The following is a 113,669-nucleotide window of genomic DNA, read 5'->3' on the forward strand; positions in this document are numbered from 1 at the left end:
TGGTCGGCGTGCCGGCGGTTTCCAGATGTTCGTAGTTGCCGCCCGTGACGCCGGTAATGCTGTTGGTCAGTGGCGTGTTGGTGTTCAGGACGTTGTTTGGCGCGATGAAATCGACCGAGCCGCTCGACGCGTTGACCGGGATGGTGATGCTTTGACCGTTGGCCAAGCTGATGACCAGCGGCACGCCGGTTACAGGCGAGGTGACCGAGGCGGTGTAAGTGACGACGCCGCCTTCAACGGCCGAGGCCGTCGCAGTCAGGGTCACGGTGCTGGTGTCGATCGAGTCAGTAACTGCAGTCACGGCAGCAGTCGGGCTGACTTCAAGGTGCTCGAAATCACCACCGGTGGTACCGGTGATGGTGACGCTGACATTGCCGCCATCTACGTAAACGGTGTTAGCAGGAGCGGGGAAGGTAATCGAGCCTTCGCTCAAACCCTTACCGATGGTGATGGTCTCGCCATTGCTCAGCGAAATCTTCATCTCGGTGCCGGTGGGGTTGGTCAGGCGCGCGGTGTAGGTGATTTCACCGCCTTCCTGCACGGTGCCGCTGGCGGACAGGGTCAGGCCGGTGGTGTCCAGACGTGCTGGGTCATCGGTGACGACAGTGGTCGGAGTGCCGGCGGTTTCCAGATGCTCGTAGTTACCGCCCGTCACGCCAGTGATGCTGTTGGACAGTGGGGTGTTGGTGTTCAGTACGTTGTTTGGGGCGATGAAATCGACCGAACCGCTACTGGCATTCACTGGAATGGTGATCGACTGCCCGTTTGCCAGGCTGATGACCAGCGGGGTACCGGTGACCGGAGAGGTGACCGAAGCGACGTAGGTGACCACACCACCTTCGACTGCCGAGGCAGTCGCAGTCAGCGTGACAGTTGACGTATCGATGCTGTCGGTGACGGCAGTTACCGCAGCGGTTGGGCTGACTTCAAGGTGTTCAAAGTCGCCGCCAGCGGTGCCGGTGATAGTCACGCTGACATTGCCACCGTCCACATACACGGTGTTCTGCGGGGCCGGGAAGGTAATCGAACCTTCACTCAGGCCCTTGCCGATGGTGATGGTTTCGCCGTTACTCAGCGAAATCTTCATCTCGGTGCCGGTCGGGTTGGTCAGGCGAGCGGTGTAGGTGATCTCGCCACCTTCCTGCACGGTGCCGCTGGCCGACAGGGTCAGGCCGGTGGTGTCCAGACGAGCAGGGTCATCGGTGACAACGGTGGTCGGGGTGCCCGCGGTTTCCAGGTGCTCATAGTTGCCGCCAGTAACGCCAGTGATGCTGTTGGACAGCGGCGTGTTGGTGTTCAACACGTTGTTTGGCGCGATGAAATCAACCGAGCCGCTGCTGGAGTTCACTGGAATGGTGATCGACTGGCCGTTGGCCAGGCTGATAACCAGTGGGGTGCCAGTTACAGGCGAAGTGACCGAGGCAACGTAGGTGACCACGCCACCTTCAACAGCCGAAGCCGTTGCGGTCAGGGTCACGGTGCTGGTGTCGATCGAATCGGTGATAGCAGTTACAGCGGCGGTCGGGCTGACTTCGAGGTGCTCGAAGTCACCACCGGTAGTACCGGTGATGGTCACGCTGACATTGCCACCATCGACATAGACGGTGTTAGCAGGCGCTGGGAAGGTGATCGAACCTTCACTCAGGCCCTTGCCGATGGTGATGGTTTCGCCGTTGCTCAGCGAGATCTTCATCTCGGTGCCAGTTGGATTGGTCAGGCGGGCGGTGTAGGTGATTTCACCGCCTTCCTGGACGGTGCCGCTGGCCGACAGAGTCAGGCCGGTGGTGTCCAGACGAGCTGGATCGTCGGTCACGACGGTGGTTGGAGTGCCGGCGGTTTCCAAGTGTTCGTAATTGCCACCCGTCACGCCGGTGATGCTGTTGGTCAGTGGCGTGTTGGTGTTCAACACGTTGTTCGGGGCGATGAAGTCGACTGAACCACTCGAAGCATTGACCGGGATGGTGATCGACTGGCCGTTTGCCAGGCTGATGACCAGCGGGGTGCCGGTGACCGGGGAGGTGACCGACGCGACGTAGGTCACCACGCCACCTTCAACCGCCGAAGCCGTCGCGGTGAGAGTCACGGTGCTGGTGTCGATGCTGTCGGTGACGGCAGTGACAGCAGCGGTCGGGCTGACCTCGAGGTGCTCGAAATCACCGCCAGTAGTGCCGGTGATGGTGACGCTGACATTGCCACCATCGACATAGACGGTGTTCTGCGGTGCCGGGAAGGTGATCGAGCCTTCGCTCAGGCCTTTGCCGATGGTGATGGTCTCGCCGTTGCTCAGCGAGATCTTCATCTCGGTACCGGTTGGGTTGGTCAGGCGAGCGGTGTAGGTGATTTCGCCGCCTTCCTGCACGGTGCCGGAAGCCGACAAGGTCAGGCCGGTGGTGTCCAGACGAGCTGGATCATCGGTGACGACGGTGGTTGGAGTGCCTGCGGTTTCCAGGTGTTCGTAGTTGCCGCCAGTCACCCCGGTGATGCTGTTGGACAGCGGGGTGTTGGTATTCAGCACGTTGTTCGGCGCAATGAAGTCGACCGAGCCGGAGCTGGAATTTACAGGAATAGTGATCGACTGACCGTTAGCCAGGCTGATGACCAGCGGGGTGCCAGTGACCGGGGAAGTAACCGAAGCGACGTAAGTGACTACGCCACCTTCAACAGCACTGGCAGTGGCGGTCAGGGTGACAGTCGACGTATCAATCGAGTCCGTAACGGCAGTCACGGCAGCCGTTGGGCTGACTTCGAGATGCTCGAAGTCGCCACCGGTAGTGCCGGTGATGGTCACACTGACATTGCCGCCGTCGACATAAACAGTGTTCTGCGGTGCCGGGAAGGTAATCGAGCCTTCGGTCTGGCCTTTGCCGATAGTGATGGTTTCGCCGTTGCTCAGCGAGATCTTCATCTCGGTGCCAGTCGGGTTGGTCAAGCGGGCGGTGTAGGTAATCTCGCCGCCTTCCTGGACAGTGCCGCTGGCCGACAAGGTCAGGCCGGTGGTGTCCAGACGAGCTGGGTCATCGGTGACGACGGTGGTTGGCGTACCCGCAGTTTCCAGGTGTTCGTAGTTGCCGCCAGTCACGCCGGTGATGCTGTTGCTCAACGGAGTGTTGGTGTTGAGGACGTTATTCGGGGCAATGAAGTCGACCGAGCCACTCGAAGCATTCACCGGAATAGTGATGCTTTGGCCGTTAGCCAGGCTAATCACCAGCGGAACGCCAGTCACAGGCGAAGTGACCGAAGCGGTATAGGTCACTACGCCGCCTTCAACTGCCGAGGCGGTGGCGGTCAAGGTGACAGTCGACGTATCGATGCTGTCGGTGACTGCCGTCACGGCAGCGGTCGGGCTGACTTGAAGATGCTCAAAGTCGCCGCCGGTAGTGCCAGTTACCGTGACGCTGACATTACCACCATCGACATAGACGGTGTTAGCAGGAGCCGGGAAGGTAATCGAACCTTCGGTCTGGCCTTTACCGATAGTGATGGTCTCGCCATTGCTCAGCGAGATCTTCATTTCCGTGCCGGTCGGGTTGGTCAGGCGGGCGGTGTAGGTAATCTCGCCGCCTTCCTGGACGGTGCCGCTGGCCGAAAGGGTCAGACCGGTGGTGTCCAGACGAGCCGGATCATCGGTCACGACGGTGGTCGGCGTGCCAGCAGTTTCCAGGTGCTCGTAATTGCCACCCGTCACGCCGGTGATGCTGTTGCTCAGCGGCGTGTTGGTGTTGAGGACGTTATTCGGGGCAATGAAGTCGACCGAGCCACTCGAAGCATTCACCGGAATAGTGATGCTTTGGCCGTTAGCCAGGCTGATAACCAGTGGAACGCCAGTCACAGGCGAAGTGACCGAAGCGGTGTAGGTCACTACGCCGCCTTCAACTGCCGAGGCGGTGGCGGTCAAGGTGACAGTCGACGTATCGATGCTGTCGGTGACCGCCGTCACGGCAGCGGTCGGGCTGACTTCCAGATGCTCAAAGTCGCCGCCGGTAGTGCCAGTTACCGTGACGCTGACATTGCCACCATCGACATAGACGGTGTTAGCAGGAGCCGGGAAGGTAATCGAACCTTCGGTCTGGCCTTTGCCGATAGTGATGGTTTCGCCGTTGCTGAGCGAAATCTTCATCTCGGTGCCGGTCGGGTTGGTCAGGCGAGCGGTGTAGGTGATTTCACCGCCTTCCTGGACAGTGCCGGAAGCCGAAAGGGTCAGACCGGTGGTGTCCAGACGAGCCGGGTCGTCGGTCACGACGGTGGTCGGCGTACCCGCAGTTTCCAGGTGCTCGTAGTTGCCGCCAGTCACGCCAGTGATGCTGTTGCTCAACGGAGTGTTGGTGTTCAGCACGTTATTCGGGGCGATGAAGTCCACCGAGCCGCTGCTGGAGTTCACGGGAATGGTGATCGACTGACCATTGGCCAGGCTGATCACCAGCGGAGTACCGGTCACAGGCGAAGTGACGGAAGCGGTGTAGGTGACCACTCCACCTTCAGTGGCGCTCGGCGTCGCCGTCAGCGTGACAGTCGAGGTGTCGATGGTATCGGTGATCGCAGTCACCGCCGCCGCTGGATTGACCGCCAGTTGCTCGAAGTCGCCGCCCGTGGTGCCCGTGATGGTCACGCTAACATTGCCGGCATCCACATAAACCGTGTTCTGCGGCGCGGCGAAGGTGACGGTGCCTTCGGTCTGGCCCTTGGCGATGGTGATGGTTTCACCATTGCTCAGGCTGATCTTCATCTCGCTGCCGGCGGGATTGGTCAGGGTCGCGGTGTAGACGATCTGCCCACCTTCGCTGACCGAGCCGGTGGCGCTCAGGCTCAGGCCGGTACTGTCCAGGTTGCTCGGGTCGTCGGTGACCGTGGTGGTGGTCGTGCCACTGCCGGCGACGAGGTTCTCGTAATTGCCGCCGCTGACGCCGGTGATGCTATTGGTCAGCGGTGCATTGGTGACCAGCACGTTGTTCGGCGCGGTGAAGTCCACCGAGGCCGAGCTCTGGCCAACCGGAATGGTGATGCTCTGGCCATTGGCGAGACTCACCACGACCGCGCTGCCGGTGACTGGCGCGCCAACGGAGGCGGTGTAGGTGACCACACCACCCTCGGTCACGCTTGGCGTTGCCGTCAGGGTAACAGTGGTGGTGTCCAGGGTATCGGTAACGCTGGTCACGGCTGGAGTGCCGCTGACGTCCAGGTTCTCGAAATTGCCGCCTTCGACCCGGGTGACTGTAACGCTGACGTTTCCAGCACTTTTGTACACGTCGTCCAACGGCGCGGCGACGCTCACGCTGTTGCTGGTCTGGCCGGCGGCGATAACGATGCTGGCGCCGTTGGACAGGGTCACGGTGGTGGCGGTGCCGGCCGGGTTGCTCAAGGTCGCGGTATAGACGATCTGCCCGCCCTCGGCCACGGAGCCGGTGGCGCTCAGGGTCAGGCTGGTGGTGTCGGTGCTTTCGCTGACGCTGGTCACCGCCGGGGCCGGGTTGGCCACCAGGCTTTCGAAGTTGCCGCCGCTGACGCCGGTGATGGTGGTGCTGACCGGGGTTTCGCCCTTGTACACATCGTTCGGCGCAGTGAACTGCACGCTGGCGCTGGAACTGCCGACCGGAATGGTGATGGTCTGGCCGGTGGACAGGGTGACGACCACCGGTGCACCGGTCACCGGCGAGGTGACGCTGGCGGTGTAGGTGATCACGCCGTTTTCCGCCACGCTCGGGGTAGCACCCAGGCTGACGGTGGTGGTGTCGGTGGAGTCGGTGACAGTGGTCACGGCCGGGGCCGGGTTGGCCACCAGGCTTTCGAAGTTGCCGCCGGATACGCCGGTGATGGTGGTGCTGATCGGCGCGGCGCCATTGTAGACGTCGTTCGGTGCGGTGAACTGCACGCTGCCGCTGGTACCGCCGACGGGAATGGTGATGGTCTGGCCGTTGGACAGAGTGACGATCACCGGAGCGCCGGTGACCGGCGAGGCGACGCTGGCGGTGTAGGTGATCACACCGTTCTCGGCGACGCTCGGGTTGGCGCCGAGGCTGACGGTGGTGGTGTCGGTGGAGTCGGTGACAGTGGTCACGGCCGGAGCCGGGTTGGCCACCAGGCTTTCGAAGTTGCCGCCGGACACGCCGGTGATCGTGGTGCTGACAGGCGTGGCGCCGTTGTAGACATCGTTCGGCGCGGTGTACTGCACGCTGCCGCTGGAGCTGCCGACCGGGATGGTGATGGTCTGGCCATTGGACAGGGTGATGACCACCGGTGCACCGGTCACCGGCGAGGTGACGCTGGCGGTATAGGTGATGACACCGTTTTCCGCCACGCTGGCACTGGCGCCGAGGCTGACGGTGGTGGTGTCGGTGGAGTCGGTGACAGTTGTCACGGCCGGGGCCGGGTTGGCCTCCAGGTTTTCGAAATTACCGCCGGTCACACCGGTGATGGTGGTGCTGATCGGTGCGGCGCCGTTGTAGACGTCGTTCGGTGCGGTGAATTGCACGCTGCCGCTGGTGCTGCCGACCGGAATGGTGATGGTCTGGCCATTGGACAGGGTGACCACCACCGGCGTGCCGGTGACCGGCGAGGCGACGCTGGCGGTGTAGGTGATGACACCGTTTTCCGCCACGCTGGCACTGGCGCCGAGGTTGACGGTGGTGGTGTCGACAGAATCGTTGATAACGGTGACGGCAGGCGTGGTATTCGGTACCAGGTTCTCGAAGTTGCCGCCCGATGTCCCCGTGATCGTCACGCTGACGCTGCTGCCGTTGGCATACACGTCATTGGCCGGGGTCTGTACCTGCACGCTGCCGCTGGACTCGCCAGCGGCGATGGTGATCACCGCGCCGTTGGACAGGGTGATGGTGACCGGAGTCTGCGCCGGATTGTTCAGGCTGACGGTGTAGGTGATCGCGCCGCCTTCGGTCACGCTGCTGCCAGCGGTCAGGCTCGCAGTGGTGGTGTCGAGGGTATCGGTGATGGTGGTGACCGCCGGCGTGGTGCTCGGGGTGATGTTCAGACCATCGCCACCCGTGGTGCCGGTAATGGTGACGGAGATCTGGCGGTCGTCGATATAGACGTTATCGCTGGCTGGAATCGCGACGCTGATACTGCCCGTCAATTGACCGGCGGCGATCACGATGACCTGGCCGTTGGACAGCGTGACGCGGGTTTCGCTTGTGGCGGCCTGGGTCAAGGTCGCGGTGTAGACCACCGAGCCGCCAGCCTCGGAAACGTTTGGCGTTGCGCTCAGGGTCAGACCGCTGTCGACCAGGACCGCAGTGGCCAGGGTCTGATTGGTTGTGTCGTCCGTTCCGGTGAGTTCGTTATCCAGCTCTGCGGCGAACGTCAGACCCTCGGTCTGGTAACCGATTACTGGCGCCACCGATCCGGCAACCTCTTCCAGCATCACCACGCTATGGCCGCCACCCGGGGCACCGCTGCCCTCGGATTGAGGGCCCGCAGCGGTCGCTTCGAGATCCTTGGTCGGGTCGGCACCGGCAGCGATGGCTTGCTGCAGCTCTTCTACCGAGGGCGCGGCTTGTGCGGTCGCTTCTTCAAGGTCGGTGCTGGAGGCGGGAGCGTCGGCGCTCCACTGGGTCTCGCGGCCCAGATCGATAGTACGACCGTCGGTCAGTTCGAGGGTCACGGCACCGGCAGGCCCCGTCAAAACCTGGTCGCCAGCAAACAGGCGATCACCTTCGATAAGGACACGTTGGATCCCTTCCTGGGAAACGGCGACGACCTGGCCAACAACACGTTTGACGATGGCGACAACACTGCTCATGACACTCTCCGAACTAACCGTTCAATGTGGCTTCCATACGCAATTGGGCTGATGTTTGCCGCTATCTGCTTGGAATGTTTCGCAAAGCACTACGAATTTGATTTATGTCAATTTTATGGCTTTTGCAGGATTCGAAATCTTTTTAGTCAAACTATTGACCCTAAGGTCGGCATCCTAAACAATCGGCTGACTAATGTCACATTGATATTTCAACAGGTGAAGACCCCGTGATCTGTGACAGGGTTCTCACTAGGAAATTTCCGACACGCGGCTTCCTTTATAGCCAGTTTTTGGCGTGTTGCCATGTCTTGCTCTGTTGTGGGACACCCCGTCCCTAGGGAAGAAAAACGAAATGCGTCGCACCGTATTGACTGCCTTGCCCCTCGCCTTGTTCGCCTCCTTCAGCTCTGCACAAACCCTGCCGCAAGCCATGCAACAGGCGCTTGAAGCGCACCCGGAAGTCCAGGCGGGGATCAACGGTCGTCTGGCCGCCGACAAGCAGGTGCGCATCGCCCAGGGGGGCTACCTGCCCAAGGTCGACGTACTGGCCGGCTATGGCCGTGAAAGCACCGACAGCCCGAGCACCCGCGCCGCTGGCGGCAGCCACTCGGAAACCCTGAATCGCGGCGAGTCGAGCCTGCGCCTGCGGCAGATGGTGTTCGACGGTTTTGCGACGTCAAGCGAAGTGGGGCGTCAACAAGCCACCGCCAATGCTCGGGCGTATGCCTTGCTCAACGTCTCCGAGCGCACTGCCCTGGAAACCGCCAAGGTCTACATCGACGTGCTGACCCGCCGTGGCATGGTCCGCCTGGCCGAGGACAACCTGCGCAGCCACGAGCGCATCTACGACCAGATCCAGTTGCGCACCTCCCGCGGGGTCGGGCGCCAGGCCGACATGGACCAGGCCGAAGCCCGTCTGGCCTCGGCAAAAAACAACCTGTTGACGGAACAAACCAACCTCGCCGATGCACAAACCAATTACCTGAGTGTCGTTGGTCAACTGCCCGATGAGCTGAGCCCGCCCCCGCCCTTCATCGACCTGCTGCCCGCGACCCTCGACGAAGCCCGCCAGCAAATGGTCGAGAGCAACCCGGCCCTGCGCTCGGCGGAATCGGACATCGCCGCAGCCGACAAGCAGTACGACGCGGCAAAGTCGAGGTTCTACCCGCGCTTCGACGCCGAGCTGGACCGCAGTGCCAACAACGACGTAGACGGCATCAACGGGCACAACAACGAGTGGCAGGCCATGTTGCGCATGAGCTTCAACCTGTACGACGGCGGCAGCGACAAGGCTGACCTGGAATCCAAGGCCTATCAGGCCAGCCAGGCCCTGGATATTCGCAACAACGCCTTGCGTCAGCTCAACGAGGAGTTAGGCTTGGCGTGGAATGCTATGCAGAACGCTGACGCGCAGGTGCCGATCGCCCAGCAATATGTCGATCACAGCAGCAAGGTACGCTCGGCCTACCAGAGCCAGTTCAGCCTGGGTGAGCGCTCGCTGCTCGACCTGCTCGACAGCGAGAACGAGTTGTTTACTGCCCAGCGTCGCCTGGCCGAAGTGAAGAGCGTTCAGCTGTTTACTCAGTACCGGATCACGGCGACCATTGGCCAACTGCTCAGGAGCCAGGGCGTGGTAGCGCCGATGGCAACGGTTGTGCAGAACGATCTCAAGCCCAGGGTGAACCTGCCTGGGCTGAACTGATAGCCAACAGTCCTTTCAAGCCAGCAAGGAAGTCCGCGTGGATTCATCTGTCAGCAGAAATATCACCCATGACCCGCGAAGCCTGCACGACGACCCGCTGCTGGACAGCCTGCTGTCGCTTTGCGTGTTGCACCAGAAACCGGCCAGCCGGGCCATGCTCACCACCGGCCTGCCGCTGCCGTCGCAGCGCCTGAGCCCCGAACTGCTGTCGCGGGCTGCGGCACGGGCCGGGCTGCAGGGGCGCCTGTTGCAGCGCAAGCTGGAGCACATCCCGGCCATCGCCATGCCCACCATGCTCCTGCTCAAGGGTGGGCGCAGCACCGTGCTGCTGGGCTGGGAGAACGAAAACACCGCGCGCCTGCTGCTCAGCGAGAGCGATGGCGGCGAGGTGCATGTCAGCCGCGAAGCGCTGGAAGCGGACTACGCCGGGCGGGTGTTCTTCGCCCAACCGCAGCACAAGTTCGACGTCAACCACGGCAACCTCATCCCGCGCGCCCGCTCCTGGTTCCGCGACACCCTCAAGCGCTCGCGCTGGCTGTACGCCGATGCCATCGCCGCCAGCCTGATCATCAACATCATCGCCATGGCCGCGCCGCTGTTCGTGATGAACGTCTACGACCGTGTGGTACCGAACCAGGCCACCTCGACCCTGTGGGTGCTGGCCATCGGCATCACCGGCGCCTATGTCTTCGACCTGATCCTCAAGGGCCTGCGCAGTCTCTGCCTCGATCTTGCGGGGAAAAAGACCGACCTGATCATTTCCGCCACGCTGTTCGAGCGCATCGTCGGCATGTCGATGAAGTTCCGCCCCGCGCGGGTCGGCAGCTTTGCCCAGAACATCCATGAGTTTCAGGGCCTGCGCGACTTCCTCGCTTCGCTGACCTTGGCCAGCCTGATCGACCTGCCGTTCACCCTGCTGATCCTGATGGTGATCGGCATCATCGGTGGGCACCTGGTGTGGATCCCGGTGGTCGCCTTCCCGTTGGCGCTGGGTATCGGCTACGCCTTGCAGAAGCCGCTCACCGCGACCCTGGAGCGCACCATGGCCCTGGCCTCCGAGCGCCAGTCGAGCCTGATCGAAACCCTCGCCGGTCTCGACGCGGTCAAGGTCAACAACGCCGAAAGCGAACGCCAGTACATGTGGGAGCAGACCATCGGCACCCTCAGCCGCCTGGAACTGCGGGTGAAAGTGCTGTCCGGCCTGGCGATGAACATCACCCTGCTGATCCAGCAGATGGCCGGCGTGACCCTGATCTGCTTCGGCGTCTACCAGATCATGGCCGGCAACCTCAGCATGGGCGGCCTGATCGCCTGCTACATGCTCAGCGGCCGCGCCCTGGCGCCGCTGGGGCAACTGGCCGGTCTGCTGACCCGCTACCAGCAGGCCAAGGTGACCATGGTCTCCACCGACCAGATGATGGAGCTGCCGCAGGAGCGCAACTTCGAGGAACGTCCGCTGAGCCGTCAGGTATTGCAGGGCGCCCTGGAATTCCGCGGCGTCGACTTCACCTACCCGAACCAGCAGAACCTCGCGCTGAAGAACATCAACCTGGCCATCCGCCCGGGCGAGAAGGTCGGCATCATCGGCCGCAGCGGCTCGGGCAAGAGCTCGCTGGCCAAGCTGGTGGTGGGCCTGTACGAGGCCGACGCCGGCTCGTTGCTGGTCGATGGCGTGGATATTCGCCAGATCGACGTCAGCGAGCTGCGTCACAACCTCGGCTATGTGCCCCAGGACATCCAGCTGCTCGCCGGTACCCTGCGCGACAACCTGGTCAGCGGTGCCCGCTACGTCGAAGACGAGATGGTCCTGCAGGCCGCCGAGCTGGCCGGTGTTCACGAATTCGCCCGCCTGCACCCGCAAGGCTATGAGTTGCAGGTAGGTGAGCGCGGTCAGAACCTCTCCGGCGGCCAGCGGCAGAACGTCGCCCTGGCCCGTGCGCTGTTGCTCAACCCGCAGATCCTCCTGCTCGACGAGCCGACTGCTGCCATGGACAACACCGGTGAAGAGCGCCTCAAGCAGCGCTTGCAGGCGGTGATCGAGAACAAGACCGTGGTGCTGGTGACCCACCGCGCCTCGTTGCTGACCCTGGTCGATCGCCTGATCGTCATCGACCGCGGCCAGATCGTTGCGGACGGCCCGAAAGCCGCTGTCATGGATGCACTGAAGAAGGGGCAGATCAGTGTTGCTTAAGTCTGGAGTGGGACGCTTCAAGGACACCCTGCGCGGCTATTTCAAGGGCTCGCAATCCTTCGGCGGTGAGCCGCTGCCGGAGGTCAACAAGGCACTGGTGGAAGACGCCCCGCGCATCGTGCGGCTGACCATCTGGGGGATTATCTGCTTCTTCCTGTTCCTGGTGCTGTGGGCCAACTTCGCCGTGCTCGACGAAGTCACCCGGGGCGACGGCAAGGCGATTCCCTCGTCGAAGCTGCAGAAGATCCAGAACCTCGAGGGCGGTATCGTCTCCGAGATCTTCGCCCGCGAAGGCGAAGTGGTCGAAGCCGGCGCGCCGCTGTTGCGCCTGGACGCTACCCGGTTCGTCTCCAACGTCGGCGAAACCGAGGCCGATCGCGTGGGCCTGGCCCTGCGCGTCGAGCGCTTGAGCGCCGAGGTCGAGGACCGGCCGCTGAACATCGATGCCGAACTGCGCAAGGCGGCGCCGAGCCAGGCGAGCAACGAGGAGTCGCTGTACAACAGCCGTCGCCAGCAACTGCAGGATGAAATCGGCGGCCTGCAGGAGCAGTTGGTACAGCGGCAACAGGAACTGCGCGAGTTCTCCTCCAAACAGGCCCAGTACCGCAACAGCCTGCAACTGCTGCGCCAGGAAATCGGCATGTCCGAGCCGCTGGTGGCGCAGGGCGCGGTATCCCCGGTGGAAGTGCTGCGTCTCAAGCGCGCCGAAGTGGAAAACCGTGGCCAGCTGGATGCCACTTCCCTGGCCATTCCGCGTGCCGAGTCGGCGGTCAAGGAAGTCGAGCGCAAGATCGATGAGACCCGCGGCAAGTTCCGCAGTGACGCGCTTACCCAACTCAACGAAGCCCGCACCGACCTGAGCAAGACCGAAGCCACCGGCAAGGCCCTGGAAGACCGGGTCAGCCGGACCCTGGTCACCTCGCCGGTGCGCGGTATCGTCAAGCAGGTGCTGGTCAACACCATCGGCGGTGTGATCCAGCCGGGCAGTGACCTGGTCGAGATCGTCCCGCTGGATGACACCTTGCTGGTGGAAGCGCGGATCCGCCCGCAGGACATCGCCTTCCTGCACCCGGGGCAGGAAGCCATGGTCAAGTTCACCGCCTATGACTTCACCATCTACGGCGGGCTCAAGGCCAAGCTGGAACAGATCGGTGCCGACACCATCACCGACGAAGAAGGCAATACCTTTTACCTGATCAAGCTGCGCACTGATCGCAGCCACCTGGGCAGCGACGAGAAGCCCCTGCTGATCATCCCGGGGATGGTCGCCTCGGTGGACATCATCACCGGCAAGAAGAGCGTGCTGAGCTACCTGCTCAAACCGATCATCCGCGCCCGGGCCGAGGCCTTGCGCGAACGCTGAGGGCCTCATCGCTGGCAAGCCAGCTCCCACAAGACCTGTGGGAGCTGGCTTGCCAGCGATAGGGCCCTCACAGGCATCACAGACCTCCAGATATGAAAAAGCCCGCCGCCACATCACTGTGACGGCGGGCTTTTGACATCCGGCAGGGATCAGGTCAGAGGAAGGTGACCTGACCACCTTCCAGCGACTTGACCCGGGCCAGCGATTCGACGCGGTAGCCCTGGGCATCCAGCTCGGCACGGCCGCCCTGGAACGACTTCTCGATGACGATACCCAGGCCGGCTACGGTCGCACCGGCCTGCTTGATGATCGAGATCAGCGCCTGGGACGCCTTGCCGTTGGCCAGGAAGTCGTCGATTACCAGCACGCGGTCGCTGCTGTTGAGGTGGCGCGGCGAGATGGCCACGGTGTTTTCGGTCTGCTTGGTGAAGGAGTACACCGACGCGGTCAGCAGGTTTTCGGTCAGGGTCAGGGACTGGTGCTTGCGCGCGAAGATCACCGGAACGCCCAGCTTCAGGCCGGTCATCACCGCCGGGGCAATGCCCGAGGCTTCGATGGTGACGATCTTGGTCACGCCGGAGTCGGCGAACAGGCGGGCGAACTCGTCGCCGATCAGCGCCATCAGCGCCGGATCGATCTGATGGTTGAGAAACGCATCGACTTTCAGGACCTGATCGGAAAGCACGATGCCTTCTTCGCGAATCTTCTGGTGCAGTGCTTCCACTGGTGTTTCCTCGGATGTAAGCAAAAGGCCCCGGCATGGGCCAGGGCGATTGAAAGGGTGATTATCTACCGTTTGAGCATGGCGCGGATATCGGCGAGCGCCGTATTGCCGCGTGCCGCCTTGACCTCAACCGGTGCGTCGTCCAGGCCTTCCCAGGCCAGATCGTCTTCCGGCAGCTCATCCAGGAAGCGGCTCGGCGAACAATCGATGATCTCGCCGTACTGCTTGCGCTTGGCGGCGAAGGTGAAGGCCAGGGTCTGCCGGGCCCGGGTAATGCCGACGTACGCCAGGCGGCGCTCTTCCTCGATGGTGTCGGCTTCGATGCTGGAGCGGTGCGGAAGGATCTCTTCCTCCATGCCCATGATGAACACGTAGGGGAATTCCAGGCCCTTGGACGCATGCAGGGTCATCATCTGCACGCCCTCGGCGCCTTCTTCCTCTTCCTGCTGGCGCTCCAGCATGTCGCGCAGTACCAGCTTGCCGATGGCGTCCTCGATGGTCATCTCGCCGTCTTCGTCCTTCTCCAGCGTGCTTTTCAGCGCGTCGATGAGGAACCAGACGTTGCCCATGCGGAAGTCCGCGGCCTTGTCGCTGGAGCTGTTGCTGCGAATCCAGGTTTCGTAGTCGATGTCCATCACCATGCTGCGCAGCGCGGCGATCGGATCTTCCAGGGCCACCTGCTCGCGAACCTTGTCCATCCAGGTCTTGAAGCGGTGCAGGCGGTCGGTGAAGCGGCTGTCCAGATGTTCGCGCAGGCCCAGCTCCTCGCTGGCGGCGTACATCGAGATCTTGCGCTCGGTGGCGTAGTTGCCGAGCTTTTCCAGGGTGGTCGAGCCGATTTCCCGGCGCGGCACGTTGATCACCCGCAGGTAGGCGTTGTCGTCGTCCGGGTTCACCAGCAGGCGGAAGTAGGCCATCAGGTCCTTCACTTCCTGGCGGCCGAAGAAGCTGTTGCCGCCGGACAGGCGATACGGCACCTGGTGGTGCTGCAGCTTCAGCTCGATCAGCTTGGCCTGATAGTTGCCGCGATAGAGGATGGCGAAATCGCTATAGGGGCGGTCGGTGCGCAAGTGCAGGCTGAGGATCTCCATGGCCACCCGCTCGGCCTCGGCTTCCTCGTTCTTGCAGCGGATCACGCGGATCTCGTCGCCGTGGCCCATCTCGCTCCACAGCTGCTTCTCGAAGGCGTGGGGATTGTTCGAGATCAGCACGTTGGCGCAGCGCAGGATGCGGCTGGTGGAGCGATAGTTCTGCTCCAGCATGACCACCTTCAGCGACGGGTAGTCGTCCTTCAGCAGCATCAGGTTTTCCGGCCGGGCGCCGCGCCAGGCGTAGATCGACTGGTCGTCGTCGCCGACCACGGTGAACTGGTTGCGCGTGCCGATCAGCATCTTCACCAGCAGGTACTGGCTGGCGTTGGTGTCCTGGTATTCGTCCACCAGCAGGTAGCGCACGCGGTTCTGCCACTTTTCCAGGATGTCGGTGTGTTCTTCGAACAGCTTCACCGGCAGCAGGATCAGGTCGTCGAAGTCCACCGCGTTGAACGCCTTGAGCGTGCGCTGGTAGTGGGTGTAGACGATGGCAGCGGTCTGCTCCTTGGGATTGCGCGCCTTCTCCAGGGCCTCGGCGGGCAGGATCAGGTCGTTCTTCCAGGCGCCGATCATGTTCTTGATCTCGTCGACGCCGTCGTCCCCGGAGTACTCCTTCTGCATGATGTCGGTCATCAGCGCTTTCACGTCGGTTTCGTCGAAGATCGAGAAACCGGGCTTGTAGCCCAGGCGCACGTGTTCCTTGCGGATGATGTTCAGACCGAGGTTATGGAAGGTGGAGACCGTCAGGCCGCGGCCCTCGCCCTTGCGCAGCAGGGTGCCGACCCGCTCCTTCATCTCCCGCGCGGCCTTGTTGGTGAAGGTCATGGCCACGATGTACTGGGCGCGGATCCCGCAGTTCTGGATCAGGTGGGCGATCTTGCGGGTGATCACGCTGGTCTTGCCGGAGCCTGCGCCGGCGAGTACCAGGAGCGGGCCGCCGACGTAGTTCACGGCTTCTTGCTGCCGGGGATTGAGTCGGGACATGACGGAAACCGGGGGTGGCTGAAAAATAGCCGCGCAGTTTAACAGGGCTTCGCCGTGATGGCGCGACCGTCTGACAGTGTGATGCAGCACAATATCTAAATTTGCCGGCTCTGCTACTTTCCATCAGGATGCACCCCCGAATGGATGGATTTCCTCGGCGACACTTATTTCAAGTGAAAATCATTTACATTGACGTCTCTGTCACCAATGATGCGCCCGGCACCCAGACTGCGTTCGCGTACTGCTAACTAAGGAGAGAGCTTGTCTACGCCTGCCGAACCGTTGCGTTTGCTCCTGCTGGCGGAAGAGCCCGAGTGGGCGCTTGCCCTCGGCGAGTCTCTGTTGCCGCTGGCGGGCTCGGCGGTATTGCTGACGGCTCCCAGTTGGGATTCGGTGGACAGCCTGTTCGCCCGCGACCGCAATGCCGTGGTCCTGGCCACGCCGGGCCGCCAGCCGGCGCCGGGGCGCTGCGACCTGCCGATGATCCTGTTGCTCGACGCCGAACCGGCGAAGGCGCCACCGGGCGTCAGCGACTGGCTGGTACGCGGGCAACTGGGCAGCGACACGCTGCGCCGCTGTCTGCGTCATGTTCGCGAGCGCGGCGTGCTGGAAGCCACCCTGCAGCGCCTGGCCGAGGAAGACCCGCTCACCGGCATCGCCAACCGTCAGGGTTTCCAGACCCTGCTGACCGCGCGCCTGGCCGAGAATGATGGCCGCGGCGTGGCTCTCGGTCATCTCGATCTCGACAATTTCCGCCACGCCAACGACGCCCTGGGCCACCAGGGTGGCGACCGCCTGATCCTGCAAGTGGTCGGTCGTCTCAAAAGCCAGTTGGAAGCCGGTGACCGCGTCGCCCGCCTGGGCAGCGACGAATTCGCCCTGCTCATCGACACCCGCCGCGAGCCGCAGCGTGCCGAGCGGGTGGCCGAGCGCATCGTCGAGGCCCTGGCCGAACCGTACTGGATCGATGGCGAAAGCCTGCTGATCGGTTGCAGCCTTGGTGTCGCTCATGCCCGCGCCCAGGCCGGCGCCGACCCGCTGATGTGGCATGCGCACATCGCCATGCAGCAGGCCAAGGGCGTACACGGCTGTACCTATCACATCTTCGACGAGCGGATTAACCGCAACGCCCGCAGCCTCGCCGACCTCGAAGGCGAACTGCGCCGGGCCCTGCGCCGCGACGAGCTGGAGCTGCACTACCAGCCGCGCCTGGACCTGGAAGAAGGGCGCATCGTCGGCCTCGAAGCGCTGGTGCGCTGGCGCCATGCCGAACGCGGCCTGCTGCCACCGAGTGAATTCGTGCCGCTGGCCGAGCAGAGCGGGCTGATCGTGCCTCTGGGCTACTGGGTGATTTCCCGGGCCTTGCGGGATATGCAGATTCTCCGCGAACGCGGTCTGACGCCGTTGCACATGGCGGTCAACCTGTCGTTCCGCCAGTTCCAGGACAGCCAGTTGCTGGCGACCCTGAGCCGCCTGATCGTCCAGCACGGTGTCGATGCGCGCTGGCTGGAGTTCGAACTCACCGAAACAGCGGTGATGCGCCGCAATGACCTGGTCAAGCAGACCATGGATGCCCTCGGGCGCCTGGGCGTGCGTTTCTCGCTGGACGACTTCGGTACCGGGTTCTCGTCTTTCGTCCACCTCAACAGCCTGCCGATCGCCTTGCTCAAGGTCGACCGCAGCTTCGTCGGCGGCATGGAAGAGCGCGAGGAAAACCGCAAACTGGTGCACGCCATGATCAACCTGGCGCACAACCTTCATCTGGAAGTGGTTGCGGAAGGGGTGGAGACCGAGGAACAACTGGACCTGCTGCGCAGCTTCGGCTGCGACCAGGTGCAGGGTTACCTGATCAGCAAGCCGCTGGCGATCGAGCCGCTGGTGGAGTATCTGCTGCTGGCGGCGGCGCAACGGCCGGTTGCTCTGTAAGCCTTGAGGGCCTCATCGCCGGCAATCGGATCGCCGCCCGGCCGGCTCCCACAAGGTCCGGCGGTGTTCGCGATACCTGTGGGAGCCGGCGTTGCCGGCGATGAGGCCCTCACGACCGAACCGGAACCCCCAGCCCCACCCCACCAATCATCCGCTTCATCCGCCACTCGAACGCCAGCGTCAGACTCACCGCCGCAAATGCCAGCCCCAGGGCCAGCCCCCACCACACCCCGACCGCGCCCATCCCCAGCGAAAACGCCATCACCCAGGCCGCTGGCGCGCCGATCAGCCAGTAGCAGCACAGGCCCACCAGGAAGGTGGTCCGGGCGTCCTTGAGCCCACGAATCGAGCCCATTGCCACCGTCTGGATCCCGTCGAACAGCTCGAACCAGGCCGCCACCATCAACAGACTCACTGCCAACTGGGCCACCCCGGCGAATGCCGGATCCTCCAGGTCAAGGAACAGGCCCACCAGCGGCTCGGGCGCGACCCAGAACAGCACCGAGAACCCAAGCATCACTGCTGCACCAAAGCCGATCCCGACCCGGCCGGCATGCCGCGCCGCCAGCAGGCGGTCGGCGCCGTAGTGCAGGCCGACGCGCATGGTCACCGCATAGGACAGCCCCGCCGGGATCATGAAGGCCGTCGACACGATCTGCAGGGCAATCTGGTGTGCGCCCAGTTCGGTACTGCCCATGGTCCCCATGCACAGCGCGGCGAAGGCGAACAGGCCGACCTCCACGGTATAGGTGCCGCCAATTGGCAGGCCCAGCCGCCACAGCTCGCGCAGCGCGGGTATGGACGGGCGCGACAGGTTCCTGCGGATCGGGTAGGGCGCATAGGCCGGATGCCGGCGGATATACAGGGCCAGGGCCACCGCCATGCAGTTGGCGACGATCGCGGTCACCAGGCCGATGCCCACCAGCCCCAATTTGGGCAGGCCGAACATGCCTTCGATCAGCGCGTAGTTGAGCAGGAAGTTGACCACCGTCCCCACCAGGCTGATGACCATCACCGGCGACGAGCGTCCCAATGCACTGGTGAAGCCGCGCAAGGCCATGAAGGTCAGGTAGCCGGGCAGGGCGAACGGCAGCAGGAGCAGGAAGTGCCCGGCATTCTCGACGTTGCCGGGCGTCTGCCCGAGCAGCAACAGCACCGGCCCGAGGTTCCACAGCACCAGCGCCGCGACCAGCGCCATGGCCCAGCCCAGCCAGAGCCCGGCCTGGGTCAGGCGGGTGGCGCCTTCGCTGTCGCCGGCACCATGGCGGATGGCGACCAGGGTGCCCACTGCGGCGATCACGCCGAGGCAGAAGATCGACACGAACGAATAGCTCGCCGCCCCCAGTCCGCCGCCGGCCAGCGCTTCGGGGCTGATCCTGGCCATCATCAGGGTGTCGGTGAGCAGCATCAGCATGTGCGCCAACTGCGAGGCAATCAGCGGCCCGGCCAGCCGCAACAGTGCCTTGAGTTCATGGGTTGGCGCCGCCTGCATGGTCGAATCCCTCGGTGAATGGTGTGACAAGCCCACAATTCTCGACCTTTGCGCAGTCCCGCACAAAAGGATAAAAACGATCACTGGCATGACTAAAACTCATGCGAAGATCGCGACTTCCGGAGGTCATCCATGTCCCAGCGTCTTCCCCCGTTGTATGCCCTGCGCGCCTTCGAGGCAGCCGCGCGGCACAGTTCGTTCACCCGCGCCGCCGATGAGCTGAACATCACCCAGAGCGCGGTGAGCCGGCATATCCGCACCCTGGAAGAGCATTTCGCCTGCCGCCTGTTCATCCGCAGCGGCCGCAGCCTGCAACTCAGCGAGGCGGCGCGTTTGCTGCTGCCCGGCGTGCGCGAGGGCTTCGGCGCCCTGGAGCGGGCCTGCAGCACCCTGCGCAGCGAGGAAGGCGTGCTGCGCATGAAGGCGCCCTCGACCCTGACCATGCGCTGGCTGCTGGCGCGCCTCAGTCGCTTCCGCCACTTGCAGCCGGGCAACGAGGTGCAACTGACCAGCGCCTGGATGGATGTCGACCATGTCGACTTCAACCATGAGCCCTTCGACTGCGCCGTGCTCCTGGGTGACGGGCATTTCCCGCCGGACTGGGAGGTCAGTTGCCTGTTCTCCGAATGGCTGGTGCCGGTCGGTGCGCCGGAGTTGCTCAAGGACGGCCCGTGGAACGTGGACAAGCTGGCCGCCTGCGAACTGCTCCACCCGACCCCGGACAAGCGTGACTGGCGCACCTGGCTGGCGCGCATGGACCTCACCGAGCAGGTCTCGCTCAAGGGTGGCCAGGTGTTCGACACCCTCGAACTGGGCATGATCGCCGCCGCGCGGGGCTATGGCGTGTCCATGGGCGATCTGCTGATGGTTGCCGAGGATGTCGCCCAGGGCCGTCTAAGCTTGCCCTGGCCGTCGGCGGTAGCCAGCGGACTGGACTACTATCTGGTCTGGCCGCGCACCCGTCCCGGTGGCGAACGGTTGCGGCGCCTGAGCGACTTCCTGCAAGGCGAAGCACGGGCAATGCAGCTGCCAGATGTGGAAACGCTGCGGGCAAATGCAGCCAACAGCGGCGAATGAACGTTTGCGCGAAAAATAACCGCGCCCTGTACTCAAGTAATGCCGGTCGAAGCCGAACTATCACCCAAGGGCCCGGGATGAGGCCCATGTGACCCGCCCCATCGTGCCCCGCGATCAGGATGATCCCGGCCTCAGTTCGCCAGGAGTTTTCATGTCTCGACCCCGTGCCCGGATTGCCTCGCAGCTCGGCCTTGCGCTTGCCGCCGTACTCGCCGTCGTCATCACCGGCAGTACCCTGTTCGCCCTGCGCTCCCTCGACCACGCCAACCTGATCACCCGCCAGGAACACCTGACCAGCGAGGCGCGCCTGCTGGCCGACCAGCTCGGCACCTTCCACGACTCCCTGCGGGAAAGCACCCAGCGCCTGGCCGGTCTGTTCGAGAAGCGTTTCAACGGCCTGACCCTGCAGGCCGGGACCTCGATTCCGGTAGCCGGCGTCGCCACGCCCGGGCTGTTCCTCGATGGCCAGGCGCTGAACAACGATTTCAGCGAGGTTGACGAATTCCGCCAGATGACCGCCGGCGTGGCCACGGTGTTCGTGCGCAGCGGCGACGACTTCGTGCGCATCAGCACCTCGCTGACCAAGCAGGACGGCAGCCGCGCCATCGGCACCCTGCTCGACCGGCAGAGCCCGGCCTACGGGCGGATCATGGCTGGCCAGCCCTATGTCGGCCGCGCGCTGCTGTTCGAGCGCTTCTACATGACCCAGTACACCCCGGTGCGTGACGCCAGCGGCCAGGTCATCGCCATCCTCTTCGTCGGCTTCGACTACACCGACGCGCAGAAAAGCCAGTTCGACAACCTCAAGCGCTTCCGCATCGGCCAGACCGGCTCGCTGGCGCTGCTGGACGAGAAGAACCAGTGGCTGGTCGCCCCGGCTGGTGCCAGTGGCCACGAAGACATCGCCGCGCAATTGGCCGCGCGCCCCGGCCAAGGCCAGTTCTGGGACGACGGTAGCGAGGAGTTGTACAGCGTGGCCATGCCGTTTGCCGGCGGCCCCTGGACAGTGGTAGCGAGCATGCCCGAGAAGGAAATCCGCGCCGTGACCTGGAGCGTCGGTACCCGCCTGGCCATCGGCAGCCTGCTGGCGATGCTGCTGGCCGTGGGCGCCACGCTCTGGCTGCTGCGCCGTAAGCTGCGCCCGCTGAGCGACCTGGTGCACCAGGCCGAAGCCCTTGGCGCCGGCGATCTGGATGTGCGCCTGAAGGTCACCAGCCACGACGAAATCGGCCAGCTCGCCGCCAGTTTCAACCATATGGGCGATGCCCTGGCCAACATGGTCCTGCGCATCCGCGAGGCGGCGCAGCAGGTGGGTGATCGCGCCCATGCTCTGGCGGGCATGTCGTCCGGCGCCTATGAAGGCATGGAGCAGCAGTCCGGCGAGATCAACAGCATGGCCGGCGCGGTGGAAGAGTTCAGCGCCACCTCGCTGAACATCGCCGACAGCATGGGCAACACCGAGCGCATGGCCCAGGACAACGCCCAGCAGACCCGTATCGGTCGTTCATCGATGGACGAGGCCTCGGCCTCCCTGCAACAGATCGCTGCGGCGTTGGGTGATACCGCCAAGGTGATCGACGTGCTGGGTACCCGTTCCCAGGAAATCGGCGGCATCGTCGGGGTGATCACCGCGATTGCCGAGCAGACCAACCTGCTGGCGCTCAATGCTGCCATCGAAGCCGCGCGGGCCGGCGAGCAAGGGCGCGGTTTTGCCGTGGTCGCCGATGAAGTGCGCAGCCTGGCGGCGCGTACCCGCCAGGCCACCGACGAAATCTCGGTGATGATCGACAGCGTGCAGCAGCAGACCGGCAATGCCATCAGCACCATGGAGCAGGGCAACCGCCTGATGCGCGAAGGCCTGGAGCGCAATGCCCGGGTCGCCGAGGCGCTGGCACGGATCGACGAGCAAAGCCGCAGTGCCGGCGAGCAGTTCGCCTCGATCACCACCGCCACCCACGAGCAGAGTTCCACCGCGACGTTGCTCAGCAGCAACCTGCAAAGCATCGCCCTGGCCAACAGTGAACAGCGGGAAGTGGCGAGCAATCTGGCCGCGACTGCGCGGGAGCTGGAAGGGCTGGCGGGGCAGCTGCGTGAAGAGGTGGATCGCTTCCGCGTAGGTCACTGAGCGCTGGACTGGGTTGTTGCTGATGGCCTCATCGCCGGCAAGCCGGCTCCCACCGGGGCTGCGGTGCACGCGGACCTGTGGGAGCTGGCTTGCCAGCGATGAGGCCGGCATGAGCAAAAATGTTGTCAGGCCGGGCCTGTGTTTGGCCGGTTCAAGGCCTCGGCGCAGGCAGCTAGGGAGCGCCGTTCACTCTCCGCATACAACCCCAGCTCATCCTGCACCCCCATGCCCAAGGCCTGCTCAAAGGCCTCGCGATTGGCATTGCTGCCATATTCCGCCTGCCCGTCATCACCCAGATTGGACTGGAAGATCCCCGCCGCACTGACCGGCAGGAAATCCTCGTAGACCAGCGCCTCGTAGTGGATATGCCCCGCCTCGATCAGCCCTTCCAGGGTGTCCGGTCGCTCCGTCGCCGCCAGCCCCTTTTCTGTCGGGAAGTAGCGGAAATACGCCAGTCCCTGCTCGCGCATCTGCCGCAGGTCATCCGGAAACGCCCGGAATTGCTCGGCCAGCAGGCTCATGTAGCGATCGGCATTGCTCTCCGCCGGCACCCCGCCCAGCGCGTCGCGGGTGGCGTCGAGCAGTTGGTCGTAGAGCTGGCGGCCCTTGGGCGTGAGTGCTGCGCCACGTTGTTCGATCTCGCCGAAACGGGCGGTATGACTGCCTGCGGCATCGCTGAAGGCGATGGTTTCCTGCAATGCCTTGAAGCTGGTCTGGCGCAGCAGGATCGGGTGGCGACGGGTAGGCGGACCCTCGATCACCGCCTTGGGTGGAATGCCCGCCGCCGGCATGCCCAACTGGATCGCATCGATATCCAGGGTGCGCGGCGTCAGGTGGTTGATATGCGGGCCCTTGAACGCCACCACGTCGGCGATCAGGCGGTGCTGGTCGTGCAGTTGCTGGTATTGCTGCGCGCTGACCGTTGCTTCGTGGTGCCAGCGGAAGGTATGCAGGGCTTCCTCGACGAATGCGCTGGCATCGGCTTCGTTCAGGCCGCCATCGCGCTCGCTCTGCGCGATCAGCTCCAGCGCCCGAGGGGTGAAGATCTGCCGCTTCTCGAGAATGGAGCGGGCCAGCTCGCGCAAGGCCGGGTCGTCGATCAGTTCCAGGCGCAGCAACGAGGTGAACACCCGGAACGGGCTGATATGCAGCGCCTGCTCGTGCACCGGGCGGAACGCGGTGGAATGCACCGGAACCCCGGCGGAACTGAGGTCGTAATAGCCCACCGGGTGCATGCCCATCACCGCGAACAGGCGGCCGATGGTGGCCAGCTCCGCCGCCGTGCCGACGCGGATGGCGCCGTGGCGTTCCTGGTCGAGGCGTTCGACTTCGCCGGTCCAGCGCAGCGCCTCGGCGACTTCCGGGCGCATCGCCATCACCTGCCGGTTGACCTCGCTCACCAGCGTCAGCAGCGTGCCGTAGAGCGGTACCTCCTGCTTGTACATAAGCGACATGGCGGCGGAGAACCGCGCGCGGATGCGGTCCGGGCTGACGAAATCTTGAGCGGGCATCGCAAGCTTCCTGGTGAGTGGTCGGGCACCCCTACATGAAAACGAGGAATGCTGATCGACTTCAAGCGAAAAAAAGTCGAGCAGTCATTCCGTAAATTCAGGACTTGCTCGCCGCTACTTGTTCGGCGATCCAGTCCACCAGGCTGCGCACCTTGGGCACTTCGGCGGCGTGTTCGGAGAACGCCAGGAAGTGCGCGCCGTTGCTGCGCATGCGATGGGCCCAGGGCACCACCAGCTTGCCTTCGGCGAGGTCGGCCTCGGCCAGGTAACTCGGCACCAGGGCCACGCCGCAGCCAGCCTGGGCAGCGCTCAGGCACATATGGAAGGTGTCGAAGCGCGGGCCGTGGTAGCTGTTGGGCGAGTGCAGGCCCTGTTCGAGAAACCACTCGTGCCAGGCCTCCGGACGGGTGGTGCTTTGCAGCAGGACGAAGTCCGACAGCTCGCTGGCATCGCCCAGAGCACGGTCCTGCAACAGCTCCGGCGCGCACACCGGCAGCACCTCCTCGCCGAACAGCTCGATGCAGGTCGCCCCCGGCCAGGTACCCTGGCCATAGAAGAACACCACGTCGGCCTTGGCCTGGAGCAGGGAGAACGGCTCCATTTCGTTGCGGATATCCAGGTGGATGTTCGGATGGCGCTTGCCGAAGCCCTTCAGGTGCGGGATCAGCCAGCGCACGCCGAAGCTGGGCTGGGTGGCGACCTTGAGCACTTCGGTCTGCTCGCCGTAGGACATGATGTAGCGGCTCGACATGTCGACCTGGGTGAGGATCTTGTTCACCTCGGCCAGGTACAGGGCGCCGGCCGGGGTCAGTTGCAGGCGGCGGCGTATGCGCAGGAACAGGTGATGGCGGAGCATCTCCTCCAGTTGCGCCACCTGCTTGCTCACCGCGCTCTGGGTCAGGTGCAGCTCCTCGGCGGCGCGGGTGAAGCTCAGGTGTCGGGCAGCGGCTTCGAAGCATTGCAGGGCGGCCATCGATGGCACCAGGCGTTTGGACATGGCGGTGGCTCCAGAGGCCGAAAGATCATTACCTGACGGAATGATGTGCGGAATAAAGGTCGTTTGTTGCGCCAGAGTGATCGGATTAATACTGATCCCCAACAACGATTACAACCTTTCACCGCCTTGCAGGAGAACAAAATGGTTGATGGACTGCTTGACCGCCTGGGTGTCCCGGCCAGTGCCTACACCAACGGCAACCATCCCGTTCACACCCCGATCGATGGCAGCGTGATCGCCTCGGTGCAACTGGAGCCGGCCTCGGCCGTAGGGGCGAAGATCGCCCAGGCCCAGCAGGCTTTCGAGGCCTGGCGCACGGTACCGGCGCCGCGTCGCGGCGAGCTGGTGCGCCTGTTTGGCGAAGTGCTGCGCGAGTACAAGGCCGATCTCGGCGAGCTGGTTTCGGTGGAAGCCGGCAAGATCACCCAGGAAGGCCTGGGCGAAGTGCAGGAAATGATCGATATCTGCGACTTCGCCGTCGGCCTGTCGCGTCAGCTCTACGGCCTGACCATCGCCTCCGAGCGCCCCGGCCACCACATGCGTGAAAGTTGGCACCCGCTGGGCGTGGTCGGCGTCATCAGCGCCTTCAACTTCCCGGTCGCGGTGTGGGCGTGGAACACCACCCTGGCGCTGGTCTGCGGCAACGCCGTGGTGTGGAAGCCGTCGGAAAAGACCCCGCTGACTGCCCTGGCCTGCCAGGCGCTGTTCGAGAAAGCCCTGGCGAAATTCGGTGATGCGCCGGCTGGCCTGAGCCAGGTGATCATCGGTGATCGCGATGCGGGCCAGGCGCTGGTGGACGACCCGCGCGTGCCGCTGGTCAGCGCCACCGGCAGCACCCGCATGGGTCGCGAAGTCGGGCCACGGGTCGCCGCGCGCTTCGGCCGCAGCATCCTTGAACTGGGCGGCAACAACGCCATGATCCTCGCCCCCAGTGCCGACCTCGACCTGGCCGTGCGCGCCGTGCTGTTCAGCGCCGTCGGTACTGCCGGGCAGCGCTGCACCACCCTGCGCCGGGTGATCGTGCACCGTTCGGTGAAGGACGAGGTGGTCGCCCGGGTCAAATCCGCCTACGGCAAGGTGCGTATTGGCGATCCGCGGGAAGGCAATCTGATCGGGCCGCTGATCGACAAGGCGTCCTACCAGGCCATGCAGGACGCCCTGGCCCGTGCCCGTGACGAGGGCGGCCAGGTATTTGGCGGCGAGCGCCAGTTGGCCGAGCAGTACCCGAATGCCTATTACGTGGCGCCGGCCATCGTCGAGATGCCGGGCCAGACCGAGGTGGTGCGTCATGAGACCTTCGCGCCGATTCTGTATGTCATGGCCTACGACGATTTCGACGAAGCGCTGCGCCTGAACAACGAAGTGCCGCAAGGCCTGTCCTCGTGCATCTTCACCACCGACCTGCGCGAGGCCGAGCGCTTCCAGAGCGCGGCGGGCAGTGACTGCGGCATCGCTAACGTCAATATCGGCACCAGCGGTGCGGAGATCGGCGGGGCCTTTGGTGGCGAGAAGGAGACTGGTGGTGGTCGGGAATCGGGTTCCGATGCCTGGAAGGCCTATATGCGCCGGCAGACCAATACCGTGAACTACTCCCGCGAGTTGCCGTTGGCGCAGGGGATCGTGTTCGACTGATTGGCCTCATCGCTGGCAAGCCAGCTCCCACAAGGTGCGGTTATGCACTGACCCTGTGGGAGCTGGCTTGCCAGCGATGGCCGCAAAACAGGACCAAAGCCGGAGTCCACCCATGCCCGACCTGCGTCAACAATGCTTGTGGGAATACGTCACCCCGCCCGCGGCGCCCGCCGTGGCCCTGGCTGGCGATGCGGTAGCCGACGTCTGTGTCATCGGCGGCGGCATCACCGGCCTGTCCGCCGCCCTGCACCTGCTCGAACAGGGCAAGTCGGTGGTGCTGCTGGAGGCCCGGGATATCGGCCATGGCGGCTCCGGGCGCAATGTCGGGCTGGTCAACGCCGGCACCTGGATCCGTCCTGACGATGTCGAAACCACCCTCGGCCAGCAGCAAGGCAGCCGCCTGAACAAGGTGCTGGGCGAGGCGCCGGCGGAAGTCTTCGCCCTGATCCAGCGCCTCGGTATCGACTGCCAGGCGAGGAACGAAGGCACTCTGCACATGGCGCACAACGCCACCGGCGTCGCCGATCTGCAGGCGCGCCACGAGCAATGGACCCGCCGCGGCGCCGACGTCGAACTGCTGACCGGCGCCCGCTGCGAAGACTACTGCGGCACCCGGCAGATCTCCGCCGCGCTGCTCGATCGACGCGCCGGCACCATCAATCCCATGGCCTACACCCGTGGCCTGGCCGAAGCCGTCGAACGCCTCGGTGGGCGCATCCATCCCCGTTCCCCGGTGCAGGGCCTGGAGCGCAATGGCAATCAGGGCTGGCGGGTAAAAACCGCGAAAGGCGTGGTCGAGGCCGAGAAGGTGGTTATCTCCACCGGCGCCTACACCGAAGGCGACTGGACCAACCTGCAAAAGCATTTCTTCCGTGGCTATTACTACCAGGTGGCCTCAGCACCACTACACGGTGCTGCCGCCGACAACGTGCTCAAGCACGGCCAGGGCTCCTGGGACACCCGCACTGTGCTCAGCAGCATCCGCCGCGACGACCAGGGCCGCCTGTTGCTGGGCAGTCTCGGCCGGGTGGACAACAAGCCGGCCTGGTTCATCCGCAGTTGGGCCGATCGCATCCAGAGCCATTACTTCCCGGAACTGGGCAAGGTCGAATGGGAAATGCACTGGACCGGCTGCATCGACTTCACCCCGGATCACCTGATGCGCCTGTTCGAGCCGGCGCCGGGCATTGTTGCGGTCACTGGCTACAACGGTCGCGGCAACACCACCGGGACGGTGATCGGCAAAGCCTTCGCCCGGTTCCTGTTGCAGGACGATCCGGCGGCGCTGCCGATTCCGTTCTCGCCGATGAAACCGGTCGCGGCACCGGCGTTGCGTACCGGCTTCTACGAAACCGGGTTCTCGCTGTATCACGCGGGGCAGTGTCTGCGCGTCGTACTTTAGGTCCTGCGCTGCAGCCAGTGAAGGAAACCGCCTTTCTTGACCTCGGCCGGTCGCTGCAACAGCAGTGACTGGCTGTTCTCCTGGCGGACGCGTTGCAGCTTGGTCAGTGCGGCCTTCACCTCATCGCGCTGTTCCAGGCAGCTACGCACCTCGGCCTTGTCGATGCGGTACAGCAGGCAACTGGTCAGGCTGCGGAACTCGGCGCTGGAGGCATCGCCGTCCAGCAGGCCCTCGACGCCGAGCACCTCGCCCGGCCCCATGCGCCCGGCCTCGCGCAGTTTCTCGCCATCATGGATCGCTGCGGAAACCACGCCGGTGCCGATCACCAAGACATGATCGGAGGCTTCGTCGACGCCGAGGATCACCTGGTCGGCCGGGTACTCCACGGCGATCATGCGCTGGCTCAGGCTGTCCTTCTCCTCGCTGCTCAGGGCGCGGAAGATGCGCACATCTTCCAGCAGGCTGCGCTGGCGGCTCCACGGGCGGGTGTCGTTATCCGGGTTCCAGATCACCCCGGCGGCCACCAGGTGGCGGTGGGCAAGATCGAACATCTGGTTGCGCACGCTGGTCTTCTGGCTCATCTCGGCGACGAAGCCGCTGGCCTCGTATTCCACCGACTCCAGCGTAGTGCTCTTGATCGTCGCCTTCGGCGCCGGCGTGGTCAGCAACGCGCTGCTGCCCTGCAGGGTTTTCTCCAGCGCATCAAGCACCTTGCGCGGGCGTACGCTGGCTGGCACCACCACACTGATGGACACGCCATGCACGTCGGCCGGACGGCTGAAATTCAGCAGCTTGGCCTTGGCCGCCACCGAATTGGGGATCACCGCCATGCTGCCGTTGCCGGTGAGCAGGCGGGTGGCGCGCCAGTCGATATCGATCACCTTGCCTTCGGTACCGTCGATGCTGATCCAGTCATCGATCTGGTAGGGGCGGGTGGTGTTCAGGACGATGCCGGAAAACACATCGCTCAGGGTGCTCTGCAAGGCCAGGCCGATAACGATCGCCATCACCCCGGAGGTGGCCAGCAGGCCCTTGACCGGGAGCTGCATGACGTAGGCGGCTGCGGCGACGATGGCCACCAGGAAGATCAGCGCGCCGAGCACGTCCTGCAACAGCCGGCCGGTATGGCCGCCGCGAGCGATCAGCAGCAGGCCGATGACCACCGTCAGGGTGCGCGCGGCGAACAGCCACCAGGTGATTTCCAGCACGGTGGCGATCAGGTTGCGCGCCAGGTCTTCGGGCCAGGGTGGTGGTTGCAGCGGGCTGATGCCGGCGCTCAGCAGTACACCGGTGAACAGCAGGAAGGCCACCACCCGGGCGGCGGTGCGCCAGTTGCGTTTGTCCATGGGAATAGCGCGCCAGAGCAGCAGGTCCAGCAGCAGGAGGAAGGCGCCGAGCAGGAGGGGGTAGGGCATGGGCTTCTCGGGGTCAGTGGGTCGCCGGATGGGGACTGCGAAGCAGTCCCAGAGGGTCTCAATGTCATTGGAAACAACAGATTTCACAATGCCCTGTAGGCGTTTTCTGTAGGGCGCTTCTGAATCATACTGCGCGGCCTGTTGCTCTGTTGCGCCTGTCTGGATGGGTGCATAGGCTCCGCCCTTCATTGGTTTCAATGATCGGGTGTCGCAGCCCGGAGCAATAGTCACGGCTTCCCTTTCAGCTTCGCTCGTTTTTCGGGTGATGCCTGTCAATGGCGGCTGTGCGTGGGGCACCTTCGGGTGCGCCGGTTCCTATTGCCCGGTCTGCGAACCCGCGTACAGCTGCCACCCTCCGTTTCGCAGCGCTCCGGTGGCGGCTCCACTGCAATAGGAGTTGCACAATGAAAAAGCCCGTCCCCGATCCGCCGCCTTTCGACTTCTCCCGCTTCAGTACCACCGGTACGCCCTTCGGTCCCCATGATTTCCACGGCAGTTGCATGTTCAACGTCAACGAGGGGATCTGTGCTGAGGATGCCCTTGTCCATGCCTGCCTTTTGCTCAGTTGCCTCCGCGCTTCGGCCTGCGATGCTGCGCAGCACCTCACTGCCAACGATCATGCCCTGGTGATTGGTATCGCCCAGCAGGCTGAAATGGCCAAGGCGTTGGTGGATTCGGTGTTGGCGGGGTTTGTCTGGAGTAGTGGGGGCAGGCGGGAATAGTGCTGCCATATCCCGTTGACATATCCCAAATGGCGACTACCATGGGATATACATTTGATATATCCCTAGAGGTGAGCGATGGAGCAAGGTGCAGTTTTTCAGAGCAATCGCAGCCAAGCCATAAGGTTACCCAAGGCTGTCGCTCTTCCAGATGATGTAAAACGCGTAGATGTTGTTGCTCTCGGGCGTACCAGGATCATCACGCCAGCGGGCGAGTCTTGGGACAGTTGGTTCGACAGCGAGGGTGTCACTGCGGATTTTATGGCGGAACGTGAGCAGCCTGAGGATCAGGAGAGGGAGGCGTTTTGATGCTCAAGTTCATGCTCGATACCAACATCTGCATCTTCACTATCAAGAACCGCCCATTTGAGGTTCGGGAAATCTTCAAGCGCCATCACGGCCAGATGTGCATTAGTACGGTGACTCTGATGGAGTTGGTCTATGGTGCGGAAAAGTCATCGAATCCTGAGCGCAACCTGGCTGACGTCGAAGGATTCGCGGCTCGCCTGGAAGTGCTCAAGTATGACCACGAAGCTGCTGCCCACACTGGCCAGCTTCGCGCCGAGCTTGCCCGTCTTGGCAAGCAGATTGGTCCCTATGACCAGATGATTGCCGGGCATGCTCGTTCCCAGGGATTGATCGTTGTATCCAACAACCGACGCGAGTTCGACCGCGTTCCCGGCTTGAGGGTCGAGGATTGGGTGCCTCCCACTGCGTAGTTCAGAAAGGCAATCCTCATTCCTGCCCCGCCGGCCGATACTGCAACGCCTCCGCCAGATGCTCCCGGCGGATATCCTCGACCTCCTCCAGATCCGCCAGCGTCCTTGCCACCTTGAGCAACCGGTGCGCTGCACGCAGCGACAGGGTCAGGCGTTCGCAGGCGTGCTCCAGCCATTTCTCATCCGCTGTGGATAACCGGCAATGACAGCGCAGGCCTGGCAGGTCGAGGAAGGCGTTGGCGCAGCCTTGGCGTTGCTGCTGGCGTTCGCGGGTGAGGGCGACCTGGCGGGCGACGGTGGCGCTGTCGGGGCCATTGTCAGTGGAGGGAGAAAGGGCCGTGGCCTCGCGGGCGACGGTGAGGTGCAAGTCGATCCGGTCGAGCAGGGGCCCGGAGAGTTTGTTGCGATAGCGCTGGATCAGTTCGCTGCTGCAGCGGCAGCGGCCGGTGGGATCGCCGAGATATCCACAGGGGCAGGGGTTCATTGCCGCGACCAGTTGGAAACGTGCCGGGAAGCGCACGCGGTCCCGGGCCCGGGCGACCACAATCTCGCCTGATTCCAGCGGCTCGCGAAGCACCTCCAGCACGCGCCGTTCGAACTCCGGCAGTTCATCGAGAAACAGAACGCCATGATGGGCCAAGGTGATTTCGCCGGGTGTCGGGCGCGATCCTCCACCGACCAAGGCAGGCCCTGACGCAGAGTGATGAGGATGTCTGAAGGGTCTTTGCGGCCAGCAATCCAGCGGCTTCGGGCTCGCCACCGACTGGATCGCCGCGACCTCCAGCGCTTCGCGTTCATCCAGCGGCGGCAGCAAGCCGGGCAGGCGACTGGCAAGCAAGGTCTTGCCGGTGCCCGGCGGACCGCTGAACAGCAGGTTATGCGCGCCCGCCGCCGCCACCAGCAACGCCCGCTTGGCCGCCAGTTGCCCCTGTACCTCGCTCAGGTCGGGGTAGGGCCGGGGATTGAGCAACAGACCGTTGGCCTGGTACGGCAGCAGCGGTTGCTGGCCGCTGAAATGCCCGACCAGTTCCAGCAGGTTCTCTGCGGCATAAACCTCCAGCCCCGAGGCCATGCAGGCTTCCTCGGCATTCGCCTTCGGCACCACCAGCGCCCGCCCCGCATCGCGGGCGGCGAGGGCGGCGGGCAGCACGCCCTGCACGGGTCGTACCGCTCCGGACAGCGCCAGTTCGCCGAGGCATTCCACCTTGTCCAGGGCTGCCTGGGTGAACTGCCCGTTGGCCGCCAGCAAGCCCAGGGCAATCGCCAGGTCGAAGCGTCCGCCGTCCTTGGGCAGGTCGGCAGGGGCGAGGTTGAGGGTGATGCGCCGCTGGGGAAATTCCAGGCGCGAATTGACGATCGCGCTGCGCACCCGGTCCTTGCTTTCCTTGACCGTGGCTTCCGGCAACCCGACCAGGGTCAGGGTCGGCAAGCCATTGGCGAGATGGGCCTCGATGATGACGGGCGGCGCCAGCACGCCCACCTGGGCGCGGCTATGGACGATGGCGAGGGACATGAACACTCCATGATCGATGCAGTGCCGCGTCGTGCGGCTTTGCAAGGATAGTGGCGGGTTCGGTAGAGGTGACCGGTACTGTGCTTCGGGGTATTGCAGGGGGTATGTGTTGCCCGGCCCGTCACATCGGAGCGCGGTAATGGCATTTTGCTCGATGGCCCTTCGCGGCGAATATCGGCTGATCTATAGTCACGCGTTCCGCCGCCCTGACCACAGGCCTTTTCATCTTCAAGGAAGCCCACGAATGCCGGTCGCCACCTGTTCCGCGTGCAATCACTACGTCAATGTGCCGAACGTTCAGAACGCCGAAGCATTCGAGTGCCCGTTCTGCCTGCGGGACCAGCACGGCAAGAAGCCGGCGATGTTGCTGTACCGGTGCTACTCCTGCCAGAACGTTTCCCTGTTCCTGGCGAAAAACCCGCCGCGTGCCTGTTCTCGCTGCCGCACCTTGACCCGGACCTTGATGAATCATCAGGTCCCCCTGGCGGACGCACCCTTCGTCGAGTCGGAATGGCTCTATCACGTGACCAGCGTGAAAGTCGCCAGGCTGGTGCAGGCGGGGGGCCTGCGCTCGGCGCTGGCCAGGACCGGTGTGCGCAAGCCCGATCCGGAAGGCTCCTTCGCCAAGGACCGGGTCAATCGCGTACCGAAGGCCATCAACAGCCGCCTCAAGCATTACATCGCCACCTGCCGGGCCAATCGCGACGACGATTGGTTCATCAAGCAGGTGATGGTCTACACCCCGATGCCCCTGGCATTCACTGGCGACAACGGCGACTACGAGACCCTCAAGGCGATGGACGACAAGCGCTTCACCGATTTCGGCCAGCAGACCATCGGCGCGGGCTTCAAGGAATCCATCTTGGGCACGATGAAGCTCGCCCGGGACGGGACCACGACAAAGTACTTCAATACCCTGAATGCGCAGCCCGGGCATTTCCTGACGAAGCTCGCCACCGACTACGCCAATCTCAACTTCGATATCGAAGGCGCGATTACCGCCAGCCATGTCTACTTCCTCAATTCCATGAAACTCGATCTGATGAAGTCGGGCTTTCAGGACTACGTGAAGTTCCGCGCTCCGGAGGACACCGCGGTCCTGCGCATACGCCGTAAGGACCTGTTCGGGCTGGAGGACGACGAGGCGGATTTCCGGGCCGTACGCACCCCGCATAGCGTGAGTGCGTTCGCCGGGTTCGAGATCATGAGCGCCGGTACCCGTGACGATTTCCTGAGGCCCGAGTTCCGCGCCAACAGCGCTAACTGGACCCCATTCAAGCACTGGGAATGATCAGGCCGGCTGCACCTCGATCGTGAGATGGCGCACCTCGTGCACCGGCAGCAGGCGCTGGCGGATGCTCGCCAGATCCACCCCGGCCTTGCCCACCACACTGACGATCGCCGCATGCGCCTCTGGCCCGACGCGCCAGACGTGCAGGTCGGTGATGCGGGCGTCGCCGGGTTTTTCCACCAGTTCGCGGATTTCTTCGGCGACATGCTCGTCGGTCTGATCCAGCAGCACCCCGGCAGTGACCTTCATCAGGCTCCACGACCAGCGTGCGATCACCAGCGCACCGACGATGCCCATCAGCGGATCCAGCCATACCCAGCCCAGGAAGCGCCCGGCCAGCAGCGCGGCGATGGCCAGCACCGAGGTGAGGGCGTCGGCGATGACGTGCAGGTAGGCGGAGCGCAGGTTGTTGTCGTGACCGGCGTGGCCGTGATGGTGGTGGTCGTGATCGTGGCCATGCTCATGGTGGTGGTCATGGCTGCGCCCGTGGCCGAGCAGCAAGGCGCTGACGATATTGACGATCAGGCCAATCACGGCAATCAGGATTGCCGTATCGAACTGCACCTCGCCCGGCTGGAACAGGCGGATGGCCGATTCGATACCGACGCTGAGGGCGACGATGCCGAGGATAAGCGCCGAGGCGAAGCCGCCGAGGTCACCGACCTTGCCGGTACCGAAGCTGTAGCGGGCATTGCCGGCATGGCGGCGGGCGTAGGCGTAAGCTGCCGCAGCGATGCCGAGGGCACCGGCGTGGGTGGCCATGTGGAAGCCGTCGGCAAGCAGGGCCATGGAGCCGGTGATGTAGCCGGCGGCGATCTCCGCGACCATCATCACCAGGGTGAGGATCACCACCCACAGGGTACGGCGGGCGTTCTGGTCGTGGGCGGAGCCGAGGAACTGGTGGTCGTGTGTGTGCTCGGTCATGGCGGTGCTCACTTCGAATAGCGGCGGATGGCTTCGAGCAGTTCTTCCACGCCCTTGGCGCGCTCTTCATCGCTCAGGCCGGGATTGGCGACGTGCTCGCGGGCGTGGTCTTCGATGATTTCTTCCAGCAGGCCGTTCATGGCGCCGCGGGTGGCGGCCACCAGGTGCAGGGTGGTGCCGCAGTCGGCGCCTTCCTCCAGGGCCTTTTCCACCGCCTGGAGTTGACCGGCGATGCGCTTCACGCGCTTGAGCAGCGCGTCCTTCTTCACATGGGTGTGTGCCATTTCTATACCCCTCCCCCCTATAGGTGCGGCGGAGCTTCGCATACCCCCACCCCCCTATGCAAGCGGCAGGCGAACGGAGACCGTGCCGGGCAAGCCGGAGGAATCAGGAAGGGAAATGGACTTGGCTGCGGGACCAGCGCGGGCGCGCTGGTCGGCAACCGGGGGCATCACTCGCTGGCGATGGGGTTCAGGCGGGCTTCGAGCTCTTCGACCTTGGCTTCCAGTGCTTCCAGGCGGGCGCGGGTGCGGGCCAGGACGACCATCTGGCTGTCGAATTCTTCACGGCTGACCAGGTCGAGCTTGCTGAAGCCGCTTTGCAGCAGCGCCTTGAACTGGCTTTCCAGCTCGCTGCGCGGTTGCGCGGGGTCATTGCTGAACAGGCGCGAGGCCTGGTCGCTCAGGGCATCGAGAAAGGCTTTGGGCGCAAGCATGGGAGGCGCTCCTGTTTCGAAAAGAGGGGCGGCAGTGTAGCACGGGGCACTTGCTGCCTTTTGCTGCACACTTTTTGAACATCGCCCGCCATCGATGCGCACTGTTGTAGTGCGTCGTTTTGCCTGCTGGCTACTGGCCAAGATCGAGCACTGTGCCCAAGTCTTTGTAATTCGGCGCTTTCCCGGACATGGCACTGTTTCTGCTAAGACCATCGTGACCCATGCACTGATGCAGTCCCAGGACGAGGCAGTGCTCAGGCGGAGCGAAGACACGAAGTTTTGCCTGGTGCCGATTTCGCCAGTCAGCCACGCGGAATAAGGCTGACGAAACGTTACAAAGCCCAGGCACTGCGCTTAGACTTGAGTCGGGTTTGTTTTCCTGGGGCAAGTCCACCTATTCGGGAGAGAGTTTCATGAAGCTAGTCACTGCCATCATCAAGCCGTTCAAACTGGACGATGTGCGCGAGTCGCTGTCCGAAATCGGCGTGCAGGGCATTACTGTCACTGAAGTCAAAGGCTTCGGTCGGCAGAAGGGTCACACCGAGCTGTATCGCGGCGCGGAGTACGTGGTCGACTTCCTGCCCAAGGTCAAGATCGACGTCGCCATCGACGACAAGGATCTGGATCGGGTCATCGAAGCCATCACCAAGGCCGCCAACACCGGCAAGATCGGTGACGGCAAGATTTTCGTGGTGAATCTGGAACAGGCTATTCGCATCCGTACCGGCGAAACCGATACCGACGCGATCTAACAAAAGCCGCCCCAAACCCAACGCCCCAGGAGAAAACAACATGACTCTGCGTAAATTCGCAGGGCTAGGAGCCCTTTTGTCCCTCGTAATGCCAGCCGTCGCGCTGGCCGAGGAAACCACGGCAGCTGCCGCTCCTACGCTCAATTCCGGCGATACCGCCTGGATGCTGACTGCCACTGCCCTCGTGCTGTTCATGACCATCCCCGGCCTGGCGCTGTTCTACGGCGGCATGGTGCGTTCGAAGAACGTGCTGTCGGTGATGATGCAGTGCTTCGCCATCACCGGCCTGATCAGCGTGCTGTGGGTCGTCTTCGGCTACAGCCTGGCCTTCGATACCACCGGTATGGAGCAGGGCGTCACCAACTTCAATTCCTTCGTCGGCGGCCTGTCCAAGGCATTCCTCGCCGGCGTGACTCCCGCCAGCCTGACGGCAGCCTTCCCGGAAGCGGTCTTCATCGTCTTCCAGATGACCTTCGCCATCATCACCCCGGCGCTGATCGTCGGTGCCTTCGCCGAGCGCATGAAGTTCTCCGCGATGCTGGTGTTCATGGGCATCTGGTTCACCCTGGTCTATGCACCGATCGCACACATGGTCTGGGCCGGCAACGGCGGCCTGATGTGGGACTGGGGCGTCCTGGACTTCGCTGGCGGCACCGTGGTGCACATCAACGCCGGTGTGGCTGGCCTGGTAGCGTGCATCGTGCTCGGCAAGCGTAAAGGCTACCCGACCACCCCGATGGCCCCGCACAACCTGGGCTACACCCTGGTCGGCGCGGCAATGCTGTGGATCGGCTGGTTCGGCTTCAACGCCGGCTCCGCTGCTGCCGCCAACGGCACCGCTGGCATGGCCATGCTGGTGACCCAGGTCGCTACCGCTGCCGCTGCGCTGGGCTGGATGTTCGCCGAGTGGATCACCCACGGCAAACCAAGCGCACTGGGCATCGCCTCGGGTGTGGTTGCTGGCCTGGTTGCCATCACTCCGGCCGCTGGCACCGCTGGCCCGATGGGCGGCCTGGTAATCGGTCTGGTTTCCGGTGTGGTCTGCTTCTTCTGCGCCACCAGCCTGAAACGCAAACTGGGTTATGACGACTCGCTGGACGCCTTCGGTGTGCACGGTGTCGGCGGTATCGTCGGTGCGATCCTCACCGGCGTGTTCGCGGCTCCTGCCCTGGGTGGCTTCGGCACCGTGACCGACATCGCTGCACAGGTCTGGATCCAGGCCAAGGGCGTCGGCTTCACCGTGATCTACACCGCCATCGTCACCTACGTGATCCTGAAAGTGCTGGATGTAGTGATGGGCCTGCGTGTGAACGAAGAAGAAGAGTCGGTCGGCCTCGACCTGGCTCAACACAACGAGCGCGGCTACAACCTGTAACCCGCCGAGAAAAAACTTGCCCGGCTTGCCGGGCATTTTTTCGCCCGGAATTTGCCTTCCAGGCGACGCGCAAACGGTTTTTCGCCGCAGGTTCATCCCTGATGGAATGACTCTCGCTTTGTCGGTGGAAAACTTACAGTCTCCGGGGCGTTTTAGGCACTTTGCTTTTTCATCGGGCACGCTAGAATGCGCGCCGTGGGGTGATGATGGCCTGTTCACACACTTCATGGCCCTTTGCTAGGCTTGCTGATGAGCGAGCCGACAGGCAGGGACCCGTCCGGTGCATTTGAACCGGCAGCTCTTTATTTGGTCAGGCTCTGAAGGGCCTGCACGGCGTTCGCCAGATGTAGCGGCGGGCGCTGGTGATCACGGCTGATCCGTGGTCCGCGATTTTTCTCCCGCAGTCGTAAACCTCTACGGCGGCTGGTCTATAACTAATCTGCTTTTCGCAAGTCATGAGGTAGAACATGAGCGACGACGATCTGGAAAATGACGACCTCGAAGTAGGCGACGAAGACGAGGGCGATGAAGGCCTCGAAGCGGCTGGCGACGACGTAGCCGAAGACGCTGGCGACGATAGTCCGGCCCCTGCGGCCAAAGGCAAATCCAAGGCGGCGGTCTCGGTCGACGAGATGCCGAGCATGGAAGCCAAGCAGAAGGAGCGCGATGCGCTCGCCCGGGCCATGGAGGAATTCCTGGCGCGTGGTGGCAAGGTGCAGGAAGTCGAAGCCAACGTGGTTGCCGACCCGCCCAAGAAGCCCGACAACAAATACGGCAGCCGTCCTATCTGAGGTCGTCGTAACGAAAAGCCCGCCATCAACCAGCGGGCTTTTTTGTGTCTGCGACTTTAAGGGCGAAGGCGAACCCTGTGGGAGCGGGTTTACCCGCGATTGCCATGGTGAGTTCGCTACAGTAATCGCGGGTAAACCCGCTCCCACAGTGGTATTTGCAAAGGCTGATTTAGTCTCAGCGCCAGCGCGCGAGTACGTCTGGCAGCTGTGAGAGCCGCTGGATCTCCGCATCCGGCTTGCCCTCGGCCTCCCAGGTCTTGCCCTGCGGGTTGAACCACACCGCCCGCAGGCCGGCGCGCTGGGCGCCGGCGATATCGTCGCCGGGGTGGTCGCCGATATGCACGGCGGCGCTGGCGTCTGCTTCACCCTGGCGCAGGGCTTCGAGGAACGGCGCCGGGTCCGGCTTGCCGATGCCCAGGTCCTCGGCGCAGAGGGCGAACTTGAAGTAGTCGGCCAGGCCCAGGCGGCGTACATCGGCATTGCCGTTGGTGACCACGCCGAGGGTGTAGTGGCGACGCAGCAATTCCAGCACGGGCTGCACTTCCGGGAAGATCTCGATCTGGTGGCGGGCGTGGAGGAACACCTCGAAGCCTTCGTTGGCCAGCTCACGCGCGTGGTGCTCGCTGTAGCCGACATCTTCCAGGGCATGGAACAGCACGCGCCTGCGCAGGGCGCTGATACGGTGCTTGAGGCCGGGCTCGGCCTGCACCACGCGCTCGCGGATGGCGTAGAGGTGCTCCACCGGCACTGCGCCCAGGTCCGGCGCGTTGGCCGCCAGCCAGTCGCGCAGCACCGCTTCGGCGCTGACGATCACGGGGGCGGTGTCCCACAGGGTGTCGTCGAGGTCGAAGGTAATCAGCTGAATACTCATGAGTCGTCGCCTTTACTGCGTTTGGCACGAGGATGCGCGCTGTCATAGACCGCCGCAAGGTGCTGGAAATCGAGGTGGGTGTAGATCTGGGTGGTCTTGATATCGGCGTGGCCAAGCATCTCCTGCACGGCGCGCAAGTCCTGCGACGACTCCAGCAGGTGGCTGGCGAAGGAGTGCCGCAGCATGTGCGGATGCAGGTTCTGCCCAAGCTCCCGCTCACCAGCCGCCTTCACCCGCTTCTGGATGGCCCGTGGACCGAGGCGCTGGCCTTGCTGGCTGACGAACACGGCGTCGTCCCTGGGGTTGCTCAACCCGCGTAGCGGTAGCCATTGCTCCAGTGCTTCACGGGCCTTGCGTCCGACCGGCAGCACGCGGGTCTTGCTGCCCTTGCCGTGCACCTGCACCAGTCCGGCGGGAAGGTCGAGCTGCTCAAGGTCAAGGCCGGTCAGTTCGGACAGGCGCAGGCCGGAGGAATAGAAGAGTTCGAGAATGGCCTGGTCGCGGCGGGCAAGAAAGTCGTCCTCGACGCCGCCTTCCAGCAGTTGCAGGGCGCGGTCGGTGTCCAGGGTGCGGGGCAGGCGGCGTTCGCCTTTCGGCGCGGATAGACCGTTGGCCGGATCGTGCTCGCAGATGCCTTCGCGGTTCAGGTAGCGATAGAAGCCCCGTACCGCCGACAACAGCCGCGCCAGGCTGCGCGAGGACTGTCCCTGATGGTGACGGCGGGCGATGAACTGGCGCAGGTGCTGGATCTGCAGGGCCTTCCAGTCAGTGATCCCGACCGTCCCGCAGAACGCCAGGACGGTCTCCAGATCGCGACGGTAGGCCAGTTGGGTGTGCTCCGACATCTGCCGCTCGCTGCGCAGATGGGTGCAGAACGCCTCGAGCTGGCGTTCCACTCAGCGCACCGGGCGCAGGGTCTGGGTCAGGCGCGGCACGACGCGACCGAGTACTTCGGCGATGTAGCCGAGGAACAGGGTGCCGACGGTGCTCTTGTAGTGATGCGGATCGCGGCTGCCGATTGCCAGCACGCCATGCAGCCCCTGGTTTTCCAGGGCCGCCACCGCGCTGGAGCCGACTTCCTTGCGCTGTGCCTCGCCGAACAGGAAGTCCAGCTCATGCTCGCGCAGATTGCCGCTGACGGTCTTGCCGCTGCAGAGCAGCCCGCCGATGGCCTGCTGGGCTTCGCTGGTGCTGACCCAGCGTCCCACCGGCGCGGCGTTCTCGCCGAACAGCACGAGGCTGACGAAGGGTACCTGGAAGTCCTGGCGCAGGCGGTCTTCGACGGCCATGACCACGGTTTCCAGGTTGTCGGCGTCGAGCAGGTCGAGGATCAGTCGGCGGGTCTTTTCGAACAGGCGGTCGTTGTCGCGGGCGACATCCATCAGGTGCGAGAGGCGGTGGCGCATTTCGATATTGCGGTCGCGCAGCAGCTTGAGCTGGCGCTCCACCAGCGACACGCTGTCGCCACGCTGGTGGGGGATGAGCATGTCGAGCAACAGCTCGTCATGCTCGGCGAAGAAGGTGGGATGAGCGCGCAGATAGGCAACCACGGCGTCGGCCCCGACGTCGGGCGTGGAGCCCTCCACGAGGTTATCGTCGGGTTCCGCGGCTGGCGCCTGGGGCTGATCGGTCATGGCTGGCACTCACTCATAGACGAACCTGTCCTTCGTAGACCCGTACCGCCGGGCCGGTCATCATCACCGGCTTGCCCGGACCGCCCCACTCGATGGACAGGCGTCCGCCGGGCAGGTCGATAAGCAGTGGCGAATCCATCCAGCCCTGGCTGATGGCGGCCACCGCAGCGGCGCAAGCACCGGTACCGCAGGCCTGGGTTTCCCCGGCGCCGCGCTCCCACACGCGCAACTGGGCGCGGTGGCGGTCGATGACCTGGAGGAAACCGACGTTGACTCGCTGCGGGAAGCGCGGGTGATGCTCGATCTGTGGGCCGAGGTCGTGGACCGGGGCGTTGTTGACGTCATCCACGCGCAGCACGGCGTGCGGGTTGCCCATGGACACTGCGGCCAGTTCGACGGTCTGCCCGCCGACTTCCAGCGGATAGCTCAGGGCCTGGGCCGGTGCCTGGAACGGGATTTCCGCCGGGACCAGGCGTGGCGGGCCCATGTCGACGCAGATCTGCCCGTCGTTGCGCACGTCCAGCTCGATGATGCCGCCCTTGGTTTCCACGCGGATGCGCTTCTTCGCGGTCAGGCGCTTGTCGAGGACGAAGCGGGCGAAGCAGCGCGCGCCGTTGCCGCACTGTTCCACTTCGGAGCCGTCGGCGTTGAAGATCCGGTAGCGGAAATCCACTTCCGGATTGCTCGGCGCCTCGACGATCAGCAGTTGGTCGAAGCCCACGCCGGTATGGCGGTCGCCCCATTGCTTGGCGTGCTTGGGCAGGATATGCGCGTGCTGGCTGACCAGGTCGAGGACCATGAAGTCATTGCCCAGGCCGTGCATCTTGGTAAAACGCAAAAGCATCGTGTCACTCCGGCAGCAGGCTTTCGCCGGCGAACAGCTCGGCTACGGTCTCGCGGCGGCGCACTTCGAACGCCTGGTCGCCATCGACCAGCACTTCGGCGCTGCGGCCACGGGTGTTGTAGTTGGAGCTCATGACGAAACCATAGGCGCCCGCGGAGCGGACAGCCAGCAGGTCGCCTTCGGCCAGGTTCAGGGTGCGGTCCTTGGCGAGGAAGTCGCCGGTCTCGCAGATCGGTCCGACCACGTCGTAGGTGCGTGCTTCGCCGGCGCGGGGGTGCACGGCGCTGACGTCCATCCAGGCCTGGTACAGCGCCGGGCGGATAAGGTCGTTCATCGCCGCATCGACGATGGCGAAGTCCTTGTGCTCGGTGTGCTTGAGGTATTCCACGCGGGTCAGCAGGACCCCGGCGTTGGCCACGATATGCCGGCCCGGCTCGAACACCAGGGCCAGGTCGCGCTCGCCCAGGCGCTCGCGCACGGCCTTGATGTAGTCGCCGGCCAGCGGTGGCTGCTCATCGCGGTAGCGCACGCCGAGGCCGCCACCCAGGTCCAGGTGGTTGAGCAGGATGCCGCAATCGCCGAGGCGGTCGACCAGCATCAGGATGCGGTCGAGGGCGTCGAGGAAGGGTTCCAGGGAAGTCAGTTGCGAACCGATATGGCAGTCGACGCCGACCACGTCCAGGTTCGGCAACTGTGCGGCGCGGATGTAGACCTCTTCGGCATCGGCGATGGCGATGCCGAACTTGTTCTCTTTCAGGCCGGTGGAGATGTACGGGTGGGTGCCGGCATCGACGTCCGGGTTGACCCGCAGCGACACCGGGGCGCGTACGCCCAGTTCTGCTGCGACCTGCTGCAGGCGCTCCAGTTCGTCGGTGGACTCTACGTTGAAGCAGTGCACGCCGACTTCGAGGGCGCGGCGCATGTCCGCGCGGGTCTTGCCGACGCCGGAGAAGACCACGCGGTCGGCACGTCCGCCGGCTGCCAGGACGCGTTCCAGCTCGCCGCCGGAAACGATGTCGAAGCCGGCGCCGAGGCGCGCCAGGACATTCAGCACGCCCAGGTTGGAGTTGGCCTTGACCGCGAAGCAGACCAGGTGCGAAGTGCCTTGCAGGGCATCGGCGTAGCTACGGTACTGGGCTTCGATATGGGCCCGGGAGTACACGTAGGTCGGGGTGCCGAAACGTTCGGCGATCGCCGACAGGCCCACACCTTCCGCGAACAGCTCGCCGTCGCGGTAGTTGAAAGCGTCCATCGGAGTCCCTTACTGGTGCTGGTGCGATTGCGACTTCTTGCCGTCCTTGCTGTCGTCAGGAAGGTACAGTGGGCCTTTCTGGCCGCAGGCGGAGACAAGGCAGGCAACCGCGACGAGCGCCGCGAGGGAGGAAATCAGGCGCTTCATGGCGAAATCCTTTGATTTAAGCAGTATTGCGCCGGAGTATACCGAGCGCCCGGCGCCTTGCCTATGCAGCGCGCCAGCCGTCGGGCGGTGTGCACGGGGCGCGGCGTTTGTCTTTGCATTCGCGACGCGGCGCTCGTATCTTGCCCGGCTTGCGTGTTGAGCAGACATTTTTCGAGGTTCCTGCAATGAGTTTGAGCGAAGCGCGTTTTCACGATCTGGTAGACGCGACCCAACAGGCACTGGAAGACCTGTTCGATGAGAGCGACCTGGACCTGGACATGGAAAACTCGGCCGGCGTGCTGACCATCAAGTTCGACAACGGCGCCCAGTTGATCTTCAGTCGCCAGGAGCCGTTGCGCCAGCTGTGGCTGGCCGACCGTTCCGGCGGTTTCCATTTCGACTACGACGAAGAAAGCGGCAAGTGGGTCTGCGAGAAGACCGAGGAGTTGCTGGGCGAGATGCTGGAGCGCATCGTCTGGGAACGTGCCGGTGAAAAGCTCGATTTCGAAGAGATCTGAGATGAGCAGCGAGGTTCGGCCGCCCAAGCCGCTGTACAGCAACGTCAGCCCGGCGGTGAAGTCACCGTGCATCAGCACCTGCCGCCTGGACGAGGCGCGGGTGTGCATCGGTTGCTTCCGCCATGTTGAGCATATCCGCGAGTGGCGTTCGGCGGATGACCAGCGGCGGCGGGAGATCTGTGCCGAGGCCGGTGCGCGGCGGATGGCGGCTACCGGGTCCTGAGGTTTTTGCTGCTCCTGCTGGCCTCATCGCCGGCAACGCCGGCTCCCACAAGGACCGCGGTGCATGCAATCCCTGTGGGAGCCGGCGTTGCCGGCGATGAGGCCCTCAAGGCTTGTGAAATTACCCGGCTGTGGTAGTGTCAGCCTCACAACGGCCATCTGCCGAACATTCGAAAACCCCGCCCTTGGGCGGGGTTTTGCTTTATGCGATCTGCCAAAAGGAGCCTGAACGGATCATGAGCACCAAACCTTCCCTGACCCTCACCCGCCTGGACGTACAGCGTCTGGAACGCCTGCTCGACAGTCTCGACGAAAGCACGCCGGGCGTCCTGGCCCTGCAGGGCGAGCTGGATCGCGCTGGCCAGGTGGTCGGTCACGAGGAAGTCCCCGCCGGGGTGGTGACCATGAACTCCCGCGTGCACTGCCGCGAGGAAGCCAGCGGCAAGGATTATCACCTGACCCTGGTCTACCCCAAGGATGCAGGCGGCGAAGGCAACGTTTCGATCCTCGCGCCGATCGGCTGCGCCCTGCTCGGTCTGTCGGTGGGCGAGCAGATCGACTGGCCGGCACCCGGTGGCAAGACCCTCAAGCTCAAGCTGCTGGAGGTCGAGTACCAGCCGGAAGCGGCCGGTGATTTCGACCTCTGATCAGACCGCTGCCAGGGCCTGGTTGAGCAGGCTCTCCAGCTCCTGCTTGTAGCGCAGGTAGAGGATGCTCGAGCCCTGGCCATCGGCGAGCAGATCGGAAAGATCCAGGTCGGTGATGTAGCAGCGATAGCGCTGGGCATCACGACGCTGCTCGATGATTTCGCGGGCGACCACGGCATACAACTGGTCGCCGTGGTCCAGCTCGGAAAACTCCTTCTGGTTGCAGTACAGGGTGACGTGCATGGCGTTGTCCGCCGCCGCCTGGATGATCGCCTGGACTTCGTAGTAGGGCAGGTCCAGTGCCAGCTCCGGCGCCTGCCAAGGCTCGACCTGGCGGGCACGGCCGTTGCCTGACGGCAGTATCCGGTAGTACAGGGTGTCCAGCGGATGAGCCTGCTGCTCGTCCATCGGCAGCCGCGCATTGCGGCGAAACACCATCGATTGCAGGAAGCGCTGCAACGGCAGGAGCAGGCTGCTTTCGTCATGGAAGGGCAAGCGCTGCTGCCACAGGGCGTCGTGCTCATCCAGCACGTAGACGTCGGCCCAGTTGTCCTGCACCCGGTAGAACACCTGCACGCATTGCGGCTGGCCCAGCGGCAGGACCAGCGCCAGGTCGTGGTCTTCCAGCACATTGCCGTCCAGCGCCAGCGGACTGTAGCTGCTGCGCTCTTCTCTGAGGTACGCCAGCAGCTCGGCCTGGCTGTCCACCGACACCAGGCTGACCCCACCACTGAACAGCTCCAGCACATGGGTGTGCTGCTGCACCTGGATCAGGTAGCGGTGGTTCAGGCGCTGGTCGAACAGGGCCTGGGCGGTGATGAAGACTTCCTCGACCCGCTGGGCGATGGCCAGGGCGCGGTTATGGCAGAAGCTGCGTACCCGCAGGGTCGGCCGGTGCGGGTTTTCCGTGCCGTTGTGGTCGAGGCTGTTGAGGTAGTCGCGCAGGCAGCGCAGCAGGGCGTGTTCGCCGTCGTAGCGCAGCACCTGCACTTCGTTCCAGCTGTTGAGGGTGACCTGGTCGAGGGTCAGCACCAGATTTTCCCGGACCCCGGCATAGCTCAGCGAGTCGGTGCGCTCGGTGGTCATCAGGATGTTCAGGTCGCGGTGATGGCGTAGCGGATCGACGCCGACGTTGACCAGCAACAGCACCTCGTCGGCCACGCTCGGGCGCAACAGGCGCGCGTCGCTGACGGTATTCAGCGGCAGCATCACGCTCTGCTGCAGGCTGCCGATCAGGTTGAACAGCTCGTACTCGCTCAGGTCGCTGCTGCCCGGGTGCAGGGCCAGGCGCGTGGCGCTGTCGATCACGCCGTTGCGGTGGGCCCAGGCCAGCAGGTCGAGGAGATCGCGGCTGCGCTTGATCGGGGTGAAGTGCTCCCACTCGTGAACGCCGAGATTGCCGTTGTACAGGCCCCAGTGGGTCTGGCCCGGCTCCTTGCGGTCTGGCGAATTGACCAGGGTCAGAGTGTCTTCCGCCAGGTCCGGCGCTACCCCCGGGTTGACGAATTCGACCTTGCCGGCGCGGCGCTCGAAGGCGGCGTAGAGACGGCGACCGAGGATGTTCAGGTCGCGCTGGTCGATGCGTGCGGTGGCACCGAGATTGCGCGCGAACTGGTCGAGAAAGCGATAGCTGTGGTTCAGCTCGGCCACCAGCACGCGGCGCTCGGCGGCGACCTGACGCACCTTCCACTGGCTGCGGCTGTCGAGCAGGGCCAGCTGGCGCTCGTCCCAGCTCCATTCGTGGGCCAGGCGCTCCAGCAGCTCGCTCTGCCAGTTGGGTTTCTGCCGGGCCAACTGGCTGATCTTGCGGTTTACCTTGAGGTACAGGCTGCGTCGCACCAGTTCCAGGCGCTGGGTTTCGTTGCGGCGCTGCAGATATTGCTCGATGCGCCGGTAGACCATCATGTACGGGTCCAGCTCGTCGATATCGAGGACATTGGCGAACACCGCCTGCTTGAAGTGCAGGCTCAGGCAGCGCACGTCCGGATGTTCGCTGGCGTAGACCTCGGTCAGCAGCAGCTTGAGCACCGACTTGTAGGGCGACTCGATGCCCTTGAACAACTGCCACAATCCGGCGCCGACGAACTCGCCGGGCGGGATGTGCGCCAGGTTGCCGAGGTCGAGCACCTCGTCGCTGCGCACGAAGCGCTTGGACAGCAGGGTCTCGGTGTACTTGGTGTAGTTGCCTTCCTCGTAGACCGGCACCAGCCACCACAGCGGCGTGCGCCCGGCCAGCCAGATCGCGGTGCGGTAGAACTCGTCGAGCAGCAGGTAATGCTGGGTGGTGCCGCAGTCGTCGGAGCTGAGGCGGCTGTCGCGCTCGCCGCGCACGAATTGCCCTGGCTCGATCAGGAACAGATGGGCCTCGGCGCCTTGGGTGGCCGCCCAGCTTTCCAGCAACTGGCATTTCTTGCGCAGTTCGGCGACCGCCGCTTCGCCGAGATCGGCGGCGTGGCACACCCAGATATCCATGTCGCTCTGTTCCGCCTGGGCCAGGGTGCCCAGGCTGCCCATCAGGAACAGGCCGAGGATCGGCTGCTGCTGGTTTTCGCCGCGGCGCCCTTTATAGGCGAACGAACGCGTCAGGCGCTGGGCTTCTGCCAGGGCCAGCGGGCTTGGCTCGTAAGTGGAAACGCCGGCCGGGGTGTTGCCGGAGACATAGCCGGGCAGCAGCGGATGATTGACGTGGAAGAACAGCGGCAACAGGGTCAGCACCTGCTGCTGGCGGCTGGAAAGCCCTTCCATGGCGCGGCCCAGGCGGCCCTGGTTGAGGTCCAGGAAGCGCTTGCGCAGTTGATTGAGGACCTTGCGGTCGATGCCCTGGTCAAGGTCAGGGCGGATTTCGTGAGGAAAATTCATCGCAAGCTTAAACCGGCCGTCAGGAGGGCACGGGCGAGTTTAGCCGCAGTCGAAGCGAAGCGATAAGCGCTATTTGATTTTTGACGTCAGATTTCCAGCGCCGTCTGTCGGCGCCACCGAATCTGTCGTGGCAAGCCCGCGACCACAGTCGCGGGGCTCAGGGTTTGGCAGGGAAATCAGGCAGGCTCGGCGACGTTCAGGATGGTCAGCAGTTGTTGGGCCGCTTCGGCCGCATCATGGCCCAGTTGGGTCAGGTAGCCGCCATCGGGCTGGTCGATCAGCTTCTTTTCATAAAGGCGTTTCGCTGCGGCAATGGTCTGCGGCGCGGCGGTGGCATGGACCTTGAGTCCTTCCTGAGTGCTGTCCAGATTGAACAGCGCGAGAATTTCCAGTTCGGCAACCAACTCGGGGGTAAACGACATAGATACTCCGACTTCAAGAAAAGGAGGGCGGCACCTCTGCGGATGCCTGGTCTTGCAGTGTAGTCGCCTTGCTCTGAATTGCCTTATTCCTTCTCGGGCGGCAGTTCGGGCAGGGCGCGCAGTGCGGTCTCGTACCATTCGGTGTTGAACGGACGGTCCTCGTCGAGCATGGCGTCGATCTCGATCGCCAGCACGTGGGCCATCAGGTTGAGGATGTCCTCGCGCTCGTAACCCACCAGGGTCAGCTTGTTGAAGGCTGCCTTGGCCGCCGGCGGCTCGCCGCTTTCGATCTGGTTCTCGATGGCCTGGGTCAGGGTCGACTCGGCGAAGGCTTCTTCGTCATCGTGGTCGATATCGTGGTCGCTCATGGCGTGCTCCTTTGGACAAGGCAGCCAGTGTGCCACGGCCTTGCCGGCAATGCCGGGCTATCTGTCGCTCGCATGATGCTGGTCAGTCCCGGGCATTGGGGCTATAAAAGCCCGGCCAACCCCTTACGGCCTGGAGGCTGTTCCACATGCTCAAGCTTCATGGATTCGCGGTCAGCAACTACTACAACATGGTCAAACTGGCGCTGCTGGAAAAGGGCCTGACGTTCGAGGAAGTGCTGTTCTTTGGCGGCCAGGTCGAGGCGTCTCTGAAGATCAGCCCGCGCGGCAAGGTACCGGTGCTGGAGACCGAGCACGGCTTCCTCAGCGAGACGGCGGTGATCCTCGATTACCTGGAGCAGACCCAGGGCGGCAAGCCGCTGCTGCCGGCCGATCCGTTCGCCCGGGCCAAGGTCTGGGAACTGGCCAAGGAGATCGAGCTGTATATCGAACTGACCGCTCGTGCCCTGTACCCGCAGGCCTTCTTTGGCGCCGAGGTGCCTGAGGAGATCAAGACCAAGGCCTGGACCGAACTGCAGGCCGGCCTGGCTGCGATCAAGCGCGCAGGGGTATTCAGCCCTTACGTGGCGGGCGAGAGTCTGACCGTGGCGGATTTGTACTTTGCCTTCAGCGTCGATCTGGCGCGGGCCGTCGGCAAGAAGGTGTATGGCGTGGATGTGCTGGAGGATTTCCCGCAGGCCCAGGCGCTGCTGGAGCTGATCGGCCAGAATCCGCATGTGCTGGCGATCAATGAAGCCAAGGCGGCGCAGTTCCCGACCTTCCTGGAGAAGGTGGTCAAGGCGCGTAGCCAGTAATAAGGGTGCAGGACCCTGTGGGAGCTGGCTTGCCAGCGATAGCTATGGTGAATTCACTACAGTCATCGCTGGCAAGCCAGCTCCCACAAAGGGCCGCGTCAGCTTTGAGGGCTTAGCGGCTGGCCAGCAGGGCCTTGCCGCGAGCCACGGCGGCGCGCACCTGAGCCGGAGCAGTACCACCAATGTGGTCACGGGCGTTGACCGAGCCTTCCAGGGTCAGCACGGCGAACACGTCCTGCTCGATCTGGTCGCTGAACTGGCGCAGCTCGTCGAGGCTCATCTCGGCCAGGTCCTTGCCGGTGTCCACGCCGTATTTCACCGCATGGCCGACGATTTCGTGGCAGTCACGGAACGGCAGGCCACGGCGGACCAGGTAGTCGGCCAGGTCGGTAGCGGTGGAGAAGCCGCGCAGGGCCGCTTCGCGCATCACCGCGTGCCGTGGCTTGATCGCCGGGATCATGTCGGCGAAGGCACGCAGCGAGTCGCGCAGGGTGTCGGCGGCGTCGAACAGCGGTTCCTTGTCTTCCTGGTTGTCCTTGTTGTAGGCCAGCGGCTGGCCTTTCATCAGGGTCAGCAGGCCGGTCAGGGCGCCGAACACACGGCCGGTCTTGCCGCGCACCAGTTCCGGGACGTCCGGGTTCTTCTTCTGCGGCATGATCGAGCTGCCGGTGCAGAAGCGGTCGGGCAGGTCGATGAACTGGAACTGCGCGCTGGTCCACAGCACCAGCTCTTCGGAGAAGCGCGACAGGTGCATCATCGCCACGCTGGCGGCAGCGCAGAATTCGATGGCGAAGTCACGGTCGGAGACGCCGTCCAGCGAGTTGCCGGCCACGGCTTCGAAGCCCAGCAGCTGGCAGGTCAGCTCGCGGTCGATCGGGTAGGTGGTGCCGGCCAGGGCGGCGCTGCCCAAAGGCATGCGGTTGGTGCGCTTGCGGCAGTCGACCAGGCGCTCGTAGTCGCGGCTGAGCATTTCGAACCAGGCCAGCAGGTGATGACCGAAGGTCACTGGCTGGGCGGTCTGCAGGTGGGTGAAGCCTGGCATGACGGTTTCCGCCTCGCGCTCGGCTTGCTCCAGCAGGCCCTGCTGCAGGCGGGTGATCTCGGCCAGGATCAGGTCGATCTCGTCGCGCAGCCACAGGCGGATATCGGTGGCCACCTGGTCGTTGCGGCTGCGACCGGTGTGCAGCTTCTTGCCGGTGATGCCGATGCGGTCGGTCAGGCGTGCTTCGATGTTCATGTGCACGTCTTCGAGGTCGACGCGCCAGTCGAAGTTGCCGGCCTCGATCTCGCCCTGGATGGTCTTCAGGCCGTCGATGATGCTGTCGCGCTCGGCGTCGGTGAGCACGCCGACCTTCGCCAGCATGGTGGCGTGGGCGATCGAACCCATGATGTCGTGGCGGTACAGGCGCTGGTCGAAGGTGACGGAGGCGGTGAAGCGGGCGACGAAGGCGTCGACGGGCTCACTGAAGCGGCCGCCCCAGGACTGGTTGGTCTTGTCAGTGCTCATGGATTCGCTCGTTGAAGGCGTGAACGGGAAAAAAGTGCGGCAGATGATAACAGGGTTGCCGCCCCCGACGGGGCTCGGCGGTCGGCACAAATGCGGGTTTGTGTCGCGTTCGCAGGGGATATTCAACGATTGAACGGCAGTGTTGCGGCAACCGTCTACAGTTGGACAGAGGATCGGCATTGTTTGCTGTCGACCAGTGAATCTTTAGCCATCGTGCGAGTCTGAGCGTGGGTCGTGGTGACGGCCTGTTACCGCGATTGTCCACGTAAGCCTTGTGCGAGACTCACGCAGGAATCCAGCGCAATATGAATGTCCTGATCGTTGATGACGAATCCCAAGCCCGCGAACGCCTGAGCCGTCTGCTCGGCGACCTGGAGGGCTATACCGTGCTGGAGCCCAGCGCCACCAACGGCGAAGAGGCCCTGGCATTGATCGATAGCCACAAGCCCGACGTGGTCCTGCTCGATATCCGCATGCCCGGCGTGGACGGCCTGCAGGTCGCGGCCCGTCTGTGCGAGCGTGAAGCACCACCGGCGGTGGTGTTCTGCGCCAGCGAAGACGAATTCCCCCTGGAGGCGTTCAAGGACAGCACCCTCGGCTACGTGCTCAAGCCGGTACAGGGCGAAGACCTGCACGCCGCCCTGCGCAAGGCCGAGCGCCCCAACCGTGCGCAACTGGCCGCCCTGACCCGTCCGGGCGCGGAAAGCGGCAGCGCCCCGCGCAGCCACATCAGCGCGCGGACCCGCAAGGGCATCGAGCTGATACCGCTGGACCAGGTCATCTATTTCATCGCCGACCACAAGTACGTGACCCTGCGTCACGAGCATGGCGAGGTCCTTCTGGACGAGCCGCTCAAGGCCCTGGAAGACGAGTTTGGCGAGCGTTTCGTGCGCATCCACCGCAATGCCCTGGTGGCACGCGACCGTATCGAGCGCCTGCAGCGCACACCCCTCGGCCACTTCCAGCTGTTTCTCAAGGGCTTGAACGGTGATGCGCTGATCGTCAGCCGCCGGCACGTGGCCGGTGTGCGCAAAATGATGCAGCAGCTTTAGGGCGGGGATGGACGGGATCGCGACCAGGGATGGTCACTTCTTTGCTGACATGGGTCTGCAAGAGACTTTGATCTAGCTGTTATCATCCGGCGAATCACTCTCGTACGGATCGTTCCATGTCCACTCGCGAAATCCGCATTGCCACCCGCAAAAGCGCCCTTGCCCTGTGGCAGGCCGAATATGTCAAAGCCCGTCTGGAGCAGGCCCATCCCGGGCTGATCGTGACCTTGGTGCCGATGGTCAGCCGTGGCGACAAGCTGCTCGACTCGCCGCTGTCGAAAATCGGTGGCAAGGGCCTGTTCGTCAAGGAGCTGGAAACCGCGCTGCTCGAACAGGAAGCCGATATCGCCGTGCACTCGATGAAGGACGTGCCGATGGACTTCCCCGAAGGCCTGGGCCTGTTCTGCATCTGTGAGCGCGAAGACCCGCGCGACGCCTTCGTCTCCAATACCTTCGCCAATCTCGATGCCCTGCCGGCCGGGAGCATCGTCGGCACCTCCAGCCTGCGCCGCCAGGCCCAGTTGCTGGCGCGTCGTCCGGACCTGGAAATCCGCTTCCTGCGGGGCAACGTCAATACCCGCCTGGCCAAGCTCGATGCCGGCGAGTACGACGCCATCATCCTCGCTGCCGCCGGCCTGATCCGCCTCGGTTTCGAAGACCGCATCACCGACACCATCAGCGTCGACGACAGCCTGCCGGCGGGTGGTCAGGGTGCCGTCGGTATCGAATGCCGTAGCGCCGATCACGAAATCCACGCGCTGCTCGCGCCGCTGCACCATGCCGATACCGCCGACCGGGTCAGCGCGGAACGCGCGCTGAACAAGCACCTCAACGGTGGCTGCCAGGTGCCGATCGCCTGCTACGCGGTACTTGAAGGCGACCAGCTCTGGTTGCGCGGTCTGGTCGGCGAGCCGGCTGGCGGCGCCCTGCTCAATGCCGAGGCCCGCGCTCCCCGTGCACAAGCGGAAACCCTGGGCGTGCAAGTGGCCGAAGCGCTGCTGGCCCAGGGTGCGGGCGATATCCTCAAGGCGGTCTATGGCGAGGCCGGTCACCCGTGACCGGCTGGCGGCTGCTGCTGACCCGTCCGGACGAGGACTGCGCGGCGCTGGCCGCGACCCTCGCCACGAACGGCATCTACGGCAGCTGCATGCCCTTGCTGGATATCCAGCCACTGGCGGTTTCGGAGATGCATCGGGCGCTGGCGCGCAATCTCGATCGCTACCGGGCGGTTATCGTGGTCAGCAAGCCAGCCGCCCGATTCGGCCTGCAGCTGCTTGCCGAGCATTGGCCGACCCTGCCGGCGCTGGCCTGGTTCACGGTGGGCGCGGCGACTGCAGCGGTGCTCCAGGAGGCCGGTCTCGACGTTCATTTCCCTGATCACGGTGATGACAGCGAAGCCCTGCTGCGCCTGCCGGCCTTGCAGGCGGCGCTGGCCTGCGAAGCGCCGCAGGTATTGATCATCCGCGGCGAGGAGGGGCGCGAGTTGCTGGCCGGGCAGTTGACGGCGCTGGGGGCGGCTGTCGACTATCTGCCGCTGTACCGTCGTGGTCTCCCGGACTACCCTGCCAAAGCCCTGGCACAGCGCATCGAGGCGGAACGCCTGAACGGCCTGGTGGTCAGCAGTGGGCAGGGTTTCGAACACTTGCGCACCCTTGCTGCGCAGGATTGGCCGCGCCTGGCGCGGTTGCCCTTGTTCGTGCCGAGCCCGCGGGTGGCGCAAATCGCCCTCGCGGCCGGCGCGCAGAATGTGGTGGATTGCCGTGGCGCCAGTGCCGCGGCCTTGCTGGCGGCGTTGCAGGAAACCCCTGCACCCGCTTCCTGAGGCGCTAAGCTGAGGCGACGCGCCTGAAAACAAAGGATGGATACGTGAGCGAAACAGCCTTGCCCAACGAAGAACAGCAAACGACGTCCGAGGCTCCGGCGACTCCTGCGCCCGCGTCCTCAGGGCGTTCCGGCAACGGTCTGGCGATCCTCGCCCTGCTGCTCGGCGCCGCAGGTGTCGCCGCGGGTGGCTGGGGACTGTGGCAGGTACGGCACCTGCAGCAGGTCAATCAGGACCAGGTCGAGCAGGTCCGTCAGCTCAACGAGCAAAGCGAAGCCCTGCAGGCCCGCGAACAGCAGCTTTCGGCCCAGCTCGGCAGCCTGCCTCCGGCCAGCGAGCTGGAAGACCGCCGCCGTCTGGTGGCGCAATTGCAGGGCGACCAGCAACGCCTGAGCCAGCGCCTGGAAACCGTGCTCGGGGCCAGCCGCAAGGACTGGCGCCTGGCCGAGGCCGAGCACTTGCTGCGCCTGGCCAGCCTGCGCCTGTCCGCCTTGCAGGACATCGCCAGCGCCCGGGCCCTGGTCGAAGGCGCCGACCAGATCCTGCGCGAGCAGAGCGATCCCGCTTCCTTCGCTGCCCGTGAGCAACTGGCTCGCAGCCTTGCCGCGTTGAACAGCGTGCAGCAGCCAGACCGCACCGGGCTGTTCCTCAAGCTTGCCGCCCTGCGCGAGCAGGTGGTCCAGCTCAATGTGCTGGCGCCGGAATTCAAGAACGACGGTGAATCCCTGTTCGGCCTGACCGCCGATGGCGACGGCGCCAGCCGCTGGTCGCAGTGGTGGGCGGAGATCTCGCGCTACTTCCGGATCGACTTCAACGCCGATGACAACATTCGCCCGCTGCTCGCCGGCCAGGCCCTGGCCCAGGTCCGCCTGGCCCTGAGCCTGGCGCTGGAGCAGGCGCAGTGGGCAGCGCTCAATGGCGAGGCCAAGGTCTACGGCCAGGCCCTGGACGAGGCGCGCAGCGTGCTGCTGGGCAACTTCAACAAGGACAACGAGCAGAGCCGGCTGATGCTCGACCAGCTCAATGCCCTGGTCAAGGAACCGGTAACCGTGGTCACGCCCGACCTGGCCGAAAGCCTCAGCGCCGTGCAGGCCTATCTTGAGCGCCGACACCTGCCGGCCGAGGAAGCGGCATTGCGTCAGCCTGGCGAGAAGGCCGGGGAGGCGACGCCATGAAGCGCGCCTATATCCTGATCGTCGTTGCGATCGTGGTTGCGACGCTGCTGGGTATCGCCGTGGCCAAGCACAGCGGCTACGTGCTGATCGCCTATGACAGCTTCCGCTACGAGTCGAGCCTGTGGGCGACCTTGGCGCTGCTGGCCGCCGTGGTCTTCCTGCTGTGGCTGCTCAAGTTGCTGCTTGGCCTGGTGTTGACCTCCACCGGCGTGGTCAACCCATGGTCGCGGCGCAACCGTAGCCGGCGTACTCGCCTGGCCATCGAGCAGGGTCAGCTGGATCTCGCCGAAGGCCGCTGGGCCAGTGCCCAGCGTCATCTGCACCGGGCTGCCGAGGCCGAGCGCCAGCCACTTCTGTATTACCTTGGCGCCGCCCGCGCGGCCAACGAACTGGGGCGCAGCGAAGACAGCGACAACCTCCTGGAGCGCGCGCTGGAGCGTCAGCCCCAGGCCGAACTGGCGATCGCCCTGACCCACGCGCAATTGCAGGTTGACCGCGGCGATACCGATGCGGCACTGGAAACCCTCCAGGCCATGCATGAGCGCCATCCGCACAACGCCCAGGTACTGCGGCAGTTGCAGCGTCTCTACCAGCAGCGTGGCGACTGGCCGGCGCTGATCCGCCTGATGCCGGAACTGCGCAAGGACAAGGTGCTGTCGGGCAAGGAGCTGGCGGAGCTGGAGCGGCGTGCCTGGGGGCAGAACCTGTCCCTGGCGGTGCAGCGCGAGGGCGACGGCCAGGCTGCGCGGCAATCCCTTGAACGTGCCTGGCAGCAGCTCACCAATGCCCAGTGGCAGGAGCCGCAACTGGTGCTGGCCTATGCCGAGCAGCTTCGTCAACTGGGTGCGGAAAACGAGGCGGAGGAAATCCTTCGCACTGCCCTCAAGCGTGAATATGAGACTCACCTGGCGCGCTTGTACGGCCTGGTGCGTGGCAGCGACCCGGCGAAGCAACTGCAGACCGCCGAAGGCTGGCTCAAGACCCATCCCGACGATCCGGGCCTGCTGCTGACCCTCGGGCGCCTGAGCCTGCAAAACCGGCTGTGGGGCAAGGCCCGGGATTATTTCGAAGGCAGCCTGCGCCTGCAGCGCAACCCGGAAGCCTGCGCCGAACTGGCCCGCCTGCTGGCTGGGCTGGGCGAGAACGAGCGGAGCAATGCATTGTTCCAGGAGGGCCTCGGCCTGCTCGACGAACGCTTGCTCGCCCTGCCGTTGCCAGACCCGGTTCGAGCCTGACGTTGCACCACGGGCTGATCGCAAGGATCAGTCCGTGGCAGGCCTTGGTAAAAAATCTTGGTTGGTTTAGGGATTTTTCCTACGTAGTTCGGCGAAGTTTCCAATAAAAATCAGAGACTTGTCCCTTTGGTTGCTTCTTGAAACAACGAGGCGCTTTCCTCTAACGTTGCCAAATGTCTTTTCTGCCCTGGTCCTGCCATGCCATTGGCCTGTCTGCGCTCCTTTTTCTTCCCGGCTTTCCTGGTGTCCTTCCTGGTTCTGTCTGGTGCTTTCTATCTCGAGTTCGGCCTGGGGCTGGTCGCCTGCCCGTTGTGCCTGGGCCAACGCTTGCTGCTGGGCGCCTTCTCGCTGACCTGCCTGGGGGCGATGCTGCACATGCCCGGGCGGGCTGCTGTGCGCACCTACCTGTGGCTGTGTTTCGGCCTGGCCTTGGCCGGTGGTGCGCTGGCAGCACGGCAGGTCTGGCTGCAAGGGGTGTTTCCTGATCCCGAGACACCTTGCGTGCAAAGCCTGGCCTACCTCATCGAGCAGGGCACGCTGCTCGAATGGCTGCACGGCCTGTTGCTGGGATCGGCTGAGTGCGTGCCGATCAACTGGAGCTTCTTCAGCTTGAGCGTGCCGGAGTGGAGTCTGCTGGCGTTCGTCGGGCTGGCGCTGATGGTGCTGCTTCGCCTGCTTGCCAAACGCCGGCTGAACCTGGCTGATTCGCCGGGGTCCTGAAAGGAGCTTGTTGCCGTTTCAAACGACCGGCGGCGTTGGGTCGCAGGATTAAACACTTGTATGAAACTAGTCGCCTGCGTACCTTGAAGCCAAGGGCGTGCGGGAATAATCTCCCCTGCACGCATACCGAAAACACTGCTGCTCAATGCCGTTCTGCCGTTGTTTCCTTTTCCATCGCGACTTGCGATATCGGGGGGCGCAGGGGGCACGACCCTTAAGGGATGAGACCGCCATGTTAGATAGTTGTCAGAATGCTGAGGAACGCTGGGGTGGGGTTCACAAGCTCATTGACCGCTGGCTGCAAGAGCGTCAGGAACTGGTCACTGCGTTCCGCGAATTGCGCGATGCCAAGCCGGCATTCGCCGACAAATCACTCCACGGCCGCTTCTGTGAAATCCTCGTGGATTATGTTTCGACCTGGCATTTCGAGATCTGGGAGCAACTGATCAGCGAAGCCAAGGCGTTCGGTGACGATAGCGGCGTGCTCAAGGCGCAGGGGATCGATGAGTTCATCCGGCTCAGCACCGAGCAGGTGTTGCAGTTCAATGATCACTGCACCAAGGGCGAATGCACGGACCCCGAGCATTTCTCCGAAGAGTTGAAGAAGCTCGGCAGCAAGTTGCGCGAGCGCTTCGAACTTGAAGACGGCCTGGTCGAAGCGCTGCATACGGCGCACAAGGAAAACGCTGCGGCTGTTGTCTGAGGCCACGCTTGAAAGGTTGCCGGCTGTTCAGTCGGCAACGTCGAGCAATTCGATCTCGAACACCAAAGGTGTGTAAGGGGCGATCAGGTCACCTGCACCATCGGCGCCATAGGCCTGCTCCGACGGAATCACCAGGCGGTACTTCGAGCCCGTCGCCATCTCCGGCAGTGCTGCCTGCCAACCCGCGATCACGCTATCCAGGTTGAACCACTGGGGTTGATCGTTCTGGTCGAACACCGTGCCATCCGGCAATTTCCCCACATAACGAACCTTCACCTTGCCGCCTGCCTTGGGCCTGGCACCCGAGCCCTGTTGCAGTACGCTCATCAGCACGCCATCGCTCAGTTCACGCACGCCGGCGCGGCCGCGCTCGTTGGCAATGAAGCGTCGCTCGGCGGCCAGAGCCTGTTCGACATGGGACTGCGCGGCGGCGTCATTGGCTTGCTGGTCATGCTGGGCGAGCACCGCATCGATGCGCTCCTGGGACAGGGCGAGCGGTTTGTTCTGATAGGCCTGCTGCAGTCCTTCGATCAGTGCCTGGAGTTGCAGGCCGGGGACCTCTGCACGCAGGCGTTCGCCAAGGCTGGCGCCGAGGCTGTAGGCAAGGTCGTGATCCGAGGGCGCGGCAGTTTGCTCCGCATGAACCGGGGGCAGCAGGAAGAATAATGACAGCAGCAAGTAGCGCGGCACGGGCTGGCTCCGAAGATGAAAGAGGAGAGTTGCAGCGGATCGATTATGCCTGTTCACCGATGGCAAGTTAGTTAATTGTCTGCAATCTGTAACACAGCATCTACACTTGCCCGAAGCGGCAGCTTCAACAACTTTGCCCAGGCATGCAACGCGGCGACTTCTTTACTGTCAACATGCCCTAGCGGCGATAGCAGCACAGGTCTAGTATGAGCCGCAATTTCGTCAGCCAGGAGGAAAGCCATGTCGGCCAATAAGAAGCCAGTCAACACGCCGTTGCACCTGCTGCAACAACTCTCGGGCAGCTTGCTCGAGCATTTGGAAAATGCCTGCTCGCAAGCGCTGGCCGATGCGGAAAAACTGCTCGCCAAGTTGGAAAAACAACGTGGCAAGGCTCAAGAGAAATTGCACAAGTCCCGTCTGAAACTTCAGGATGTCGCGGCCACTGGTAAAGCCAAGGCACAGGACAAGGCCAAAAGTGCAGTTGGCGAATTGGAGGCTTTGCTCGATTCGTTGAAAGATCGTCAGACCCAGACCCGTACTTATATCGCGCAACTGAAACGCGATGCCCAGGAAAGTCTGAAGATTGCCCAGGGTGTTGGCAAAGTTCGCGAGGCTGCCGCCAAGGCCCTGTCCACCCGCACTCCGGCAAAACCTGCGGCTGCCAAACCGGCTGCTGCTGCCAAGGCCCCGGCGAAAGCTGCTGCCAAACCTGCCGCGAAAGCCCCTGCTGCCAAGGCCCCAGCCAAACCAGCTGCGAAAGCCGCTGCTGCCAAGGCTCCGGCCAAACCTGCTGCGAAAGTCGCTGCTGCCAAGGCCCCGGCCAAGCCTGCTGCGAAAGCCACCGCTGCCAAGGCTCCAGCCAAACCTGCTGCAAAAGCTGCTGCTGCCAAAGCCCCAGCCAAGCCCGCCGCGAAACCTGTCGCTGCTGCTAAAGCACCTGCCAAGACTGCTGCCAAGCCCGCCGCCAAACCTGCTGCTGCCAAGGCCCCAGCCAAGCCAGCCGCCAAGCCGGTAGCTGCCAAACCAGCCGCCAAGCCTGCTGCTAAAACTGCCGCTGCCAAGCCTGCTGCTGCTGCGAAAGCACCGGCCAAGCCAGTTGCGGCCAAGACCCCGGCCAAACCGGCCGCCAAGCCAGCCGCCGCCAAGTCAGCCGCTAAACCCGCAGCTGCCAAGCCGGTTGCCGCCAAACCCGCCGCAGCCAAACCGGCAGCCAAACCTGCCGTAGCCAAGGCCCCAGCCAAGCCTGCTGCTGCGAAGGCCCCGGCAAAACCTGCCGCTGCCAAGCCCGCCGCCAAACCTGCCCCAGCCAAGCCTGCTGCTCCAGCGGCCACGGCTACCCCGGCACCAGCACCGGCAGCGTCGCCAGCAGCATCCGCACCCGCAGCACCTGCTGCAGCCACCCCAAGCACTCAGTCGCCGTCTTCGGCATCCTGAGTCGCTCCCGCCGCGACGCGCAGCACTTCCAGCGCGTCGTGATTGCGGGAAGCGGCTGGCGCAAGTCGTGTCAGCCAGCTTTCCGGCGCAACTTCACTGCCGTCCTGCCAGCCCAGGCAGACCTCCTGCAAGCGTTGCAATTGCACACGCTCGGCATCCAGCTCCAGTGCCTTGACCCGTTCGCGCAGGGCCGCCAATTGCGGATCCTTGGTCGCCTCCCCACGCCATTGCTGGCGCAGTGCCCGCAAGGGTTGCACCACTTGGGTTTGCCAAGGGGCCGCCAACTGTCGCAGGCGTTCGATATGGGTGTCGTCGACTTCCACGCGCCGCTGTTCGAGCCAGGCCGCGCATAGCATCAGGCAGACATCCGCGCCCAGTGCCTGCAATTCCAGGCAAGCTGTTTCCACGTCGGGACGGGCATAGAGCCCGATGGCGAAATCCCACAGGTCGGTAGGCATATTCCTGCTCGCGCCAGTTGCCGACGAAGCTGGTAGACTCCGCCGCCATTATGATCAGACTTTCGAACCTCACTTTACAGCGTGGTCCGCAACGCCTGCTAGAAGGCGCCGAGCTGACCCTGCACGCCGGCCAGAAAGCCGGCTTGATCGGTGCCAACGGTGCCGGTAAATCCAGCCTTTTCGCCCTGCTGCGCGGCGAACTTACTCCGGACTCGGGCAACTGCCAGTTGCCCGGTGACTGGCGCATCGCCCATATGCGCCAGGAGGTCGATACCCTCGATCGCCTGGCTGTGGACTACGTGCTCGATGGCGATGTCCGCCTGCGCAAGGTCCAGGACGAGCTGGCCGCCGCCGAAGCCGCCCATGACAACGCCGCCCTGGCGCGCCTGCATGTCGAACTCGACAGTGCCGACGGCTACACCGCCGACGCCCGCGCGCGCAAGCTGCTGGCCGGCCTGGGCTTCAGCAACGAGCAGATGGACCGCCGCGTCGGTGACTTCTCCGGTGGCTGGCGGATGCGTCTGAACCTGGCGCAGGCGCTGATGTGCCCGTCCGACCTGCTGCTGCTCGACGAACCGACCAACCACCTCGACCTCGATGCGATCCTCTGGCTCGAGGACTGGCTCAAGGGCTATCCCGGCACGCTGCTGCTGATTTCCCACGACCGCGATTTCCTCGATGCGGTGGTCGATCACGTGGCCCATGTCGAACAGTGCAAGCTGACCCTTTACCGCGGTGGCTACACCGCCTTCGAGCGGGCCCGGGCCGAGCGCCTCGCGCAGCAGCAACAGGCCTACGAGAAGCAGCAGGCCCAGCGCGCGCACATGGAAAAGTACATCGCCCGGTTCAAGGCCCAGGCGACCAAGGCCCGTCAGGCGCAGAGCCGGATCAAGGCCCTGGAGCGCATGGAGGAGCTGACTGCTGCCCATGTCGATTCGCCGTTCGACTTCGTCTTCCGTGAGTCGCAAAAGATCTCCAGCCCGTTGCTCGATCTGTCCGAAGCCCGCTTGGGCTACGGCGAGAAAACCGTGCTGGAAAAAGTCAAGCTGCAACTGGTACCCGGTGCCCGTATCGGCCTGCTCGGCCCCAACGGCGCGGGTAAATCGACCCTGATCAAAAACCTCTCCGGTGAGCTGCAGCCGCTGGCGGGCCGCCTGGTTCGTGGCGAGAACACCGCCGTTGGCTACTTCGCCCAGCACCAGCTCGACTCGCTGGACAGCAAGGCCAGCCCGTTGCTGCACCTGCAGCGCCTGGCGCCCACCGAGCGCGAGCAGACCCTGCGCGATTTCCTCGGCGGTTTCGACTTCCGTGGCGATCGCTGCGACGAGCCGGTGGTGAATTTCTCCGGTGGCGAAAAGGCTCGCCTGGCCCTGGCGCTGATCGCCTGGGAACGGCCGAACCTGCTGCTGCTCGACGAACCGACCAACCACCTCGACCTGGAAATGCGCCTGGCGCTGACCATGGCCCTGCAGGAATTCAGCGGCGCCGTGGTAGTGGTGTCCCACGATCGTCACCTGCTCAAGAGCACCACTGACGAGTTCCTGCTGGTTGCCGACGGCAAGGTCGAAGCCTTCGACGGCGACCTGGATGACTACGCCCGCTGGCTGGTCGACTATCGCCAGCGCAACGCGCCGGTGAGCAACAGCCCGGTCAATCCGGACAAGACCGACAAGAAGGCCCAGCGACAGGCTGCCGCGGCCCTGCGCCAGCAGCTGGCACCGCACAAGCGCCAGGCCGAAAAGCTCGAGGCCGAGTTGGGCAAGCTGCATGGGGACCTCGCCAAGGTCGAGGCCAGCCTCGGCGACAGCGGCGTCTACGAAGCCGCGCGCAAGGATGAACTGCGCGACCTGCTAGCCCGTCAGGCCCAGTTGAAAGGTCGTGAAGCAGAACTGGAAGAAGCCTGGATGGAAGCGCTGGAAGTGCTGGAGACCATGCAGGCGGAGCTGGAGGCGTTGTCCTGATGGAGTCGTTGCGGCAGATGGTGCCGGTGGAGTTGATCGGGCCCTTCTGGATGGGGTTGCAGATACTGCTGATCCTGGTGGTGGCCTTCGTCTTGCAACGCGTGGTGGCGCGCAGCCTGAAGTCGCTCGGTGAGCGCTACCCGCTGCCGCCGCAACTGATGATGCCGCTGCGCGGTGGCCTGCGCTGGCTGATCATGGGCAGCGCGCTGCTGTTCGTGCTGGAGCGCCTGGGGGTTTCCGCCACTGTGCTGTGGACCGCCTTGTCGGGCTTCGTCGCGGTCGCTGCCGTGGCCTTCTTCGCCATCTGGAGCGTGCTCTCCAACCTGCTCTGCGCGGTGCTGATCTTTACTGTTGGACCGTTCCGCATCGGTGATGTGGTGGAACTGGTCGACACCACCGACAAGCCTGGCATCAAGGGGCGGGTCACGGCGATCAACCTGCTGTTCACCACCCTGGTGGAGATGCCTGAAACCGGTGGTGCATTGGTGCAGGTGCCGAACAGCCAGTTCTTCCAGAAATCCGTGCGCCGCTGGCGGGGCAACGATGGGCTGCCGCTGGTGGGTGAGGACAGGTCCATCGGCAAGTAGCCCGGCGGCCGAAAACTTTTGTGGTGATTTTCTCTCAGGCGGATTAGCGTTGAGCCCTTGAACCGATTTTTTGGCCGAGGTGTGAGATGTCGCTGGAAACGTGGTTGGCCTTTTTCGCCGCCTGTTGGGTAATCAGTCTGTCGCCGGGCGCCGGGGCCATCGCCTCGATGTCCTGTGGTTTGCAATATGGCTTCTGGCGCGGCTACTGGAATGCCCTGGGCCTGCAACTGGGCCTGATCCTGCAGATCGCGATCATTGCCGCAGGTGTCGGTGCAATCCTCGCTGCCTCCGCCACGGCGTTCCAGATCATCAAATGGTTCGGTGTCGCCTACCTGGTCTACCTGGCGGTGAAGCAATGGCGAGCCTTGCCTTCGGACCTTTCCGACGAATCCGCCGTGCGCCCGATCGGCAAGCCGTTGAGCCTGGTGTTCCGCGGATTCCTGGTCAATGTCAGCAACCCCAAGGCACTGGTGTTCATGCTGGCGGTGCTGCCGCAGTTCATCAATCCACATGAAGCGCTGCTGCCACAGTACGTGGCGATCACCGTGACCATGATCAGCGTCGACCTGCTGGTGATGGCGGGCTATACCGGCCTGGCGGCCAAGGTGCTGCGTCTGCTGCGTACGCCGAAGCAGCAGCGGCGCATGAACCGTACTTTCGCTGGACTGTTCCTCGGTGCGGCGACCTTGTTGGCCACCATTCGGCGGGCGCCGGTCTGAGATAGTACCGGCCCTATCGCCGGCAAGCCGGCTCCCACAGGTTCACCACCAGCCTCAAGGTGGTGCTGAACCTGTGGGAGCCAGGCGATGGACTCAGCGCAGGATCTGCGCCGGCTCATCCGGCGGCAGGTTATTGCGCGGGGCATGACCCCCATGCCCCGGAACCCCGCCACCCAGTTGCTCGGCCATCTGCCGGGCGACATCGATGCCCAGTTCCTTCGACACTTCCCTCACCACCCGCGGCCGGTTCAGGCTGACCTTGATGTCCCGCGAGCCCACCAGCTTGGTGTCCTGCCCTTCACCCATGGCGGTGAACGCCGAGGTGATTTCATAGGTGCGGGTGTTGATCAGGCTGAAGTCCGCCACCAGGGTCAGGCCCAGCACCGCCGAGTAGCTGCTGGTGTGGTCCAGGGCGTTGATGTCGCGTTGGAAGTCGATGTCCGAGAGGGTGCCGAACAGCACGTAGTCGGCGCCCTTGAAGTCGCCGGCCTTGATGCGCTTGATGATGTCGTAGACATCGGTCTTGGCACCGGTGATGTAGGGCGTGCCCTGGACCAGCTGGAACATCCCGGACTTGAGGATCTCGCCCTTGATGTCACCGCTGAACTTGCGCAGTTCAGTCTGCTCGATGTAGCTCTCGCTGCTCTCGAACTCGTTGTAGCTCGACGAACTGTTGGCGTGGTACAGGCTCGCCGACGCGTTGTTCTGCGCCGAGACGATGTGAATGTACTGCTCCACACGCTCCTGGTAAGCCAGGTCGGTGACCGCCACTTTTGGGGCTGCCTGCGCGCCGAAGGCGCAGGCGAGACCGAGAATGCCCATCCATGCGCGCATCGCTTAACGCTCCGTAGTCTTGCGGATTTCTTTTTCGTCCATCCATTCGGCCAGGCCGCTTTCGACGTCGATCAACTGCAGGCTGAACTTGTAGAACACGTCCTTGTAGTCGCTGCTGCGCTTGACGATGGAGCTGATCGAGCCTTCCAGGCGGTACTTGGCAGCGATCATGTTGCCGGTCTTGGCGACGGTGCTCTTCTTGTACAGGCCGCTCTGGTTCTGCAGCTTGAGCTGGTCGACCTGGCTGTCCATCTGGTTGTTGTCGCTGGCGAAGCGGGCGGTGCCGGACTTCATCAGCTGGGTCTTGATCGAGGTGGTGATCTCGCGGGTATCGATGTACTCGCTGGTCTTGTTCTTCACGTCGTAGACCTGCACCACCGGACGGCCTTGCAGCACGCCGGACTGGGCCAGGGAGCGGGTCATGCTCTCGGCGATCATCTGCAGGTCGGTGGAACCGAACTCGTTGGTCACCAGTTCGACGGCCTTGCTGTCGCCGTAGCTGATGTTCTTGCCGCCCAGTACCGGGGATGGCGAGGAGCAGCCGGCCAGGGCAACGACGGCGGCGAGCAGGGAGAGTTGGACGAACTTCATGGAAAACTCCTGGAAAGAATTACTGGGACTGGACTTCGAGACGGAAATCGGTGGCCTGCGGCACCGGTGCGATAGCTGGCAGCACGGTGGACTGCGAGCCATACAGGCTCAGGGTCTTCCAGCTCTCCTCGTCGGCTACCGGGAAACCGTCGTTGCCCAGCCAGGCAAAGCGATAGAACAGGGTCTTGTTGCTGCTGCTGGTGTTGTTCAGGGCCACCTTGACGGTGAGGAAGCCGTTCTCGCGGGCGACCCGCATCGGTCCGGTCTCGATGTTCTTCAGCTTGCCCATGACCACTACCTTGCTGGCGGCGCTGCCCGGCGCGGGTGGTGGTGGCGTGGCGCAGCCGGCGAGGAGCGCGGCGGCGAGGGCGAGGGTCAGTTTGAAACGCATGACGAGTCCTTCGTTTACTTGAGGCTGGCGACGGCGGCTGCCGGCGCGGGAGGATTCACGAGGTGGGCGGCCTGGCCGGCGGTGTAGACCTGGTTGCCGACCACGCGCAGGGCAACGACCTGGTACGGGCGGTCGACCTTCACGGAGATCTTGCTGCCGCCCAGGCCCGAGGGCAGGCTCAGCTGGTGCTCGCCCTGGCTCAGGCGCAGGCGGGTGACCAGGGTTTCGTTGGGCAGGGTGCGCCAGGTACGGGTATCGGCACCCTCGGTGACTGCCGAGGCGATGCCCATGACCAGGCCGGCCATCGGGTTGACGTCGTTGATCTGCTTTTGCGCCACGCCGCGGGTGACGGCCCGTACCGTCGTGCGCAGGATGATGCCGGGCATGTCGTCGCGCAGGGCGCGGCGGGACATGGCCGAGGTGCTGTTGAGGGCGGTGAGGTTCAGCGCCTTGTCGTCCAGGTTGATCTGGCCGATGTGCGCGGTGGAGGTGTCCTCACGGATGATCGGGAACGACAGCGGGGTGATCACCAGGTTGCCGCTGATCACCAGCGGCAGGGGAATGCGGATCGAGTCACGGGCCGGGGCCAGGCCGCTCTGCACCACGATCAGCACGTCGCTGTCCTTGCTCTTGTCCTTGCCGGCGCTCTTGTCGAGGTCGAGCAGTGCCTGTTCCAGCAGCGGGGTATTGGGCAGCAGCTCGGCGGCCTTGCGGTAGCCCGGTGCGGCCAGGCCCTGTTCGCCGAGGGCCTCGTAGACGTAGCCGGACAGGTAGTGGCTGAAGGCGCTCTGGTAGCTGTTCTTGAGGTTGATGACCTCGGGCGCGTCGAGGGCGGCCACCGGGTAGCCCTGGAGGTCCTTGTACTCGGTCTTGACCCCTTCCTTCCCGGCTTCTTCTTCGCGCTTGAGGTATTCCTTGTCGCGCAGCTCGGCGATCACTGCCTCGCGTTCGTGGGTCTTCTTGATCTCGGTACGGGCGCCGTCGAAGTCGTTCTGGGCCAGCAGGTTGAGGGCCATCTGCGTGGTCAGCATGACTTTCTCGTAGTCATAACCTTCGTAGCGGCGCACCTTGTCGTTGACCAGGTAGCTGCCGAACTGGCTGAGGTACTTCTCGGTGTCGAGCTTGACCGACTCTTCCCACTTGAAAACCATGCCGTCGGCTTCGCGCCAGGCGGTCTGGCTACCGCTCAGGTCGCCCTTGGAGCGCAGCAGCTCGCCCTTTTCGAACCAGTAGAGGAGGTCCTTGTCCTCGCCCTTGTTGTTCTTTTCCAGCACGGCGAGCGCGGCGTCGACGTTACCGGTAGTCAGGTGCTGGTTGGTTTCCTTGAGCTCGTTGTCATAACTGCGGAATACGGCGCAACCCGTCAATTGAGTCGCCACGAACAGCGTGGCCAGCGTAAGTACGCGGGGTTTCATTACTTCTTCCCTGAGTGTTGGCGAATGTTTTCCGGATCTTTGAGTCCGGATTGTTCTTATGAGTCAGGTATAGATTCCGAATGGCTATATAGAAAAGCGCAACGTATTAGGCGCCATTTCCCTCTGGGTGGGGGAGGTGCCGTTTGTTACAGCCGGTAAGTGCCATTACGGGTGCCATTATCCCCGAAGCACCGGATGAACGGTAACTTTCACCGTGATGAAGATGGCAATTAATGAAATTGTTGCTAATTTTTACGATTCGCCTTGAGCCGCTCCGGAGGGCGGTGAACAATATCGCTTCATCGCTGACCTCCGAGACTGGCCCCATGATTTCCCGTTCCCGCTTGATCGCCTGGCTGCTATGGCCGGTGCTGGCCCTTGGCAGTGCCATGGCACTCGCCGAACCTGTCGAGGGGGCGGCGAAAGCCCTGCATCTGCTGGACTACATCGGTGCCGACTACCCGCAGACGGTCGATGCCGGCAAGGTCGTGGACGAGTCCGAATACCGTGAGCAACTGGAGTTCGTCGGCACCCTGCAAGGGTTGCTCGCCGACCTGCCTGCGCGCCCGCAGCGCAAGGCCCTGCAAGATGGGGTTGTGGCTTTGCGCCAGGCCATCGGCGAGCGCCAGGATGGCCCGGGTGTGGCCCGCCAGGCACGGCAGCTTGGAGCCGAACTGGCGCTGGCCTACGAGGTCGCCCTGGCGCCGCTGATCACCCCCGACCCGAGCCGTGGTGCGCCGCTGTATGCCCAGCATTGTTCGGTTTGCCATGGCGATACCGGGGCGGGCGACGGTCCTGCGGGCGTTGGCCTGGAGCCGGCGCCGGCGAACCTGCGCGACACTTCACGCCTCGACCGCCTGAGCCTCTACGACCTGTACAACACCCTCGGCCTGGGTATCGAAGGCACCGACATGCCGTCGTTCGCCGACCAGCTCGATGAACGCCAGCGTTGGGACCTGGCGACCTACATCGCCAGTTTCACCGCCGATCCGTCGAAAGCGGCCAGCGAAAAACCGTTCAGCCTTGGCGACCTGGCCCGGCAGACCCCGGCCGAGGTGGAAGCCGCCCAAGGCGCGGATGCCGTGCAGACCTTCCGCGCCCAGCGTGCCCAGCCGCCACAGGTCAAGCGTGGTCCGGGACAACTGCTCGACTACACCGCCAATACCCTCGACCAGAGCCTTGCGGCCTACCGCAACGGCGACCACGAACAGGCCTATGACCTCTCGGTAGCCGCTTACCTGGAAGGTTTCGAGCTGGTGGAAAGCTCCCTCGACAACGTCGACAGCAACCTGCGCAAGGACACCGAGAAGGCGCTGATGGCTTACCGCCAGTCACTGCAGGATGGGCTGCCGCTCGAGCAGGTCGAGGCGAAGCTGGCGATTGCCAAGACCATGCTCAAGGACTGCGCCGGACTGCTGGGTGGCGACGGCCTGAGCTGGTCGCTGAGCTACATCTCCGGCCTGTTGATCCTGCTGCGTGAAGGCCTTGAGGCAATCCTGGTGCTGGCGGCGATCCTCGCCTTCCTGCGCAACACCGGCCAGCAGGCGGCGGTGCGCAGTGTCAACGTCGGCTGGGCCCTGGCACTGGTGGCAGGCTTCGCCACCTGGGCGATCGCCGCCTACGTGATCGATGTCGGCGGCGCCCAGCGAGAGCTGCTGGAAGGCTGCACGGCCTTGTTCGCCAGTGTCATGGTGCTCTGGCTTGGCGTGTGGATGCATGACCGGCGCCATGCCGCAGCCTGGCAGGACTACATCAAGAGCAGCCTGGTCGGTGGCGGTGGTCGCTTCGGCTTCGCCGTGCTGGCGTTCTTCTCGGTCTATCGCGAGCTGTTCGAGGTGATCCTGTTCTACGAAACCCTGTGGTTGCAGGCCGGTCCGGCAGGCCATCAGGCGGTGCTCGCCGGTGGCGCCACGGCGCTGGTGCTGCTGGTGGGCCTGGCCTGGGTGATCCTGCGCGGCTCGGCCAAGCTGCCGCTCTCGCTGTTCTTCAGCATCAACGCGGCGCTGCTCTGTGCCCTGTCGGTGGTGTTCGCGGGGCACGGGGTCAAGGCGTTGCAGGAAGCCGGGATCTTCGGCACCCATCCGGTCCCGTTCTTCGAATTCGAATGGCTGGGCATCCACGCCGACCTCTATTCCCTGTCTGCCCAGGCCGTCGCGTTGCTGGCGATCCTGTTCCTCTACGGCCGTAGCTGGCTGGCCTCGCGGCGAGTGACCGCGTCCTGATTTGAAGCGGGGCGGGCGAGCGGCGATACTGCCCGCCCGTTTCAAGTTGTGGATAACTCTGTCATGCGTGTCTGGATCGATGCCGATGCCTGTCCGAAGCTGGCCAGGGACCAGGTGGTCAAATTCGCTCTCAAGCGTCAGTTCGAGGTAGTGATGGTGGCCGGTGGGCCGCAGGCCAAGCCGCCGTTCGCCTGTGTGAAGCTGATCGTGGTGCCCAGCGGGCCGGATGCTGCCGATGACTATCTGGTGGAGTACGCCGTGCCGGGCGAACTGGTGATCTGCAGTGATGTGCCGCTGGCTGACCGGCTGGTGAAGAAAGGCGTGGCGGCGCTGGATCCTCGCGGGCGCGAGTTCGATGAGAAGAACATGGGCGAGCGGCTGGCGGTGCGCAATCTGTTCACCGATCTGCGCGAGCAAGGGCAGGTTGGAGGAGGGCAGGCGCCCTATGGCGACAAGGAAAAGCAGGCGTTCGCCAATTCGCTGGACCGGATTCTGACCCGGCTGGCCAGGCAGTTTTCAGGCTGACGCGGAGTCTGTTCCGGCCTCATCGCCGGCAACGCCGGCTCCCACAGGGTCCGGCGGTGTTCGCGGTACCTGTGGGAGCCGGCGTTGCCGGCGATGAGGCCCTCAGGTTCACTCACCTTCGTGAGTCAGTTCCAGAACCCGGTCAACCAGCTTGTAGATCCCGCCAGCCGCTTCGCTGATGGACTGCGCGAGCATGTAGGCGGGGGTGCTGACCAGCTTGCGCTGGGTATCTTCGACGATGTCGTGGACATCGCATTCTTCATGGGTGCCGCCCATCTTGACGATGGCCGCGCTGGTACCGGCATCGTTGCCGATGGTGCAGACCACACCCGGGCCATAGATTTTCGCCGCCAGGGCCGGCGAGATGCAGATCAGGCCTACCGGCTTGCCCGCTTCGGCAAAGGCTTCGGCCAGGGCCAGGACGTCCGGATGCACGCTGCAGCCCGGGCCGTCGACGGCGAAGCTGGAGAGGTTTTTCGCCGCACCGAAACCGCCGGGGACGATCAGGGCGTCGAAGTCGTCGACGTCGGCTTCGCGCAGGTCCTTGATGTTGCCGCGGGCAATCCGCGCCGACTCGACCAGCACGTTGCGCGTTTCGGGCATTTCCTCGCCGGTGATGTGGTTGATCACGTGCATCTGCGCGATGTTCGGCGCGAAGCATTGCACCTGGGCGCCGCGCTGATCGAGGCGCAGCAGGGTGATCACGCTTTCGTGGATTTCCGCGCCGTCGTAGACGCCGCAGCCGGACAGAATCACAGCAACTTTTTTGGTCATGCTTCCTACTCCCGATTCAAGGCGCTAAATGTCGTCTAATTTGGCAGTTGTCGCCATAGGGATTACTGGATCGTAGGCCTAATCTTGATCCATCGCCTGAAAATGGACCTGCCATGGATTTCATCCTGCTTGCCGTGCCGTTCTTCTTCGTATTGATCGCGGTGGAGCTGCTGGCCGATCGCTGGCGGGGCCAGCGCAATTACCGTCTGGCCGATGCGATCAACAGCCTGAGCACCGGAGTGCTGTCCACCACCTTTGGCCTGTTGACCAAGGGCGTGGGGTTGGTGACCTACGCCATTGCCGTGGAGCACCTGGCACTTTTTCAATTGCCGGCTCAGGCCTGGTGGGTCTGGGTGCTGGCGTTCATCGCCTACGACTTCTGCTACTACTGGCTGCACCGCTTTGGCCATGAGCGCAACATCCTCTGGGCAGCGCACTCGGTGCATCACCAGAGCGAGGACTACAACCTCTCCACGGCCTTGCGCCAGACCAGCACCGGCTTCCTCCTGTCGTGGATCTTCTACCTGCCGCTGGCGGTGCTGGGCGTGCCGCTGCTGGTGTTCGTCAGCGTCGGTGCCCTGAACCTGCTGTACCAGTTCTGGGTGCATACCCGGCATATCCCTAAGCTTGGCTGGTACGAATGGATCTTCGTCACGCCGTCCAATCATCGCGTCCACCATGCACAGAATCCTTTGTACTTGGATCGCAACTACGGTGGCGTGTTCATTCTCTGGGACCGCCTGTTCGGTACCTTCCAGCCGGAAGACGACGCGGAGCCGGTGATCTTCGGCGTGACCACGCCGCTGGCGAGCTGGAACCCGCTGTGGGCCAACCTGCAGTTCTATGCCCATCTATGGCAGGACGCCTGCCGTGCGCAGCGCTGGCAGGACAAGTTGCGGATCTGGTTCATGCCCACCGGCTGGCGCCCCGAGGACGTAGCGCGACGTTATCCACAGGCCGGGCAGGATCTGGCGAATTTCCGCAAGTTCGAGGTGCCCCTGGCCTGGCCGCAGCAGCTTTACGTGCTGTTGCAGTTCGCCGTGTACGTGGCGCTGGGCAGTCGCTTGATGGAGGCGGGGCCGCAATTGCCGATGTCGGCGTTGCTGCTGGGGGCGCTGGTGATGGGCTTTGGTCTGTTCGTGCTGGGGGCGGCGCTGGAGAACCGCCCCTGGGCGCTGAAGCTGGAGTTGCTGCGGCTGGCGCTGAACCTTCCCGCGTTTGCCCTGGCCGGGTGGGCCGGGTTAGCGCCGGTCACCACCTTGGGGTGGGTCCTGTTGCTCGCCTACAGCCTGCTCAGCCTGGTCGGCCTGGCCGTGAGCCGCTTCCTGCCTGGCGATGCGCGCGGCCTTGAAGCGTCGGCGCAGCCACAGGCAGCCACCGAGCACCAGCAGACCGCCGAGCACCCATAGCTCGTACTTTTTCACGTTGCCCAGCAGGCCTTCGAGAATGGCGCCGAAGTGATAGGCGGCAGCGCCGAGGGCCAGGGCCCAGATCGCCGCGCCGATGCCGTTGAGCAGCAGGTAGCGGCGCGGTGGATAGCCGGACAGGCCGATGGCCACCGGCATCACCGTGCGCAGGCCGTAGACGAAGCGGAAGCTCAGGACCCAGATGTCCGGATGGCGGCGAATATGCTCCAGCGCGCGGTCGCCCATCATCTGCCAGCGCGGTTTGCGCGCCAGCAGCTTGCGCCCATGGCGCCGCCCCATGAAGTACCAGAGCTGGTCGCCGGCGTAGCTGCCGAAGAAGGCCACCAGCACCACCAGGTTGATATCCATGTAGCCGCGGAACGCCAGGAATCCGGCAAGCACCAGGATGGTCTCGCCTTCAAAGAACGTACCTAGAAAAAGGGCAAAGTAGCCAAAATCTTGCAGGAATTGTTGGAGCATTTTCTGGATGCTGGCGAAATGAACGCGCAGCCTACTCCGTCAGGGGCTTCGGGGAAAGTGTCCAAATGTGTCTCGACGTGAACAATTCCTACAGGGGACAATGCCTGCGTCTGTAGGTCGCAGGGTTATCCCCGCCTGTCACACAAGCGTCATAATGGCCGCTTATAACTGTCGCGCCCGCCTGTCCGCGCGGGCTCAGGAGTCTGCCGTGAGCTTTACCCCTGCCAATCGCCTGTTCCCCGCTACCCGCCTGCGTCGCAACCGTCGCGACGATTTTTCCCGTCGCCTGGTTCGTGAGAATGTTCTGACGGTCGACGACCTGATCCTGCCGGTCTTTGTCCTCGATGGTGAAAACCGTCGCGAGGAAGTCGCGTCCATGCCGGGCGTCGAGCGCCTGAGCATCGATCTGCTGCTGGAAGCGGCAGCGCAGTGGGTCGAACTGGGCATTCCGGCCCTGGCCCTGTTCCCGGTGACCCCGGCCGAGAAGAAGTCCCTCGACGGTGCCGAAGCCTGGAACCCCGAGGGCATCGCCCAGCGCGCCACCCGCGCCCTGCGTGCCCGCTTCCCGGAACTGGGAGTGATCACCGACGTCGCCCTCGACCCGTTCACCACCCATGGCCAGGACGGCATCCTCGATGAAGAGGGCTACGTCCAGAACGACATCACCGTCGATGCGCTGGTCCGCCAGGCGCTGTCCCATGCCGACGCCGGCGCCCAGGTGGTTGCGCCATCGGACATGATGGACGGTCGCATCCAGGCGATTCGCGAGGCCCTGGAACTGGCCGGCCATGTGAATGTCCGCATCATGGCCTACTCGGCCAAGTACGCCAGCGCCTATTATGGTCCGTTCCGCGATGCGGTCGGTTCGGCACTCAATCTGGGCAAGGCCAACAAGGCTTCGTACCAGATGGATCCGGCCAATACCAACGAGGCGCTGCACGAAGTGGCGGCCGACCTCTCCGAAGGCGCCGATATGGTCATGGTCAAACCAGGCATGCCGTATCTGGATATCCTTCAGCGGGTCAAGGACGAGTTCAAGGTACCGACCTTCGTTTACCAGGTCAGCGGCGAATACGCGATGCACATGGCGGCGATCCAGAACGGCTGGCTTTCCGAGGGCGTCATTCTCGAATCGCTCACGGCGTTCAAGCGCGCGGGCGCCGACGGCATTCTCACGTACTTCGCCGTACGTGCCGCACAATTGATGAGAGGGCAGTAACGCCCTTCAGGAACGCAAGATGAATAACGAAGCACTGATCGAAGCTGCGGTTAAGGAAGTCAAGGAAGTGAAGGACGAGGTGGCCGTTCCCGAGCCGATGCTGGAAACCCCGGCGGAGCCCGCTGCGGTTCCGGTGGTGGCCACCGAAGCACCGGCCGTCGCCCCGGCGCCGGCGTTGGTGGTACCGGGCCTGGACGACAGCAGCCTTTATATCCATCGCGAGCTGTCGCAGCTGCAGTTCAACATCCGCGTGCTGGAACAGGCGCTGGATGAGTCCTACCCCTTGCTGGAGCGGCTGAAGTTTCTGCTGATCTTCTCCAGCAACCTGGACGAGTTCTTCGAGATTCGTGTTGCGGGCCTGAAGAAGCAGATCACCTTCGCCCGTGAGCAGGCCGGCGCCGACGGCCTGCAGCCGCACCAGGCGCTGGCGCGCATCAGCGACCTGGTGCACAGCGAAGTGCAGCGCCAGTACGCGATCCTCAACGACGTGCTGCTGCCGGAGCTGGAAAAGCACCAGATCCGCTTCATCCGCCGCCGCCATTGGACTGCCAAGCTGAAGACCTGGGTACGTCGCTTCTTCCGCGACGAGATCGCGCCGATCATCACCCCGATCGGCCTCGACCCGACCCACCCGTTCCCGTTGCTGGTGAACAAGAGCCTGAACTTCATCGTCGAGCTGGAAGGCGTCGATGCCTTCGGTCGCGATTCCGGTCTGGCGATCATCCCGGCGCCACGCCTGTTGCCACGGATCATCCGCGTGCCGGAGGACGTCGGTGGACCTGGCGACAACTATGTATTCCTCTCGTCGATGATCCACGCGCACGCCGACGACCTGTTCCAAGGCATGAAGGTCAAGGGCTGCTATCAGTTCCGCCTGACCCGTAACGCCGACCTGGCGCTGGACTCCGAAGACGTCGAAGACCTGGCCCGCGCCCTGCGCGGCGAGCTGTTCTCCCGTCGCTACGGTGACGCGGTGCGCCTGGAAGTCGCCGATACCTGCCCGAAACACCTGTCCGATTACCTGCTCAAGCAGTTCAGCCTGAGCGAGAGCGAGCTTTACCAGGTCAATGGTCCGGTCAACCTGACCCGACTGTTCAGCATTACCGGTCTGGATAGCCACCCGGAACTGCAATACACCCCGTTCACCCCGGCGATCCCCAAGCTGTTGCAGAACAGCGAGAATATTTTCAGCGTGGTGGGCAAGCAGGACATCCTGCTGATGCACCCGTTCGAGTCCTTCACCCCGGTGGTGGACATGCTGCGCCAGGCCGCCAAGGACCCGCATGTCCTGGCCGTGCGCCAGACCCTGTACCGCAGTGGTGCCAACTCGGAAATCGTCGATGCGCTGGTGGACGCCGCGCGTAACGGCAAGGAAGTCACCGCGGTCATCGAGCTGCGGGCGCGCTTCGACGAAGAGTCCAACCTGCAGATGGCCAGCCGTCTGCAAGCCGCTGGTGCGGTGGTGATCTACGGTGTGGTCGGTTTCAAGACCCACGCCAAGATGATGCTGATCCTGCGTCGCGAAGCCGGCGAGATCGTCCGCTACGCACACCTGGGTACCGGCAACTACCACGCCGGCAACGCTCGCCTGTACACCGACTACAGCCTGCTGACCTCCGACGACGCCCTGTGCGAGGACGTCGGCAAGCTGTTCAGCCAGCTGATCGGCATGGGCAAGACCCTGCGCATGAAGAAGCTGCTGCACGCGCCTTTCACCCTGAAGAAAGGCATGCTCGACATGATCGCCCGGGAAACCCAGTTCGCCCTCGACGGCAAACCGGCGCACATCATTGCCAAGTTCAACTCGCTGACCGATCCGAAGATCATCCGCGCGCTGTACAAGGCCAGCCAGTCCGGCGTGCGCATCGATCTGGTGGTGCGCGGCATGTGCTGCCTGCGTCCGGGCATCCCTGGCGTGTCGCACAACATCCAGGTGCGCTCGATCATCGGCCGCTTCCTGGAGCACACCCGGGTGTTCTACTTCCTCAATGGCGGTGAAGAGCAGATCTTCCTGTCCAGTGCGGACTGGATGGAGCGCAACCTCGACAAGCGCGTCGAGACCTGCTTCCCGGTGGAAGGCAAGAAATTGCTGCTGCGGGTGAAGAAGGAGCTGGAAGGGTACCTGACCGACAATACCCACGCGTGGATCCTGCAACCGGACGGCCGCTACGTGCGCAGCTCGCCGACCGGCAATCAGAACCCGCGCAGTGCCCAGGCGACCCTGCTGGAGCGCCTGAGCAACCCGGTCCTCAGCGTACGCTGAGGATAAAGCCGACCCGGGTCAACCACTCGGCTTCCTGCTCGAAGTCGGCCCGGGTCAGTTGGTTCTCTTCCAGCCAGCCGTCCGGGAAGGCTACGGCCAGGCTGTCGCCGCTGGCGTGGAGTTCCACTTTCGGCATCTGCTGGTTCCCGCGGATGTGGTGGAACAGGATGGCGAAGCGCAGCAGCACGCACAGGCGGATCAGCTTGACGCCTTCGTCGCCGAATTCGGCGAACTTGTCCTTGGGAATGTTGCGCCGGTGGCCGCGCACCAGCAGGGCCAGCATCTGCTGGTCTTCGCGGGAGAAGCCGGCCAGGTCGGAGTGCTCGATCAGGTAGGCGCCGTGCTTGTGGTAGTGATAGTGGGCGATGTCCAGGCCCACTTCATGCACCTTGGCCGCCCAGCCCAGCAGTTCGCGCCAGATCCCGTCTTCCAGATCCCATGCCTTGGCCACCTGGTCGAAGGCGTGCAAGGCCTTGCGCTCGACCCGGGCGGCCTGGCCCTGGTCGACGTGGTAGCGCTCCATCAGCGAGGTCAGGGTGCGCTCGCGTACATCTTCGTGGTGATGGCGGCCGAGCAGGTCGAACAGCACGCCTTCGCGCAGGGCACCGTCGCAATGGTCCATGCGTTGCAGTTCAAGGGCGTCGAAGATGGCTTCGAGGATCGCCAGGCCGGCCGGGAAGATCGCCCGGCGATCGGGCTTGACCCCGTCGAAGTCGATCTTGTCGGTCTCGCCCAGCTTGAACAGCTTGCGCTTGAGCCACGCCAGGCCCTCGGCGTTGACTTCGCCGCTGCCCATGCCGCCGGCCTTGATTGCCGAGCCGATGGCGCGAATGGTGCCGGACGAGCCGATGGCTTCATCCCAGCCCAGGCGGTGGAGGGCGCCTTCGATGCTCATCAGTTCCAGGCGCGCGGCGGTGTAGGCCTGGGCGTAGCGCGCCGGGGTGATCTTGCCGTCGCGGAAATAACGCTGGGTGAAGCTGACGCAGCCCATCTGCAGGCTTTCGCGCAGCAGCGGTTCGAAGCGCTGGCCGATGATGAATTCGGTACTGCCGCCGCCGATATCCGCCACCAGGCGCTTGCCCGGGGTGTCGGCGAGGGTATGGGAAACGCCCAGGTAAATGAGGCGGGCCTCTTCGCGACCGGAAATCACTTCCACCGGGTGGCCGAGGATCTCTTCGGCCCGGCGGATGAATTCGCCGCGGTTGCGCGCTTCACGCAGGGCGTTGGTGCCAACGATGCGCACCGCGCCTGGCGGCATGCCGTTGATCAGCTGGGAAAAGCGCTTCAGGCAATCGAGGCCGCGCTGCATGGACTCTTCGCTGAGCTGCCGTTCTTCATTGATGCCCGCCGCCAGTTGGACCTTTTCGCCGTTTCGCTCGAGGATGCGGATTTCGCTGTGATGGGCCTTGGCGACAACCATGTGGAAACTGTTGGAGCCGAGGTCGATGGCAGCGATCAGGGAAAGGTTCTTGGCAGGGGAGTGGGGCATGGTAATGGCTTCTCGGTCGTTAACCTGGCAATCGTGCCACGATAGTCGGCTTACGCCAACGCGCGACAAGCCAGGGCTTGATATGGCGCAGTTTCGCGTAGGAAATGTGTCTTTTGTGTGACAGTCGATTCGCAAATTCATCATCTATCATAGATACACTCAATCGGTTGCAGCTTCCTGTTGGCAGGCGGGACCGCTATGATGAGCGACGTTTTTTTGCTTACGAACTTGGAGATTTCCATGAGCGATCTGATCAAACACGTCACCGACGCCTCTTTCGAGGCTGACGTATTGAAGGCCGAAGGCCCTGTACTGTTGGACTACTGGGCTGAATGGTGCGGTCCTTGCAAAATGATCGCTCCGGTACTGGACGACATCGCTGAGGAATATGCAGGCAAGCTGACCATCGCCAAGCTGAACATCGACGAAAACCAGGAAACCCCGGTCAAGAACGGTGTCCGTGGTATCCCGACCCTGATGCTGTTCAAGGACGGCCAGGTTGCAGCGACCAAGGTCGGTGCGCTGTCGAAGTCCCAGTTGGCAGCCTTCCTCGACGCCAATCTCTGAGTGTCGAAAAAGCCCCGCATTTGTCGGGGCTTTTCTCTTTCTGGTGACTAGACGCCAGAAAAAGCAGGTGTTACATTCGGCCTCGCACTGATTCTCCAGTGCCCCCTGCACGCCCGTCGCCGCATTCCAATTCGAATTCAGTACGCGATCATTCGCCTCCCGCGGCGCGGCTTCATTAAGCCAGATGCTTAATCTCTCCCTTCTTACATGATTACTCCATTCCCCTTATGAACCTGACTGAACTCAAGCAAAAGCCGATTACCGATCTGCTCGAAATGGCCGAACAGATGGGCATAGAAAATATGGCCCGTTCGCGCAAGCAGGATGTGATTTTCTCCCTGCTGAAGAAGCACGCGAAAAGCGGCGAGGAAATCTCCGGTGACGGCGTGCTGGAGATTCTCCAGGACGGTTTCGGCTTCCTGCGTTCGGCGGACTCTTCCTACCTGGCCGGCCCTGACGACATCTACGTCTCGCCAAGCCAGATCCGTCGTTTCAACCTGCGCACCGGCGACACCATCGTCGGCAAGATCCGGCCGCCGAAAGAGGGCGAGCGTTACTTCGCACTGCTGAAGGTCGACACCATCAACTTCGACCGTCCGGAAAACGCGAAGAACAAGATCCTGTTCGAAAACCTGACGCCGCTGTTCCCGAATGTGCGCCTGAAGATGGAAGCCGGCAACGGCTCCACCGAAGACCTCACCGGTCGTGTGATCGACCTGTGCGCTCCGATCGGCAAGGGCCAGCGCGGTCTGATCGTCGCCCCGCCGAAAGCGGGCAAGACCATCATGCTGCAGAACATCGCGGCGAACATCACCCGCAACAACCCCGAGTGCCACCTGATCGTCCTGCTGATCGACGAGCGCCCGGAAGAAGTGACCGAGATGCAGCGCACCGTGCGCGGCGAAGTGGTCGCGTCCACCTTCGACGAGCCGCCAACCCGTCACGTGCAAGTGGCCGAGATGGTCATCGAGAAGGCCAAGCGCCTGGTCGAGCACAAGAAGGACGTGGTCATCCTGCTCGACTCCATCACCCGTCTGGCTCGCGCCTACAACACCGTGATCCCGAGCTCCGGCAAGGTCCTGACCGGTGGTGTCGACGCCCATGCCCTGGAGAAGCCGAAGCGTTTCTTCGGTGCCGCGCGTAACATCGAGGAAGGCGGTTCGCTGACCATCATCGCCACCGCGCTGGTCGAAACCGGCTCGAAGATGGACGAAGTGATCTACGAAGAGTTCAAGGGTACCGGCAACATGGAACTGCCCCTGGACCGTCGCATCGCCGAGAAGCGCGTATTCCCGGCCATCAACATCAACCGTTCGGGTACCCGTCGCGAAGAGCTGCTGACCGCCGACGACGAGCTGCAGCGCATGTGGATCCTGCGCAAGCTGCTGCACCCGATGGACGAGATCGCCGCCATCGAGTTCCTGGTCGACAAGCTCAAGCAGACCAAGACCAACGACGAGTTCTTCCTGTCGATGAAGCGCAAGTAAGCACTCGCCACACGCAAGAGCCGGGGAAACCCGGCTTTTTGCTATCTGTCTTTCAGACTATTCTGACTCGCCCGGTTCGGCGCTACACTGCCAACCCCGACCGATACGGCCAACACGAGGCTTCTGCATGCAGTATCGCGATTTGCGCGACTTTATCCGTGGCCTGGAACAGCGCTCCGAACTCAAGCGCATCCAGGTCCCCATTTCGCCGGTCCTGGAAATGACTGAAGTCTGCGACCGCACACTGCGGGCCAAGGGGCCGGCACTGTTGTTCGAGCGTCCCACCGGTTATGACATTCCCGTGCTCGGCAACCTGTTCGGCACCCCGGAGCGGGTGGCCATGGGCATGGGCGCCGAGTCCACCGACGAGTTGCGCGAGATCGGCAAGCTGCTGGCCTTCCTCAAGGAGCCGGAGCCGCCGAAAGGCCTCAAGGACGCCTGGTCCAAGCTGCCGATCTTCAAGAAGGTCGTGTCCATGGCGCCGAAGGTGGTCAAGGACGCGCCGTGCCATGAAGTGGTCATCGAAGGCGACGACGTCGACCTCGGCATGTTGCCGATCCAGCATTGCTGGCCGGGCGATGTGGCGCCGCTGATCACCTGGGGCCTGACCGTCACCCGCGGTCCGAACAAGGAGCGGCAGAACCTCGGCATCTACCGCCAGCAGGTGATCGGCCGCAACAAGGTGATCATGCGCTGGCTGAGCCATCGCGGCGGCGCCCTCGACTACCGTGAGTGGTGCGAAAAGAACCCCGGCAAGCCGTTCCCGGTGGCCGTGGCCCTGGGCGCCGACCCGGCGACCATCCTCGGCGCGGTCACTCCGGTCCCGGACACCCTTTCCGAATACGCCTTCGCCGGCCTGCTGCGGGGCAACCGTACCGAGCTGGTGAAATGCCGTGGTAGCGACCTGCAGGTCCCGGCCACTGCGGAAATCATCCTCGAAGGCGTGATCCATCCGGGCGAAACCGCACCGGAAGGCCCCTATGGCGACCACACCGGCTACTACAACGAAGTCGACAGCTTCCCGGTGTTCACCATCGAGCGCATCACCCACCGCACCAAACCGATCTACCACAGCACCTACACTGGCCGGCCGCCGGATGAACCGGCGATCCTCGGCGTGGCGCTGAACGAAGTGTTCGTGCCGATCCTGCAGAAGCAGTTCCCCGAGATCACCGACTTCTATCTGCCGCCGGAAGGCTGCTCCTACCGCATGGCGGTGGTGACCATGAAGAAGCAGTACCCGGGCCACGCCAAGCGCGTAATGCTCGGTGTCTGGTCGTTCCTGCGACAGTTCATGTACACCAAGTTCGTTATCGTCACCGACGACGATGTCAACGCGCGGGACTGGAACGACGTGATCTGGGCCATCACCACGCGCATGGACCCCAAGCGCGACACGGTGCTGATCGACAACACGCCGATCGACTACCTGGACTTCGCCTCGCCGGTCTCCGGCCTCGGCTCGAAGATGGGCCTGGACGCCACCAACAAGTGGCCGGGCGAGACCACCCGCGAGTGGGGCCGGGTCATCGTCAAGGACGAAGCCGTGACCAAGCGGATCGATGAGCTGTGGAACCAGTTGGGAATAGATTGATGCAGGTAACCTTGCAGCCGTCCGGGGCCGTGATGACCCTCAACCCCGGCGAGAGGATTCTGGAAGCGGCGCAGCGCCTGGGTTACGACTGCCCGCAGAGCTGCCGCAACGGCAACTGCCATGTCTGCGCCGCGTTGCTGGTCGAAGGCAGCGTGCGCCAGAACGGCGAAGTGCGCGATCACGGTGAGCTGTTCACCTGCATCGCCGAGCCGCTGGAGGACTGCGTCCTGCTCTGGGACGGTGTGCTCGCCCTGGGCGAGTTGCCGGTGCGCAAGTTGGCCTGCCAGGTGAGCGAGTGCAGTCCGGTGGGCGGCGATGTCTGGCGCGTGCGCCTGCGTGCGCCGGCCGGCAAGGCGCCGCGTTACCACGCCGGGCAATACCTGATGATCGAACGCGAGGGCGGCGACAAGGCTGCATTTTCCCTGGCCTCGGCACCTCACCGTGGTCGCGACCTTGAGCTGCATGTACTGGCTCGCGAGAAAAGCGCCGTGGACCTGATCGCCCAGTTGCAGCGCAACGGCATGGCGCGCATCGAAATGCCCTTCGGCGATACCCACCTGGCCGAGCTGCCCGACGGCCCGCTGGTGCTGATTGCTGCAGGCACCGGCATGGCGCAGATGCATAGCCTGATCGAGCACTGCCGGGTGCGTGGCTTCGCCCATCCGGTGCACCTGTACTGGGGCGTGCGGCGGCCGGAAGATTTCTACGTGCTCGAAGAATGGGCGCAGTGGGAGCAGCTGCCGAACCTGTTCCTGCATCAGGTGGTCAGCGACCAATGCGGCTGGGCCGGGCGCTGCGGCCTGTTGCACGAGGCGGTCTGCGAGGATATCGACGATTTGTCGCCGGTCCACGTCTACGCCAGCGGCTCGCCGAACATGGTCTATGCCACCCTCGATGCATTGGTCGAAGCCGGTATGGATGCGCACCAGATGCGTGCCGATGTATTCGCTTATGCCCCACGCAGGTAACTTCGGTAATAAGGCGCGTTGCAATGACGCGCCTCGTTTAAATAACCAAGCGTGCAAGTAAAGCTTATAAGCGCCGCCTTCCTTTAATTGTTGCGAGCGCCGCGAAAAAGTATCGCTACACTTGCAAAAGTACAGTCGAATATTCCGAAATGCCCGGATTCACGGGCTTTGAGCGCAACGGGGCTTGTTAACGCACCGCTATCTGCCGTACGGTAAGTGTTCAACGAGAGTGTTGGCTTTATAGTGAGGTACTTCGGTATTTCACGAGGATCTTTGGCGGCGGCTATGTCGGTACTTGAACCTGCACCTTTCCCCCAGGCTTATCCCCCGGTGCTGGATTTCGGACAGCAATTGTCTCGGGAACAACTTCTTGAATCGGTCGATAAAACCATGGCCCTGCACCAGGGCGGGCCGGTCTGGCTGTTCGCCTACGGTTCGCTGATCTGGCGGCCGGAGTGCCAGTCGACTGAACGCCGCCGTGGTCGTGTGCATGGTTATCACCGTGGCTTGTACCTCTGGTCCCATGAGCATCGCGGCACGCCGGAATGTCCGGGGCTGGTGTTCGGGCTGGACCGCGGTGGCTCGTGCAGCGGTTTCGCCTACCGACTGCCGGAAGAAAAGCTTCAGGATTCGTTGCTGGCCTTGTGGCAGAGGGAGATGCCGTACCCGGCCTACCGCCCGCACTGGCTGAGTTGCCGCCTTGAGGATGGCAGCAAGGTGCAGGCCCTGGGCTTTGTGCTGGAGCGTCACTTGCCTTGCTATGCGGGGAATCTGCCGGATAGCTTGCTGAGCCATATCCTGGCCAGCGCCAAAGGGCGCTATGGCACCACCCGGGAATATGTGGAGCAGACCCTGCAAGCGCTGCGCAGCCATGCGATGCCGGATCGCAATCTGGAGGCGCGGTATCGGCGCTGTCATTCGCAGCAAGAAAATTGATGTTGCTGTCGAGGGCCCTATCGCCGGCAATGCCGGCTCCCACAGTGATCGCGTGCACCGCTGACCCTGTGGGAGCTGGCGTTGCCAGCGATGAGGCCCTCAAGTCTTACCTGACCTTGACTACCAACTTGCCCAAAGCCTTACGGTTGGCCAGTTGCCCGATGGCCTCTCCCGCCTCCGCCAACGGATAGGTCTTCGACACCAGCGGCTTCAATTTCCCCTCGGCATACCAGGCAAACAGCTGCCGGAAGTTCTCGGCATTGTCCGCCGGCTGGCGCTGGGCGAACGAACCCCAGAACACCCCGAGCACCGCGCCGCCCTTGAGCAGCACCAGGTTCACCGGCAGCTCCGGGATCCGCCCGCTGGCAAAGCCCACCACCAGCAAGCGCCCGTTCCAGGCCAGCCCGCGCACGGCCTGGTCGAACAGGTCGCCGCCCACTGGGTCATAGATCACGTCCACGCCCTTGCCGCCGGTCAGGCGCTTGATTTCGTCTTTCAGGCTGGCCTGGCTGTAGTCGATCAGCTCATCCGCTCCCGCTGCCTTGGCCGTTTCCAGCTTCTCGGCGCTGCTGGCTGCGGCGATCACCCGGGCGCCCATGGCCTTGCCGATTTCCACCGCCGCCAGGCCGACGCCACCCGAGGCACCCAAGACCAGCAGGGTTTCGCCCGGCTGCAACTGGCCGCGCTGGCGCAGGGCATGCATCGAGGTGCCGTAGGTCATGCCGAAGGCCGAGGCGGTGACGAAGTCCATGCCCTCGGGAATCGGCATCACGTTATAGGCCGGCACCGCCACCTGCTCGGCGAAGCTGCCCCAGCCGGTCAGGGCCATGACCCGGTCGCCGGCCTTGAAGGCTCCGGCGCTTTCGCCGGCCACGCTGACCACGCCGGCCGCCTCGCCACCCGGGGAAAACGGCAGCGGCGGCTGGAACTGGTACTTGCCCTCGATGATCAGGGTGTCCGGGAAGTTGACGCTGGCCGCATGCACGTCCAGGAGGATTTCGTTCTTCTTCGGCGTCGGGCTGGCGACGTCTTCCAGCACCAGGTCGCGGGCCGGACCATGGGCTTTGCACAACACGGCTTTCATCTAGGCTATTCCTTTGCGAGTGGTGGCCGATAAGTGTAGGTGTGCGAAGTGCCGGGTCAACGAGCATGGCCTGGCCTGAATAGGCCGGCATAAGCGAGTCCGGGCTTGGGTTTGCAAGGCGCGCTGGGTATGCTGGCGACCAATTGTTTCGAGGAGCGAATTCGTGAAAGCGTGGATCCTGGTGGTACTGGCGCTGATGTTGCCAGCGGCGGCAATGGCCGAAGAAGAGAAGGAAGCGGCGGCACCCAAGGTGTCCTACATCAGCCTGACCCCGCCCTTCGTTGGCAACTACGCCCTTGATGGCAGCCCGCGCCTGCGGGTGTACAAGGCCGATGTGGCGCTGAAGGTCGAAGGCGATGCCGACGCCGCAGCGGTCAAGCACCACGAGCCGCTGATCCGCAACCAGCTGGTGGCGCTGTTCACCCAGCAGACCCTGGACGCCATGAGCAACGTCGAGGCCAAGGAAAAGCTGCGTCAGGAAGCCCTCAAGCAGGTCCAGCAGGTGCTGGAGAACGAAGAAGGCCGTCCGGTCGTCGAAGACCTGCTGTTCAACAACCTGATCGTCCAGTAATCACGAGGCCAGGCTGCGGCGAAAACGCGCCAGGGCGATCGCGAAGAACGCCAGGCCGATCGCCGCCAGGGCCAGCAGGTCCGGCCACACCACGCTTACCCCGGCGTCGCGGAACAGAATCGCGGCGCCGAGGCTGACGAAGTGGGTCGATGGCGACAGCTGCATCACCCACTGCAACCATTGCGGCATGCTGTCCAGCGGCGTGCTGCCGCCCGAGAGCAACAGCATCGGGATGATCACCGGGATCGCCAGCAGGCCGAACTGCGGCGTCGAGCGCGCCAGGGTGGCGAGGAAGATTCCCAGCGCGGTGCTGGCAAACAGGTACAGCGCCGTCACCCCGAGAAACAGCCCCAGCGACCCCGCCAGCGGCACACCCAGTGCCCACTTCACGATCACTTCCAGCGACACCCAGGTGCACAGCACCACCACCAGGGCGTTGCTGGCGATCTTTGCCAGCATGATTTCCAGCGCCGTCAGCGGCAGCACCAGCAGATGGTCGAGGGTGCCGTGCTCACGTTCGCGCAACAGGGCGGTGCCGGTGAGGATAATGGCGAGGATGGTGATGTTGTTGACGATCTGGATCACCGCCAGGAACCAGCCGCCTTCCAGGTTGGGGTTGAACAGCGCGCGGGGTTCCAGCCGGACCGGCGTGCGGTTGGCGGCATTGGCGTAGTCGAGCAGCTCGCGCTCGAAGATCCGCCCGATATACCCCGCGCCCATGAACGCCTGGCTCATTGCCGTGGCATCGACGTTGATCTGGACCTCCGGCGAGCGCCCGGCCAGCAGGTCGCTGTGGAAATTCACCGGGATATTGATGACGAAGGTGAACAGGCCGCTGTCCAGGCTGCGGTCCATCTGGTCGTAGGCCAGCGGCACGGCGGCCTGGAACTCCGGCGGTTGCAGGGCCTCGGCGAGCTTGCGGGAAATCTGGCTGTGATCCTCGTCGACCACCGCCACGCTGGCGTTGTGCACGCCGATCACCGAGCCCGCTGCCGGCATGTAGATGGCCACGCTGAAGGCGTAGAGCAGGAACAGCAGCAAGACGCTGTCATGGCGCAGGCTGGTCAGTTCCTTCAGGCCGAGGCGCAGGATATGGGCAAGACGCTGCATCAGGCCTCCTGTTTCTTCAGCATCACCAGGCTCAACCCGGTGAAGGCGGCGAAGAAGCCCAGCAGCACCAGGCACTGCGGCCACAGCTCGCGCAGGTCGAGGGCCTTGGTGAAGGTGCCGACGGCGATATCGAGGAAGTAACCCGCCGGGAACAGCTGGCCCATCAGCGCCGCCGAGCCGTCGAGGGACGAGCGCGGCACGATCAGCCCGGAGAACTGGATGGTCGGCAGGCTGGTGAGGATCATGGTGCCGAGGATCGCGGCGATCTGGGTGCGGGTGAAGGCGGAAATCAGCAGGCCGAGGCTGGTGGTCGCCAGCAGGTACAGCACCCCGCCGCAGGCCAGGGCCAGGGCGCTGCCCTTGAACGGCACGCCGAACAGCCAGCGGTTCATCGCCACCAGCAGCGCCAGGTTGACCAGACTCACGGCGAGATAGGGCATCTGCTTGCCGAGCAGGAACTCCAGGCGGGTCAGCGGCGTGGCGTAGAAGTTGGTGATCGAGCCCAGTTCCTTCTCACGAACGATACCGAGGGCGGTGAGCATCGCCGGGATAAAGGCCAGGATCAGCGCCATCACCCCGGGCCCGATGGCGTTCACGCTGATCACGTCCTGGTTGTAGCGAAAGCGCGTTTCCAGCTTGACCGCCGCCTGCCGTGGCTGCGCCGGGCTGCTCAGGGCTGCCAGCTGTTCGAGGTTGGCCTGGTGCACCGCCTCGACGTAGTTGCGGCTGGTCTCGGCGCGGAACGGCATGCCGCCGTCGAGCCAGGCGGCCACCACCGGTTGTCGGCCGGCCATCAGGTCGCGGCCGAAGCCCGGCGGGATCTCCAGGGCCAGCTTGATCTCCGAGCGTTGCAGGCGCTGGTGCAACTGGCGTGGATCGCGGATCGGCGGCTGCTCGGCGAAATAGCGCGAACCGCGGAACGCTTCGAGATAGGCGCGGCTTTGCGGGCTCTGGTCCTGGTCGTAGACGGCGAAGGCCAGGTTTTCCACATCCAGGGAAATGCCGAAGCCGAAGATCACCATCATGAACAGCGCCCCGGCCAGGGCGAAGGCCAGGCGCACCTTGTCGCGCAGCAGTTCCTTGCCTTCGCGGCTGGCGACGGCGAGCAGGCGGATCAGGCTGAAGCCCCGGCGCGGTGGCGGGCTGGCGGGTGCGACAGGGCTGTCGAGGCTGGCCTCGGGTGTTTCCGGAGCGCTGCCCTGGGCCTGTTCCAGGCAGGTCACGAAGGCGTCTTCCAGGGTGTCCCCACCGTACTGCACCTGCAGCGCCGCCGGGGTGTCGCAGGCCAGCACCCGGCCGGCGTGCATCAGCGAGATGCGGTCGCAGCGCAGGGCTTCGTTCATGAAATGGGTGGAGAGGAAGATGGTCACGCCTTGCTCGCGCGACAGCTCGATCAGCAGGCGCCAGAAATCGTCGCGGGCGGCGGGGTCGACGCCCGAGGTCGGCTCGTCGAGGATCAGCACCTCCGGACGATGCAGTACCGCCACGGCCAGCGACAGGCGCTGGCGCAGGCCCAGGGGCAGGGCGCCGGACTGCTGGTCGGCGACCTCGCCCAGGTCGAAACGCTCGATCAGCTCGGCGATCCGCGGGGTGCTGTCGGCCTTGCTCAGGTCGAACAGGCGGGCGTGCAGCTCAAGGTTCTGGCGCACGCTGAGCTCGCCATACAGCGAGAAACTCTGCGACATGAAACCGACCCGCTTGCGCGTGGCCAGGTCCTTGGCGTCCACCGGGCGGCCGAGCAGGGTGGCGCTGCCCTCGCTGGCCGGCATCAGCCCAGTGAGGACCTTCATCGTGGTGGTCTTGCCGCAGCCGTTGGAACCGAGGAAGCCGAAGATCTCGCCGCGACCGATGGCGAAGCTGACCTTGTTCACCGCAGTGAAGTCGCCGAAGCGCAGGGTCAGGTCATGGGCTTCGATGGCGATGCTGCCGTCGCTGGCATCGCGGGGCGGGATCTGCAGCGGCTGGCTGTCATGCCGGCTATCGCCCTGGTAGTGGGTGAAGGCTTCGTCCAGCTTGCCGCTGGGGGTGGCGCGGGCCAGCTCGCTGCTCAGGCCCGCCGCGATCAGCTTGCCGCGATCGAGCATCAGGCAATGCTCGAACTGCTCGGCCTCCTCCATGTAGGCGGTGGCCACCAGCAGGGTCAGTTGCGGGCGCTGCTGGCGTACGTGCTCCACCAGCTCCCAGAAGCGCCGCCGCGACAGCGGATCGACGCCGGTGGTGGGCTCGTCGAGGATCAGCAGGTCCGGCTCGTGGATCAGCGCACAGCACAGCCCGAGCTTCTGCTTCATGCCGCCGGACAGCTTGCCCGCCGGGCGCTCGGCGAAGCGGGCGAGGTCGGTGGCCTCCAGCAGGGTGTGCATGCGCGCGTCGCACTCGCTGCGGGACAGGCCGAACAGGGTGGCGAAGAAGCGGATGTTCTCGCTGATCGACAGGTCCGGGTACAGGTTGCCGCCCAGGCCCTGGGGCATGAAGGCGATGCGCGGGTAGAGACTGGCGCGGTGCGAGCGCTTGCGGATCGGTCCGCCGAGCACTTCCAGTTCGCCCTGTTGCAGGCGTTTGACCCCGGCGATCAGCCCGAGCAGGGTCGACTTGCCGGCGCCGTCCGGGCCGATCAGGCCGCAGCGGGTGCCGGCGGGCAGGTCGAAGGCGATATCGTGCAGGGCTTGCAGCGCGCCGTAGCGGTGATTGATTCCGCTCGCCCGCAGCGCCAGCGCGCTCATTGCAGGTTGGCCGGCCAGTCCACGGGGGCGCCGCGCACGTAGCCGGCGCCGGGCATGCCGGGTTTGGCCTGGGGCACGGCGTCGGGGGCGGTCAGGCGCAACTTGACCCGGAACACTAGCTTCTGCCGCTCGTCGCGGGTTTCCACCTGTTTCGGGGTGAACTGCGCCTTGGCTGCGACAAAGGCGATCTTCGCCGGCAGGGCCTGTTCGGGCAGTGCGTCAAGGACGATGCGGGCCTCGTCGCCGACGGTCAGGCGACCGGCCGTCGAGGCGGGCAGGTAGAGGTTCATGTACTGGTCGCTGGGGTCGATCAGCAACAGCACGCGGCCGCCGGCGCCGAGCACTTCGCCCGGCTCGGCCAGGCGCAGCTGGATCACCCCGTCGAGCGGGGCGCGCAGGCTGCTGTCGTCGATTTCGCTGGTCAACTGGGCGACCTGGGCCTCGGCGGCACCGATCGCCGCCTTGATCGCTGCAAGTTGTGCACGGGCGGCGACCACTGCCGAATTGCTGGTGTCGAAGCGCGCCTGCTGCTGGTCGAGCAACTGCTGGCTGGCGTATTTGCGCTGGAACAGTTCCTTGATCCGCTTCAGTTCCTGGCTGGCCAGCAACTGCTCGCTCTGGCGCAGCTGCACGGTGGCCTGGGCGGCAGCGAAGTTCTCCCGGGCGCGCAGCACTTCGGCTTCGGCCTGGCTGCGCTGGGCTTCGAGGGTGCGGGTGTCGATGCGGGCGAGGAGCTGGCCGCGGGCGACTTTGTCACCTTCGTTGACCAACACCTCGGCGAGGCGTCCGGGGACCTTGCTGGCGATCTGCACTTCGGTCGCTTCGAGGCGCCCGTTGCCCATGGCCAGGCCTTCCGGGAGGCGGTCATGCAGGGATTTCCAGTAGCCCAGGCCACCGGCGGCCAGCAGCAGCGCGATCAGTGCGCCGGCGAAGATCTTGGGTGTGTGTTGGCTCATCGACATGGTTTCGCATCCTGCTACTTACGCGTCAGAGTGTGACGTACCACCTGCCCTGGTGGATTGATTCGCGTCAAATGAGCCCCGATCCTACCCCGTTCAGCGGAGATTGAGTATTGCCGCCCATTGTTCCGCTGTGACCGGCATCACAGACAGGCGACTGCCTTTCTGCACCAGTGGCAGCTCGTCGAGGGCGGCCTGCTGTTTCAGGTAGCCGAGGCCGAGGACCTTGCGGAAGGTCTCCACGTGAGCCACGTCCACCGCGCTCCAGGGGTTCTTCTCGGCGCTGGCCTTGGCATCGTGGTAATGACTCTGCGGGTCCAGCGCGGTCGGGTCCGGATAGGCGGCGGCGCTGATCCGGGCGATGCCGGCGATGCCGGGTTCGGGGCAGCTGGAGTGGTAGAAGAACTGGTCGCCCACCGCCATCGAGCGCATGAAGTTGCGCGCCTGGTAGTTGCGCACGCCATCCCAGCGCGCTTCGCCGAGGCGTGCCAGATCCTCGATGGAGAGTTCGTCGGGTTCGGATTTCATCAGCCAATAGGCCATGGGTTCAGCTCCTTCAATGCTCTGAAACAACCTGTTGCATCAAACCGACGACTGGCTGACGTCAAGGTTTGCGTGCGGACGCATGTTGTCGGAAAATGCGCCAATTTTGAGCTTGACGCTGCTGCACGGCCTATAAGAAGAACCGCTGCGGACATCGTGATGAGTTTGCCTGAGGGGGGCAATCGATGAATCGCAAACCGGATCTGTTCTGGGTACTCGTTTTCGTTTTCGGCCTTGGTGTGGTCACCACCGGTTACGCCCAGAGCTTCTGGGAACGCAAGGCTGATGCGGCGTATCAGATGCCGATCGCTCCTGCCCAGGCCCAGACCCAGCGCTGATTCAGCGCGCCAGATACCAGCCTTTATCCGATACCGTTCCCTGCAAGGGGACATCCCAACTGGCCTGCGCCAAGCGCTCCACCTTCTGGCATTCGTGTGCCAGTCCCAGCAGCAAGGGCTTCTTCCATGCCTTGCGCCGGCCCTGATAGGCCAGGCTGCGATCGTAGAAACCGCCGCCCATTCCCAGGCGACCACCCAGTTCATCGAATCCCACCAGTGGCAGCAGGATCAGGTCCAGCGCCCAGACCGGCCGTTGTCGCGCCAGGCTGACCTTTGGCTCGGGAATGCGGAAACGGTTGGGACGCAGCTTTTCCCCATGTTCGAAGCGCTGGAAGGCCATCTTGGTCCGCGGCCAGGCATGCAGCACCGGCAGGTAGGTGAACTTGCCGCGACGCTGGGCCTCACGCAGCAACAGGCGCGGGTCGATCTCGCTGTCGTTGGGCAGGTACAGGGCGATGTGCCGGGCGCGACGGAACAGCGGATGCTGCGCCAGTTGCCGGTACAGGCCGCGAGCGGCACGGCGTTGCTCGGCCGGGGTCAGGGCACGACGGGCATCTCGGAGCAGGCGGCGGAGTTGGGGGCGGGTCAGCGACGCGGTGTCGGTCATGGCACGGGCGATCCCTTGGGGCGAGCGTCAGGGACTGACGTCGCGGATGTTCGCGCAGAAGGGAAAAAGGGCGCGAACAATGAGAAACAGGCTCCCCGACGAACCGCTGTCGGTGTAGCCCTTGAACCCGAAAGTTCAAGGTGGAGATTGCAGGGGGCGTTAAGGCTTTCCGTCAAGCGGACATGCACACCGGCCCCACGTGCAACCCCCGTGGTTGTGCGTATCGGCTCAGGGACATGACCGACTGGCAAGCACTCCAGGGAGTGGGGCGGAGTATACAGAAACTTAGTTGCTTTTTGTATCAGCGTCGTCGGTCAGGGCCTGGTCCACGCGGTCCAGCAGCTCGCGCACCTGCTCGCGGGTGGCACCGCCGCTCTGGGTGTCCGGACGCTCCTGGTTGTGCAGGAGGTCGTGGGTGATATTCAGGGCGGCCATCACGGCGATGCGGTCGGCGCCGATGACCTTGCCGCTGCTGCGGATCTCGCGCATCTTGCCGTCGAGGTAGCGGGCGGCGCTGATCAGATTGCTGCGTTCTTCCGGCGGGCAGATGATCGAATACTCTTTGTCGAGGATCTGCACGGTGACGTTGTTCGGTGAACTCATGAGTCTTGCTCCAGGGCCTTGAGCCGCGAAATCATCGATTCGACTTTCTGTCGCGCGATTTCGTTTTTTTCGATGAGGTGGGCGCGTTCCTCACGCCAGGACTTCTCCTGCACGGATAGGAGTGCGTTTTGCCGTTTTAGTTGCTCGACCCGCTCAATCAGCAGTTCGAGGCGGCTTTGCAGCGTTTGCAGCTCGTTTTCTTGCATGACTCGCCACTCGATTCGTTCGACCCTGACCGCTTGTCATCCTGCCTCCACTACCGGCGCAATTGCCCGCTCCGATGGTCTTGGCGCGTCTGCCGATGCTAGGATACAAGGCCTTCATTCTAGTCATTGCGCCGTCTGGCGCCTAGTTGCCATGTCCAATACCCAATCGCCGTACACCGCCTTCGCCTCCCTGCTCAACAGCAATGGCCACCCTGTTTCTCCTGCCGAGTTGCATGGCCTGCTGCTGGGTCGCAGCTGCGCCGGCGCCGGTTTCGACGCCGACAGCTGGCTGGCCGATGCCGCCCACCTGCTGGAAACCGAACCGGTAGACAACGTTCGCAACGCTTTGATCGGTCTGCAGGAAATGGTCAAGGGCGAACTGACCGGCGAAGACATCACCATCGTCCTCCTCCTGCCCGGTGACGAGCAGCCACTGAGCGAGCGCGCCGGTGCCCTTGGCCAGTGGTGCCAGGGCTTCCTCGCCGGGTTCGGCCTGAATGCCGGCGGCAAGGACCTGAGCGACGAAGCCAAGGAAGTGCTGCAGGACCTCACCGCTATTTCGCAAGTCCAGGACGCTTTGGAAGAGTCCGACGACGGCGAAAGCGACTATATGGAAGTGATGGAGTATCTGCGCGTTGCACCGCTGCTGCTCTACACGGAGTTGGGCAAGCCGGTCGCCGCCGCTGCCAAACCTTCCTTGCACTGAGGCCGAACAGGGGTTCCCCGTGGCAGTCACCCATATCCCGAAAGCGGAATACGCCCGGCGCCGCAAGGCGCTGATGGCGCAGATGGAACCCAACAGCATCGCCATCCTGCCGGCTGCCGCGGTTGCCATCCGCAACCGCGACGTCGAATACCTGTATCGCCAGGACAGCGACTTCCAGTATCTCAGCGGATTCCCGGAGCCCGAGGCGGTGATCGCCCTGATTCCCGGGCGCGAGCATGGCGAATACGTGTTGTTCTGCCGTGAACGCAATCCCGAGCGCGAGCAATGGGACGGCCTGCGCGCCGGCCAGGACGGCGCGATCCGCGATTTCGGCGCCGACGATGCCTTCCCCATCACCGATATCGACGACATCCTGCCCGGCCTGATCGAAGGTCGTGACCGGGTCTACTCGGCCATGGGCAGCAATGCCGAGTTCGACCGCCGGCTGATGGAGTGGATCAACGTGATCCGTTCCAAGGCGCGCATGGGCGCGCAGCCGCCGAACGAATTCGTTGCCCTGGATCATCTGCTGCACGACATGCGCCTGTATAAATCGGCGGCGGAAGTGAAGGTGATGCGCGAGGCCGCGGCGATTTCCGCGCGGGCCCACGTTCGTGCCATGCAAGCCTGCCGCGCCGGCCTGCACGAGTTCAGCCTCGAAGCCGAGCTGGACTACGAGTTCCGCAAGGGCGGGGCGAAGATGCCGGCCTATGGGTCGATCGTCGCCGCCGGGCGCAATGGCTGCATCCTCCATTACCAGGAGAACGATGCGCCGTTGAAGGACGGCGACCTGGTGCTGATCGACGCTGGTTGCGAGATCGACTGCTACGCCAGCGACATCACCCGCACCTTCCCGGTCAGCGGCGTGTTCTCGGCGGAGCAGAAGGCGATCTACGAACTGGTGCTCAAGTCCCAGGAAGCGGCGTTCGCCGAGATCGCCCCGGGCAAGCACTGGAACCAGGCCCACGAAGCCACGGTTCGGGTGATCACCGAAGGTCTGGTGGAGCTCGGCCTGCTCAAGGGCGAGGTCGACCAGTTGATCGAAAGCGAGGCCTACAAGGTTTTCTACATGCACCGCGCCGGACACTGGCTGGGCATGGATGTGCATGATGTCGGCGAGTACAAGGTCGGCGGCCAATGGCGCGTGCTCGAACCGGGCATGGCCCTGACGGTCGAGCCGGGCATCTACATTGCCGCGGACAACCAGAGCGTCGCCAAGAAGTGGCGCGGTATCGGTGTACGAATCGAGGATGACGTAGTGGTCACCAAGCAAGGTTGTGAAATCCTCACCTCCGGCGTGCCGAAGACGGTCGGCGAAATCGAAGCCTTGATGGCCGCCGCAAGAAGCCAGGCCGCATGAGCCGGGTCAATCTGGCAATCATCGGCGGCGGCCTGGTCGGCGCCAGCCTCGCCCTGGCCCTGCAGGCCGGTGCTCGCGCCCGAGGCTGGAAGATCCTGCTGATCGAGCCCTTCGCTCCCGGCGACAGTTTCCAGCCCAGCTACGACGCGCGTTCCTCGGCGCTGTCCTTCGGCACCCGGCAGATCTACGAACGCCTGGGCCTGTGGCAGAGCATCAGCCGCCGCGCCGAGCCGATCCGGCAGATCCAGGTATCCGATCGCGGTCGCTTCGGCGCTACCCGCCTCGATGCCCTGGAAGAAGGCGTGCCGGCCCTGGGCTACGTGGTGGAAAACGCCTGGCTCGGCCAGTGCCTGTGGCAAGGTCTGGACAGTGAAGTGGTGAGCTGGCGCTGCCCGGCGGAAGTCACCGCGATGCAGCCCCTGAGCGACGGTTATCGCCTGTCCCTCAACGATGAAACCCAGGTCGAGTGCGACCTGGCCGTGCTGGCCGATGGCGGCCGCTCCGGTCTGCGCGAGCAACTGGGTATCCACGTCAATCAGCGCCCTTATCACCAGAGCGCGCTGATCGCCAATATCACCCCGGGCGAAGCCCATTGCGGGCAAGCCTTCGAGCGTTTCACCGACGACGGCCCGATGGCCCTGCTGCCGCTGCCGGAAAACCGCTGCGCGCTGGTCTGGACCCGCGCCGGGATGGATGCGAAGCGCCTGGCCGAGCTGGACGAGCGCAGCTTCCTGAACGAGCTGCAGGGTGTCTTCGGCTATCGTCTGGGGGCGCTGCGCCAGGTCGGCGCACGGCATCTGTATCCGCTGTCGCTGGTGGAGGCCCAGGAGCAGGTACGGCCGCATCTTGTGGTGCTCGGCAACGCCGCCCACAGCCTGCACCCGATTGCCGGACAGGGCTTCAATCTGTCGCTGCGTGACGTGCAGTCGCTGGCCGACGGCCTGCTCGCCGGCCCGGACACCCCGGGCGACTTCGCCACCCTCGATGCCTACCGCGAACGCCAGCGCCTGGACCAGGACCTCACCGTCGGCTTCTCCGACAAGGTCACCCGGCTGTTCGGCACCGCGCAGCCGCTGGTCGCCACCGGGCGCAACCTCGGCCTGCTCGGCCTCGACCTGCTGCCACCAGCCAAGCGCTGGTTCGCCCGCCAGGCCATGGGCCTGGGCACCCGCCCCGATCTCCAGGGCAAGGCATGACCCTTTCTTTCTTCTACGTGGAACAGGCTTGAAGCATGGACATGCGCGCGGATCTGTTGATTGTCGGTGCCGGTATGGTCGGCAGCGCCCTGGCCCTGGCCTTGCAGCACAGCGGCCTGGAAATCCTCCTGATCGACGGCAGCCCGCTGTCGGTGCAGCGCTTCGACGGCGACGCGCCGTTCGAGCCGCGGGTCAGCGCGCTGTCGGCGGCCAGCCAGCGCATTCTCGAGCGTCTCGGCGCCTGGCAGGGCATCAGTGAACGGCGTGCGAGCCCGTACTCCGACATGCACGTCTGGGACGGCAGCGGCACCGGGCAGATCCACTTCTCGGCGGCCAGCGTGCATGCCGAGGTGCTCGGACATATCGTCGAGAACCGGGTGGTCCAGGACGGCCTGCTGGAGCGCCTGCACGACAGCGAAATCGGCCTGCTGCCCAACGCCCGCCTGGAGCGCATGCGCCGCTCCGGTGACGAATGGTTGCTGACCCTCGCCGACGGCCGCAACCTGCGCGCGCCGCTGGTGATCGCCGCCGATGGTGCCAACTCGGCGGTACGCCGCCTGACCGGCTGCGAAACCCGCGAATGGGATTACCTGCACCACGCCATCGTCACCAGCGTGCAGTGCGACAAGCCGCACCAGGCCACGGCCTGGCAGCGTTTCACCGACGACGGCCCGCTGGCCTTCCTGCCGTTGCTGCGCGACGGCCAGCAGGACTGGTGCTCGATCGTCTGGTCGACCACACCGGAGCAATCCGAACGGCTGATGGCCTTGCCGGACGCCGAGTTCTGCGCCGAGCTGGAGCGCGCCTTCGAAGGCCGCCTGGGGTCGGTACTGCAAGCCGATCCGCGCCTGTGCGTGCCGCTGCGCCAGCGCCATGCCAAGCGCTATGTCGCCGAGGGCCTGGCCTTGATCGGCGATGCCGCCCACACCATCCACCCGCTGGCCGGGCAGGGCGTCAACCTCGGCTTCCTCGATGCCGCCGTGCTGGCCGAGGTGCTGCAAAGCGCCTATGACCGTGGCGAGCGCCTGGCCGATGTGCGCGTGCTGAGCCGCTTCGAGCGCCGACGCATGCCGCACAACCTGGCCCTGATGGCGGCGATGGAAGGCTTCGAGCGCCTGTTCCAGGCCGATCCGCTGCCACTGCGCTGGCTGCGCAACAGCGGGCTGAAATGGGTCGAGCAGATGCCCGAAGCCAAGGCGCTGTTCGTCCGTCAGGCCCTGGGTCTGAGCGGCGATCTGCCGGAGCTGGCGAAGGCCTGAGCGTCTTGCAACATCTGGTAACGGCTGGGTCGGGCGTTCGGTTTGTGGTGGCAAATGACATTAACTACCATTTGCGCCTCATTCAGATTCCGAGGAGCGCTACCGATGTCGCCACGCAAGCATTTACTGGCTGCCCTGACCCTCACCCTGTTCGGCGGGGCTGCCCAGGCGGCCGATGAAGTGGTGGTGTATTCCTCGCGCATCGACGAGCTGATCAAGCCGGTGTTCGACGCCTACACCGCCAAGACCGGGGTGAAGATCAAATTCATCACCGACAAGGAAGCCCCGCTGATGCAGCGGATCAAGGCCGAGGGCGAGAACGGCGTGGCCGACCTGCTGCTCACCGTCGATGCCGGCAACCTCTGGCAAGCCGAGCAGATGGGCATCCTGCAGCCGATCAAGTCGGACGTGATCGATGCCAACATCCCGCAGAAATACCGCGCGTCTTCCCATGAGTGGACCGGCCTGAGCCTGCGCGCGCGGACCATCGTCTACTCCACCGAGCGGGTCAAGCCCGGCGAGCTGACCACCTACGAAGCACTGGCCGACAAGCAATGGGAAGGCCGCCTGTGCCTGCGCACGGCGAAGAAGGTCTACAACCAGTCGCTGACCGCCACCATGATCGAGACCCACGGCGAGGCCGAGACCGAGAAGCTGGTCAAGGGTTGGGTCAACAACCTGTCCACCGACGTGTTCTCCGACGACAACGCAGTGATCCACGCCATCGCCGCCGGCCAGTGCGACGTGGGTATCGTCAACACCTACTACTACGGCCGCCTGCACAAGGACGATCCGAAGCTGCCGGTCAAGCTGTTCTGGCCCAACCAGGGTGATCGCGGCGTGCACGTCAACCTGTCCGGCATCGGCCTGACCAAGCATGCGCCGCATCCGGCGGCGGCCAAGGCGCTGGTGGAGTGGATGACCGGTGAGGAGGCGCAGAAGATGTTCGCCGGTATCAACCAGGAGTTCCCGGCCAATCCTAAGGTCGCACCGTCCGAGGAAGTGGCTGCCTGGGGTAGCTTCAAGGCCGACGACCTGCCGGTGGAAGTGGCGGGCAAGCGCCAGGCCGAAGCGATTCGCCTGATGGATCGGGCTGGCTGGAACTGAGGTTCAGCCCTTATCCTCGCTGGGTCCTTGAGGGCCTCATCGCTGGCAAGCCAGCTCCCACAGGTACAGCACAAGCCTCAGGTTTGTGCTGATCTTGTGGGAGCTGGCTTGCCAGCGATAGGGCCCGCAAAAACACCACATCTCTAGAGACCCACCCCTTGTCCCGCCCCACCCAACGCCGCTGGTACCCCCTGGTCTTCGCCATCGCTGCCCTGGTGATGCTGCCCCTCAGCGTGTTGCTGCTGTCCTGGCAGAACATCGACATGCAGATCTGGTCGCACCTGCTCGATACCCAGATGAGCCGCCTGCTGGGCAACACCCTGACCCTGGTACTCGGTGTCGGCGTCGGTGTTACCCTGCTCGGCGTCAGCCTGGCCTGGCTCACCAGCCTCTGCGAGTTCCCGGGGCGACGCTGGCTGGACTGGGCGCTGATGCTGCCCTTCGCCATTCCCGCCTATGTGCTGGCCTTCGTCTTCGTCGGCCTGCTGGACTTCTCCGGCCCGGTGCAGACCCTGCTGCGTGAGTGGTTCGGGCCGATGCGCCTGCCACGGGTGCGCTCCACCGGCGGGGTGATCATCGTCCTGGTGCTGGTGTTCTATCCCTACGTTTACCTGCTGGCGCGCAATGCTTTTCTGGCCCAGGGCAAGGGCCTGATGGAGGCGGCGCGGGTGCTCGGGCAATCGCCCTTGCAGGCGTTCTGGCGCGTTGCCCTGCCCATGGCGCGGCCGGCCATTCTTGCCGGCGTGGCCCTGGCCTTGATGGAAACCCTAGCGGACTTCGGTGCTGTCTCGGTGTTCAACTTCGACACCTTCACCACCGCCATCTACAAGACCTGGTACGGCTTCTTCAGCCTGTCCAGCGCCGCGCAACTGGCCAGCCTGCTATTGCTTGCAGTGATGCTGGTGCTCTACGGCGAGCGCCGTGCCCGGGGTGCGGTGCGCAGCAGCAACGAGCGGCCGCGGGGCAAGGCGCTGTATCACCTGCGCGGGATCAAGGCTGCCGCGGCCAGTGGCTGGTGCCTGCTGGTGTTCGCCTGTGCCTTCGTCGTGCCGGTGCTGCAATTGCTGGCCTGGTTCTGGCAGCGCGGCCGCTTTGACCTCGACGAGCGCTATACCGCGCTGATCCTGCACACCCTCTACCTCGGTGCCGCCGCGGCGCTGATCACCGTCTGCGTCGCCCTGCTGCTGGCCTTCGCCCGGCGCCAGTCTTCTGCACCGGCCATCCGCGCCGGGGTCAGCCTGGCCAACCTCGGTTACGCGTTGCCGGGCTCGGTGCTGGCGGTGGCGATCATGCTGGCCTTCAGTTACCTCGACCGTGAACTGGTGATCCCGCTGTCCGGCTGGCTGGGTGGAGCTGGCAAACCGCTGCTGCTGGGCAGCCTGTCGGCCCTGCTGCTGGCCTACCTGGTGCGTTTCATCGCGGTGGCCTACGGGCCGCTGGAAAACAGCCTGGGGCGCATCCGTCCGTCGCTGCCGGAGGCAGCACGCAGCCTGGGTGTCAGTGGGCCTGGATTGTTTTTCAAGGTGTATCTCCCGCTACTGGTGCCCGGGGCGCTGAGCGCGGCGCTGCTGGTGTTCGTCGATGTGCTCAAGGAGATGCCGGCCACCTTGCTGATGCGGCCTTTCGGCTGGGACACGCTGGCGGTGCGGGTGTTCGAGATGACCAGCGAAGGCGAGTGGGCGCGGGCTTCGCTGCCGGCCCTGACCCTGGTGCTGGTCGGCCTGCTGCCGGTCATCGGACTGATACGGCGTTCCGCCCGCCATCCGGGTCAGAGTCACTGACGGATGCCACCCGGCTTCCTTGCGGATACAATGCGCGGCATTCGCTGCGGCCGGTCCAGCACCGGGTAGCCGGAACGCTGCCCTCAGCCGTAGCTTCGCCACGCCCGGAAGGAGAAACCCATGGGACAGCGTACGCCTTTGTATGACCTGCACCTGGCGCTTGGCGCCAAGATGGTCGATTTTGGCGGTTGGGATATGCCCCTGCATTACGGCTCGCAGGTCGAGGAGCACCACCAGGTGCGCCGCGACTGCGGCGTCTTCGACGTGTCGCACATGACCGTCATCGATATCGCCGGCACCGATGCCGGTGTCTGGCTGCGTCACTTGCTGGCCAACGATATCGTCCGCCTGGACGCCCCCGGCAAGGCCCTCTACAGCCCCCTGCTCAATGATGAGGGCGGGGTGATCGACGACCTGATCGTCTATCGCCTGGACGAGGGTTATCGCCTGGTGGTCAACGCCGCCACCCGCGACAAGGATCTGGCCTGGCTTGAAGCCCGCCGCAGTGGCTTCGAAGTGCAATTCCGCGAGCGTCCGGAGCTGGCCATCCTGGCCATCCAGGGCCCGCAGGCGCGGGAGAAGGTCGCCGAGTTGCTCAGCGCCTCCCGCGCGGCGCTGATCCGTGAGCTGAAACCGTTCGAAGGCCGCTTCGAAGGCGACTGGTTCATCGCCCGTACCGGTTATACCGGCGAGGACGGTCTGGAAATCATTCTTCCCGCCCTGCAGGCCCCGGCCTTCTTCAACGACCTGGTCGGTGCCGGTATCGCCCCGAGCGGTTTGGGGGCCCGCGATACCCTGCGCCTCGAAGCCGGCATGAACCTGTACGGCAACGATATCGACGAAACCCATTCGCCACTCACCTCCAACCTGGCCTGGACCATCGCCTGGGAGCCTGCCGAGCGTGATTTCATCGGGCGCCGGGCCCTGGAAGCCGAAAAGAGCCGTGGCATATCGCTGAAGCTGGTCGGCCTGGTGCTGGAGGAGCGCGGTGTATTGCGCGCTCACCAGGTGGTGCGTGTAGCGGAAATTGGCGAAGGAGAGATCACCAGTGGTAGTTTCTCGCCTACGCTGAGCAAGGCTATCGCTCTGGCGCGCCTTCCGATGGCGACCGCCGACCGGGCCGAGGTGGAAATCCGCGGCAAATGGTACCCGGTGCGTGTGGTCAAACCGACCTTCGTGCGCCACGGCCGAATCCTGGTCTAACTTATTTTTGCGGGCCGACCGCTGACCCTGTTGAGGAACAACCTAATGAGCCAAATCCCTGCCGAACTGCGTTACGCCGAAAGCCACGAGTGGGCCCGTCTGGAAGCCGATGGCACCGTGACCGTCGGTATCAGTGATCACGCCCAGCAAGCCCTGGGCGATGTGGTATTCGTCGAGCTGACCGAAGTCGGCAAGGAGTTCGAACAGGGCGACGCGGCAGGTGTTGTCGAGTCGGTGAAGGCCGCTTCGGACATCTACGCCCCGGTTGCCGGCGAAGTCATCGCGGTCAACGATGAGCTGGCCGATAACCCCGAGCTGCTCAACGAAGAACCCTACGAGTCGTGGATCTTCAAGCTCAAGCCAGCCGACAAGGCGGACCTGGACAAGCTGATGAGCGCTGAGCAGTACGCCACCTTCATTGGCGAGTAAGCCTTTCGCAGTTTTTCCCGCACGATCGGCGATCCCTTCCTAGACTCTAATGGCCCCGGCATCCACCGGGGCTTGGTCTAGGAAGAGAGAGCTGCCATGTCCTTGTTGCCGTCCCTGAGCCAACTGCACGACCCCAATTCTTTCCTGCGCCGTCATCTCGGCCCCGATGCCGCCGAGCAGCAAGCCATGCTCGATGTCCTGGGTGTCGCCAGCCGTACCGAGCTGATCGAGCAGACCGTGCCGCCGGGCATTCGCTTCAATCGCCCCCTCGACTTGCCGCCGGCCCTGGATGAACAGGCCGCACTCGAGCGCCTGCGTGGCTACGCCGAACAGAACCAGCGCTGGACCAGCCTGATCGGCATGGGCTACCACGCGACCCGCACGCCGACGGTGATCCTGCGCAATGTCCTGGAAAACCCGGGCTGGTACACCGCCTATACGCCGTATCAGCCGGAAATCGCCCAGGGCCGCCTGGAAGCCCTGCTGAACTTCCAGCAGATGATCATCGACCTCACCGGCCTGGGCCTGGCCAATGCCTCGCTGCTCGATGAAGCCACCGCCGCCGGCGAAGCCATGGCCCTGGCCAAGCGGGTGAGCAAGTCGCGCAGCAATCGCTTCTTCGCCGACGAGCATTGCCATCCGCAGACCCTCTCGGTGCTGCAGACCCGCGCCGAAGGCTTCGGTTTCGAGCTGGTGATCGACGCCCTGGCCAACCTCGACCAGCACGAGGTGTTCGGCGCCCTGCTGCATTACCCCAATACTCACGGCGGCGTGCATGACCTGCGCCCGGCCATCCAGCACCTGCACAGCCAGCAGGCCATCGCCTGCGTCGCCGCCGATCTGCTCAGCCTGCTGCTGTTGACCCCGCCGGGCGAGCAGGGCGCCGACGTGGTGCTTGGCTCGTCGCAGCGCTTTGGCGTGCCAATGGGCTACGGCGGTCCGCACGCGGCGTATTTCGCCTGCCGCGACGAATTCAAGCGGGCCATGCCCGGGCGCATCATCGGCGTGTCCAAGGATGCCCGCGGCAGCCTGGCCTTACGCATGGCCCTGCAGACCCGCGAGCAACACATCCGCCGCGAGAAGGCCAACTCGAATATCTGCACGGCCCAGGTGCTGCTGGCCAATATCGCCGGCTTCTACGCCGTCTACCACGGCCCGGACGGGCTGCGCCGCATCGCCCAGCGGGTGCACCGGCTGACCACCATTCTCGCCGCCGGCCTCGAACGCAACGGCGTCAAGCGCCTCAACCAGCACTTCTTCGACACCCTGACCCTGGAAGTCGGCGGCAGCCAGACTGCGATCATCCAGAGCGCCGAGGCGGCGCGGATCAACCTGCGCATCCTCGGGCGTGGCCATCTGGGCGTGAGCCTCGACGAAACCTGCGACGAAAGCACGGTGCTGCGCCTGTTCGATATCTTCCTCGGCGTCGATCACGGCCTGAAGGTCGAGGAACTGGACGGTGAGGACCTGCCCGCCGGTATCCCCGATGCCCTGCTGCGCCGCAGCGATTACCTGACCCACCCGGTGTTCAACCTGCACCACAGCGAAACCGAGATGCTGCGTTATCTCAAGCAACTGGAAAACAAGGACCTGGCGCTGAACCAGTCGATGATCCCGCTGGGATCCTGCACCATGAAACTCAATGCCAGCAGCGAGATGATCCCCATCACCTGGCCCGGTTTCGCCGAGTTGCATCCGTTCGCGCCGGTGGAGCAGGCGACCGGCTACAAGGCATTGATCGACGAACTGGAAAGCTGGCTGTGCGCGATCACCGGCTTCGATGCCATCTGCATGCAGCCCAACTCCGGGGCCCAGGGTGAATACGCCGGGCTGCTGGCGATCAGCAAGTATCACCGCAGCCGGCAACAGGGGCAGCGCGATATCTGCCTGATCCCGGCCTCGGCCCACGGCACCAATCCGGCTTCGGCGCAGATGGCCGGGATGCAGGTGGTGATCGTGGCCTGCGACAACGCCGGCAACGTCGACCTGGAAGATCTCAAGCTCAAGGCGAAGGAAGCGGGCGAGCGGCTGTCGTGTCTGATGGCCACCTACCCGTCGACCCATGGCGTGTACGAAGAGGGCATCAGCGAGATCTGCGAGGTTATCCACAGGCATGGTGGCCAGGTCTACATGGACGGTGCCAACCTCAATGCCCAGGTCGGCCTGGCGCGACCGGCGGATATCGGCGCCGATGTCTCGCACATGAACCTGCACAAGACCTTCTGCATTCCCCATGGTGGCGGCGGCCCGGGCATGGGCCCGATCGGCGTGCGCGCGCACCTGGCGCCCTTTGTCGCCAGCCATCCGGTGATCCCGGTGCCTGGCCCGGACCCGCAGAACACGGCGGTCAGTGCTGCACCCTGGGGCAGTGCGAGCATCCTGCCGATCAGCTGGATGTATATCGCCATGATGGGGCCGCAACTGGCGGATGCCAGCGAGGTGGCGATCCTTTCCGCCAACTACCTGGCCGAGCGTCTGGGTGGCGCGTTCCCGGTGCTCTATCGCGGGCGCAACGAGCGAGTGGCCCACGAATGCATCCTTGACCTGCGTCCGCTCAAGGCGCAGACCGGGATCAGCGAGGAGGATGTGGCCAAGCGCCTGATGGACTACGGCTTCCATGCGCCGACCATGTCGTTCCCGGTGCCGGGGACCTTGATGGTCGAGCCCACCGAGAGCGAGCCGAAGGCCGAGCTGGATCGCTTTGTCGAAGCCATGCTGAGCATCCGTGCGGAAATCGCCGAGGTGCAGAACGGCAACTGGTCGGCCGAGGACAACCCGCTCAAGCGCGCGCCGCATACCCTGGCGGACGTGCTGGGCGTATGGGACCGGCCGTACAGCATCGCCCAGGCGGTGGCGCCCAGCGAGCATGCCCGGCAGCACAAGTACTGGCCGGCGGTGAATCGGGTGGACAACGTGTATGGCGACCGCAACCTGTTCTGTGCTTGCGTGCCGGTGGAGGACTATCGCTGAGCTCTTGGTTGTCCTTCAGGGCCCTATCGCCGGCAACGCCGGCTCCCACAGTGTCTGCGGCGCTGCTGAACCTGTGGGAGCCGGCGTTGCCGGCGATGAGGCCCTCGATGTTCATACTGAGATCAGGTCCACCTCCGTTTGGGTCGTCACCCCCGCCGCAATCTTGCGCAAGCCATTCTCTCGCAACCCCTCCATCCCCTCGCTGCGCGCCTGCCGGCGCAGTTCCAGTACATCGCACTCAGCCCCGATCATCCCCCTGAGCCGCTCATTCAGCTCCAGCACCTCGTACACCCCGGTACGCCCGCGATACCCTGTCTGCCGGCACTCGCGGCAGCCCACGGCGCCGTTGGGCTGTTTGCAGGACTCACACAAGGTCCGCACCAGCCGCTGCGCCAGCACGCCGACCAGGGTCGCCTTGAGCAGATAATGCGCAACCCCCAGTTCCAGCAAGCGCCCGATGGCCGAGCAGGCGTCGTTGGTGTGCAGGCTGGCCAGCACCAGGTGCCCGGTCAGCGCGGCCTGGATCGCCACCTGCGCGGTTTCCAGGTCGCGGATCTCGCCGACCATGATGATGTCCGGGTCCTGACGCAGCAGCGCCCGCACGCCGCTGGCGAAGTCCAGGCCGATGCCGGGCTGCACCTGGGTCTGGTTGAATGCCGGCTCGACCATCTCGATGGGGTCTTCCAGGGTGCAGACGTTGACCTGCGGCGTCGCCAGTTGCTTGAGCGCGTTGTACAGGGTGCTGGTCTTGCCCGAGCCGGTCGGCCCGGTAACGAGGATGATGCCGTGGGGCTGGTGCAGCATGGCCTGCCAGCGGGTCAGTTCGGCGCCGTCGAAGCCCAGGGCGCGGTTGTCCTGGCGCAGCAGTTGTGGATCGAAAATGCGCATGACCAGCTTTTCGCCGAAGGTGGTCGGCAGGGTCGAAAGGCGCAGTTCGACCTCATCGCCGGCCGGGGTGCGGGTCTTGATCCGGCCGTCCTGGGGGCGGCGTTTTTCCGCGACATTCATCCGTCCGAGGTTTTTCAGGCGGCTGGTGATGGCCAGGGTCACCGCCGGCGGAAAGGGGTAGGCATCGTGCAGCACCCCGTCGATGCGCAGGCGTAGCCGGCCCTGATCGCGGCGTGGTTCCAGGTGGATATCGCTGGCGCGCTGTTCGAAGGCGTACTGCAACAGCCAGTCGACGATGCTGACGATATGCGCGTCATCTGCCTCGGCCTGGCCGTCGCCCAGTTCCAGAAGCTGTTCCAGGTTGCCGCTGGCCGGGGCCGGGGTGTCCTGCGCGCTGGCGTCGCTGACCGAGCGGGCGAGGCGGAAGAAGTCCTGGCTGATCTGGCGGATGCGCAGCGGACTGGCCACGACCCGCCTGACCTGGCGCTTGAGGACCTGGGCCAGGTCCGCTTCCCAGGCACAGACCCACGGCTCGGCACTGGCGACGGTGACGCTGTCGGCACTGTGCGCCACCACCAGGATGCCGTGGCGGCGGGCGAAGGCTGCGGACATCAGGCCGGTCATGCCCGGCAGGTCGATGGCCAGCGGATCGAGGCGCAGAAAGGGTTGGCCGGCCTGGTGCGCCAGCCATTGGCACAGGCTGTCCAGGTCGAGGCGCCGGCCGGGATGGCGCAGGTCGTCGAGCTGCTGCTCGGCGATGGTTTCCAGTGGGTGTTCGCCCGGCGCTTCGTGCTTGAAGCGCTGCCGGGATTCGGCGGTGATAAGGCGCTGGGCGATCAGGCTGTCCAGCACCTGGAACAGCTCCAGTCGGCGGTCCATTGGCGACGTCCTTGTGCAATGGAGAAATTGCCAAGGCTAGTCACCAGATGCGAGCTCGTCGGGTCAGAAGCGTTGCGACGTTTGTCCATGGTTCTGTGTCGTGAGCAGTGCGGTACGCAGCACCACCTCGCAGACACAGATCAGGTTGCGCATCTTCTGTGCGATCAACTGGGCGCGGTGCCAGCTCAAGCCATCGATGGCGATCTCCACCTGCAGCAGGTCGGCCTGCTGGCGCATCTGCACGCCTTGCGGCAGCAGGCATTGCAGGGCGAACAGATTGAGGATGCGGCAAAGGCTGTCGGATTCCGGCTCGACCTGAAGCTGATAGTGGTAGCGCACCTTGTTGTTTTCGCCGCCGACGATGTCGGCATGGGGAAGTTGCGCGGCGGCGAAGTGGTCAGGACGTTCAAGTGCGGTCATGGGAATCCTCCGAAAGCAGTGAAGGAATCTTTGCACGGCGAAGGGGAGATTATTTTCCTATCATTGGCCTCTGCGACTTTTTTTCGAATTGTTTAATTCGCTGATGGCCAATATGAGGGAAAAATCATGCAGAGCGCCTTGGACGCCTATGACCGCCGCATTCTGGCCCTGCTGCAGGACGATGCATCGCTGTCCAGCGCGCAGATCGCCGAGAAGGTCGGGCTTTCGCAATCGCCGTGCTGGCGGCGGATCCAGCGGCTCAAGGACGAGGGGGTGATCCGCGGCCAGGTGACCCTGCTGGATCGCAAGAAGATCGGCCTCAACACGCAGATCTTCGCCGAGGTCAAACTCAACGCTCACGGGCGCTCCAACTTCGCCGAGTTCACCGAGGCGATCCGCGGTTTTCCGGAAGTGCTGGAGTGTTATGTGCTGATGGGGGCGGTGGACTTTCTGCTGCGCATCGTCACCCCGGATATCGAGGCCTACGAGCGCTTCTTCTTCGAGAAGCTGTCGCTGGTGCCGGGGATCCAGGAGGTCAACTCGACCGTGGCGCTGTCGGAGATCAAGTCCACCACCAGCCTCCCGGTCCTGCGCTGAAACACCTCGCGGGCGGGCATTGCGCTCCGCCCGCGAGACAGCCGCTTACTTGCGTACCAGGTGCTTCCAGCCGCGGCTCTGGGCCACGGCGAAGGCCTGCTGGACGCGGGCGTCGAGGACTTCGTCGCTGATCGGCTGGTTGGCCAGCTGTTGCAGCTTGCTCAGCTCGCCGTACAGGCGGTCCAGTTCCGGTGCTTCCAGCAGCACGTTGCGCGCGTAGTGCAGCCAGGTCAGCAGACGCTCGATACGCGGCAGCTGCTCGGCCAGGTCTTCCGGCTGCTGCTGGTACAGCGGCAGTTGCAGGGCCTTGGCTTCGTCGCCCAGCTCCACGTTCAGCCAGTTGGCCAGCGCGGCCGCGCCCTGGCGTTCGCCGCGCTTGTTGCGCTCGGCGGTCCAGCCGCGGGCCAGCAGCCAGCGCGAGGTGTCCAGGGAGAACTGGCCCCAGCGGTTGTCCAGCAGCTCGTCGGCGAACTGCTCGGGGGCGGCGCGGCGTACGTCTTCGTCGTCGTTACCGGCCAGGACCAGGGTGCGCCAGTCTTCCAGCAGGGCGTCGAGGCGGCTGCGCAGGTCACGGGTGGTAGCCCGTGGTGCGGCCTGGCCAAGGCTGCTGGCCAGGGCGCGCAGTTCGCCGAGGCACTGCACCCAGTCCTGCAGCAGGCGCCATTGGCCGGTGTGCTGGTATTGCTCGGCGAGGCGCTGGCTGCTGGCGAGCAGGTGCCAGGCGATGGCCGAGAAGGCGTCGTCCAGGGACATTTCCGGGTTCAGCTCGGGCGCTGCCAGGTTGACGTGGTAGCTGGACGGGTCGAGCAGGCGGTAACCGCGCTCGGCCTTGCTGATGTCGCAAGGGAACAGCGGCAGGCTGGCGGCCAGCTCGGCGGCCAGTTCCAGCAGGGCTTCCGGCTCGCCTTCGCGCAGTTCCAGCTCCAGCTCGCAGATTTCTTCCTTCTGCTTGCCAACGCTGACGGTACCGAGGTCCAGAGCGGCTTCGATGACCACCTTGGACTTGCCCCGGCCCCAGGCGATATCGGCGAATTCGCGGACGAAATCGGTGGTGAACAGCGGTTTGATGGTTTTCTTGTCCAGCTCGGCGAGGGACGCCGGCCAGCAGGTGTCGTCGAGCTTCTTCAGGTCCAGCTTGGCCTTGGGCAGTTCCCACTGGAACTCGTTGCGCTCGGACAGGCCGGCGACGCTGTTGCCGCGGGTCTTCAGGGTCTGGATCACCACGTCGCCGTCACGGCGCAGGCGCAGGGCAACCTTGGCCGAGGACAGATCGCGTTCCGGGGTGTCGAAGTACTGGTTGAGCAGTTCGCGCTGCTGCCAGCCGGACTTGTTGCGCTTTTTCAGCAGCGGGTGTTCGCGCAGGGCGGCGAGGGTCTCGCGGCTGATGCGCAGTTTGATTTCGGTTTCTTTATTCATTGCCGGGTAACCAGGCTGGAAGGGCGGGGTACGTCTTGGCCGTGCAGTGTACAGGACTGAACCGCCCACGGTTTATTCATGCAGCCCGATGGCCCTATGATGGGGGCCGTTTCCAGGAGAACAGCCATGTCGCTGCCATCGCTCAAGGACCAGTTCGCCGCGCTGATCGCGGTGCCTTCGGTCAGCTGTACCCAACCCGACCTGGACCAGTCCAACCGTGCCGTGATCGATCTGCTTGCCGGTTGGCTCGGCGACCTGGGCTTTTCCTGCGAGATCCAGCAGGTCACCCCGGGCAAGTTCAACCTGCTCGCCAGCTTCGGCAGCGGCCCAGGTGGGCTGGTGCTGGCCGGACACAGCGATACCGTGCCGTACGATCCGCAACTGTGGAAAACCGACCCGCTGAAGCTCAGCGAGGAAGGCGACCGCTGGATCGGCCTGGGCGTGTGCGACATGAAGGGCTTCTTTCCGTTGATCATCGAGGCGGTCCGCCCCTTGCTCGACCAGCCGTTCAAGCAGCCGTTGCTGATCCTCGCCACCTGCGACGAAGAGAGTTCGATGTCCGGTGCCCGCGCCCTGGCCGAGGCCGGACGGCCGCTGGGGCGTGCGGCGGTGATCGGCGAACCGACCGGGCTCAAGCCGATCCGCCTGCACAAGGGCGTGATGATGGAACGTGTGGATATCCTCGGGCGCAGCGGTCATTCGTCGGATCCGTCCCTCGGCCATAGCGCCCTGGAGGCGATGCACCAGGTGATGGGCGCGCTGATGGACCTGCGCCGGCAATGGCAGCGCGAGTACAACAACGCCCAGTTCAGCGTGCCGCAACCGACCATGAACTTCGGTTGCATCCACGGCGGCGACAACCCCAACCGCATCTGCGGCCAGTGCGCCCTGGAGTTCGACCTGCGGCCGCTGCCGGGCATGGACCCGCAGGTACTGCGGGCGGCGATCCGCAGCAAGTTGGCGCCGCTGGCCGAGCAGCACCAGGTGAAGATCGACTATGCGCCGCTGTTCCCCGAGGTGCCGCCGTTCGAACAGAGCGCGGATGCGGAACTGGTGCAACTGGCCGAACGTCTTACCGGTCATGCGGCCCAGGCCGTAGCTTTCGGCACCGAAGCGCCTTATCTTCAGCGGCTGGGCTGCGAGACCCTGGTGCTTGGTCCCGGCGATATCGCCTGTGCCCACCAGCCCGGCGAGTACCTTGAACTGTCACGCCTGGAGCCTACAGTGCATCTATTGCGTGAATTGATTCAGCATTACTGCCTCGACTCGGCGATCGCCCGTTGAGGTCCATCCCTTTCTGCCAGAGGAGAACGCGTGTGACGTCTTGCCTGCTGCGACGATAACCCTCGAGCGCTGTGTGCCGTTCCGTTCTTGATTCACTTTCTACAGGCTCAGGTCATGCCCGAATACGTCAACTGGCTGCGTCATGCTTCTCCCTACATCAATGCCCACCGGGACTGCACCTTCGTGGTCATGCTCCCGGGAGACGGGGTCGAACACCCCAACTTCGGCAATATCGTCCACGATCTGGTGCTACTGCACAGCCTCGGGGTACGCCTCGTTCTGGTGCACGGTTCCCGCCCGCAAATCGAAAGCCGCCTGGCCGCCCGTGGCCTGAGTGCGCACTATCACCACGGCCTGCGCATCACCGATGCGGCGACCCTGGAGTGCGTGATCGACGCGGTGGGCCAACTGCGTATCGCCATCGAGGCGCGGCTGTCCATGGACATGGCCAACTCGCCGATGCAGGGCGCGCGCCTGCGGGTGGCCTCGGGCAACCTGGTGACCGCGCGGCCGATCGGCGTGGTCGAAGGCGTCGACTACCACCACACCGGTGAAGTGCGCCGGGTCGACCGCAAGGGCATCAATCGCCTGCTCGACGAGCGCTCCATCGTCCTGCTGTCGCCGCTGGGCTACTCGCCTACCGGCGAGATCTTCAACCTGGCCTGTGAAGACGTCGCCACCCGCGCGGCCATCGACCTGGCGGCGGACAAGCTGCTGCTGTTCGGCGCCGAGCCGGGGCTGCTGGATGCCGAAGGTCGGCTGGTCAAGGAAATCCGTCCGCAGCAGGTGGCGCCGCATCTGGCTCGTCTGGGCAGCGATTATCAGGGCGAGTTGCTGGACGCGGCGGCGCAGGCCATCCGTGGTGGTGTGCCGCGCAGCCATATCGTCAGCTACGTGGAAAACGGTGCGCTGCTCAACGAGCTGTTCACCCGTGGCGGCGGCGGTACGCTGGTGGCGCAGGAGCAGTTCGAGCTGGTCCGCGAGGCGGCGATCGAGGATGTCGGTGGCTTGCTGGAACTGATCAGCCCGCTGGAAGAGCAGGGCATCCTGGTGCGGCGTTCCCGCGAGGTGCTGGAGCGGGAGATCGAGCAGTTCAGCGTGGTGGAGCGGGAAAGCACCATCATTGCCTGTGCGGCGTTGTATCCGATTGCTGATTCCGACGCGGGGGAACTGGCTTGCCTGGCGGTGAACCCGGAGTATCGCCACGGCGGGCGCGGGGATGATCTGCTGGAGCGGATCGAGGAGCGGGCGCGGGCAATGGGGCTGAAAACCCTGTTCGTGCTGACGACCCGGACGGCGCACTGGTTCCGCGAGCGGGGCTTCGTGCCCAGTGGTGTGGAGCGGCTGCCGGCGGCGCGGGCTTCGCTGTACAACTACCAGCGTAATTCGAAGATCTTCGAGAAAGCTTTGTAGGGCTCAAGATCCTATCGCCGGCAACGCCGGCTCCCACAGGTACTGCGGTGCACGCGGTCTCTGTGGGAGCCGGCGTTGCCGGCGATGAGGCCATGAAAAACACCGCCTGATTTGGCGGTGTTTTCATTTACACGGTATGCAGGTACCAGTTGTACTCAAGGTCCGAGATCGAGTGCTCGAATTCCTCCAGTTCACTCTCCTTGCACGCGACGAAGATGTCGATGTACTTCGGATCGATGTACTTGTTGAGGATCTCGCTGTCGTCCAGCTCGCGCAGGGCATCGCGCAGGTTGTTCGGCAGGCTTTGCTCGACCTGTTCGTAGGCGTTGCCTTCGATCGGGGTGTTCGGCTCGATCTTGTTGGTCAGCCCGTGGTGCACGCCCGCCAGCACGGCGGCCATCAGCAGGTACGGGTTGGCGTCGGCACCGGCCACGCGGTGTTCGATACGCACGGCGTCCGGTGTACCGGTCGGTACGCGCAGGGCCACGGTACGGTTGTCCAGACCCCAGCTCGGCGCATTCGGCACATAGAACTGTGCGCCGAAACGACGGTACGAGTTGACGTTCGGGCAGAGGAACGCCATCGATGCGGGCAGGGTCTCGAGCACACCGCCGATCGCGTTGCGTAGCGCGGCGTTCTGCTCGGGATCCTCACTGGTGAAGATGTTCTTGCCATCCTTGTCCAGCACCGAGATATGGACGTGCAGACCATTGCCCGCCTGGCCTGGATAAGGCTTGGCCATGAAGGTGGTGTCCATTTCATGGTCGTAGGCAATGTTCTTGATCAGGCGTTTCAGCAGCACCGCGTAATCACAGGCCCGCAGCGGGTCGGCGACATGGTGCAGGTTGACTTCGAACTGCGCCGGGGCGCTTTCCTTGACGATGGCGTCGGCCGGAATGCCTTGTTCCTTCGCACCCTCGAGGATGTCCTGGAGGCAGTCGACGTATTCGTCGAGGTCGTCGATCAGGTAGACCTGGGTCGATTGCGGGCGTTTGCCGGAGATCGGCGAGCGTGGTGGCTGCGGACGGCCGTTCACGTTCTCCTGGTCGATCAGGTAGAACTCCAGTTCGAACGCGGCGCAGATGGTCAGGCCCAGCTCGTCGAACTTGCTCACCACCTGGCGCAGGACTTCCCGCGGGTCGGCGAAGAAGGGCTCGCCTTCGATTTCATGCATGGTCATCAGCAGCTGCGCGGTAGGGCGCTTCTGCCAGGGTTCGTTGGACAGGGTGCCGGGGATTGGGTAGCAGATCCGGTCGGCATCGCCGATGTCCAGGCCCAGGCCGGTGCTCTCGACGGTGGAACCGTTGATATCCAGAGCGAAGAGGGAGGCAGGCAGGTTGATGCCTTTCTCGTAAACCTTGTGGAGGCTGGTGCGCTCGATGCGCTTGCCACGCACCACACCATTCATATCTGCAATCAGAAGGTCAACGTAGAGAACCTCAGGATGTTCCTTAAGGAACGCGTTCGCTTCGTTAAGCTGAACGGCACGCGGGGGTACCGACATGATGCAACACCTTTGTTGTTAAAAATATCAATCAATTGGGGCTTGCAGGCCCAGTCAAACGGAAAGCCGGTGTGAAGTCAAGCAAGCCCCATGATGCCCTAAAAAGGCACCATGACGGCATTTTTGCTGCAATTGAGGGCGTCGACAAGGGATGCTTTCGTCGCCCGGGGCCTGGAAGACGAGTGCCGTATTTTATTTTTTACGGGGGTGTTGTGTAAAAAAATGAACAAGGCTAAGCTCGGTCGCAACCCATAACATCAATAATACCGGGGGTTACATGTTACGCCTGCCGATCATCGGCGATAGCGGCTGCCCAGTGTGGGCAGGCCTGTCCGCCATTTCCGCGAGCTGCGATCGCTACCTTTCAGTGGCGTTGGCGCCGGCCAAAATAGTTGACGGCCAAGGCGACGTGTTCCCGAAAGATTCACCTTCTCGTACTGCCATTCATGACTATAGTCGGCTCCCCGTGCATCCCGTCGATGCCGGAGCGGCATTCTCCCTGCGCGCCTTTTGCTTTGGGCCGACAGGGCATCCAGAATGCTGGAGACAGCCTGTAACGGGCGTCCCGACCATAGTCCAGGTGTTTACCTCCCGAGGTATGTATGAGTAGCAGCAATCTCGACCAGCTCACCGATTGGCTGAAAGAGCACAAGATCACCGAAGTCGAATGTCTGATCAGCGACCTGACCGGTATCACCCGGGGCAAGATCTCGCCGACCAACAAGTTCATCGCCGAAAAGGGCATGCGCCTGCCCGAGAGCGTCCTGCTGCAGACCGTGACCGGCGACTACGTCGATGACGACATCTATTACCAGCTGCTCGACCCGGCCGACATCGACATGGTCTGCCGCCCCGACGAGAACGCGGTATTCCTTGTGCCATGGGCCATCGAGCCGACCGCCCAGGTGATCCACGACACCTACGACAAGAAGGGCAACCCGGTCGAGCTGTCGCCGCGCAACGTGCTGAAGAAGGTGCTGAAACTCTATGCCGACAAGGGCTGGCAGCCGATCGTCGCGCCGGAAATGGAGTTCTACCTGACCAAGCGCTGCGAAGACCCGGACTTCCCGCTGCAACCACCGATCGGCCGCTCCGGCCGCCCGGAAACCGGTCGCCAGTCGTTCTCCATCGAAGCCGCCAACGAATTCGACCCGCTGTTCGAGGACGTCTACGACTGGTGCGAGCTGCAGAACCTCGACCTCGACACGCTGATCCACGAGGACGGCACCGCTCAGATGGAGATCAACTTCCGTCACGGCAACGCCCTGTCCCTGGCCGACCAGATCCTGGTGTTCAAGCGCACCATGCGCGAGGCCGCGCTCAAGCACAACGTCGCCGCCACCTTCATGGCCAAGCCCATGACCGGCGAGCCGGGCAGCGCCATGCACCTGCACCAGAGCATCATCGACGTCAAAACCGGGAAGAACATCTTCTCCAACGAAGACGGCAGCATGAGCGAGCTGTTCCTCTATCACATCGGCGGCTTGCAGAAATTCATCCCCGAAGTGCTGCCGCTGTTCGCCCCCAACGTCAACTCGTTCCGCCGCTTCCTGCCCGACACCTCGGCGCCGGTCAACGTGGAGTGGGGCGAGGAAAACCGCACTGTCGGCCTGCGCGTCCCGGATGCCGGCCCGCAGAACCGCCGCGTGGAAAACCGCCTGCCCGGCGCCGATGCCAACCCGTACCTGGCCATCGCCGCCAGCCTGCTGTGCGGCTATATCGGCATGGTCGAGGGCGTCAATGCCAGCGCACCGGTCCAGGGCCGTGGCTACGAGCGGCGCAACCTGCGCCTGCCGCTGACCATCGAGGACGCCCTGGAGCGCATGGAAAACTGCCGGGCGCTGGAAGCCTACCTGGGCAAGAAATTCATTGCCGGCTACGTCGCGACCAAACGCGCCGAGCATGAAAACTACAAGCGCGTGATCAGTTCCTGGGAACGTGAGTTCCTGCTGTTCGCAGTCTGATAACCCCCGGGGCCGCAGGAGCGCGGCCGCCAGAAATCGGAGAAGCACATGAGCGTCAAGAACCCGCAAACCCGCGAGTGGCAGGACCTGAGTCGTGATCATCACCTGGCGCCGTTCAGCGACTATAAACAGTTGCAGGAAAAGGGCCCGCGGATCATCACCAAGGCCCAGGGCGTGCACCTGTGGGACAGCGAGGGCAACAAGATCCTCGATGGCATGGCCGGTTTGTGGTGCGTGGCGGTCGGCTACGGGCGTGAAGAGCTGGCCGAGGCGGCAAGCAAGCAGATGCGCGAGCTGCCCTACTACAACCTGTTCTTCCAGACTGCTCACCCGCCAGCCCTGGAGTTGGCCAAGGCCATCGCCGATGTGGCGCCGGCGGGCATGAGCCATGTGTTCTTCACCGGTTCCGGCTCCGAAGGCAACGACACCGTGCTGCGCATGGTCCGCCACTACTGGGCACTGAAAGGCAAGCCGCAGAAGAAGGTGATCATCGGCCGCGTCAACGGCTACCACGGTTCCACCGTGGCCGGTGCCAGCCTCGGCGGCAT

General features: G+C 64.1%; 97 protein-coding genes, 1 other RNA gene and 2 pseudogenes (1 of these 100 running past the window's edge). 57 read left to right on the forward strand and 43 right to left on the reverse strand.

Annotated features, from left to right (window positions below; translation table 11 throughout):
* Window positions 1–7,750: retention module-containing protein (locus tag ACODSK_RS02945; protein WP_489013753.1), on the reverse strand; the 7,750-nt coding region annotated here is incomplete at its 3' end.
* A gap of 352 nt (window positions 7,751–8,102) precedes the next feature.
* Between ACODSK_RS02945 and ACODSK_RS02950 the strand changes: the two genes are divergently transcribed.
* From ACODSK_RS02950 to ACODSK_RS02960, 3 genes are read left to right on the forward strand one after another with little or no spacing between them, the layout of a single operon-like run.
* Window positions 8,103–9,452: a TolC family outer membrane protein gene (locus ACODSK_RS02950; RefSeq protein WP_489013754.1), complete on the forward strand. Its 1,350-nt coding sequence runs from the start codon at window positions 8,103–8,105 to the stop codon at window positions 9,450–9,452.
* Window positions 9,453–9,489: 37 nt separating this feature from the next.
* The gene (locus ACODSK_RS02955) at window positions 9,490–11,643 is read left to right on the forward strand and encodes a type I secretion system permease/ATPase (RefSeq protein ID WP_489013756.1); all 2,154 of its coding nucleotides are present in this window, start codon (window positions 9,490–9,492) and stop codon (window positions 11,641–11,643) included.
* A complete protein-coding gene (locus tag ACODSK_RS02960) occupies window positions 11,633–13,006 on the forward strand; it encodes an HlyD family type I secretion periplasmic adaptor subunit (RefSeq protein ID WP_489013758.1) in 1,374 nt (457 codons plus the stop codon). The genes ACODSK_RS02955 and ACODSK_RS02960 overlap by 11 nt, the downstream gene beginning before the upstream one ends.
* A gap of 154 nt (window positions 13,007–13,160) precedes the next feature.
* On the opposite strand, the gene ACODSK_RS02965 is transcribed toward ACODSK_RS02960, so the two are convergent.
* Complete coding sequence (locus ACODSK_RS02965; protein WP_489013760.1) at window positions 13,161–13,730, reverse strand: xanthine phosphoribosyltransferase; 570 nt, start codon at window positions 13,728–13,730, stop codon at window positions 13,161–13,163.
* Window positions 13,731–13,795: 65 nt separating this feature from the next.
* Window positions 13,796–15,805: a DNA helicase Rep gene (gene rep, locus ACODSK_RS02970; protein ID WP_489013761.1), complete on the reverse strand. Its 2,010-nt coding sequence runs from the start codon at window positions 15,803–15,805 to the stop codon at window positions 13,796–13,798.
* 261 nt (window positions 15,806–16,066) lie between these two features.
* Here rep and ACODSK_RS02975 point away from each other — a divergent pair, with 261 nt between their 5' ends.
* Window positions 16,067–17,731, forward strand: a complete 1,665-nt coding sequence (locus ACODSK_RS02975) for a putative bifunctional diguanylate cyclase/phosphodiesterase (protein WP_489013763.1) — start codon at window positions 16,067–16,069, stop codon at window positions 17,729–17,731.
* 109 nt (window positions 17,732–17,840) lie between these two features.
* Here the strand turns inward: ACODSK_RS02975 and ACODSK_RS02980 are convergent, their stop codons facing one another.
* Window positions 17,841–19,223, reverse strand: coding sequence for a NorM family multidrug efflux MATE transporter (locus tag ACODSK_RS02980; protein ID WP_489013765.1), 1,383 nt, complete (start codon window positions 19,221–19,223; stop codon window positions 17,841–17,843).
* 132 nt (window positions 19,224–19,355) lie between these two features.
* On the opposite strand from ACODSK_RS02980, the gene ACODSK_RS02985 reads away from it, so the two are divergent.
* The 3 genes and pseudogenes from ACODSK_RS02985 to ACODSK_RS02995 all read left to right on the forward strand — a co-directional run bounded on the left by ACODSK_RS02985 (window position 19,356) and on the right by ACODSK_RS02995 (window position 22,425).
* Entirely contained in the window at window positions 19,356–20,300 is a 945-nt protein-coding gene (locus ACODSK_RS02985) for a LysR substrate-binding domain-containing protein (RefSeq protein ID WP_489013766.1), read from the forward strand.
* A gap of 151 nt (window positions 20,301–20,451) precedes the next feature.
* Window positions 20,452–21,558: pseudogene (locus ACODSK_RS02990) on the forward strand (Cache 3/Cache 2 fusion domain-containing protein); the annotation flags it as partial.
* A gap of 135 nt (window positions 21,559–21,693) precedes the next feature.
* On the forward strand, window positions 21,694–22,425 hold the full coding sequence (locus ACODSK_RS02995; protein ID WP_489014054.1) for a methyl-accepting chemotaxis protein: 732 nt from the start codon (window positions 21,694–21,696) through the stop codon (window positions 22,423–22,425).
* 125 nt (window positions 22,426–22,550) lie between these two features.
* Here ACODSK_RS02995 and hglS read toward each other — a convergent pair whose 3' ends face one another.
* Window positions 22,551–23,936, reverse strand: coding sequence for a 2-oxoadipate dioxygenase/decarboxylase HglS (hglS, locus tag ACODSK_RS03000; RefSeq protein ID WP_489013768.1), 1,386 nt, complete (start codon window positions 23,934–23,936; stop codon window positions 22,551–22,553).
* Window positions 23,937–24,033: 97 nt separating this feature from the next.
* Entirely contained in the window at window positions 24,034–24,933 is a 900-nt protein-coding gene (locus ACODSK_RS03005; RefSeq protein ID WP_489013770.1) for a LysR family transcriptional regulator, read from the reverse strand.
* Between the two features lie 141 nt (window positions 24,934–25,074).
* On the opposite strand from ACODSK_RS03005, the gene amaB reads away from it, so the two are divergent.
* Together amaB and amaA are read left to right on the forward strand one after the other, a co-directional pair.
* The gene (gene amaB / locus ACODSK_RS03010; protein WP_489013772.1) at window positions 25,075–26,565 is read left to right on the forward strand and encodes an L-piperidine-6-carboxylate dehydrogenase; all 1,491 of its coding nucleotides are present in this window, start codon (window positions 25,075–25,077) and stop codon (window positions 26,563–26,565) included.
* A gap of 112 nt (window positions 26,566–26,677) precedes the next feature.
* Complete coding sequence (gene amaA, locus ACODSK_RS03015) at window positions 26,678–27,967, forward strand: L-pipecolate oxidase (protein WP_489013774.1); 1,290 nt, start codon at window positions 26,678–26,680, stop codon at window positions 27,965–27,967.
* On the opposite strand, the gene ACODSK_RS03020 is transcribed toward amaA, so the two are convergent.
* On the reverse strand, window positions 27,964–29,382 hold the full coding sequence (locus ACODSK_RS03020) for a mechanosensitive ion channel domain-containing protein (protein WP_489013776.1): 1,419 nt from the start codon (window positions 29,380–29,382) through the stop codon (window positions 27,964–27,966). The genes amaA and ACODSK_RS03020 overlap by 4 nt on opposite strands.
* Window positions 29,383–29,786: 404 nt before the next feature.
* Between ACODSK_RS03020 and ACODSK_RS03025 the strand changes: the two genes are divergently transcribed.
* The 3 genes from ACODSK_RS03025 to vapC all read left to right on the forward strand — a co-directional run bounded on the left by ACODSK_RS03025 (window position 29,787) and on the right by vapC (window position 30,823).
* Window positions 29,787–30,104: a DUF6124 family protein gene (locus ACODSK_RS03025; RefSeq protein WP_489013778.1), complete on the forward strand. Its 318-nt coding sequence runs from the start codon at window positions 29,787–29,789 to the stop codon at window positions 30,102–30,104.
* 78 nt (window positions 30,105–30,182) lie between these two features.
* Window positions 30,183–30,413 (forward strand): type II toxin-antitoxin system VapB family antitoxin, encoded by a 231-nt coding sequence (vapB, locus tag ACODSK_RS03030; RefSeq protein ID WP_489013779.1) that lies wholly within the window; start codon window positions 30,183–30,185, stop codon window positions 30,411–30,413.
* Window positions 30,413–30,823 carry a type II toxin-antitoxin system tRNA(fMet)-specific endonuclease VapC gene (vapC, locus tag ACODSK_RS03035; RefSeq protein WP_489013780.1) on the forward strand — a complete coding sequence of 137 codons (411 nt, stop codon included), beginning with the start codon at window positions 30,413–30,415 and terminating at the stop codon, window positions 30,821–30,823. The genes vapB and vapC overlap by 1 nt, the downstream gene beginning before the upstream one ends.
* Window positions 30,824–30,839: 16 nt before the next feature.
* On the opposite strand, the gene ACODSK_RS03040 is transcribed toward vapC, so the two are convergent.
* Entirely contained in the window at window positions 30,840–32,336 is a 1,497-nt protein-coding gene (locus ACODSK_RS03040) for a YifB family Mg chelatase-like AAA ATPase (protein WP_489013781.1), read from the reverse strand.
* 244 nt (window positions 32,337–32,580) lie between these two features.
* Here ACODSK_RS03040 and ACODSK_RS03045 point away from each other — a divergent pair, with 244 nt between their 5' ends.
* On the forward strand, window positions 32,581–33,627 hold the full coding sequence (locus ACODSK_RS03045) for a hypothetical protein (RefSeq protein WP_489013782.1): 1,047 nt from the start codon (window positions 32,581–32,583) through the stop codon (window positions 33,625–33,627).
* Here ACODSK_RS03045 and dmeF read toward each other — a convergent pair whose 3' ends face one another.
* The 3 genes from dmeF to ACODSK_RS03060 form a co-directional block, all read right to left on the reverse strand.
* Window positions 33,628–34,551 (reverse strand): CDF family Co(II)/Ni(II) efflux transporter DmeF, encoded by a 924-nt coding sequence (gene dmeF, locus ACODSK_RS03050; RefSeq protein WP_489013783.1) that lies wholly within the window; start codon window positions 34,549–34,551, stop codon window positions 33,628–33,630.
* A gap of 8 nt (window positions 34,552–34,559) precedes the next feature.
* Entirely contained in the window at window positions 34,560–34,835 is a 276-nt protein-coding gene (locus ACODSK_RS03055; protein WP_489013784.1) for a metal/formaldehyde-sensitive transcriptional repressor, read from the reverse strand.
* 167 nt (window positions 34,836–35,002) lie between these two features.
* Window positions 35,003–35,266: an accessory factor UbiK family protein gene (locus ACODSK_RS03060; protein WP_489013785.1), complete on the reverse strand. Its 264-nt coding sequence runs from the start codon at window positions 35,264–35,266 to the stop codon at window positions 35,003–35,005.
* A gap of 413 nt (window positions 35,267–35,679) precedes the next feature.
* On the opposite strand from ACODSK_RS03060, the gene glnK reads away from it, so the two are divergent.
* The 3 genes from glnK to sutA all read left to right on the forward strand — a co-directional run bounded on the left by glnK (window position 35,680) and on the right by sutA (window position 38,184).
* On the forward strand, window positions 35,680–36,018 hold the full coding sequence (gene glnK, locus ACODSK_RS03065; RefSeq protein ID WP_002555808.1) for a P-II family nitrogen regulator: 339 nt from the start codon (window positions 35,680–35,682) through the stop codon (window positions 36,016–36,018).
* A 40-nt stretch (window positions 36,019–36,058) separates the two neighbouring features.
* Window positions 36,059–37,393, forward strand: coding sequence for an ammonium transporter (locus tag ACODSK_RS03070; protein ID WP_489013787.1), 1,335 nt, complete (start codon window positions 36,059–36,061; stop codon window positions 37,391–37,393).
* Window positions 37,394–37,860: 467 nt separating this feature from the next.
* On the forward strand, window positions 37,861–38,184 hold the full coding sequence (gene sutA, locus ACODSK_RS03075) for a transcriptional regulator SutA (RefSeq protein WP_489013789.1): 324 nt from the start codon (window positions 37,861–37,863) through the stop codon (window positions 38,182–38,184).
* A 175-nt stretch (window positions 38,185–38,359) separates the two neighbouring features.
* Here the strand turns inward: sutA and ACODSK_RS03080 are convergent, their stop codons facing one another.
* The 6 genes from ACODSK_RS03080 to lptM are packed head-to-tail and all read right to left on the reverse strand — an operon-like array spanning window position 38,360 to window position 42,932.
* Window positions 38,360–39,055: an HAD family hydrolase gene (locus ACODSK_RS03080; protein WP_489013791.1), complete on the reverse strand. Its 696-nt coding sequence runs from the start codon at window positions 39,053–39,055 to the stop codon at window positions 38,360–38,362.
* Window positions 39,052–39,951 (reverse strand): tyrosine recombinase XerC, encoded by a 900-nt coding sequence (gene xerC, locus ACODSK_RS03085; RefSeq protein ID WP_489013793.1) that lies wholly within the window; start codon window positions 39,949–39,951, stop codon window positions 39,052–39,054. Before xerC ends, ACODSK_RS03080 begins: the two co-directional genes overlap by 4 nt.
* Complete coding sequence (locus ACODSK_RS03090; RefSeq protein ID WP_489013795.1) at window positions 39,952–40,689, reverse strand: DUF484 family protein; 738 nt, start codon at window positions 40,687–40,689, stop codon at window positions 39,952–39,954.
* Between the two features lie 13 nt (window positions 40,690–40,702).
* A complete protein-coding gene (dapF, locus tag ACODSK_RS03095; protein WP_489013797.1) occupies window positions 40,703–41,533 on the reverse strand; it encodes a diaminopimelate epimerase in 831 nt (276 codons plus the stop codon).
* 4 nt (window positions 41,534–41,537) lie between these two features.
* Complete coding sequence (lysA, locus tag ACODSK_RS03100) at window positions 41,538–42,785, reverse strand: diaminopimelate decarboxylase (protein ID WP_489013799.1); 1,248 nt, start codon at window positions 42,783–42,785, stop codon at window positions 41,538–41,540.
* A gap of 9 nt (window positions 42,786–42,794) precedes the next feature.
* Entirely contained in the window at window positions 42,795–42,932 is a 138-nt protein-coding gene (gene lptM, locus ACODSK_RS03105) for an LPS translocon maturation chaperone LptM (RefSeq protein WP_009395706.1), read from the reverse strand.
* A 185-nt stretch (window positions 42,933–43,117) separates the two neighbouring features.
* Here lptM and cyaY point away from each other — a divergent pair, with 185 nt between their 5' ends.
* The 3 genes from cyaY to rnk all read left to right on the forward strand — a co-directional run bounded on the left by cyaY (window position 43,118) and on the right by rnk (window position 44,319).
* Window positions 43,118–43,450, forward strand: coding sequence for an iron donor protein CyaY (gene cyaY / locus ACODSK_RS03110; protein ID WP_489013801.1), 333 nt, complete (start codon window positions 43,118–43,120; stop codon window positions 43,448–43,450).
* A 1-nt stretch (window position 43,451) separates the two neighbouring features.
* A complete protein-coding gene (locus tag ACODSK_RS03115; RefSeq protein ID WP_489013802.1) occupies window positions 43,452–43,673 on the forward strand; it encodes a DUF1289 domain-containing protein in 222 nt (73 codons plus the stop codon).
* Between the two features lie 235 nt (window positions 43,674–43,908).
* On the forward strand, window positions 43,909–44,319 hold the full coding sequence (rnk, locus tag ACODSK_RS03120; RefSeq protein WP_489013804.1) for a nucleoside diphosphate kinase regulator: 411 nt from the start codon (window positions 43,909–43,911) through the stop codon (window positions 44,317–44,319).
* Here the strand turns inward: rnk and ACODSK_RS03125 are convergent, their stop codons facing one another.
* The 3 genes from ACODSK_RS03125 to ACODSK_RS03135 all read right to left on the reverse strand — a co-directional run bounded on the left by ACODSK_RS03125 (window position 44,320) and on the right by ACODSK_RS03135 (window position 47,968).
* Window positions 44,320–47,178, reverse strand: a complete 2,859-nt coding sequence (locus ACODSK_RS03125; protein WP_489013806.1) for a class I adenylate cyclase — start codon at window positions 47,176–47,178, stop codon at window positions 44,320–44,322.
* A gap of 176 nt (window positions 47,179–47,354) precedes the next feature.
* On the reverse strand, window positions 47,355–47,600 hold the full coding sequence (locus ACODSK_RS03130; RefSeq protein WP_075802814.1) for a TIGR02647 family protein: 246 nt from the start codon (window positions 47,598–47,600) through the stop codon (window positions 47,355–47,357).
* 83 nt (window positions 47,601–47,683) lie between these two features.
* Window positions 47,684–47,968, reverse strand: a complete 285-nt coding sequence (locus ACODSK_RS03135) for a hypothetical protein (protein ID WP_489013808.1) — start codon at window positions 47,966–47,968, stop codon at window positions 47,684–47,686.
* 146 nt (window positions 47,969–48,114) lie between these two features.
* On the opposite strand from ACODSK_RS03135, the gene ACODSK_RS03140 reads away from it, so the two are divergent.
* Entirely contained in the window at window positions 48,115–48,780 is a 666-nt protein-coding gene (locus ACODSK_RS03140; protein ID WP_489013810.1) for a glutathione S-transferase family protein, read from the forward strand.
* Window positions 48,781–48,892: 112 nt separating this feature from the next.
* On the opposite strand, the gene argH is transcribed toward ACODSK_RS03140, so the two are convergent.
* Entirely contained in the window at window positions 48,893–50,287 is a 1,395-nt protein-coding gene (gene argH, locus ACODSK_RS03145) for an argininosuccinate lyase (RefSeq protein ID WP_489013812.1), read from the reverse strand.
* A 305-nt stretch (window positions 50,288–50,592) separates the two neighbouring features.
* On the opposite strand from argH, the gene ACODSK_RS03150 reads away from it, so the two are divergent.
* From ACODSK_RS03150 to rsd, 7 genes are all read left to right on the forward strand, one after another.
* Window positions 50,593–51,339, forward strand: a complete 747-nt coding sequence (locus ACODSK_RS03150; RefSeq protein ID WP_489013814.1) for a LytR/AlgR family response regulator transcription factor — start codon at window positions 50,593–50,595, stop codon at window positions 51,337–51,339.
* Between the two features lie 116 nt (window positions 51,340–51,455).
* Window positions 51,456–52,397: a hydroxymethylbilane synthase gene (hemC, locus tag ACODSK_RS03155; RefSeq protein ID WP_489013816.1), complete on the forward strand. Its 942-nt coding sequence runs from the start codon at window positions 51,456–51,458 to the stop codon at window positions 52,395–52,397.
* Window positions 52,394–53,161 (forward strand): uroporphyrinogen-III synthase, encoded by a 768-nt coding sequence (locus ACODSK_RS03160; RefSeq protein WP_489013818.1) that lies wholly within the window; start codon window positions 52,394–52,396, stop codon window positions 53,159–53,161. The genes hemC and ACODSK_RS03160 overlap by 4 nt, the downstream gene beginning before the upstream one ends.
* Window positions 53,162–53,205: 44 nt before the next feature.
* A complete protein-coding gene (locus tag ACODSK_RS03165) occupies window positions 53,206–54,336 on the forward strand; it encodes a uroporphyrinogen-III C-methyltransferase (protein WP_489013820.1) in 1,131 nt (376 codons plus the stop codon).
* Window positions 54,333–55,571, forward strand: coding sequence for a heme biosynthesis HemY N-terminal domain-containing protein (locus tag ACODSK_RS03170; RefSeq protein WP_489013822.1), 1,239 nt, complete (start codon window positions 54,333–54,335; stop codon window positions 55,569–55,571). The genes ACODSK_RS03165 and ACODSK_RS03170 overlap by 4 nt, the downstream gene beginning before the upstream one ends.
* A 198-nt stretch (window positions 55,572–55,769) precedes the next feature.
* Window positions 55,770–56,291 (forward strand): disulfide bond formation protein B, encoded by a 522-nt coding sequence (locus tag ACODSK_RS03175; protein WP_489013824.1) that lies wholly within the window; start codon window positions 55,770–55,772, stop codon window positions 56,289–56,291.
* 232 nt (window positions 56,292–56,523) lie between these two features.
* Window positions 56,524–56,994: a sigma D regulator gene (gene rsd / locus ACODSK_RS03180; RefSeq protein ID WP_489013826.1), complete on the forward strand. Its 471-nt coding sequence runs from the start codon at window positions 56,524–56,526 to the stop codon at window positions 56,992–56,994.
* A gap of 27 nt (window positions 56,995–57,021) precedes the next feature.
* Here rsd and ACODSK_RS03185 read toward each other — a convergent pair whose 3' ends face one another.
* Window positions 57,022–57,684: an FKBP-type peptidyl-prolyl cis-trans isomerase gene (locus ACODSK_RS03185; RefSeq protein WP_489013828.1), complete on the reverse strand. Its 663-nt coding sequence runs from the start codon at window positions 57,682–57,684 to the stop codon at window positions 57,022–57,024.
* Between the two features lie 240 nt (window positions 57,685–57,924).
* Between ACODSK_RS03185 and ACODSK_RS03190 the strand changes: the two genes are divergently transcribed.
* The gene (locus ACODSK_RS03190; RefSeq protein WP_489013830.1) at window positions 57,925–59,118 is read left to right on the forward strand and encodes an AlgP family protein; all 1,194 of its coding nucleotides are present in this window, start codon (window positions 57,925–57,927) and stop codon (window positions 59,116–59,118) included.
* Here the strand turns inward: ACODSK_RS03190 and ACODSK_RS03195 are convergent.
* Window positions 59,094–59,576, reverse strand: coding sequence for a TIGR02444 family protein (locus ACODSK_RS03195; protein ID WP_489013832.1), 483 nt, complete (start codon window positions 59,574–59,576; stop codon window positions 59,094–59,096). The genes ACODSK_RS03190 and ACODSK_RS03195 overlap by 25 nt on opposite strands.
* Window positions 59,577–59,626: 50 nt before the next feature.
* On the opposite strand from ACODSK_RS03195, the gene ACODSK_RS03200 reads away from it, so the two are divergent.
* The 3 genes from ACODSK_RS03200 (at window position 59,627) to ACODSK_RS03210 (ending at window position 62,843) form a co-directional block, all read left to right on the forward strand.
* Window positions 59,627–61,537 carry an ATP-binding cassette domain-containing protein gene (locus ACODSK_RS03200; protein ID WP_489013834.1) on the forward strand — a complete coding sequence of 637 codons (1,911 nt, stop codon included), beginning with the start codon at window positions 59,627–59,629 and terminating at the stop codon, window positions 61,535–61,537.
* Entirely contained in the window at window positions 61,537–62,124 is a 588-nt protein-coding gene (locus tag ACODSK_RS03205) for a mechanosensitive ion channel domain-containing protein (RefSeq protein ID WP_489013836.1), read from the forward strand. Before ACODSK_RS03200 ends, ACODSK_RS03205 begins: the two co-directional genes overlap by 1 nt.
* Window positions 62,125–62,210: 86 nt before the next feature.
* Window positions 62,211–62,843 carry a LysE family transporter gene (locus ACODSK_RS03210; RefSeq protein WP_489013838.1) on the forward strand — a complete coding sequence of 211 codons (633 nt, stop codon included), beginning with the start codon at window positions 62,211–62,213 and terminating at the stop codon, window positions 62,841–62,843.
* Window positions 62,844–62,936: 93 nt separating this feature from the next.
* Here the strand turns inward: ACODSK_RS03210 and ACODSK_RS03215 are convergent, their stop codons facing one another.
* The 4 genes from ACODSK_RS03215 to ACODSK_RS03230 are packed head-to-tail and all read right to left on the reverse strand — an operon-like array spanning window position 62,937 to window position 66,074.
* Complete coding sequence (locus tag ACODSK_RS03215) at window positions 62,937–63,677, reverse strand: penicillin-binding protein activator LpoB (protein WP_489013840.1); 741 nt, start codon at window positions 63,675–63,677, stop codon at window positions 62,937–62,939.
* 3 nt (window positions 63,678–63,680) lie between these two features.
* Window positions 63,681–64,268: a penicillin-binding protein activator LpoB gene (lpoB, locus tag ACODSK_RS03220; protein ID WP_489013842.1), complete on the reverse strand. Its 588-nt coding sequence runs from the start codon at window positions 64,266–64,268 to the stop codon at window positions 63,681–63,683.
* Between the two features lie 19 nt (window positions 64,269–64,287).
* Window positions 64,288–64,659 carry a YcfL family putative periplasmic lipoprotein gene (locus ACODSK_RS03225; protein WP_489013844.1) on the reverse strand — a complete coding sequence of 124 codons (372 nt, stop codon included), beginning with the start codon at window positions 64,657–64,659 and terminating at the stop codon, window positions 64,288–64,290.
* 14 nt (window positions 64,660–64,673) lie between these two features.
* Window positions 64,674–66,074 (reverse strand): COG3014 family protein, encoded by a 1,401-nt coding sequence (locus tag ACODSK_RS03230; protein WP_489013846.1) that lies wholly within the window; start codon window positions 66,072–66,074, stop codon window positions 64,674–64,676.
* A gap of 326 nt (window positions 66,075–66,400) precedes the next feature.
* On the opposite strand from ACODSK_RS03230, the gene ACODSK_RS03235 reads away from it, so the two are divergent.
* The gene (locus tag ACODSK_RS03235) at window positions 66,401–68,296 is read left to right on the forward strand and encodes an FTR1 family protein (RefSeq protein WP_489013848.1); all 1,896 of its coding nucleotides are present in this window, start codon (window positions 66,401–66,403) and stop codon (window positions 68,294–68,296) included.
* Window positions 68,297–68,359: 63 nt separating this feature from the next.
* Entirely contained in the window at window positions 68,360–68,821 is a 462-nt protein-coding gene (locus ACODSK_RS03240) for a YaiI/YqxD family protein (RefSeq protein WP_489013850.1), read from the forward strand.
* Between the two features lie 108 nt (window positions 68,822–68,929).
* Here the strand turns inward: ACODSK_RS03240 and elbB are convergent, their stop codons facing one another.
* Window positions 68,930–69,595: an isoprenoid biosynthesis glyoxalase ElbB gene (elbB, locus tag ACODSK_RS03245; protein WP_489013851.1), complete on the reverse strand. Its 666-nt coding sequence runs from the start codon at window positions 69,593–69,595 to the stop codon at window positions 68,930–68,932.
* Window positions 69,596–69,708: 113 nt separating this feature from the next.
* Here elbB and ACODSK_RS03250 point away from each other — a divergent pair.
* Window positions 69,709–70,335 (forward strand): annotated as a pseudogene (locus tag ACODSK_RS03250) (sterol desaturase family protein); the annotation flags it as partial.
* 501 nt (window positions 70,336–70,836) lie between these two features.
* On the opposite strand, the gene ACODSK_RS03255 reads toward ACODSK_RS03250, so the two are convergent.
* Window positions 70,837–71,481 (reverse strand): DedA family protein, encoded by a 645-nt coding sequence (locus ACODSK_RS03255; protein ID WP_489013852.1) that lies wholly within the window; start codon window positions 71,479–71,481, stop codon window positions 70,837–70,839.
* Window positions 71,482–71,689: 208 nt separating this feature from the next.
* On the opposite strand from ACODSK_RS03255, the gene hemB reads away from it, so the two are divergent.
* Together hemB and ppk1 are read left to right on the forward strand one after the other, a co-directional pair.
* A complete protein-coding gene (gene hemB / locus ACODSK_RS03260; RefSeq protein WP_489013853.1) occupies window positions 71,690–72,700 on the forward strand; it encodes a porphobilinogen synthase in 1,011 nt (336 codons plus the stop codon).
* A gap of 19 nt (window positions 72,701–72,719) precedes the next feature.
* Entirely contained in the window at window positions 72,720–74,963 is a 2,244-nt protein-coding gene (gene ppk1, locus ACODSK_RS03265) for a polyphosphate kinase 1 (protein ID WP_489013855.1), read from the forward strand.
* Here the strand turns inward: ppk1 and ppx are convergent.
* Window positions 74,950–76,452 carry an exopolyphosphatase gene (ppx, locus tag ACODSK_RS03270; RefSeq protein ID WP_489013856.1) on the reverse strand — a complete coding sequence of 501 codons (1,503 nt, stop codon included), beginning with the start codon at window positions 76,450–76,452 and terminating at the stop codon, window positions 74,950–74,952. The genes ppk1 and ppx overlap by 14 nt on opposite strands.
* 240 nt (window positions 76,453–76,692) lie before the next feature.
* On the opposite strand from ppx, the gene trxA reads away from it, so the two are divergent.
* From trxA to ACODSK_RS03295, 5 genes are all read left to right on the forward strand, one after another.
* Window positions 76,693–77,019 (forward strand): thioredoxin TrxA, encoded by a 327-nt coding sequence (trxA, locus tag ACODSK_RS03275; RefSeq protein WP_489013858.1) that lies wholly within the window; start codon window positions 76,693–76,695, stop codon window positions 77,017–77,019.
* 227 nt (window positions 77,020–77,246) lie between these two features.
* The gene (rho, locus tag ACODSK_RS03280) at window positions 77,247–78,506 is read left to right on the forward strand and encodes a transcription termination factor Rho (RefSeq protein WP_075802844.1); all 1,260 of its coding nucleotides are present in this window, start codon (window positions 77,247–77,249) and stop codon (window positions 78,504–78,506) included.
* A gap of 127 nt (window positions 78,507–78,633) precedes the next feature.
* A complete protein-coding gene (gene ubiD, locus ACODSK_RS03285) occupies window positions 78,634–80,100 on the forward strand; it encodes a 4-hydroxy-3-polyprenylbenzoate decarboxylase (protein ID WP_489013859.1) in 1,467 nt (488 codons plus the stop codon).
* A complete protein-coding gene (locus ACODSK_RS03290) occupies window positions 80,100–81,068 on the forward strand; it encodes a CDP-6-deoxy-delta-3,4-glucoseen reductase (protein ID WP_489013860.1) in 969 nt (322 codons plus the stop codon). The genes ubiD and ACODSK_RS03290 overlap by 1 nt, the downstream gene beginning before the upstream one ends.
* Window positions 81,069–81,353: 285 nt before the next feature.
* Entirely contained in the window at window positions 81,354–82,004 is a 651-nt protein-coding gene (locus ACODSK_RS03295; protein WP_489013861.1) for a gamma-glutamylcyclotransferase, read from the forward strand.
* Window positions 82,005–82,110: 106 nt separating this feature from the next.
* Here ACODSK_RS03295 and ACODSK_RS03300 read toward each other — a convergent pair whose 3' ends face one another.
* Window positions 82,111–83,088: an NADPH:quinone oxidoreductase family protein gene (locus tag ACODSK_RS03300; RefSeq protein ID WP_489013862.1), complete on the reverse strand. Its 978-nt coding sequence runs from the start codon at window positions 83,086–83,088 to the stop codon at window positions 82,111–82,113.
* A gap of 163 nt (window positions 83,089–83,251) precedes the next feature.
* Here ACODSK_RS03300 and ACODSK_RS03305 point away from each other — a divergent pair, with 163 nt between their 5' ends.
* Window positions 83,252–83,659 (forward strand): flagellar basal body-associated protein FliL, encoded by a 408-nt coding sequence (locus ACODSK_RS03305; RefSeq protein ID WP_489013863.1) that lies wholly within the window; start codon window positions 83,252–83,254, stop codon window positions 83,657–83,659.
* On the opposite strand, the gene ACODSK_RS03310 is transcribed toward ACODSK_RS03305, so the two are convergent.
* From ACODSK_RS03310 to ACODSK_RS03325, 4 genes are all read right to left on the reverse strand, one after another.
* On the reverse strand, window positions 83,660–84,769 hold the full coding sequence (locus ACODSK_RS03310) for an ABC transporter permease (protein WP_489013864.1): 1,110 nt from the start codon (window positions 84,767–84,769) through the stop codon (window positions 83,660–83,662).
* Complete coding sequence (gene rbbA / locus ACODSK_RS03315) at window positions 84,769–87,489, reverse strand: ribosome-associated ATPase/putative transporter RbbA (protein WP_489013865.1); 2,721 nt, start codon at window positions 87,487–87,489, stop codon at window positions 84,769–84,771. The genes ACODSK_RS03310 and rbbA overlap by 1 nt, the downstream gene beginning before the upstream one ends.
* The gene (locus tag ACODSK_RS03320) at window positions 87,486–88,451 is read right to left on the reverse strand and encodes an HlyD family secretion protein (protein ID WP_489013866.1); all 966 of its coding nucleotides are present in this window, start codon (window positions 88,449–88,451) and stop codon (window positions 87,486–87,488) included. Before ACODSK_RS03320 ends, rbbA begins: the two co-directional genes overlap by 4 nt.
* Window positions 88,452–88,544: 93 nt before the next feature.
* A complete protein-coding gene (locus tag ACODSK_RS03325; protein WP_489013867.1) occupies window positions 88,545–88,991 on the reverse strand; it encodes an EVE domain-containing protein in 447 nt (148 codons plus the stop codon).
* Between the two features lie 185 nt (window positions 88,992–89,176).
* Here ACODSK_RS03325 and ACODSK_RS03330 point away from each other — a divergent pair, with 185 nt between their 5' ends.
* Window positions 89,177–89,329, forward strand: coding sequence for a hypothetical protein (locus ACODSK_RS03330; RefSeq protein ID WP_489013868.1), 153 nt, complete (start codon window positions 89,177–89,179; stop codon window positions 89,327–89,329).
* A 1-nt stretch (window position 89,330) separates the two neighbouring features.
* Here the strand turns inward: ACODSK_RS03330 and ACODSK_RS03335 are convergent, their stop codons facing one another.
* The 4 genes from ACODSK_RS03335 to ACODSK_RS03350 all read right to left on the reverse strand — a co-directional run bounded on the left by ACODSK_RS03335 (window position 89,331) and on the right by ACODSK_RS03350 (window position 90,745).
* Window positions 89,331–89,936 (reverse strand): 5-formyltetrahydrofolate cyclo-ligase, encoded by a 606-nt coding sequence (locus ACODSK_RS03335; RefSeq protein WP_489013869.1) that lies wholly within the window; start codon window positions 89,934–89,936, stop codon window positions 89,331–89,333.
* Window positions 89,937–90,024: 88 nt separating this feature from the next.
* A non-coding RNA gene (gene ssrS, locus ACODSK_RS03340) (6S RNA) lies at window positions 90,025–90,202 on the reverse strand.
* A gap of 19 nt (window positions 90,203–90,221) precedes the next feature.
* On the reverse strand, window positions 90,222–90,539 hold the full coding sequence (locus ACODSK_RS03345; RefSeq protein ID WP_489013870.1) for a cell division protein ZapA: 318 nt from the start codon (window positions 90,537–90,539) through the stop codon (window positions 90,222–90,224).
* Window positions 90,536–90,745 carry a TIGR02449 family protein gene (locus ACODSK_RS03350; RefSeq protein ID WP_489013871.1) on the reverse strand — a complete coding sequence of 70 codons (210 nt, stop codon included), beginning with the start codon at window positions 90,743–90,745 and terminating at the stop codon, window positions 90,536–90,538. The genes ACODSK_RS03345 and ACODSK_RS03350 overlap by 4 nt, the downstream gene beginning before the upstream one ends.
* A gap of 151 nt (window positions 90,746–90,896) precedes the next feature.
* Here ACODSK_RS03350 and ACODSK_RS03355 point away from each other — a divergent pair, with 151 nt between their 5' ends.
* The 9 genes from ACODSK_RS03355 to gcvP all read left to right on the forward strand — a co-directional run bounded on the left by ACODSK_RS03355 (window position 90,897) and on the right by gcvP (window position 102,756).
* The gene (locus ACODSK_RS03355) at window positions 90,897–91,451 is read left to right on the forward strand and encodes a YecA/YgfB family protein (protein WP_489013872.1); all 555 of its coding nucleotides are present in this window, start codon (window positions 90,897–90,899) and stop codon (window positions 91,449–91,451) included.
* 19 nt (window positions 91,452–91,470) lie between these two features.
* On the forward strand, window positions 91,471–92,811 hold the full coding sequence (pepP, locus tag ACODSK_RS03360) for a Xaa-Pro aminopeptidase (RefSeq protein ID WP_489013873.1): 1,341 nt from the start codon (window positions 91,471–91,473) through the stop codon (window positions 92,809–92,811).
* The gene (gene ubiH / locus ACODSK_RS03365) at window positions 92,808–94,007 is read left to right on the forward strand and encodes a 2-octaprenyl-6-methoxyphenyl hydroxylase (protein WP_489013874.1); all 1,200 of its coding nucleotides are present in this window, start codon (window positions 92,808–92,810) and stop codon (window positions 94,005–94,007) included. The genes pepP and ubiH overlap by 4 nt, the downstream gene beginning before the upstream one ends.
* A gap of 41 nt (window positions 94,008–94,048) precedes the next feature.
* The gene (locus tag ACODSK_RS03370; protein WP_489014056.1) at window positions 94,049–95,266 is read left to right on the forward strand and encodes a 2-octaprenyl-3-methyl-6-methoxy-1,4-benzoquinol hydroxylase; all 1,218 of its coding nucleotides are present in this window, start codon (window positions 94,049–94,051) and stop codon (window positions 95,264–95,266) included.
* Between the two features lie 105 nt (window positions 95,267–95,371).
* Complete coding sequence (locus ACODSK_RS03375) at window positions 95,372–96,373, forward strand: extracellular solute-binding protein (protein ID WP_489013875.1); 1,002 nt, start codon at window positions 95,372–95,374, stop codon at window positions 96,371–96,373.
* A 218-nt stretch (window positions 96,374–96,591) separates the two neighbouring features.
* Window positions 96,592–98,154, forward strand: a complete 1,563-nt coding sequence (locus ACODSK_RS03380) for an ABC transporter permease (RefSeq protein WP_489014057.1) — start codon at window positions 96,592–96,594, stop codon at window positions 98,152–98,154.
* A gap of 120 nt (window positions 98,155–98,274) precedes the next feature.
* Window positions 98,275–99,357, forward strand: coding sequence for a glycine cleavage system aminomethyltransferase GcvT (gene gcvT / locus ACODSK_RS03385; protein ID WP_489013876.1), 1,083 nt, complete (start codon window positions 98,275–98,277; stop codon window positions 99,355–99,357).
* Between the two features lie 45 nt (window positions 99,358–99,402).
* Window positions 99,403–99,786 (forward strand): glycine cleavage system protein GcvH, encoded by a 384-nt coding sequence (gene gcvH, locus ACODSK_RS03390; protein ID WP_489013877.1) that lies wholly within the window; start codon window positions 99,403–99,405, stop codon window positions 99,784–99,786.
* Between the two features lie 96 nt (window positions 99,787–99,882).
* A complete protein-coding gene (gene gcvP, locus ACODSK_RS03395) occupies window positions 99,883–102,756 on the forward strand; it encodes an aminomethyl-transferring glycine dehydrogenase (RefSeq protein ID WP_489013878.1) in 2,874 nt (957 codons plus the stop codon).
* 111 nt (window positions 102,757–102,867) lie between these two features.
* Here the strand turns inward: gcvP and ACODSK_RS03400 are convergent, their stop codons facing one another.
* Together ACODSK_RS03400 and ACODSK_RS03405 are read right to left on the reverse strand one after the other, a co-directional pair.
* The gene (locus ACODSK_RS03400) at window positions 102,868–104,523 is read right to left on the reverse strand and encodes a GspE/PulE family protein (protein ID WP_489013880.1); all 1,656 of its coding nucleotides are present in this window, start codon (window positions 104,521–104,523) and stop codon (window positions 102,868–102,870) included.
* Between the two features lie 63 nt (window positions 104,524–104,586).
* Window positions 104,587–104,943 (reverse strand): hypothetical protein, encoded by a 357-nt coding sequence (locus ACODSK_RS03405; RefSeq protein WP_489013882.1) that lies wholly within the window; start codon window positions 104,941–104,943, stop codon window positions 104,587–104,589.
* 126 nt (window positions 104,944–105,069) lie between these two features.
* On the opposite strand from ACODSK_RS03405, the gene ACODSK_RS03410 reads away from it, so the two are divergent.
* On the forward strand, window positions 105,070–105,540 hold the full coding sequence (locus ACODSK_RS03410) for an Lrp/AsnC family transcriptional regulator (protein WP_489013884.1): 471 nt from the start codon (window positions 105,070–105,072) through the stop codon (window positions 105,538–105,540).
* 45 nt (window positions 105,541–105,585) lie between these two features.
* Here the strand turns inward: ACODSK_RS03410 and ACODSK_RS03415 are convergent, their stop codons facing one another.
* Window positions 105,586–106,956 carry a CYTH domain-containing protein gene (locus ACODSK_RS03415; RefSeq protein WP_489013886.1) on the reverse strand — a complete coding sequence of 457 codons (1,371 nt, stop codon included), beginning with the start codon at window positions 106,954–106,956 and terminating at the stop codon, window positions 105,586–105,588.
* Between the two features lie 126 nt (window positions 106,957–107,082).
* Between ACODSK_RS03415 and argE the strand changes: the two genes are divergently transcribed.
* Both argE and argA read left to right on the forward strand, forming a co-directional pair.
* A complete protein-coding gene (gene argE, locus ACODSK_RS03420) occupies window positions 107,083–108,240 on the forward strand; it encodes an acetylornithine deacetylase (protein ID WP_489013887.1) in 1,158 nt (385 codons plus the stop codon).
* A 114-nt stretch (window positions 108,241–108,354) separates the two neighbouring features.
* The gene (argA, locus tag ACODSK_RS03425) at window positions 108,355–109,653 is read left to right on the forward strand and encodes an amino-acid N-acetyltransferase (RefSeq protein ID WP_489013889.1); all 1,299 of its coding nucleotides are present in this window, start codon (window positions 108,355–108,357) and stop codon (window positions 109,651–109,653) included.
* A gap of 127 nt (window positions 109,654–109,780) precedes the next feature.
* On the opposite strand, the gene ACODSK_RS03430 is transcribed toward argA, so the two are convergent.
* Window positions 109,781–111,157 (reverse strand): glutamine synthetase family protein, encoded by a 1,377-nt coding sequence (locus tag ACODSK_RS03430; protein WP_489013891.1) that lies wholly within the window; start codon window positions 111,155–111,157, stop codon window positions 109,781–109,783.
* 602 nt (window positions 111,158–111,759) lie between these two features.
* Here ACODSK_RS03430 and ACODSK_RS03435 point away from each other — a divergent pair.
* Window positions 111,760–113,121, forward strand: coding sequence for a glutamine synthetase family protein (locus ACODSK_RS03435; RefSeq protein WP_489013892.1), 1,362 nt, complete (start codon window positions 111,760–111,762; stop codon window positions 113,119–113,121).
* A gap of 48 nt (window positions 113,122–113,169) precedes the next feature.
* Window positions 113,170–113,669 carry the 5' end (the start) of an aspartate aminotransferase family protein gene (locus ACODSK_RS03440; protein ID WP_489013894.1) on the forward strand. Its footprint extends 862 nt past the window's final position, so 500 of the gene's 1,362 nt are visible here — the first part of the coding sequence; its start codon is at window positions 113,170–113,172; its stop codon lies off the right edge, out of view.

Source organism: Pseudomonas sp. FG98, from assembly GCF_057808595.1.

Bases quoted from the DNA above. Each gene is read 5' to 3' on its own strand.
- ACODSK_RS03300 (WP_489013862.1), bottom strand. From the start codon at position 83,088: ATGAAAGCCGTGTTGTGCAAAGCCCATGGTCCGGCCCGCGACCTGGTG.
- gcvP (WP_489013878.1), top strand. From the start codon at position 99,883: ATGTCCTTGTTGCCGTCCCTGAGCCAACTGCACGACCCCAATTCTTTC.
- trxA (WP_489013858.1), top strand. From the start codon at position 76,693: ATGAGCGATCTGATCAAACACGTCACCGACGCCTCTTTCGAGGCTGAC.
- ACODSK_RS03040 (WP_489013781.1), bottom strand. From the start codon at position 32,336: ATGTCCCTCGCCATCGTCCATAGCCGCGCCCAGGTGGGCGTGCTGGCG.
- cyaY (WP_489013801.1), top strand. From the start codon at position 43,118: ATGAGTTTGAGCGAAGCGCGTTTTCACGATCTGGTAGACGCGACCCAA.
- ACODSK_RS03335 (WP_489013869.1), bottom strand. From the start codon at position 89,936: ATGACCGACACCGCGTCGCTGACCCGCCCCCAACTCCGCCGCCTGCTC.
- hglS (WP_489013768.1), bottom strand. From the start codon at position 23,936: ATGCCCGCTCAAGATTTCGTCAGCCCGGACCGCATCCGCGCGCGGTTC.
- ACODSK_RS03430 (WP_489013891.1), bottom strand. From the start codon at position 111,157: ATGTCGGTACCCCCGCGTGCCGTTCAGCTTAACGAAGCGAACGCGTTC.
- ACODSK_RS03415 (WP_489013886.1), bottom strand. From the start codon at position 106,956: ATGAATAAAGAAACCGAAATCAAACTGCGCATCAGCCGCGAGACCCTC.
- amaA (WP_489013774.1), top strand. From the start codon at position 26,678: ATGCCCGACCTGCGTCAACAATGCTTGTGGGAATACGTCACCCCGCCC.
- ACODSK_RS03410 (WP_489013884.1), top strand. From the start codon at position 105,070: ATGCAGAGCGCCTTGGACGCCTATGACCGCCGCATTCTGGCCCTGCTG.
- ppk1 (WP_489013855.1), top strand. From the start codon at position 72,720: ATGAATAACGAAGCACTGATCGAAGCTGCGGTTAAGGAAGTCAAGGAA.
- ACODSK_RS03045 (WP_489013782.1), top strand. From the start codon at position 32,581: ATGCCGGTCGCCACCTGTTCCGCGTGCAATCACTACGTCAATGTGCCG.
- ACODSK_RS02985 (WP_489013766.1), top strand. From the start codon at position 19,356: ATGTCCCAGCGTCTTCCCCCGTTGTATGCCCTGCGCGCCTTCGAGGCA.
- ACODSK_RS02980 (WP_489013765.1), bottom strand. From the start codon at position 19,223: ATGCAGGCGGCGCCAACCCATGAACTCAAGGCACTGTTGCGGCTGGCC.
- ACODSK_RS03150 (WP_489013814.1), top strand. From the start codon at position 50,593: ATGAATGTCCTGATCGTTGATGACGAATCCCAAGCCCGCGAACGCCTG.
- ACODSK_RS02995 (WP_489014054.1), top strand. From the start codon at position 21,694: ATGGCCGGCGCGGTGGAAGAGTTCAGCGCCACCTCGCTGAACATCGCC.
- elbB (WP_489013851.1), bottom strand. From the start codon at position 69,595: ATGACCAAAAAAGTTGCTGTGATTCTGTCCGGCTGCGGCGTCTACGAC.
- ACODSK_RS03175 (WP_489013824.1), top strand. From the start codon at position 55,770: ATGCCATTGGCCTGTCTGCGCTCCTTTTTCTTCCCGGCTTTCCTGGTG.
- ACODSK_RS03205 (WP_489013836.1), top strand. From the start codon at position 61,537: ATGGAGTCGTTGCGGCAGATGGTGCCGGTGGAGTTGATCGGGCCCTTC.
- gcvT (WP_489013876.1), top strand. From the start codon at position 98,275: ATGGGACAGCGTACGCCTTTGTATGACCTGCACCTGGCGCTTGGCGCC.
- dmeF (WP_489013783.1), bottom strand. From the start codon at position 34,551: ATGACCGAGCACACACACGACCACCAGTTCCTCGGCTCCGCCCACGAC.
- ACODSK_RS03200 (WP_489013834.1), top strand. From the start codon at position 59,627: ATGATCAGACTTTCGAACCTCACTTTACAGCGTGGTCCGCAACGCCTG.
- argA (WP_489013889.1), top strand. From the start codon at position 108,355: ATGCCCGAATACGTCAACTGGCTGCGTCATGCTTCTCCCTACATCAAT.
- ACODSK_RS03020 (WP_489013776.1), bottom strand. From the start codon at position 29,382: ATGCCCTACCCCCTCCTGCTCGGCGCCTTCCTCCTGCTGCTGGACCTG.
- rnk (WP_489013804.1), top strand. From the start codon at position 43,909: ATGAGCACCAAACCTTCCCTGACCCTCACCCGCCTGGACGTACAGCGT.
- ACODSK_RS03370 (WP_489014056.1), top strand. From the start codon at position 94,049: ATGCGCGCGGATCTGTTGATTGTCGGTGCCGGTATGGTCGGCAGCGCC.
- sutA (WP_489013789.1), top strand. From the start codon at position 37,861: ATGAGCGACGACGATCTGGAAAATGACGACCTCGAAGTAGGCGACGAA.
- ACODSK_RS03290 (WP_489013860.1), top strand. From the start codon at position 80,100: ATGCAGGTAACCTTGCAGCCGTCCGGGGCCGTGATGACCCTCAACCCC.
- ACODSK_RS03230 (WP_489013846.1), bottom strand. From the start codon at position 66,074: ATGAAACCCCGCGTACTTACGCTGGCCACGCTGTTCGTGGCGACTCAA.
- ACODSK_RS03375 (WP_489013875.1), top strand. From the start codon at position 95,372: ATGTCGCCACGCAAGCATTTACTGGCTGCCCTGACCCTCACCCTGTTC.
- ACODSK_RS03005 (WP_489013770.1), bottom strand. From the start codon at position 24,933: ATGTCCAAACGCCTGGTGCCATCGATGGCCGCCCTGCAATGCTTCGAA.
- vapC (WP_489013780.1), top strand. From the start codon at position 30,413: ATGCTCAAGTTCATGCTCGATACCAACATCTGCATCTTCACTATCAAG.
- vapB (WP_489013779.1), top strand. From the start codon at position 30,183: ATGGAGCAAGGTGCAGTTTTTCAGAGCAATCGCAGCCAAGCCATAAGG.
- ACODSK_RS03355 (WP_489013872.1), top strand. From the start codon at position 90,897: ATGTCCAATACCCAATCGCCGTACACCGCCTTCGCCTCCCTGCTCAAC.
- ACODSK_RS03345 (WP_489013870.1), bottom strand. From the start codon at position 90,539: ATGAGTTCACCGAACAACGTCACCGTGCAGATCCTCGACAAAGAGTAT.
- ACODSK_RS02950 (WP_489013754.1), top strand. From the start codon at position 8,103: ATGCGTCGCACCGTATTGACTGCCTTGCCCCTCGCCTTGTTCGCCTCC.
- argE (WP_489013887.1), top strand. From the start codon at position 107,083: ATGTCGCTGCCATCGCTCAAGGACCAGTTCGCCGCGCTGATCGCGGTG.
- ACODSK_RS03170 (WP_489013822.1), top strand. From the start codon at position 54,333: ATGAAGCGCGCCTATATCCTGATCGTCGTTGCGATCGTGGTTGCGACG.
- ACODSK_RS03025 (WP_489013778.1), top strand. From the start codon at position 29,787: ATGAAAAAGCCCGTCCCCGATCCGCCGCCTTTCGACTTCTCCCGCTTC.
- ACODSK_RS03405 (WP_489013882.1), bottom strand. From the start codon at position 104,943: ATGACCGCACTTGAACGTCCTGACCACTTCGCCGCCGCGCAACTTCCC.
- ACODSK_RS03135 (WP_489013808.1), bottom strand. From the start codon at position 47,968: ATGAGCGACCACGATATCGACCACGATGACGAAGAAGCCTTCGCCGAG.
- ACODSK_RS03140 (WP_489013810.1), top strand. From the start codon at position 48,115: ATGCTCAAGCTTCATGGATTCGCGGTCAGCAACTACTACAACATGGTC.
- ACODSK_RS03210 (WP_489013838.1), top strand. From the start codon at position 62,211: ATGTCGCTGGAAACGTGGTTGGCCTTTTTCGCCGCCTGTTGGGTAATC.
- ACODSK_RS03115 (WP_489013802.1), top strand. From the start codon at position 43,452: ATGAGCAGCGAGGTTCGGCCGCCCAAGCCGCTGTACAGCAACGTCAGC.
- gcvH (WP_489013877.1), top strand. From the start codon at position 99,403: ATGAGCCAAATCCCTGCCGAACTGCGTTACGCCGAAAGCCACGAGTGG.
- ACODSK_RS03055 (WP_489013784.1), bottom strand. From the start codon at position 34,835: ATGGCACACACCCATGTGAAGAAGGACGCGCTGCTCAAGCGCGTGAAG.
- dapF (WP_489013797.1), bottom strand. From the start codon at position 41,533: ATGCTTTTGCGTTTTACCAAGATGCACGGCCTGGGCAATGACTTCATG.
- lpoB (WP_489013842.1), bottom strand. From the start codon at position 64,268: ATGAAGTTCGTCCAACTCTCCCTGCTCGCCGCCGTCGTTGCCCTGGCC.
- ACODSK_RS03130 (WP_075802814.1), bottom strand. From the start codon at position 47,600: ATGTCGTTTACCCCCGAGTTGGTTGCCGAACTGGAAATTCTCGCGCTG.
- ACODSK_RS03350 (WP_489013871.1), bottom strand. From the start codon at position 90,745: ATGCAAGAAAACGAGCTGCAAACGCTGCAAAGCCGCCTCGAACTGCTG.
- ACODSK_RS03070 (WP_489013787.1), top strand. From the start codon at position 36,059: ATGACTCTGCGTAAATTCGCAGGGCTAGGAGCCCTTTTGTCCCTCGTA.
- ACODSK_RS03310 (WP_489013864.1), bottom strand. From the start codon at position 84,769: ATGCAGCGTCTTGCCCATATCCTGCGCCTCGGCCTGAAGGAACTGACC.
- ACODSK_RS03060 (WP_489013785.1), bottom strand. From the start codon at position 35,266: ATGCTTGCGCCCAAAGCCTTTCTCGATGCCCTGAGCGACCAGGCCTCG.
- ACODSK_RS03320 (WP_489013866.1), bottom strand. From the start codon at position 88,451: ATGTCGATGAGCCAACACACACCCAAGATCTTCGCCGGCGCACTGATC.
- hemC (WP_489013816.1), top strand. From the start codon at position 51,456: ATGTCCACTCGCGAAATCCGCATTGCCACCCGCAAAAGCGCCCTTGCC.
- lysA (WP_489013799.1), bottom strand. From the start codon at position 42,785: ATGGACGCTTTCAACTACCGCGACGGCGAGCTGTTCGCGGAAGGTGTG.
- ACODSK_RS03235 (WP_489013848.1), top strand. From the start codon at position 66,401: ATGATTTCCCGTTCCCGCTTGATCGCCTGGCTGCTATGGCCGGTGCTG.
- ACODSK_RS03090 (WP_489013795.1), bottom strand. From the start codon at position 40,689: ATGACCGATCAGCCCCAGGCGCCAGCCGCGGAACCCGACGATAACCTC.
- ACODSK_RS03400 (WP_489013880.1), bottom strand. From the start codon at position 104,523: ATGGACCGCCGACTGGAGCTGTTCCAGGTGCTGGACAGCCTGATCGCC.
- ubiD (WP_489013859.1), top strand. From the start codon at position 78,634: ATGCAGTATCGCGATTTGCGCGACTTTATCCGTGGCCTGGAACAGCGC.
- rep (WP_489013761.1), bottom strand. From the start codon at position 15,805: ATGTCCCGACTCAATCCCCGGCAGCAAGAAGCCGTGAACTACGTCGGC.
- argH (WP_489013812.1), bottom strand. From the start codon at position 50,287: ATGAGCACTGACAAGACCAACCAGTCCTGGGGCGGCCGCTTCAGTGAG.
- ACODSK_RS03225 (WP_489013844.1), bottom strand. From the start codon at position 64,659: ATGCGTTTCAAACTGACCCTCGCCCTCGCCGCCGCGCTCCTCGCCGGC.
- ACODSK_RS03080 (WP_489013791.1), bottom strand. From the start codon at position 39,055: ATGAGTATTCAGCTGATTACCTTCGACCTCGACGACACCCTGTGGGAC.
- ACODSK_RS03255 (WP_489013852.1), bottom strand. From the start codon at position 71,481: ATGCTCCAACAATTCCTGCAAGATTTTGGCTACTTTGCCCTTTTTCTA.
- ACODSK_RS03380 (WP_489014057.1), top strand. From the start codon at position 96,592: ATGCTGCCCCTCAGCGTGTTGCTGCTGTCCTGGCAGAACATCGACATG.
- ACODSK_RS03215 (WP_489013840.1), bottom strand. From the start codon at position 63,677: ATGCGCGCATGGATGGGCATTCTCGGTCTCGCCTGCGCCTTCGGCGCG.
- rbbA (WP_489013865.1), bottom strand. From the start codon at position 87,489: ATGAGCGCGCTGGCGCTGCGGGCGAGCGGAATCAATCACCGCTACGGC.
- ACODSK_RS03195 (WP_489013832.1), bottom strand. From the start codon at position 59,576: ATGCCTACCGACCTGTGGGATTTCGCCATCGGGCTCTATGCCCGTCCC.
- rho (WP_075802844.1), top strand. From the start codon at position 77,247: ATGAACCTGACTGAACTCAAGCAAAAGCCGATTACCGATCTGCTCGAA.
- ACODSK_RS03190 (WP_489013830.1), top strand. From the start codon at position 57,925: ATGTCGGCCAATAAGAAGCCAGTCAACACGCCGTTGCACCTGCTGCAA.
- lptM (WP_009395706.1), bottom strand. From the start codon at position 42,932: ATGAAGCGCCTGATTTCCTCCCTCGCGGCGCTCGTCGCGGTTGCCTGC.
- amaB (WP_489013772.1), top strand. From the start codon at position 25,075: ATGGTTGATGGACTGCTTGACCGCCTGGGTGTCCCGGCCAGTGCCTAC.
- ACODSK_RS03325 (WP_489013867.1), bottom strand. From the start codon at position 88,991: ATGGCCTATTGGCTGATGAAATCCGAACCCGACGAACTCTCCATCGAG.
- ACODSK_RS03330 (WP_489013868.1), top strand. From the start codon at position 89,177: ATGAATCGCAAACCGGATCTGTTCTGGGTACTCGTTTTCGTTTTCGGC.
- ACODSK_RS03240 (WP_489013850.1), top strand. From the start codon at position 68,360: ATGCGTGTCTGGATCGATGCCGATGCCTGTCCGAAGCTGGCCAGGGAC.
- glnK (WP_002555808.1), top strand. From the start codon at position 35,680: ATGAAGCTAGTCACTGCCATCATCAAGCCGTTCAAACTGGACGATGTG.
- ACODSK_RS03295 (WP_489013861.1), top strand. From the start codon at position 81,354: ATGTCGGTACTTGAACCTGCACCTTTCCCCCAGGCTTATCCCCCGGTG.
- ubiH (WP_489013874.1), top strand. From the start codon at position 92,808: ATGAGCCGGGTCAATCTGGCAATCATCGGCGGCGGCCTGGTCGGCGCC.
- rsd (WP_489013826.1), top strand. From the start codon at position 56,524: ATGTTAGATAGTTGTCAGAATGCTGAGGAACGCTGGGGTGGGGTTCAC.
- ACODSK_RS03435 (WP_489013892.1), top strand. From the start codon at position 111,760: ATGAGTAGCAGCAATCTCGACCAGCTCACCGATTGGCTGAAAGAGCAC.
- ppx (WP_489013856.1), bottom strand. From the start codon at position 76,452: ATGCCCCACTCCCCTGCCAAGAACCTTTCCCTGATCGCTGCCATCGAC.
- ACODSK_RS03125 (WP_489013806.1), bottom strand. From the start codon at position 47,178: ATGAATTTTCCTCACGAAATCCGCCCTGACCTTGACCAGGGCATCGAC.